General features: G+C 62.7%; 96 protein-coding genes, 2 tRNA genes and 2 pseudogenes (1 of these 100 running past the window's edge). 67 read left to right on the top strand and 33 right to left on the bottom strand.

Translation table 11 applies throughout. From position 1 onward, the window contains the following. On the top strand, positions 1–476 hold the 3' end of the coding sequence (gene rmuC / locus M2D63_RS02745; protein ID WP_285861323.1) for a DNA recombination protein RmuC. 913 nt of this gene lie to the left of the window's left edge; only the last 476 of its 1,389 coding nucleotides appear in the window; its start codon lies off the left edge, out of view; its stop codon occupies positions 474–476. Here rmuC and M2D63_RS02740 read toward each other — a convergent pair. Next, positions 448–3,924, bottom strand: coding sequence for a PAS domain-containing hybrid sensor histidine kinase/response regulator (locus tag M2D63_RS02740; RefSeq protein WP_285861246.1), 3,477 nt, complete (start codon positions 3,922–3,924; stop codon positions 448–450). The genes rmuC and M2D63_RS02740 overlap by 29 nt on opposite strands. A gap of 129 nt (positions 3,925–4,053) precedes the next feature. Next, the gene (locus M2D63_RS02735) at positions 4,054–5,259 is read right to left on the bottom strand and encodes an MFS transporter (RefSeq protein WP_285861245.1); all 1,206 of its coding nucleotides are present in this window, start codon (positions 5,257–5,259) and stop codon (positions 4,054–4,056) included. A gap of 184 nt (positions 5,260–5,443) precedes the next feature. Between M2D63_RS02735 and M2D63_RS02730 the strand changes: the two genes are divergently transcribed. Then, positions 5,444–6,589 (top strand): TDT family transporter, encoded by a 1,146-nt coding sequence (locus tag M2D63_RS02730; protein ID WP_285861244.1) that lies wholly within the window; start codon positions 5,444–5,446, stop codon positions 6,587–6,589. A gap of 79 nt (positions 6,590–6,668) precedes the next feature. Beyond that, positions 6,669–8,543 carry an MFS transporter gene (locus M2D63_RS02725; RefSeq protein ID WP_285861243.1) on the top strand — a complete coding sequence of 625 codons (1,875 nt, stop codon included), beginning with the start codon at positions 6,669–6,671 and terminating at the stop codon, positions 8,541–8,543. A gap of 16 nt (positions 8,544–8,559) precedes the next feature. Here M2D63_RS02725 and sugE read toward each other — a convergent pair whose 3' ends face one another. Together sugE and rdgC are read right to left on the bottom strand one after the other, a co-directional pair. Then, the gene (gene sugE / locus M2D63_RS02720) at positions 8,560–8,877 is read right to left on the bottom strand and encodes a quaternary ammonium compound efflux SMR transporter SugE (RefSeq protein WP_285861242.1); all 318 of its coding nucleotides are present in this window, start codon (positions 8,875–8,877) and stop codon (positions 8,560–8,562) included. Between the two features lie 216 nt (positions 8,878–9,093). Continuing rightward, entirely contained in the window at positions 9,094–10,014 is a 921-nt protein-coding gene (rdgC, locus tag M2D63_RS02715; RefSeq protein WP_285861241.1) for a recombination-associated protein RdgC, read from the bottom strand. Positions 10,015–10,174: 160 nt separating this feature from the next. Here rdgC and M2D63_RS02710 point away from each other — a divergent pair. From M2D63_RS02710 to M2D63_RS02665, 10 genes are all read left to right on the top strand, one after another. After that, positions 10,175–10,250 (top strand) — tRNA-Val (locus M2D63_RS02710). 16 nt (positions 10,251–10,266) lie between these two features. Continuing rightward, a tRNA-Asp gene (locus M2D63_RS02705) sits at positions 10,267–10,343 on the top strand. A 328-nt stretch (positions 10,344–10,671) separates the two neighbouring features. Next, entirely contained in the window at positions 10,672–14,709 is a 4,038-nt protein-coding gene (locus M2D63_RS02700; protein ID WP_285861240.1) for a bifunctional nitrate reductase/sulfite reductase flavoprotein subunit alpha, read from the top strand. A 273-nt stretch (positions 14,710–14,982) separates the two neighbouring features. After that, positions 14,983–17,541 carry a nitrite reductase large subunit NirB gene (gene nirB / locus M2D63_RS02695; protein WP_285861239.1) on the top strand — a complete coding sequence of 853 codons (2,559 nt, stop codon included), beginning with the start codon at positions 14,983–14,985 and terminating at the stop codon, positions 17,539–17,541. Continuing rightward, a complete protein-coding gene (gene nirD, locus M2D63_RS02690; RefSeq protein ID WP_285861238.1) occupies positions 17,541–17,903 on the top strand; it encodes a nitrite reductase small subunit NirD in 363 nt (120 codons plus the stop codon). The genes nirB and nirD overlap by 1 nt, the downstream gene beginning before the upstream one ends. 123 nt (positions 17,904–18,026) lie before the next feature. Continuing rightward, a complete protein-coding gene (gene pcaQ / locus M2D63_RS02685) occupies positions 18,027–18,959 on the top strand; it encodes a pca operon transcription factor PcaQ (RefSeq protein ID WP_285861237.1) in 933 nt (310 codons plus the stop codon). A 227-nt stretch (positions 18,960–19,186) separates the two neighbouring features. Then, positions 19,187–19,915 carry an FKBP-type peptidyl-prolyl cis-trans isomerase gene (locus tag M2D63_RS02680; protein ID WP_285861236.1) on the top strand — a complete coding sequence of 243 codons (729 nt, stop codon included), beginning with the start codon at positions 19,187–19,189 and terminating at the stop codon, positions 19,913–19,915. A gap of 283 nt (positions 19,916–20,198) precedes the next feature. After that, positions 20,199–20,639: a YkvA family protein gene (locus tag M2D63_RS02675; protein ID WP_285861235.1), complete on the top strand. Its 441-nt coding sequence runs from the start codon at positions 20,199–20,201 to the stop codon at positions 20,637–20,639. A gap of 98 nt (positions 20,640–20,737) precedes the next feature. Next, entirely contained in the window at positions 20,738–21,082 is a 345-nt protein-coding gene (locus M2D63_RS02670) for a helix-turn-helix transcriptional regulator (protein WP_285861234.1), read from the top strand. Further along, on the top strand, positions 21,079–21,447 hold the full coding sequence (locus M2D63_RS02665) for a hypothetical protein (RefSeq protein ID WP_028943624.1): 369 nt from the start codon (positions 21,079–21,081) through the stop codon (positions 21,445–21,447). Before M2D63_RS02670 ends, M2D63_RS02665 begins: the two co-directional genes overlap by 4 nt. Here the strand turns inward: M2D63_RS02665 and M2D63_RS02660 are convergent. Together M2D63_RS02660 and M2D63_RS02655 are read right to left on the bottom strand one after the other, a co-directional pair. Next, positions 21,429–23,201 carry a bifunctional diguanylate cyclase/phosphodiesterase gene (locus M2D63_RS02660; protein WP_285861233.1) on the bottom strand — a complete coding sequence of 591 codons (1,773 nt, stop codon included), beginning with the start codon at positions 23,199–23,201 and terminating at the stop codon, positions 21,429–21,431. The two genes, M2D63_RS02665 and M2D63_RS02660, sit on opposite strands and share 19 nt — an antisense overlap. A gap of 122 nt (positions 23,202–23,323) precedes the next feature. Beyond that, a complete protein-coding gene (locus tag M2D63_RS02655; protein ID WP_285861232.1) occupies positions 23,324–25,411 on the bottom strand; it encodes a carboxy terminal-processing peptidase in 2,088 nt (695 codons plus the stop codon). A gap of 140 nt (positions 25,412–25,551) precedes the next feature. Here M2D63_RS02655 and M2D63_RS02650 point away from each other — a divergent pair, with 140 nt between their 5' ends. After that, complete coding sequence (locus M2D63_RS02650; RefSeq protein ID WP_285861231.1) at positions 25,552–26,514, top strand: NAD(P)H-quinone oxidoreductase; 963 nt, start codon at positions 25,552–25,554, stop codon at positions 26,512–26,514. Between the two features lie 69 nt (positions 26,515–26,583). On the opposite strand, the gene M2D63_RS02645 is transcribed toward M2D63_RS02650, so the two are convergent. The 6 genes from M2D63_RS02645 to M2D63_RS02620 form a co-directional block, all read right to left on the bottom strand. Further along, positions 26,584–27,237, bottom strand: a complete 654-nt coding sequence (locus M2D63_RS02645; RefSeq protein ID WP_285861230.1) for an HAD family phosphatase — start codon at positions 27,235–27,237, stop codon at positions 26,584–26,586. A gap of 25 nt (positions 27,238–27,262) precedes the next feature. Then, positions 27,263–28,252, bottom strand: coding sequence for an ABC transporter ATP-binding protein (locus M2D63_RS02640; protein WP_285861229.1), 990 nt, complete (start codon positions 28,250–28,252; stop codon positions 27,263–27,265). Position 28,253: 1 nt separating this feature from the next. After that, positions 28,254–29,051 carry an ABC transporter permease gene (locus M2D63_RS02635; RefSeq protein WP_285861228.1) on the bottom strand — a complete coding sequence of 266 codons (798 nt, stop codon included), beginning with the start codon at positions 29,049–29,051 and terminating at the stop codon, positions 28,254–28,256. After that, complete coding sequence (locus M2D63_RS02630) at positions 29,038–29,871, bottom strand: ABC transporter permease subunit (protein ID WP_285861322.1); 834 nt, start codon at positions 29,869–29,871, stop codon at positions 29,038–29,040. Before M2D63_RS02630 ends, M2D63_RS02635 begins: the two co-directional genes overlap by 14 nt. A gap of 5 nt (positions 29,872–29,876) precedes the next feature. Continuing rightward, positions 29,877–30,683, bottom strand: a complete 807-nt coding sequence (locus tag M2D63_RS02625) for an alkaline phosphatase family protein (protein ID WP_285861227.1) — start codon at positions 30,681–30,683, stop codon at positions 29,877–29,879. 129 nt (positions 30,684–30,812) lie between these two features. After that, entirely contained in the window at positions 30,813–31,877 is a 1,065-nt protein-coding gene (locus M2D63_RS02620; protein ID WP_285861226.1) for an ABC transporter substrate-binding protein, read from the bottom strand. A 291-nt stretch (positions 31,878–32,168) separates the two neighbouring features. On the opposite strand from M2D63_RS02620, the gene phnR reads away from it, so the two are divergent. After that, a complete protein-coding gene (gene phnR, locus M2D63_RS02615) occupies positions 32,169–32,882 on the top strand; it encodes a phosphonate utilization transcriptional regulator PhnR (RefSeq protein WP_285861225.1) in 714 nt (237 codons plus the stop codon). 83 nt (positions 32,883–32,965) lie between these two features. Here the strand turns inward: phnR and M2D63_RS02610 are convergent, their stop codons facing one another. The 7 genes from M2D63_RS02610 to minC all read right to left on the bottom strand — a co-directional run bounded on the left by M2D63_RS02610 (position 32,966) and on the right by minC (position 39,605). Next, on the bottom strand, positions 32,966–35,116 hold the full coding sequence (locus M2D63_RS02610; RefSeq protein ID WP_285861224.1) for a mechanosensitive ion channel family protein: 2,151 nt from the start codon (positions 35,114–35,116) through the stop codon (positions 32,966–32,968). Positions 35,117–35,164: 48 nt separating this feature from the next. Beyond that, complete coding sequence (locus tag M2D63_RS02605; RefSeq protein WP_285861325.1) at positions 35,165–35,335, bottom strand: hypothetical protein; 171 nt, start codon at positions 35,333–35,335, stop codon at positions 35,165–35,167. A gap of 137 nt (positions 35,336–35,472) precedes the next feature. Beyond that, positions 35,473–36,762 carry a M18 family aminopeptidase gene (locus M2D63_RS02600; protein ID WP_285861223.1) on the bottom strand — a complete coding sequence of 430 codons (1,290 nt, stop codon included), beginning with the start codon at positions 36,760–36,762 and terminating at the stop codon, positions 35,473–35,475. A 129-nt stretch (positions 36,763–36,891) separates the two neighbouring features. Then, entirely contained in the window at positions 36,892–37,527 is a 636-nt protein-coding gene (locus tag M2D63_RS02595; RefSeq protein WP_285861222.1) for an RluA family pseudouridine synthase, read from the bottom strand. Positions 37,528–37,671: 144 nt separating this feature from the next. Further along, on the bottom strand, positions 37,672–37,926 hold the full coding sequence (gene minE / locus M2D63_RS02590) for a cell division topological specificity factor MinE (RefSeq protein ID WP_285861221.1): 255 nt from the start codon (positions 37,924–37,926) through the stop codon (positions 37,672–37,674). Between the two features lie 3 nt (positions 37,927–37,929). Next, positions 37,930–38,742, bottom strand: coding sequence for a septum site-determining protein MinD (gene minD / locus M2D63_RS02585; protein ID WP_285861220.1), 813 nt, complete (start codon positions 38,740–38,742; stop codon positions 37,930–37,932). Positions 38,743–38,840: 98 nt separating this feature from the next. Beyond that, the gene (gene minC, locus M2D63_RS02580) at positions 38,841–39,605 is read right to left on the bottom strand and encodes a septum site-determining protein MinC (protein ID WP_285861219.1); all 765 of its coding nucleotides are present in this window, start codon (positions 39,603–39,605) and stop codon (positions 38,841–38,843) included. 112 nt (positions 39,606–39,717) lie between these two features. Here minC and M2D63_RS02575 point away from each other — a divergent pair, with 112 nt between their 5' ends. Then, positions 39,718–40,650: a lipid A biosynthesis lauroyl acyltransferase gene (locus M2D63_RS02575; protein WP_285861218.1), complete on the top strand. Its 933-nt coding sequence runs from the start codon at positions 39,718–39,720 to the stop codon at positions 40,648–40,650. A gap of 85 nt (positions 40,651–40,735) precedes the next feature. Then, positions 40,736–41,881 (top strand): patatin-like phospholipase family protein, encoded by a 1,146-nt coding sequence (locus M2D63_RS02570; protein WP_285861217.1) that lies wholly within the window; start codon positions 40,736–40,738, stop codon positions 41,879–41,881. A gap of 26 nt (positions 41,882–41,907) precedes the next feature. On the opposite strand, the gene M2D63_RS02565 is transcribed toward M2D63_RS02570, so the two are convergent. Next, positions 41,908–42,693: a VacJ family lipoprotein gene (locus tag M2D63_RS02565; protein ID WP_285861216.1), complete on the bottom strand. Its 786-nt coding sequence runs from the start codon at positions 42,691–42,693 to the stop codon at positions 41,908–41,910. After that, positions 42,686–43,984: a serine/threonine protein kinase gene (locus M2D63_RS02560; protein WP_285861215.1), complete on the bottom strand. Its 1,299-nt coding sequence runs from the start codon at positions 43,982–43,984 to the stop codon at positions 42,686–42,688. Before M2D63_RS02560 ends, M2D63_RS02565 begins: the two co-directional genes overlap by 8 nt. Before the next feature lie 242 nt (positions 43,985–44,226). On the opposite strand from M2D63_RS02560, the gene M2D63_RS02555 reads away from it, so the two are divergent. Further along, positions 44,227–44,589 carry a hypothetical protein gene (locus tag M2D63_RS02555; protein WP_285861214.1) on the top strand — a complete coding sequence of 121 codons (363 nt, stop codon included), beginning with the start codon at positions 44,227–44,229 and terminating at the stop codon, positions 44,587–44,589. Positions 44,590–44,638: 49 nt separating this feature from the next. On the opposite strand, the gene M2D63_RS02550 is transcribed toward M2D63_RS02555, so the two are convergent. Then, a complete protein-coding gene (locus M2D63_RS02550; protein WP_285861213.1) occupies positions 44,639–46,225 on the bottom strand; it encodes a beta (1-6) glucans synthase in 1,587 nt (528 codons plus the stop codon). 225 nt (positions 46,226–46,450) lie between these two features. Here M2D63_RS02550 and M2D63_RS02545 point away from each other — a divergent pair, with 225 nt between their 5' ends. The 9 genes and pseudogenes from M2D63_RS02545 to M2D63_RS02505 form a co-directional block, all read left to right on the top strand. Then, positions 46,451–47,299, top strand: coding sequence for a glycine betaine ABC transporter substrate-binding protein (locus M2D63_RS02545; protein WP_285861212.1), 849 nt, complete (start codon positions 46,451–46,453; stop codon positions 47,297–47,299). Positions 47,300–47,491: 192 nt separating this feature from the next. Further along, a complete protein-coding gene (locus M2D63_RS02540) occupies positions 47,492–47,803 on the top strand; it encodes a DUF485 domain-containing protein (RefSeq protein WP_285861211.1) in 312 nt (103 codons plus the stop codon). Beyond that, the gene (locus M2D63_RS02535) at positions 47,800–49,458 is read left to right on the top strand and encodes a cation acetate symporter (RefSeq protein WP_285861210.1); all 1,659 of its coding nucleotides are present in this window, start codon (positions 47,800–47,802) and stop codon (positions 49,456–49,458) included. Before M2D63_RS02540 ends, M2D63_RS02535 begins: the two co-directional genes overlap by 4 nt. Before the next feature lie 212 nt (positions 49,459–49,670). Further along, complete coding sequence (locus M2D63_RS02530) at positions 49,671–50,150, top strand: CS1 type fimbrial major subunit (protein WP_285861209.1); 480 nt, start codon at positions 49,671–49,673, stop codon at positions 50,148–50,150. A 102-nt stretch (positions 50,151–50,252) separates the two neighbouring features. Next, complete coding sequence (locus M2D63_RS02525) at positions 50,253–52,766, top strand: TcfC E-set like domain-containing protein (protein ID WP_285861208.1); 2,514 nt, start codon at positions 50,253–50,255, stop codon at positions 52,764–52,766. A gap of 43 nt (positions 52,767–52,809) precedes the next feature. Then, positions 52,810–54,018: a hypothetical protein gene (locus M2D63_RS02520; RefSeq protein WP_285861207.1), complete on the top strand. Its 1,209-nt coding sequence runs from the start codon at positions 52,810–52,812 to the stop codon at positions 54,016–54,018. Between the two features lie 299 nt (positions 54,019–54,317). Then, complete coding sequence (locus M2D63_RS02515; RefSeq protein WP_285861206.1) at positions 54,318–55,052, top strand: molecular chaperone; 735 nt, start codon at positions 54,318–54,320, stop codon at positions 55,050–55,052. A 2-nt stretch (positions 55,053–55,054) separates the two neighbouring features. Then, entirely contained in the window at positions 55,055–55,681 is a 627-nt protein-coding gene (locus M2D63_RS02510; RefSeq protein WP_285861205.1) for a response regulator transcription factor, read from the top strand. Positions 55,682–55,693: 12 nt separating this feature from the next. Then, a pseudogene (locus M2D63_RS02505) lies at positions 55,694–59,218 on the top strand (transporter substrate-binding domain-containing protein); the annotation flags it as partial. A gap of 63 nt (positions 59,219–59,281) precedes the next feature. Here the strand turns inward: M2D63_RS02505 and M2D63_RS02500 are convergent. Further along, positions 59,282–59,434: a DUF3309 family protein gene (locus tag M2D63_RS02500; RefSeq protein ID WP_013971433.1), complete on the bottom strand. Its 153-nt coding sequence runs from the start codon at positions 59,432–59,434 to the stop codon at positions 59,282–59,284. 229 nt (positions 59,435–59,663) lie between these two features. On the opposite strand from M2D63_RS02500, the gene M2D63_RS02495 reads away from it, so the two are divergent. The 3 genes from M2D63_RS02495 to csrA all read left to right on the top strand — a co-directional run bounded on the left by M2D63_RS02495 (position 59,664) and on the right by csrA (position 61,183). Beyond that, a complete protein-coding gene (locus M2D63_RS02495; protein WP_285861204.1) occupies positions 59,664–60,479 on the top strand; it encodes an SDR family oxidoreductase in 816 nt (271 codons plus the stop codon). Between the two features lie 52 nt (positions 60,480–60,531). Further along, the gene (locus M2D63_RS02490) at positions 60,532–60,864 is read left to right on the top strand and encodes a YnfA family protein (protein ID WP_285861203.1); all 333 of its coding nucleotides are present in this window, start codon (positions 60,532–60,534) and stop codon (positions 60,862–60,864) included. A gap of 136 nt (positions 60,865–61,000) precedes the next feature. Further along, positions 61,001–61,183 (top strand): carbon storage regulator CsrA, encoded by a 183-nt coding sequence (gene csrA / locus M2D63_RS02485; RefSeq protein WP_285861202.1) that lies wholly within the window; start codon positions 61,001–61,003, stop codon positions 61,181–61,183. Here csrA and M2D63_RS02480 read toward each other — a convergent pair whose 3' ends face one another. Then, a complete protein-coding gene (locus M2D63_RS02480) occupies positions 61,184–61,411 on the bottom strand; it encodes a YheU family protein (protein ID WP_285861201.1) in 228 nt (75 codons plus the stop codon). Positions 61,412–61,493: 82 nt separating this feature from the next. After that, positions 61,494–63,485 carry a bifunctional tRNA (5-methylaminomethyl-2-thiouridine)(34)-methyltransferase MnmD/FAD-dependent 5-carboxymethylaminomethyl-2-thiouridine(34) oxidoreductase MnmC gene (mnmC, locus tag M2D63_RS02475; protein WP_285861200.1) on the bottom strand — a complete coding sequence of 664 codons (1,992 nt, stop codon included), beginning with the start codon at positions 63,483–63,485 and terminating at the stop codon, positions 61,494–61,496. Positions 63,486–63,623: 138 nt separating this feature from the next. On the opposite strand from mnmC, the gene pap reads away from it, so the two are divergent. Beyond that, positions 63,624–65,117, top strand: a complete 1,494-nt coding sequence (gene pap, locus M2D63_RS02470; protein ID WP_285861199.1) for a polyphosphate:AMP phosphotransferase — start codon at positions 63,624–63,626, stop codon at positions 65,115–65,117. Positions 65,118–65,304: 187 nt separating this feature from the next. Further along, positions 65,305–66,261 carry a DMT family transporter gene (locus M2D63_RS02465; RefSeq protein ID WP_285861198.1) on the top strand — a complete coding sequence of 319 codons (957 nt, stop codon included), beginning with the start codon at positions 65,305–65,307 and terminating at the stop codon, positions 66,259–66,261. A gap of 1 nt (position 66,262) precedes the next feature. Here the strand turns inward: M2D63_RS02465 and M2D63_RS02460 are convergent, their stop codons facing one another. Beyond that, positions 66,263–67,657, bottom strand: coding sequence for a class II fumarate hydratase (locus tag M2D63_RS02460; protein WP_285861197.1), 1,395 nt, complete (start codon positions 67,655–67,657; stop codon positions 66,263–66,265). Between the two features lie 156 nt (positions 67,658–67,813). Here M2D63_RS02460 and M2D63_RS02455 point away from each other — a divergent pair, with 156 nt between their 5' ends. From M2D63_RS02455 to M2D63_RS02425, 7 genes are all read left to right on the top strand, one after another. Next, positions 67,814–68,338 carry a DUF2059 domain-containing protein gene (locus M2D63_RS02455; protein ID WP_285861196.1) on the top strand — a complete coding sequence of 175 codons (525 nt, stop codon included), beginning with the start codon at positions 67,814–67,816 and terminating at the stop codon, positions 68,336–68,338. Positions 68,339–68,350: 12 nt separating this feature from the next. Then, complete coding sequence (locus M2D63_RS02450) at positions 68,351–68,650, top strand: BolA family transcriptional regulator (RefSeq protein WP_285861195.1); 300 nt, start codon at positions 68,351–68,353, stop codon at positions 68,648–68,650. Positions 68,651–68,755: 105 nt separating this feature from the next. Next, positions 68,756–69,694, top strand: a complete 939-nt coding sequence (locus tag M2D63_RS02445; protein ID WP_285861194.1) for a rhodanese-related sulfurtransferase — start codon at positions 68,756–68,758, stop codon at positions 69,692–69,694. A 3-nt stretch (positions 69,695–69,697) separates the two neighbouring features. Further along, complete coding sequence (locus M2D63_RS02440; protein WP_285861193.1) at positions 69,698–70,330, top strand: DsbA family protein; 633 nt, start codon at positions 69,698–69,700, stop codon at positions 70,328–70,330. Continuing rightward, positions 70,323–72,155, top strand: a complete 1,833-nt coding sequence (locus M2D63_RS02435; protein WP_285861192.1) for an ABC transporter ATP-binding protein — start codon at positions 70,323–70,325, stop codon at positions 72,153–72,155. The genes M2D63_RS02440 and M2D63_RS02435 overlap by 8 nt, the downstream gene beginning before the upstream one ends. 109 nt (positions 72,156–72,264) lie before the next feature. Further along, a complete protein-coding gene (locus M2D63_RS02430; RefSeq protein WP_285861191.1) occupies positions 72,265–74,721 on the top strand; it encodes an EAL domain-containing protein in 2,457 nt (818 codons plus the stop codon). A 71-nt stretch (positions 74,722–74,792) separates the two neighbouring features. Further along, the gene (locus M2D63_RS02425; RefSeq protein ID WP_405308982.1) at positions 74,793–75,545 is read left to right on the top strand and encodes a TenA family transcriptional regulator; all 753 of its coding nucleotides are present in this window, start codon (positions 74,793–74,795) and stop codon (positions 75,543–75,545) included. On the opposite strand, the gene M2D63_RS02420 is transcribed toward M2D63_RS02425, so the two are convergent. The 4 genes from M2D63_RS02420 to M2D63_RS02405 all read right to left on the bottom strand — a co-directional run bounded on the left by M2D63_RS02420 (position 75,546) and on the right by M2D63_RS02405 (position 79,144). Continuing rightward, positions 75,546–76,286 carry a YciK family oxidoreductase gene (locus tag M2D63_RS02420; protein WP_285861189.1) on the bottom strand — a complete coding sequence of 247 codons (741 nt, stop codon included), beginning with the start codon at positions 76,284–76,286 and terminating at the stop codon, positions 75,546–75,548. Positions 76,287–76,377: 91 nt separating this feature from the next. Next, the gene (gene mupP, locus M2D63_RS02415) at positions 76,378–77,049 is read right to left on the bottom strand and encodes an N-acetylmuramic acid 6-phosphate phosphatase MupP (protein ID WP_285861188.1); all 672 of its coding nucleotides are present in this window, start codon (positions 77,047–77,049) and stop codon (positions 76,378–76,380) included. Between the two features lie 2 nt (positions 77,050–77,051). Beyond that, positions 77,052–77,750 carry a bifunctional 2-polyprenyl-6-hydroxyphenol methylase/3-demethylubiquinol 3-O-methyltransferase UbiG gene (ubiG, locus tag M2D63_RS02410; RefSeq protein WP_285861187.1) on the bottom strand — a complete coding sequence of 233 codons (699 nt, stop codon included), beginning with the start codon at positions 77,748–77,750 and terminating at the stop codon, positions 77,052–77,054. A 62-nt stretch (positions 77,751–77,812) separates the two neighbouring features. Continuing rightward, positions 77,813–79,144, bottom strand: a complete 1,332-nt coding sequence (locus tag M2D63_RS02405; protein ID WP_285861186.1) for a TRZ/ATZ family hydrolase — start codon at positions 79,142–79,144, stop codon at positions 77,813–77,815. A gap of 109 nt (positions 79,145–79,253) precedes the next feature. Between M2D63_RS02405 and mtnA the strand changes: the two genes are divergently transcribed. The 23 genes from mtnA to M2D63_RS02290 all read left to right on the top strand — a co-directional run bounded on the left by mtnA (position 79,254) and on the right by M2D63_RS02290 (position 107,335). Then, entirely contained in the window at positions 79,254–80,330 is a 1,077-nt protein-coding gene (mtnA, locus tag M2D63_RS02400) for an S-methyl-5-thioribose-1-phosphate isomerase (RefSeq protein WP_285861185.1), read from the top strand. A gap of 279 nt (positions 80,331–80,609) precedes the next feature. Next, positions 80,610–83,240, top strand: coding sequence for a DNA gyrase subunit A (gyrA, locus tag M2D63_RS02395; RefSeq protein ID WP_285861184.1), 2,631 nt, complete (start codon positions 80,610–80,612; stop codon positions 83,238–83,240). A 94-nt stretch (positions 83,241–83,334) separates the two neighbouring features. Then, positions 83,335–84,420: a 3-phosphoserine/phosphohydroxythreonine transaminase gene (gene serC, locus M2D63_RS02390; protein ID WP_285861183.1), complete on the top strand. Its 1,086-nt coding sequence runs from the start codon at positions 83,335–83,337 to the stop codon at positions 84,418–84,420. Continuing rightward, complete coding sequence (gene pheA / locus M2D63_RS02385) at positions 84,420–85,514, top strand: prephenate dehydratase (RefSeq protein WP_285861182.1); 1,095 nt, start codon at positions 84,420–84,422, stop codon at positions 85,512–85,514. The genes serC and pheA overlap by 1 nt, the downstream gene beginning before the upstream one ends. Before the next feature lie 77 nt (positions 85,515–85,591). Then, a complete protein-coding gene (locus M2D63_RS02380) occupies positions 85,592–87,799 on the top strand; it encodes a bifunctional prephenate dehydrogenase/3-phosphoshikimate 1-carboxyvinyltransferase (protein WP_285861321.1) in 2,208 nt (735 codons plus the stop codon). Beyond that, on the top strand, positions 87,796–88,482 hold the full coding sequence (gene cmk / locus M2D63_RS02375; protein WP_285861181.1) for a (d)CMP kinase: 687 nt from the start codon (positions 87,796–87,798) through the stop codon (positions 88,480–88,482). The genes M2D63_RS02380 and cmk overlap by 4 nt, the downstream gene beginning before the upstream one ends. A 124-nt stretch (positions 88,483–88,606) precedes the next feature. After that, on the top strand, positions 88,607–90,283 hold the full coding sequence (rpsA, locus tag M2D63_RS02370; protein WP_045180061.1) for a 30S ribosomal protein S1: 1,677 nt from the start codon (positions 88,607–88,609) through the stop codon (positions 90,281–90,283). Positions 90,284–90,544: 261 nt separating this feature from the next. Further along, positions 90,545–90,862 carry an integration host factor subunit beta gene (ihfB, locus tag M2D63_RS02365; protein ID WP_285861179.1) on the top strand — a complete coding sequence of 106 codons (318 nt, stop codon included), beginning with the start codon at positions 90,545–90,547 and terminating at the stop codon, positions 90,860–90,862. Further along, positions 90,855–91,106 carry a lipopolysaccharide assembly protein LapA domain-containing protein gene (locus M2D63_RS02360; protein WP_285861178.1) on the top strand — a complete coding sequence of 84 codons (252 nt, stop codon included), beginning with the start codon at positions 90,855–90,857 and terminating at the stop codon, positions 91,104–91,106. The genes ihfB and M2D63_RS02360 overlap by 8 nt, the downstream gene beginning before the upstream one ends. Before the next feature lie 423 nt (positions 91,107–91,529). Beyond that, positions 91,530–92,582 (top strand): LPS O-antigen chain length determinant protein WzzB, encoded by a 1,053-nt coding sequence (locus tag M2D63_RS02355; RefSeq protein ID WP_285861177.1) that lies wholly within the window; start codon positions 91,530–91,532, stop codon positions 92,580–92,582. 77 nt (positions 92,583–92,659) lie between these two features. Continuing rightward, the gene (locus tag M2D63_RS02350) at positions 92,660–93,910 is read left to right on the top strand and encodes an oligosaccharide flippase family protein (RefSeq protein ID WP_285861176.1); all 1,251 of its coding nucleotides are present in this window, start codon (positions 92,660–92,662) and stop codon (positions 93,908–93,910) included. A 79-nt stretch (positions 93,911–93,989) separates the two neighbouring features. Next, a complete protein-coding gene (locus tag M2D63_RS02345; RefSeq protein WP_285861320.1) occupies positions 93,990–94,991 on the top strand; it encodes a glycosyltransferase family 2 protein in 1,002 nt (333 codons plus the stop codon). 38 nt (positions 94,992–95,029) lie between these two features. Then, positions 95,030–96,016 (top strand): EpsG family protein, encoded by a 987-nt coding sequence (locus M2D63_RS02340; protein ID WP_285861319.1) that lies wholly within the window; start codon positions 95,030–95,032, stop codon positions 96,014–96,016. Positions 96,017–96,106: 90 nt separating this feature from the next. Continuing rightward, positions 96,107–97,318: a glycosyltransferase gene (locus tag M2D63_RS02335; protein ID WP_285861175.1), complete on the top strand. Its 1,212-nt coding sequence runs from the start codon at positions 96,107–96,109 to the stop codon at positions 97,316–97,318. Next, a complete protein-coding gene (locus M2D63_RS02330; RefSeq protein WP_028943684.1) occupies positions 97,311–98,345 on the top strand; it encodes a polysaccharide biosynthesis protein in 1,035 nt (344 codons plus the stop codon). Before M2D63_RS02335 ends, M2D63_RS02330 begins: the two co-directional genes overlap by 8 nt. 3 nt (positions 98,346–98,348) lie before the next feature. Then, complete coding sequence (locus M2D63_RS02325) at positions 98,349–99,467, top strand: capsular polysaccharide biosynthesis protein CapF (RefSeq protein WP_285861174.1); 1,119 nt, start codon at positions 98,349–98,351, stop codon at positions 99,465–99,467. Positions 99,468–99,490: 23 nt separating this feature from the next. Then, positions 99,491–100,621, top strand: coding sequence for a non-hydrolyzing UDP-N-acetylglucosamine 2-epimerase (gene wecB, locus M2D63_RS02320; protein WP_285861173.1), 1,131 nt, complete (start codon positions 99,491–99,493; stop codon positions 100,619–100,621). 13 nt (positions 100,622–100,634) lie between these two features. Continuing rightward, entirely contained in the window at positions 100,635–101,888 is a 1,254-nt protein-coding gene (locus tag M2D63_RS02315; protein ID WP_285861172.1) for a glycosyltransferase family 4 protein, read from the top strand. Continuing rightward, positions 101,888–102,847: an SDR family oxidoreductase gene (locus M2D63_RS02310; RefSeq protein ID WP_285861318.1), complete on the top strand. Its 960-nt coding sequence runs from the start codon at positions 101,888–101,890 to the stop codon at positions 102,845–102,847. Before M2D63_RS02315 ends, M2D63_RS02310 begins: the two co-directional genes overlap by 1 nt. Positions 102,848–102,849: 2 nt before the next feature. Further along, entirely contained in the window at positions 102,850–103,860 is a 1,011-nt protein-coding gene (locus M2D63_RS02305) for a glycosyltransferase family 4 protein (RefSeq protein ID WP_285861171.1), read from the top strand. A gap of 70 nt (positions 103,861–103,930) precedes the next feature. Then, positions 103,931–105,925: a nucleoside-diphosphate sugar epimerase/dehydratase gene (locus tag M2D63_RS02300; protein ID WP_285861170.1), complete on the top strand. Its 1,995-nt coding sequence runs from the start codon at positions 103,931–103,933 to the stop codon at positions 105,923–105,925. Between the two features lie 148 nt (positions 105,926–106,073). Further along, positions 106,074–106,400, top strand: a complete 327-nt coding sequence (locus M2D63_RS02295; protein ID WP_285861169.1) for a helix-hairpin-helix domain-containing protein — start codon at positions 106,074–106,076, stop codon at positions 106,398–106,400. Positions 106,401–106,540: 140 nt separating this feature from the next. Beyond that, the gene (locus tag M2D63_RS02290) at positions 106,541–107,335 is read left to right on the top strand and encodes an SDR family oxidoreductase (RefSeq protein ID WP_285861168.1); all 795 of its coding nucleotides are present in this window, start codon (positions 106,541–106,543) and stop codon (positions 107,333–107,335) included. 22 nt (positions 107,336–107,357) lie between these two features. Here the strand turns inward: M2D63_RS02290 and M2D63_RS02285 are convergent, their stop codons facing one another. Further along, positions 107,358–107,525: a DUF2897 family protein gene (locus M2D63_RS02285; RefSeq protein ID WP_285861167.1), complete on the bottom strand. Its 168-nt coding sequence runs from the start codon at positions 107,523–107,525 to the stop codon at positions 107,358–107,360. A 177-nt stretch (positions 107,526–107,702) separates the two neighbouring features. Here M2D63_RS02285 and pyrF point away from each other — a divergent pair, with 177 nt between their 5' ends. Continuing rightward, positions 107,703–108,404 carry an orotidine-5'-phosphate decarboxylase gene (gene pyrF, locus M2D63_RS02280; protein ID WP_285861166.1) on the top strand — a complete coding sequence of 234 codons (702 nt, stop codon included), beginning with the start codon at positions 107,703–107,705 and terminating at the stop codon, positions 108,402–108,404. Between the two features lie 106 nt (positions 108,405–108,510). Here the strand turns inward: pyrF and M2D63_RS02275 are convergent, their stop codons facing one another. Beyond that, complete coding sequence (locus tag M2D63_RS02275; protein WP_285861165.1) at positions 108,511–109,515, bottom strand: NADP-dependent oxidoreductase; 1,005 nt, start codon at positions 109,513–109,515, stop codon at positions 108,511–108,513. 229 nt (positions 109,516–109,744) lie between these two features. Here M2D63_RS02275 and M2D63_RS02270 point away from each other — a divergent pair, with 229 nt between their 5' ends. Then, a complete protein-coding gene (locus tag M2D63_RS02270; RefSeq protein WP_285861163.1) occupies positions 109,745–110,506 on the top strand; it encodes an SDR family oxidoreductase in 762 nt (253 codons plus the stop codon). Here the strand turns inward: M2D63_RS02270 and M2D63_RS02265 are convergent. Beyond that, on the bottom strand, positions 110,499–111,668 hold the full coding sequence (locus M2D63_RS02265; protein ID WP_285861162.1) for an MFS transporter: 1,170 nt from the start codon (positions 111,666–111,668) through the stop codon (positions 110,499–110,501). The genes M2D63_RS02270 and M2D63_RS02265 overlap by 8 nt on opposite strands. Positions 111,669–111,782: 114 nt before the next feature. Here M2D63_RS02265 and M2D63_RS02260 point away from each other — a divergent pair, with 114 nt between their 5' ends. The 3 genes and pseudogenes from M2D63_RS02260 to M2D63_RS02250 all read left to right on the top strand — a co-directional run bounded on the left by M2D63_RS02260 (position 111,783) and on the right by M2D63_RS02250 (position 115,249). Next, complete coding sequence (locus tag M2D63_RS02260; protein WP_285861160.1) at positions 111,783–113,180, top strand: PLP-dependent aminotransferase family protein; 1,398 nt, start codon at positions 111,783–111,785, stop codon at positions 113,178–113,180. Between the two features lie 122 nt (positions 113,181–113,302). Then, positions 113,303–114,388 (top strand): annotated as a pseudogene (locus tag M2D63_RS02255) (HAMP domain-containing protein); the annotation flags it as partial. Beyond that, positions 114,368–115,249 carry a methyl-accepting chemotaxis protein gene (locus M2D63_RS02250; RefSeq protein ID WP_405308979.1) on the top strand — a complete coding sequence of 294 codons (882 nt, stop codon included), beginning with the start codon at positions 114,368–114,370 and terminating at the stop codon, positions 115,247–115,249. The pseudogene M2D63_RS02255 and the gene M2D63_RS02250, both read left to right, overlap by 21 nt. Positions 115,250–115,343: the final 94 nt, after the last annotated feature.

The raw sequence follows: 115,343 nt of genomic DNA, 5'->3' as shown, positions 1-115,343 counted from the left end.
ACAGCCTGGATTTCGTCCTGCTCTTCGTGCCGATCGAAGCGGCGTTTTCGGCGGCCCTGCAGGCCGAGCCGAACCTGTTCCAGGAAGCCTTCGACCGGCAGATCGTGATCGTCAGCCCGACCACCCTGCTGGCCACCCTGCGGGTCATCGACAGCCTGTGGAAGCAGGAGCGCCAGAGCCAGAACGCCCGGGAAATCGCCGAGCGCGCCGGCTGGCTGTATGACAAGTTCGTGCTGTTCATCCAGGACCTGGACGAACTGGGGAATCGCCTGCAGCAGGTCGACAAGGCCTACAGCGCCGCCCGCAACAAGCTCTGCGAAGGGCGTGGCAACCTGATCAGCCGCAGCGAGCAGCTCAAGCTGCTCGGTGCCCGGGCCAGCAAGAGCCTGCCGGCCGACCTGCTGGAGCGGGCCATGAGCGAAGGCGACCCGCTGACCGCCGGCAGCCTTACTGGACCAGGCTCAGATGCCGATTGAGCAGGGCGCGCAAGGCCGCCGGCTTGACCGGTTTGGCCAGGTAGTCGAGGCCGGCGGCATGGACCTGGGCAACGGTTTCGCTACGCCCGTCGGCACTGATCACCACGCCCGGTACGGGCTCGCCCAGGCGCTTGCGTAGCCAGGCCATCAGTTCGGTACCGGTCTCGCCATCGTCCAGGTGGTAGTCGACCAGCGCCAGGTGCGGACGCATGCCGTTCTCCAGCAAGGCGTCGCACTCCTGGCGGCTGCGTGCGGTCCAGACCTGGCAGCCCCAGCGGCTGAGCAGGCTGTTCATGCCGATCAGGATGCTGTCCTCGTTGTCGATGCACAGCACCTGCATGCCGGCCAGGGGCTGGCCAGCCTGCTCGGCCGGGGCGACGACAACGGCGGCCGGGGCGGTGGCCAGCGGCACGCTGACCCGGAACACGCTGCCCTTGCCCGGCCAGGAGCGCACTTCCAGGCGATGGCCGAGCACCCGGCACAGGCCATCGGCAATCGCCAGGCCCAGGCCCAGGCCTTTCTCGGCACGGGTCTGGTGGCTGTCCAGGCGTTTGAACTCCTCGAAGATCACCTGCAGCTTGTCGTCGGCAATGCCCGGGCCGCGGTCCCAGACTTCCAGCCACAGGTTGCCGCCGGCGCGGCGCACCCCGAGCAGGATCGGGCTCTTGCCGTAGCGGAAGGCATTGGTCAGGAAGTTCTGCAGGATCCGCCGCAATAGCTTCATGTCGCTGTGCACCCGCAGACGGCTGCCGCGCAGGCGGAAGTCCAGGCCCTGTTGCTGGGCCAGCACCTTGAACTCGGCGCCCAGGGTGTCGAACAGCTCGTTGAGGGCAAAGGGCTTGGGATCGGGGTTGATCTTGCCGTTTTCCAGGCGCGAGATGTCCAGCAGGTCGCTGATCAGCTCTTCGGCCGAACGCAGCGAGCTGTCCATGTGCTGGACCAGTTGCTGGGCATCGGTCGACAGTCCGTCGCCCTGGTGGGAGAGGGCGGCAGAGAACAGCCGTGCCGCGTTCAGCGGTTGCATCAGGTCATGGCTGACCGCCGCCAGGAAGCGGGTCTTGGACTGGTTGGCGGCCTCGGCATGGCTCTTGGCCTCGGTCAGCGCCTGGTTCAGTTGCGACAGCTCATGGGTACGCTCGGCGACCCGCTGCTCCAGGCCCTCGTTGGCCTCCTTGAGCGCCTGCTCGGCTTCGCGGAACGGGGTGATGTCGGTGAAGCTCATGACGAAGCCGCCGCCGGGCATGGGGTTGCCGATCAGTTCGATGACCCGGCCATTGGGGAACAGGCGCTCGGAGGTGTGCGCACGGCCCTGGCGCATCCAGTGCAGGCGCCGGGCCACATGCACCTGGGCCTCGCCCGGGCCGCACAGGCCGCGTTCGGCGTTGTAGCGGATGATGTCGGCAATCGGTCGGCCGACGCTGATCAGGCCGTCGGGGTAGTTGAACAGCTCCAGGTAGCGACGGTTCCAGGCCACCAGGCGCAGGTTCTGGTCGACCACGCTGATGCCCTGGCTGATGTTCTCGATCGCGCCTTGCAGCAGGGCGCGGTTGAATTGCAGCACTTCGGAGGTTTCGTCGGCGATGCGCACCACGTCCTCAAGCTGCATGTCACGGCCTTCGATGGCCGCCTTGACCACCGCGCGGGTCGAGGAGGCGCCGAGCACGCCGGCCAGCAGGCGTTCGGTGTGCTCGATCCAGTCGCCGTCGGCGTTCTGGTTGGGGTTGAAGCCCTTGCCCTGGCGGTAGGCGAAGCGGATGAAACTCTGCCGGGCGCGCTCTTCGCCGACGAAGCGGGCGGCGAGGTGCAGCAGGTCGTCGATCTGCACCGCCAGCAACGAGCGGCTGCTGGGCCGGGCGCTGGTTTGCTGGCCGATGAAGCGGCCGGCCTGCCAGTGCTCCGAGACCCGGGTGCGCGAGAGGATCGAGACCCAGGCGAACAGGGTGAAGTTGCCGGCCAGCGACAGCACCACACCCTGGGTCAGCGGCGTGATCGGCAAGTTCAGCGGGTTGCCGTGCAGCCAGGCCAGGCCCGGGAACAGGTTCAGCGACCAGCCCAGGCTGTGGGCGGCAATCGGCAGCACCAGGGTGTAGAACCAGAGGAAGATCCCGGCGGCAAGGCCGGCGAACACGCCGCGACGGTTGGCCTGCTTCCAGTACAGGGCGCCGAGCATGGCCGGGGTGAGCTGGGTCACGGCGGCAAAGGCGATCTGGCCGATGGTGGCCAGGCTCGCGGTGGAGCCCAGCAGGCGGTAGCTGACATAGGCCAGCAGCAGGATGGCGACAATGGTCACCCGGCGTACCGACAGCATCCAGTGGCGAAACACTTCGAACGGCCGCTCGGCGTTCTGCCGACGCAACAGCCAGGGCAGCAGCATGTCGTTGGAAACCATGGTCGACAACGCCACGGCCTCGACGATGACCATGCCGGTGGCGGCCGAAGCGCCACCGATGAAGGCCAAAAGGGCCAGGGCCGGGTGGGCTTCGGCCAGTGGCAGGCTGATGACGAAGGAGTCGGGAATCACCGAGCCCGGTAGCAGCATCTGCCCGGCCAGGGCAATGGGCACCACGAACAGGGCGGCGAGTATCAGGTAGGTCGGGAACACCCAGCGGGCCAGGCGCATGTCCTGCGGCTCGATGTTCTCGACCACGGTGACATGGAACTGCCGCGGCAGGCAGATGATCGCCATCATCGCCACGCCGGTCTGCACGATCATCGACGGCCAATTGATAGTCTCGTTCCAGAAGCCTTCCAGGCGCGGGGCCAGCTTCGCCTGGCTGAACAGGTCGTCGAAGCCGTTGTACAAGCCGAAGGTGACGAAGGCGCCCACGGCCAGGAATGCCAGCAGCTTGACCAGGGATTCGAAGGCGATGGCCAGGACCATGCCGCGGTGGTGTTCGGTGACGTCCAGGCTGCGCGTACCGAACACGATGGAGAACAGCGCCAGCACCAGCGAAACCACCAGCGCGGTGTCCTGCACGCGGCTGCCGGTGGCGTCGGCGCTGGCGCCGATCAGCAGGTTGACGCCCAGCACGATGCCCTTGAGCTGCAAGGCGATGTAGGGCAGCACGCCGACCAGGCAGATCAGCGCCACCACCACGGCCAGGGTCTGGGACTTGCCATAGCGGGCGGCGATGAAGTCGGCGATCGAGGTGATGTTTTCCTGTTTGCTGATCAGCACCATCTTCTGCAGCACCCAGGGGGCGAACAGCAGCAACAGCACAGGGCCCAGGTAGATCGGCAGGAACGCCCAGAGTTGTTCGGCGGCCTGGCCGACGGCGCCGAAGAAGGTCCAGCTGGTGCAGTACACCGCCAGCGACAGGCTGTACACCCAGGCGCGCAGGCGCGGCGGCAGCGGCTTGCTGCGGCGGTCGCCATAGAAAGCGATAGCGAACATGATGGCCATATAGGCCAGGGCGACCACGGCGATCAGCCCACTGGACAGCGACATGACAACTCCGAAACAAAAAGGTGGATCCGCCGCCGGCACAACGGCAAACCTCGATCAATCAGTCTGGCACGCCGCCGGCGCTTCGTCAGCGCCGACGATGGTCGCAGTGGCAGAGCGTCGCAGGGCGGCTCAGGCCAGGGCCTGGTCGACCTGGCCGGAACCCGGGCGCGCGCCCAGGTAATAGAACAGCGCTGCCAGCAGCACCGAACCGATCAACAGGTAGAAGGTCGCCACCGGCACCAGGTGCGCCAGGGCGAAGCCGCAGATCACCGGCCCCAGTGCCGCGCCGAGGTTGGACAGGTTCTGTGCGCCGTAATACACCCCGCGCAGGTGTTCGGGGGCAATGCTGTCGATGAACATGTACTCGGCCGGGATGACGATGATTTCGCCCAGGGTAAACACCAGCATCGCCAGGCACCAGACCAGCAGCGAGCTGGCCATGGAGAAGCCGAGCAGGCCGGCGAGGAACAGCGCCATCCCGGCCAGCAGCCAGGGCATCAACTGGCGGCTGTTGATGCGCCGGCCGATCACGTACTGCAGGGCGATGACCGTGACGGCGTTGGTGGCCACCAGGTAGCTGATGTAGTGCGCCGCCTGGCTGGCGCTGCTGGTCACCACCAGGTACTGCGACAGGTAGGCGGTGAACTGGCCGAACACCACGGCGCTGAGGGCGCCGCCCAGGGTGAAGCAGATCAGCCGGCGGTCCTTGAGCAGTTGTACGCCGACGCTGGCAAAGCCGGCCGGCGCTGCGCCGTCCTGGACCGCCCGCGCCGAACGCTCGCCCCAATGCCGGTAGCACAGGCAGGTGACCAGCCCCAGCAGGGCGGACAGCAGGAACGGCAGGTGGCTGTCGAACAGCACCAGGGCCACGCCGACAAAGGGCCCCACGGCATAGGCGACGTTGCTCAGGGTGTACTTGATCGAGAACACCTCGGCGCGTTCCTCAACCGGCAGCAGGGCGCAGAAGCCGGCCTTGGCGGCAATATCGACCACCGCCAGGGCCAGGTTGATCAGCACCAGGCTGATGAAGAACAGGCTCAGTTCGCGGCTGATCACGGCGGCCACGAAGGCCAGGGCAAAGACCAGGGTCGAGGCGATGATCACCGTGTAGCTGCGCAGGGTGTCGATCAGGTAGCCGCCATACAGGCTCAATAGCGAAGCGACGATCAGCGCGCCGCCGATCACCAGGCCGATTCCGCTGATGTCGAGGGTGAAATTTTCCGCGAGGTAAACCACCAGGTAGGGCAGGGTGATGGCCCGGGCCAGGGTCAGGATAAACGTGGTAGCCAGCAACAGGCGCACCTGCGGGCTGTAGCGCATTACGGCAGCGAGCATTGTCACTTCCTTGTTATTAGTGCAGTAAGCCGTCCGGCTCCCAGCATACGCCTGGGCACCGGTGATGTAACAGTGGATGTCTATATCTACAAAATAGATAACAGATAGAGAAAATACCCGTTATATGGATATTCTTTACGGGCATAAGATGGTCACACCTCACTGGACAACAGGAGACCTGACCATGGCTTGCCTGCAACACACCGCTTCCCCGTTTCGCCCGTTGAGCCACCTGGCTCACCCGCGGGAAGTGATCCGTCAATTCACCCCCAACTGGTTTGCCGCGACCATGGGCACCGGGGTGCTGGCCCTGGCCCTGATGCAACTGGGCATGAACAGCCTGCACGGCGTGGCCGAAGCCCTGTGGTGGCTGACCATTTGCCTGTTCGTGCTGTTCAGCGTGCTCTACACCGCACGCTGGGTGCTGTTCTTCGATGAGGCCCGGCGGATCTTCGCCCACTCCACCGTGTCGATGTTCTTCGGCACCATCCCCATGGGGCTGGCGACCATCCTCAACGGCTTTCTGCTGTTCGGCATCAACCGCTGGGGCGAGGGCATCGTGCCCTGGGTCGAGGCCTTGTGGTGGTTCGATGTCGCCCTGGCGCTGCTGTGCGGCGTGGCCATTCCCTACCTGATGTTCACCCGCCAGGAGCACAGCATCGACCAGATGACCGCGGTCTGGCTGCTGCCGGTGGTGGCCGCTGAAGTCGCCGCCGCCAGTGGCGGCCAGCTGGCGCCACACCTGCTCGACGCCCATGCCCAGTTCCTGGTGCTGATCACCAGCTATGTATTGTGGGCAGTGTCGCTGCCGGTGGCCTTCAGCATCCTGACCATCCTCATGCTGCGCATGGCCCTGCACAAGCTGCCCCATGCCAACATGGCCGCCTCCAGCTGGCTGGCGCTGGGCCCCATCGGTACCGGGGCGCTGGGCATGTTGCTGCTGGGCGCCGATGCCCCGGCGATCTTCGCCGCCAACGGCTTCGGTGAACTGGGCGAGATTGCCCGCGGTCTGGGCCTGGTGGCCGGTATCGTGTTGTGGGGCGCGGGGCTGTGGTGGTTGCTCACCGCCGTGCTGATCACCCTGCGCTATATCCGCCATGGCATGCCGTTCAATCTGGGCTGGTGGGGCTTCACCTTCCCGCTGGGCGTCTACAGCCTGGCGACCCTCAAGCTCGGTGCCTGGCTGGGGCTGGCGTTCTTCCAGCACATGGGCCTGGTGCTGGTGGTGATGCTCGCCGCGCTGTGGATGATGGTCGCCAGCCTGACCCTGCGCGGCGCCTGGCGCGGTGAGCTGTTCGTCTCGCCATGTCTTGCCGGGTTACACAAGTAGATTGCATTTACCTGAGTGAGTGTGGCTTTGTGCGGCCTGCGTGCCTCTTACAACAAAGCCACCCTCAGGTACACGATTGATGAGTCAAGCCTCGCAATTCAGCCTCCTTGGCAAACGACGCTTCCTGCCGTTCTTCATCACCCAGTCGCTGGGCGCCTTCAACGACAACCTGTTCAAGCAGTCGCTGATCCTGGCGATTCTCTACAAGCTGGCGATCGAGGGTGACCGCTCGATCTGGATCAACCTCTGCGCCTTGTTGTTCATCCTGCCGTTCTTCCTGTTCTCGGCCCTGGCCGGACAGTTTGGCGAGAAATACGCCAAGGATGCGCTGATCCGCCTGATCAAGCTGGCCGAAATCGGCATCATGGCCATCGGTGCCGTCGGCTTTCTGACCAACCACCTGAGCCTGATGCTGCTGGCGCTGTTCGCCATGGGCACCCATTCGGCGCTGTTCGGCCCGGTCAAGTACTCGATCCTGCCCCAGGCCCTGCATGAGCAGGAGCTGGTCGGCGGTAACGGCCTGGTGGAAATGGGTACCTTCCTGGCGATCCTGGCCGGCACCATTGGCGCCGGGATCATGATGTCCAACACCCACTATGCGCCGGTGGTGGCTTGCGCCGTGGTCGCGGTGGCGGTGCTGGGCTACCTGTCCAGCCGCTGGATTCCCCGGGCCGCCGCCGCATCGCCGCAGATGAAACTGGACTGGAACATCTTCACCCAGTCCTGGGCGACCCTGCGCCTGGGCCTGGGCCAGACTCCGGCGGTGTCGCGCTCGATTGTCGGCAACTCGTGGTTCTGGTTCGTTGGCGCCATCTACCTGACCCAGATTCCGGCCTACGCCAAGGACTGGCTGCATGGCGACGAGACCGTGGTCACCCTGGTACTGACCCTGTTTTCGGTGGGCATCGCCCTGGGCTCCCTGCTCTGTGAGCGCTTGAGCGGGCACAAGGTGGAAATCGGCCTGGTGCCGTTCGGCTCCTTCGGCCTGACCCTGTTCGGCTTGCTCTGGTGGTGGCATTCGGGGGATGTCCCGGCGGCCGCGACGCCCCATGACTGGCTGGTCCTGCTGGGCATGGCCGAAGCCTGGTGGATTTTGCTGGCGATCGTCGGCCTGGGGATTTTCGGCGGCTTCTATATCGTGCCGCTGTATGCCCTGATCCAGTCGCGCACTCCGGTGCAGGAGCGCTCGCGGGTGATCGCCGCCAACAACATCCTCAATGCGCTGTTCATGGTGGTGTCGGCCATCGTCACCATCGTCCTGCTGAGCCTGGCCGAGCTGAGCATTCCCCAGCTGTTCCTGGTGGTGTCGTTGCTCAATATCGGCGTCAACGCCTACATCTTCCGCATCGTCCCCGAGTTCACCATGCGTTTCATGATCTGGCTGCTCAGCCATTCCATGTACCGGGTCAAGCACCGTGACTTGCAGTTGATTCCGGATCAAGGCGCGGCGTTGCTGGTGTGCAACCACGTGTCGTTCGTCGATGCGCTGCTGATCGGCGGGGCCGTGCGCCGGCCGATCCGCTTTGTCATGTACTACAAGATCTACCGCTTGCCGGTGCTCAACTTCATCTTCCGCACCGCCGGCGCCATTCCCATCGCCGGGCGCAACGAAGATGCCCGCACCTACGAGCAGGCGTTCAAGCAGATTGCCGCGTACCTGGCGGCGGGCGAGTTGGTGTGCATCTTCCCGGAAGGCAAGTTGACCAGCGATGGCGAGATCGACGAGTTCAAGGGCGGCTTGAGCCGGATCATCGAGCAGACCCCGGTGCCGGTGATTCCCATGGCCCTGCAGGGCTTGTGGGGCAGCTTCTTCAGCCGCGATCCGGCCAAGGGTTTTTTCCGTCGCTTGTGGTCGCGGGTGACCCTGGTGGCCGGCGACGCCGTTCCGGTGGAATCGGCGCAGCCGGCGATGCTGCGTGAGCGGGTCAGCCAGTTGCGTGGCGACGTGCGCTAGGAGGGGAGGGGTCAGGTCAGCTGGTGCTGACCTTGAGGCCGACCAGGCCGCTGACGATCAGCGCGACACTGGCCAGGCGCACCAGCGCCATGGATTCGCCGAACAGGATGATGCCGGCGATCACCGTGCCGACTGCACCGACACCGGTCCAGATGGCGTAGGCAGTGCCCAGGGGCAGCTCCTTCATGGCCAGGCCCAGCAAGCCGAGGCTGATGACCATGGCGCCAACGGTGAGGATGGTGGGCAGGGGGCGGGTGAAACCGTCGGTGTACTTGAGCCCGACAGCCCAGCCTACTTCGAACAGGCCGGCGAAAAACAGGATGATCCAGGACATGCAAAAGCTCCATCAAAGTGATGGGGCCGTCCCCCGGAATGATCACGCAAAGCGTCGTGAGGTCGTCCCCACAGTGGGCAATATAGTGCCCAATCTAGAATTCTTGGGCAAGTCTGTGGGAGCGGGCTTGCCCCGCGATGCGGTATTACTGACGGTACGCAATCGCGGGACAAGCCCGCTCCCACAGAGGCGGTGCATGTCCCGCGATCGAGGTGATCAGATCCCCTGCGGAATCTCTTCGCCGCCCAGCGCTTCGAACAGCGCCGGCAGGAACTCGCCGAAGGTCAGCATCATCAGGGTGAAGCTGGCATCGAGCTGGCCCAGGGCTTCATCGCCGCCGTCTTCTTCGGCCTGGTCCTGCAGCAGTTCTTCAAAGCGCAGGCGCTTGATCACCATCTTGTCGTCGAGCACGAACGACAGCTTGTCCTGCCAGGCCAGGGACAGTTGGGTCACCACCTTGCCGGTACCCAGGTGCAGCTGGATCTCGTCGCTGGTCAGGTCCTGGCGCTTGCAGCGCACGATGCCACCGTCTTCGTGGGTGTCGCGCAGTTCGCATTCGTCGAGGACGAAGAAGTCCGGCGCCGCCTGCTGGGTCTTGACCCAGTCGGTCATGGTCGCGCTCGGGGCGATCTTCACGGTGACCGGACGCACCGGCAGCGAACCCATCACTTCGCGCAGGGTCGAGAGCAGGTCTTCGGCACGCTTGGCGCTGGCCGAGTTGACCAGGATCAGGCCCTGCTTGGGGGCAATGGCGGCGAAGATCATCGAGCGGCGGATAAAGGCGCGCGGCAGGAAGGCCTGGATGATCTCGTCCTTGATCTGGTCGCGCTCCTTCTTATAGACCTTGCGCATCTGCTCGGCTTCGATCTCGTCGATCTTCTCCTTGACCGCATCGCGCACCACGCTACCCGGCAGGATACGTTCTTCCTTGCGTGCGGCGATCAGCAGGAAGTCACCGCTGACGTGGACCAGGGGCGCATCCTCGCCTTTGCCGAACGGGGCGACGAAACCGTAAGTGGTCAACTCCTGGCTGGCGCAAGGGCGCGCCGGCTTGCTGGCCAGTGCGGTTTCCAGCGCTTCGGGATCGAACGGGACATCCTGGGTCAGGCGGTAGGTCAGCAGGTTTTTGAACCACATTGGGTGAATCTCTCCTTAATACATAAGGAGGGCATTATTCTCCGAGCGGGCGCTTCAGGCCAAGTCTGCTAAGTCTTTGGAACGCCTGAAAAAAATTTTTAAAAAAGTGCTTGCCAGAGTAATCGGTGCTCCGTAGAATGCGCGCCACACCGAGACGAAAGGGTGATTAGCTCAGCCGGGAGAGCATCTGCCTTACAAGCAGAGGGTCGGCGGTTCGATCCCGTCATCACCCACCATCTCTCAGTGTATCGCGCGGCGGTAGTTCAGTCGGTTAGAATACCGGCCTGTCACGCCGGGGGTCGCGGGTTCGAGTCCCGTCCGCCGCGCCATATATCGCTTCCAGGGCCCACTGAACACCCGGAAGCAACAGAGAAAGCGACCTTAGGGTCGCTTTTTTTGTTTCTGCCTTCTGACAGCCATCGTGCCTCGCCATGGTGCAGTTCTCCCCAAGTCGGTGCGCCTGTGCCGTGCTGTTGCGGGATCACCCCACGTCTTTTCAGGGCTGCGCAAACTGGCGCGGGCCTTGCTTATGCCTGTCTATCCGGCAATCAACGCAGATTGCCCCGTTCACGACAAAGGCGCCGTGTTGCTCCTGCTTGTTTTCACAAGCCGGGGCAGCAGGGCGCCTTTTTGTTTGCGCAAGCAGGAGGTAGGCAGATGAGCAGCACCAGCGTGCGCAGTGTTTGCCCGTATTGTGGTGTCGGTTGCGGCATCGTCATGAGCGTCGAAGGCAACCGGGTGACCAAGGTCAGCGGCGACAAACAGCACCCGAGCAATTTCGGCCGGTTGTGCACCAAGGGCCTGACCGCCCACCAGCCGCTGCACGATTCCGGGCGCATGGAGCAGGCTTACCTGCGCAACGAGCGTCAGCGCGATCCGGTACAGACCGGCGTAGACACGGCCATCGAGCAGGCCGCGCAGCGTCTGCGGGCCATTGTCGACGAGCACGGGCCCGATGCCCTGGCCTTTTATGTCTCCGGGCAGATGTCGCTGGAAGCCCAGTACCTGATCAACAAGTTGGCCAAGGGTTTCGTCCGCAGTCGGCACATCGAGTCCAACTCGCGCCTGTGCATGGCCAGCGCCAGCAGTGGCTACAAGTTGTCGCTGGGGGCCGACGGGCCACCGGGCAGCTATGAGGATTTCGACCGCGCCGAGGTGTTCCTGGTGATCGGGGCGAACATGGCCGACTGTCATCCGATCCTGTTCCTGCGCCTGCTCGACCGGCTCAAGGCCGGCGCCCGGCTGATCGTGGTCGATCCACGGCGCAGCGCCACCGCCGACAAGGCCGACCTGTTCCTGCAGATCCGCCCCGGCACCGATCTGGCGCTGCTCAACGGCCTGCTGCACCTGCTGCACAAGAACGGCCACACCGACGCCGATTTCATTGCCCGCCACACCGAGGGCTGGGAGGCCATGCCGGCCTTTCTCGAGGATTACACCCCCGAGCGAGTCGCCGCCATCACCGGCCTTGCCGAAGCCGACATCCGCCAGGCCGCGCAATGGATCGGCCAGGCCCCGGAGTGGATGAGCTGCTGGACCATGGGCCTGAACCAGAGCATCCATGGCACCTGGCAAACCAACGCACTGTGCAACCTGCACCTGGCCACCGGTGCCCTCTGCCGGCCGGGCAGCGGTCCCTTTTCCTTGACCGGCCAACCCAATGCCATGGGCGGGCGGGAGATGGGCTACATGGGGCCGGGGCTGCCGGGGCAACGCTCGGCACTGGTGGAGGCGGATCGCAGCTTTGTCGAACAGCTGTGGAAGATCCCCGCCGGCAGCCTGCGCAGCGAAGCGGGCGACGGCACCGTGGCGCTGTTCGACAGCCTGGCCGCCGGACGGATCAAGGCCTGCTGGATCATCTGCAGCAACCCGGTGGCCAGCGTTGCCAACCGCCAGCAGGTGATCGACGGCCTGCAGGCGGCGGAGCTGGTGATCACCCAGGATGCCTTCCTCGACACCGAGACCAACCGCTACGCCGACATCCTCCTACCCGCCGCACTGTGGGCCGAGGGCGAGGGCGTGATGATCAACTCCGAGCGCAACCTGACCCTGATGAGCAAGGCGATCGATCCGCCCGGCGACAGCCTGCCCGACTGGCAGATCATCGCCCGTATCGCCTGTGCGATGGGCTACGCCGAGGCCTTCAGCTATGCCGATGCCGAGGCGGTGTTCGAGGAAATCCGCCAGGCCTGGAACCCGGCCACCGGTTACGACCTGCGCGGTGTCAGCTACAGCGGTTTGCGTCAGGCACCTCAACAGTGGCCGTGCCAGCCGCAACGTGACAATCCGCGTAGCCCGTTGCGCTATCGCAACGACGGCCTCAGCCAGGCCCTGTTCCGTGACGAGCAAGGCCAGGTGCCGGCCATCGCCTTCCCCACGGCCAACGGCAAGGCGCGCTTTTTCGCCCGGCCCTGGCTGCCGCCGGCCGAGCAGCCGGACGATGCCTTTCCCTTGGTGCTGAACACCGGCCGGGTCCAGCACCAATGGCACACCCTGACCAAGACCGGCAAGGTGGCGACTCTGAACAAGCTCGATCCCGGCCCGTTCCTGGAGATTCATCCCGAGGATGCTACACGCCTGGGCATCGCCGAGATGGACCAGGTCCAGGTGAGTTCGCGACGTGGAAAAGCGCTGCTGCCGGCGCGGATCACCACGCGGGTGCTGCCGGGCAACTGCTTTGCGCCGTTTCACTGGAACGATGTCTATGGCGACAACCTGGCGGTCAACGCCGTCACCAGCGACGCAGTCGATCCCGTGTCGCTACAACCGGCGTTCAAGTATTGCGCGGTGACCCTGGAGCGGGTCGCTGGTGAACGTATTCCTGCCACCCCGATCGACCAGGAGCAGTCTGCCATGCCCACCGACACCCTGAGCCGCCTGCTCGGCCTGGACCCCCGGGTTGAACTGGCCCTGGCCGAAGACGAACAACAGTACATGCAGGGCTTCGTCCTCGGCCTGCGTAGCGCGCAGGCCCGGCTCGACGGTGTACCAACCCTGCCGGCCAGTGCTCCGCTGGCGCCCGCGCGGCGCTTGTTGGTCGACGGCCTGCTGGCCGGGTTGTACTCACGCAGTGCCCAGCCCCAGGCGTTGCCGCTGAATGCGCCGGAGCAAGCCCGGCATCTGCTGCTCTGGGCTTCGCAGACCGGCAATGGCCAGGCCCTGGCCGAACACTGCGCCGAGCGTCTGCGCCAGGCCGGTCTTGCCGTGCAACTGAGCTGCATGGAGGAGGTGGCCATGGCGCAACTGGACGGTGCCGCCAGCCTGTTGCTGATCGCCAGCACCTTTGGCGACGGCGATGCGCCGGACAGCGGCGCGGCCTTCTGGCAAAGCCTGCACGGTGAGCAGGCCAGCCGTTGCGCCGGCTTGCCCTATGCCGTACTGGCGCTGGGCGACTCCAGTTACGAACAGTTCTGTGGCTTTGGCCGCAAGCTCGACCAGCGCCTGGCTGAGCTGGGTGCCCAACGTCTGCTGGAGCGAGTCGATTGTGAGGGGGACTTCGACGAGCCGGCCGGGCAGTGGCTGAACGCTTTGCTCGACAAACTCGGCAGTACGCCTGAACCAGTGACCACGGCAGCATCTGCAGCGACCCGCTTCAGCAAGCAGCAACCCTTGCCGGCACGCCTGCTCGACAACCGTTTGCTCAACAGCCCCGGTGCGACCAAGGAAACCCGGCAACTGGTATTCGATCTGGCCGACAGCGGCTTGAGCTACCAGGCCGGTGACGCCCTGGGCGTGTGGCCGCGCAACTGCCCGGCACTGGTGGATGAATGGCTGACAGCGACCCGACTCGACGCAAGGCAGTCGGTCAGCCTCAAGGGCCAGGCCGACATGCCTCTGGGCGAAGCGCTGGCCGGGTATCTGGAGATTGCCCGGATCAGCCCGAAGATGCTCGAAACCTTTGCCCGGCACAGCAGTCACTCATCGCTGGCGGACCTGCTCAAACCCGAGAACAAGGCCGCGCTCAAGGACTGGCTGTGGGGCAAGCAACTGATCGACCTGGTCCATGCGTTCGATCCGCAGCTGGACCTGGACACCTGGCTCGGCCTGCTCAAACCGCTGCAGCCGCGTCTGTACTCGATCAGCTCCAGCCCCAAGCAGCATCCCGGACAGGTTCACCTGACCGTTTCCACCGTTCGCTATGGCGCACGCAAGGGTGTGTGCTCGACCTATCTGGCTGATCGGGTGGGCGAGGACAAGGTGAGGATCTTCACCCAGCCGACCAGCCACTTTCGCTTGCCGGAGGACAGCAGCGCACCAGTGATCATGGTCGGCCCCGGCACCGGCGTCGCGCCGTTTCGCGCCTTTCTCCAGGAGCGTCAGGCCACCGGCGCCACGGGGCGCAACTGGCTGTTGTTCGGTGAGCAGAAGGCGGCCAGCGATTTCTATTACCGCGACGAACTGCTGGCCTGGCAGCGCGACGGCCACCTGACCCGGCTGGATACCGCGTTCTCCCGGGACCAGGCCGAAAAGATCTACGTCCAGCAGCGCATGCTCGAGCAAGGCGCCGAACTCTGGCGCTGGCTGGAGGAGGGCGGTCACTTCTATGTCTGTGGCGATGCCGAGCGCATGGCCCGTGACGTCGATGCAGCGCTCAAACAAGTGGTACGCGAGCACGGCGCGCTGAGTATTGAACAGGCAGAGGCCTATGTCAGCGAACTGAGCCGCAGCAAACGCTACCTGCGCGACGTGTATTGAATGCCCCATAAGGGGGAGGGCTGCACCAGCCTGGGTCGAAATCTGCTGCGATCAGCGGCGTTCAGGCCTTGAAAAGGCGGATTTTGGCAGTTGGCACGCTACCTGCTTTTGCAATAGTACAACGTTCTCGCGGGTCAATGGCGATCCGCACTGGAACTACATAAAACGACCAGGCAAAGGCGCCTGGAGCTTCGGCTCCAGGCGCCTTTTTTGTTTTTCGGGGTTCGCCCCTGCAGCACAGCCACCGTGAATGGCCTTGAGTGAGGATCAGGTATGAATGCAGCAACGACCATCATCCCGCGGGAAAAACTGATCATCGTCGGCAACGGCATGGTGGGGCATCACTGCGTCGAGCAGTTGATCGAACAGGGCGCCCTGGGTCGCTTCGAACTGCGGGTGTTCGGCGAGGAGCGTCAACGCGCCTATGACCGGGTGCACCTGTCGGAATACTTCAGTGGCAGCGATGCCGAAACCCTGGCAATGGGCGCTGCGGGCCAGTACGCCGAGCACGGCATTGCCCTGCACCTGGACGAGGCCGTGCTGGAGATCGACCGCGAACGCCGCGAGGTGGTTACCCCGGCCGGTCGTTATGCCTATGACCAGTTGATCCTGGCCACCGGTTCCTACCCCTTCGTGCCGCCGATCGAAGGCTGCGCAGGTGCTTCGCGCCTGGTCTATCGCACCCTCGACGACCTCGACGGCATCCGCGCAGCGGCGGCCGATGCCCGGCGTGGCGTGGTGGTCGGCGGTGGCCTGCTGGGCCTGGAAGCGGCCAACGCCCTCAAGTCCCTGGGCCTGGAAGCCCATGTGGTGGAGTTCGCCCCGCGCTTGATGCCGGTGCAACTGGATGCCGAGGGCGGCGCGGCCTTGCGGGCGCAGATCGAGGCGCTGGGGGTGGGCGTGCACCTGTCGCGGGCGACCCAGTCGGTGGTTGCCGGCGAAGACTATCGCTACCGGATGAACTTCGACGGCGGCGAGTTCCTCGAAACCGACCTGATCGTCTTTTCCGCCGGCATTCGTCCGCAGGATGCCCTGGGCCGCAGCAGCGGCCTGGAGGTCGCTGCCCGTGGTGGCGTGGTGATCGACAGCGCCTGCCGCACCAGCGACCCGCAGATCTTCGCCATCGGCGAATGCGCCTCGTGGAATGGCAGCGTGTTCGGCCTGGTGGCGCCGGGCTACAGCATGGCGCGCAACGTCGCGGCGGCGCTGGCAGGCAGTGAAGCCGCCAGCTTCACCGGCGCCGACATGTCGACCAAGCTCAAGCTGCTGGGTGTCGATGTCGGCTCCATCGGCGATGCCCATGGCGCCACGCCCGGTGCGCGCAGCTACCGCTTTATCGACGAGGCAGGTTCGGCCTACCGGCGCCTGGTGGTCGATGCCAGTGGCAAACAGGTGCTGGGGGCGGTGCTGGTGGGCGACAACAGCTACTACGACACCCTGCTGCAGTACGTGCAGAACGGCATTGCCCTGCCCGCCGACCCGGCGGCGCTGATCCTGCCGCAAACCGGCGGCGCCCCGACCCTGGGCGCCGATGCCCTGCCCGACAGCGCGACCATCTGCTCGTGCCATAACGTCAGCAAGGGTGCGATCTGCAAGGCCATCGACAATGGCTGTGGCGAGCTTGGCGAGCTCAAGCAGCAGACCAAGGCCTGCACCGGCTGCGGCGGGTGTGCGGCCTTGCTCAAGCAGGTGTTCGAGCATGAGCTGATCGCCCGGGGTGTCAGCGTCGACAAGAGCCTGTGCGAGCACTTCGCCTACACCCGCCAGGAGCTCTATGCGCTGGTGCGGGTCGAGGGCATCCAGAGCTTCGACGAGATGCTCGCCAAACATGGCCGCGGCCACGTCGGCTGCGACATCTGCAAACCCACCGTCGGCTCGATCCTGGCGTCCTGCTGGAACCAGCCGATCATGGACCCGTCGCTGGTGCCGCTGCAGGACACCAACGACACCTTCATGGCCAACATGCAGAAGAACGGTACCTATTCGGTGGTGCCGCGCATCCCCGGTGGCGAGATCACCCCGGACAAACTGATCGTCATCGGCCAGGTGGCGAAAAAATACGACCTCTACACCAAGATCACCGGCGGCCAGCGCATCGATCTGTTCGGCGCCCAGCTGCACGAGTTGCCGGCCATCTGGGGCGAACTGATCGAGGCCGGCTTCGAAACCGGCCACGCCTATGGCAAGTCCACGCGCACGGTCAAATCCTGCGTCGGCAGCACCTGGTGCCGCTATGGCGTGCAGGACAGCGTGCAGATGGCCCTGACCCTGGAAGACCGCTACAAGGGCCTGCGCTCGCCGCACAAGCTCAAGTTCGCAGTGTCCGGCTGCACCCGCGAATGCGCCGAGGCGCAGAGCAAGGACATCGGCGTGATCGCCACCGAGAAGGGCTGGAACCTGTACATCTGCGGCAACGGCGGCATGCGCCCGCGCCATGCCGAGCTGTTCGCCACCGACCTGGACGATGCCGGGCTGATCCGCACCATCGACCGGGTACTGATGTTCTACATCCGCACCGCCGACAAGCTGCAACGCACCTCGGTCTGGCGCGAGAGCCTGGAGGGTGGCCTGGACTACCTCAAGGCGGTGATCCTCGACGACAGCCTGGGCCTGGGTGCCGAGCTCGAAGCGCAGATGCAGCTGGTGGTCGATCGCTATGAATGCGAATGGGCCAATGCCCTGAAAGACCCGGAAAAGCTCAAACGCTTCCGGACCTTCGTCAACGACCAGCGGCCTGATCCGGGTGTGCATTTTGTCCGCGAGCGTGGCCAGCGCCGGCCGATCGGCGCCGCTGAACTTCATTTGATCCCGACCACTGAAGAGGTGCTGTGATGAGCCTGTCCAATGCTGCTGTAAACCTGCAAACCCAACGCTGGAGTGCCGTCTGTGGCCGCCAGGACCTGGTGGCGCACTCGGGCGTGGTGGTCTGGTTCGAAGGCCGGCAGGTGGCGCTGTTCTACCTGCCCGGGGAGGACAACCCGGTGTTTGCCATCGACAACCAGGACCCGAAGTCCGGGGCCAATGTGATCGGTCGTGGCCTGGTGGGGCATCTGAAGGGCGAGCTGGTGGTGGCGGCGCCTTTGTACAAGCAGCATTTCAGCCTGAATGACGGGCGTTGCCTGGAGGATGCGCAGCAGGCTCTGCAGGTGTGGCCGGTGCGGCTGCGCGGTGAGCAGGTGGAAATCGGCCTGTAGGCGCGGCGGTGCGGCGACCCGACTTGCCCCGCGATAGCGGTCTGTCAGTCACACCGCAATCGCGGGGCAAGCCCGCTCCCACAGCAATCGACAGTCCGCGCACGGCCCCGATAAACTCCGGGCATGAACCTAGACACCCGGATCAAATTCCGCCATCTGCTGTGCTTTCTCGAAATCGCCCGCCAGGGCAGTTTCGCCAAGGCCGCCGATGCCATGGCGATCAGTCAGCCAGCGATCTCCAAGACCCTCAAGGAGCTTGAAGACCTGCTGCAGACCCGCCTGTTCGAACGCAGCAAGCAGGGCGTCGAACTGACCCCGGCCGGCACGCGCTTCATGCGCTACGCCGGGCCCAGCGTGCAGGCCCTGCGCGAAGGGGTCAGTACCCTGCGCGGCGAGGAGCATGCGCCGCCACAGGTGCGTGTGGGGGTGCTGTCCACGGTCGAAAGCCTGTTGATGCCCGAGGTGCTCTGTCGCTTGCATCAGCGCCACGACGCCCTGGTGGTCAGCGTCGCCACCGGGCCCAGCGCGCACCTGCTGGCGCAGTTGCACGTCGGTGAACTGGACCTGGTGATCGGCCGCATGACCGACAGTCCGCAGATCCAGGGCCTGCTGTTCGAGCACCTGTACAGCGAGTCGATGTCGCTGGTGGTGCGTCCTGGCCATCCGCTGCTGGCGCGCCAGCCCATCGAGCGCAGCCAGGTGGGGCGCTATCCGCTGGTGCTGCCGCTGGCCGGCACCACCATTCGCAAGCACGCCGACAGCCTGTTCGTGCAGTGCGCCATCGAACAACCCGCGCAGCGCCTGGAAACCCTCTCGCCGGCCTTGAGCCGCCGTTACGTGCAAGGCAGCGATGCGGTCTGGGTCGCCCCGCGCGATGCCGTGCGCGTCGACCTGGGCCGGGGCGAGTTGTGCGAGCTGGACCTGGGCGTGCAGGAGCCGGGCGGTTCGGTGGGTATCTGCAGCAACGCCGCTTTGCCTCTGAGCCTGCCGGCCCGTTGGCTGTGCGAGGTGCTGCGCGAAGTAGCGGGGCAGTACCGCGACGGCAGCTACCCTTGAGATCCCTGCCATATTACAAACTGCTACAAAAACTCCGTTTGGACATTGCTCAAGTGTCAACAGCCGACAATACTGGCCACTGGCTGTAGCGTTGCATGAAGAAGCGTTTAACTGGCTGAACTTATCCGGCTTTTCTTGCTCTCATGCCGGTAGCCATTGGTCGTGGCCGCCTGATAAGCTCGCGGCTTTACTCGATTGCCCTTTTGGCGCATGAACAAGGAAATAGCATGAAACAGCATCGGTTGGCGGCTGCGGTTGCCCTGGTTGGTCTGGTCCTGGCGGGTTGCGATTCGCAGACCAGCGTCGAGCTCAAGACGCCGGCACAGAAAGCCTCCTACGGTATTGGCCTGAACATGGGCAAGAGCCTGGCTCAGGAAGGCATGGACGACCTTGATTCGAAAGCTGTTGCTCAAGGCATCGAAGATGCTGTCGGCAAGAAAGAACAGAAGATCAAGGACGAGGAACTGGTCGAAGCCTTTGCTGCCCTGCAGAAGCGTGCAGAAGAGCGCCTGGCCAAGATGAGCGAAGAGTCGGCCGCTGCCGGCAAGAAGTTCCTCGAAGAAAACGGCAAGAAGGCCGGTGTCGTCACCACCGCTTCGGGCCTGCAGTACGAAGTGATCAAGAAGGCCGACGGCGCCCAGCCAAAGCCGGATGACGTGGTCACCGTCCACTACGAAGGCAAGCTGATCGATGGCAAGGTCTTCGACAGCTCGGTGGAGCGTGGCAGCCCGATCGACCTGCCGGTCAGCGGCGTGATCCCGGGTTGGGTCGAAGGCCTGCAACTGATGCACGTCGGCGAGAAGTACAAGCTGTACATCCCGTCCGACCTGGCCTACGGCGCACAAAGCCCGAGCCCGATGATTCCGGCCAACTCGGTCCTGGTGTTCGAGCTGGAACTGCTGGGTATCAAGGATCAGGCCAAGGCCGACGCCGACGCCGACACCGCAGCCGAGTAAGCCGCACGCTGTATTGCCAACGCCCCGTCCCGACGGGGCGTTGTCGTTTCTGGCTTGGAGGTGAACCCTGCGCCGCTGCAAGCGTCTGAAAAACTGCGGTCGAACAGGAAATGGTGCAGGATAGGCAAAACGTTTGCGGCAATTGAAACAGGTGTGTAAAAAACGCCCGATTTGAGCGCGACCCTTGCCGGGCGGGCGCCGCGAGCCCGCGAAGGGGCTCTGTTCACAAGGTTATCCACAATAATTGTGGATAACCTTTCCTTGGTAACTAGCGGGAGGCTGTATGAAAGCACCGTGGAGTTTCGCCCGTTTCCTGCCCCTGGCCGAGCGTTTGCTCAGCCGTGGCCGACTGCCGGCGCTGATTTTCGCCGTGGCGCGCAAAGGGCCACGGCTCGGCAAGCTGCGCGAGGACGTGCGCCTGATGCAGGCCCTGTGCCTGGCCTGGTGGCGTGGCGAGTACCGCGCCATCAGCCCCAGGGCGCTGGTGACGGTGGTAGCCGGGCTGCTGTACTTCGTCAGCCCCCTGGATGCGATTCCCGACTGGTTGCTGGGTGTCGGCCTGCTCGATGACATCGCCGTGCTGGCCTGGGTGCTCAAGGCTGTTTCCGATGAGCTGGCAGCCTTCAGCGCCTGGCGCAAGCGCCAGGCACCGGAAAAGCTGCGGGTGGTCGAACGCCTGCCCGACACCCCCCAAGCCCTGCACCTGGAACATGAAAAAAGCTGATTGGCGCGCGCCCCCTGCACACCCCGGCTGGCTGGTTATATAATTGGCATAAGGGTTATGCCTACGGATTACATGCCGTAATCCTACAAGGGGGTTGTATGGGAATTCAGGTCATAAGCCGGGACGGTCAACCCGAGTATGCGGTTGTACCCTGGGATCAGTACCAGGCACTACTGAAAGCAGCGGGCCAGAGCGAGCCGGTTGCCGTTGAAAACACCAGTTCCACCCCATCACCCAGCGCAAGCGCCAGCCTGCCGAGTTTCAGCGAGCTGGCGCGTTTGCGTGAAAGCAAGGGCCTGGCGCCGGAGCAATTGGCACGCAGCGTCGGTATCAGCCCGGTGTACCTGGCCCTGATCGAAAGTGGCGAGCGTCAGCCGGATAACGCGATCCGTCGCAGCCTGGCCTGGGAGCTGGGCGTGGCCGGCTGGAGCGAGCCGTCGTGAGTAGCGTGCGGATCAGCCGCCAGCACTGGGACGGTCTGCTCGGCGAGCTGGACCTGGCTCGCCGCCAACGCCACCTGTTGACCTACCGTGCCCTGCTCGAACGCCTGCAATTGCCCAGCCCCGCCATGCAGACCCTGACTGCCGCCCTCGAGCATCTGGCCGCGCTGGATGCCCGGGCCGAGCAGCCGCTGCGCAGCTCGTTGGTGATCAGCCAGGGCGCCAGCCGCCTGCCGCGTACCGGTTTCTTCGAGTGCGTGGAGCGCCTGGGGCGTTTTTCCGGGCCGTCGGACGGCATGGCCGCCGCGTCCTGGCACGCCTCCGAAGTGGTCCGGGTGTTCGAGTACAGCTACCCCGAAGAGGCCTGAGCCGCCGGGTGGGTGTCGATCCGGTAGATACTCTGCCCGGGTATGTCCTTGGCCCGGTGCTTGGCCTGGGAGGCCAGTTCCGCCAGTTGTCCGGCATCCAGTTCGGCGCAGGCGTGCGGGTGCAGCAGCACCACACCGATCGACAGTGACAGCAAGGCGAACGTCTGCCGCAGCCCTTGGCGGTTGGACGCGATAAAGCAGCCGGCCTGCAAGTGTTCGGCGCGGTAGAAGCGCTGGCATTGCCGCGCAAAGTCCTCCAGCAGCCGCTGCAAGCGCTGTTCCCAATCCCCGGAACCGAGCACCAGCATGAAGTCGTCACCGCCGATATGGCCGACGAAGTCATGATGGGGATCGACCCGTTCATTCAGGCACTGGGCCAGGCACAGCAACACCTCGTCGCCACGGGCGTAGCCATAGAGGTCATTGAACGGCTTGAAACTGTCGATATCCACATAACAGATTGCCGCCGGGCGCTGCTGGTGCAGCAGCCGGGTCAGGCATTGCTGGATCGGCACGTTGCCGGGCAGCAGGGTCAGGGGGTTGGCATAGCGCGCCTGCTGGATCTTCTGTTCGGTGATCAGCTTGAGCACGTCGATCACCCGGCCCAGGCCCAGGTAGCGGCCATTGTGGGTGATGATGAAATCTTCCTCGATGCGCTGGCGGGCGCGGCTGGTGAGCAGGCGGCTGACCTGCTGCAGCGACTGCACCAGCTCCACGGCGAGAAAGTCATCGCTCATCAGCCGGCTGATCGGCTTGCGCGCGAACAGGTCGGTGGCGAAGGGTTTGAGCAGGGCATCGGACAGCGAGTGGCGGTGGACGATGCCGCACGGCTGGCGACGCTCGTTGAGCACCGCCAGGGAGTTGAGGTTGGCCTGGCGGCGGAACAGCTCCAGCACCTGCGCCGTCGGCGTGTCCCGGTTCACCGCGGGTTGTTCGTTGAGCAGGGCGGCGAGGTTGCCGCTGTCCTCGTTCAACACCTGGACCTCGCGGGGTGGCTGGCCGAGCATCTGCTGGACATCCCGGCACGGCTGTTCCTGGGGGCGGCCGAGCAGGTAACCCTGGACCAGGTCGACGCCCATGTCGGTCAGTACCTCCAGTTCCTCGGCCAGTTCGATGCCTTCGGCGATCACCTGGGCCCTCGACGCCCGGGCGATCTGCAGGATCGAGCCGACGAACTCGCGCTTGACCGCATCCAGGTGGATGCCGTCGATGAAGTGACGGTCGATCTTGACGTAGTCCGGGCGCAGTTCCGACCACAGCCGCAGGCTCGAATAACCGGCGCCCAGGTCGTCCAGGGCAATGGAAAAGCCCATGTCGCGGTAATGGTGCAGGGCATTGAACAACAGCTGGAAATCGTCTGTCGGGGTCTGTTCGGTCAACTCGATCACCACCCGGTCGGGCGACAGCCCCAGGTCGTGGAGCATCTTCAGGGTGCGCCCGGACTGGTACTGGGGTTCGAGCAGGGACTCGGGGGAGACGTTGAGAAACAGTTTGCCGTCCAGTCGTTGCTGGCTGAAGCGCCGGCACGCGCTTTCCCGGCAGGCCACTTCCAGTTCGGTCAGGCGCCCGGCGTGGCGGGCCACAGAGAACAGGTTCAGCGGCGAATGCAGCGGGCTGTTGGAGGGCCCGCGGCTCAAGGCTTCGTAGCCGAGGATGCGCCGCTCGGAGAGGCAGACAATGGGCTGGAACAGACTGTGCAAACTGCTTTGAGCAAGGATGGCGCTCAACGCACTGAGCTGTTCGGTCACGGTCATGGTGGCACTGCCTTGAAAAAAAAGGGACTGAGGCCAGCGGCGCTCAGTCCCTTATTTCACGACAGAATCGTGACTGTTTGATGACGCAATAGCGGCACAGTCACATTATCTTGCCATCACTTTCAGCGGTTGTTTTTCGCCACCGCCGAGTTCAGCCCCAGGTAGTCGAGCAGGATACGCCCGGACTCCGACAGGTAGGCGTCGTCTTCCGGCTTGGTATCGTCCGGCTCGATCGGCAGGGCGTCTTCGTCTTCTTTCTTCAGCTCCTTGAGCGGCTCCTCGCCCTTGGCCTTGCGCCGGGTGTTCTCCAGCGCCAGCTGCTTGCTTTCGATATCGGCATGCTGGGCACGGCGTTCGGCTTCGTTGAGGCTGACGGTCTTCTCGTTCATCAGCTTCTGGGTCAGCGCCAGGCGGTCGCGGATGTAGACGAACTCCGGATCCTTGGCCGTGCGGCTGTCGTGACGGGCCTTGAGCTGGGCCAGGAACGGCTTGAACGGGTCGACCGCAGGCCGGATCGCCGGGCGGATGGTGTCCCACGGCATGGCCTCGGGCAGGGCGCTCTCGCCGATTTCCTTGGTGTCGATGATCGACGGGTAGTCGATGTCCGGCAGCACGCCCTGGTGCTGGGTGCTCTGCCCGGAAACCCGGTAGAACTTGGCCAGGGTCAGTTTCAGCTCGCCATGGTTGAGCGGCTGGATGGTCTGCACGGTGCCCTTGCCGAAGGTCTGGCCGCCGAGGATCAGCGCGCGGTGGTAGTCCTGCATGGCGCCGGCGAAGATCTCCGAGGCCGAGGCCGACAGGCGGTTGACCACCAGGGCCAGCGGGCCCTTGTAGAAGGCGCCGTTGTTCTCGTCTTCGAGCACATCGACGCGGCCGTCGCTGTTGCGTACCAGCACCGTCGGGCCCTTGTCGATGAACAGGCTGGTCAGCTCGGTGGCTTCCTGCAGGGAACCGCCGCCGTTGTTGCGCAGGTCGATGACCACGCCGTCGACTTTTTCCTTCTGCAGTTCGGTGAGCAGCTTCTTCACGTCACGGGTGGTGCTCTTGTACTCCGGATCGCCGGCACGGAAGGCCTTGAAGTCCAGGTAGAAGGCCGGGATCTCGATGATGCCGAGCTTGTAGTCGCGGCCATCCTGCTTGAGTTTGAGCACCGATTTTTTCGCCGCCTGCTCTTCAAGCTTCACCGCCTCGCGGGTGATCGGCACGATCTTGCTGGTCTGGTCGTTCGGCGCATTGCTGGCCGGGATGACTTCCAGGCGCACCACCGAGCCTTTCGGCCCGCGGATCAGCTTGACCACTTCGTCCAGGCGCCAGCCGATCACGTCGACCATTTCCTTGTCGCCCTGGGCCACGCCGATGATCTTGTCGGCAGGCGCCACTTGCTTGGTCTTGGCGGCCGGGCCGGCCGGTACCAGGCGCACGATCTTGACCTGGTCGTTGTCGCTTTGCAGCACGGCGCCGATACCTTCGAGCGACAGGCTCATGTTGATATCGAAGTTTTCCGCGTTGTCCGGCGACAGGTAGTTGGTGTGCGGATCGTAGGACTGGGCGAAGGTGTTGATGTAGGCCTGGAAGATATCCTCGGCACGGGTCTGGTCCAGGCGCGTCAGCTGGTTCTTGTAGCGCTTGGTCAGCAGCTCCTGGATGGCCTTGTTCTCCTTGCCGGCGATCTTCAGGCGCAGCACTTCGTCCTTGACCCGTTTGCGCCACAGGTCGTCGAGTTCGGCCTGGTTCTTCAGCCACGGGGCGTCCTTGCGGTCGACCAGCAGGGTTTCCTTGGTGGTGAAGTCGAAGTTCTCGACGCCCTTGTTCAGCTCGGCCAGGGCGAAGTCCAGGCGCGATTTGACCCGGTCCAGGTAGCGCTTGTAGATGGTGAAACCGGGGTCGAGGTTGCCGCTCTTGAGGAAGTCGTCGAACTGGGTCTTCCACTTGTCGAATTCGGCGATGTCGCTGGCCAGGAAGTAGCTGCGGGCCGGATCGAGCAGCTTCAGGTAGCTGTCGTAGATAATGACGGAGCGCGCATCGTTGAGCGGCGGCTTGCTGTAGTGGTGGCGCTTGAGCAACTCGACCACATTGAGGCTGGCGACCACTTCGTCGCGCCCTGGCTGGAGTTTGTCCCAGCTGTTGCTGGCCCATGCATTGCCCGCCAGCGGCAGACTGCCCAGGCCGATCAACAGGGCTAGGGTGGTGCTTGGCAGAAAATGCTTCATGCTGAATCGACGTAGGGACAATTGATCACGCATAGTAGGCCGTCTTTGAATTCGCCGGTTCCATGAGAACCGGACGCATAATGCAGAAAGCCCGGGGCTTCAGCCCCCGGGCCCAGTCATGACTCAACTATGGAGGCACTGTGAAGGCATTGCAAGGCGTTGACGGACATGTGGAGTGGGTTGCGACGACAAGTCCTGCTTGCGATATCGGTCAAGTACGTATTCGAGTGGCCGCTGCCGGCCTCAATCGTGCCGACCTGCTGCAGCGCGCCGGGCTTTATCCACCGCCGCCGGGGGCCAGTGAATTCCTCGGCCTTGAGTGCGCCGGGGTGATCAGCGAAGTGGGCCCGGGATCGTCCTGGCAGGTGGGCGACCGGGTCTGCGCGCTGCTGGCCGGTGGCGGCATGGCCGAAGAAGTGGTGGTCGATGGCCGTCATGTGCTGCCGGTGCCTGAAGGCTTGAGCCTGCAGGAAGCGGCGGCGATCCCCGAAGTGTACGCCACGGCCTGGCTCAATGTGTTCCAGCTGGCGGGCCTCAAGCCCGGCGAGAAAGTGTTGCTGCATGCCGGCGCCAGCGGCGTGGGTTCGGCGGCGATCCAGCTGTGCAAGGCTTTTGGCAGCCCGTGCTGGGTCAGTGTCGGCTCCAGCGAGCGTCTGGCCTACTGCGAGAGCCTCGGCGCCACGGGTGGGGTGGTGCGGGGTGACGACATCAATGGCTTGAACGATTTCGGCCCGTTCGATGTGATCCTCGATCCGGTCGGGGCCAGTTACGCCGAGCTCAACCTCAAATTGCTGGCGCGGGACGGGCGCTGGGTGATCATCGGCCTGATGGGCGGGCGCAAGGCCGAGCTGGACCTGGCCCAGTTGCTGGTCAAGCGGGTGCAGGTGGTCGGCTCGACCCTGCGTACCCGTGACGATCAGTTCAAGGCCGATCTGCTCAGCGACCTGGGGCAGCAGGTGTGGCCGCTGTTCGCTGAAGGCCGGCTCAAGCCGCAGTTGGCCAAGGCTTATCCGATCAAGGATGCCGAGGCGGCGTTTGCCGAGCTGGCGAGCAACCAGGTGTCGGGCAAGCTGGTGCTGGTGATCGACGAGAGCCTGGTGTAGGCCGCTGATCGCGGGGCAAGCCCGCTCCTACACGCCTTGTAGGAGCGGGCTTGCCCCGCGATGAGGCCCTCAGCTCCAGGCGTGGATTGGCCAGCCTTTTTCCTCGGCCTGCTCACGCAGCACCGGATCCGGATTGACCACATGCGGGAAATCCACCTTCAACAATAGCGGCAGGTCATTGCGCGAGTCGGAATAGAAGCTCGCGCCTTCGAGGTTCTCTTCTTCCTGGTCCAGCCAATCCAGCAGGCGGGTAATCTTGCCTTCGCGGTAGGTCAGTACGCCCTTTGTTTTGCCGTTATAAACACCGTGCTCCAGGTCCAGTTCAATGCCGAGAATCTCGTCTATACCCAGGCGTTCGGCAATCGGCCGAACCAGGTGGGTGCCGGAGGCTGATATCACCAGAATCCGGTCACCGGCTTTACGGTGGGCTGCAATGGTTCTGGTTGCGTCACTGAAGATAATCGGTTCGATGAAGTCTTCAACCCAAGGGCCGACCAAGTGATCGACTTCCTCCGGGGTTCGGCCAATCAGCGGCTCCAGGCTGAAGGCCATGTAGTCCTCCATCGCCAGGTGGCCCCTGCCGTAGGCGTCCATCAACTCCTTGTCGCGGCGCATGAAGGATTCACCATCGACCCACCCCAGGCGGGCCATCTGCTCGCTCCACAGCGAAGCGCAGTCACCATGGATCAGGGTCTCGTCCAGATCGAAAATCGCTAGTGCCATGTTCAGTAAAACTCCTGTGCAGCCCTCAGGCGACTTCGCAGAGGGCGGTGGGATCGATGGTCAAGGATACCCGCTGGCCATCGGCGTGCAGATCGGCAGACGAGCGGTTGAGCACGTCGACCAGCAATTCTACCCCGCGGGCCTCGACCCGGTAGCGGATCACGTTGCCCAGCAGGCTGTGGCTGCGCACCAGGCCGTCGAGCTCGCCGCTAAGGCTCAGGGCAATGGCTTCCGGGCGGATCGCCAGGCGGCTGTGCACCGGGCGCTGCAGCAGGCGGCTGGCGCTGTCGGCGTCGAGCAGGTTGTAGTTGCCGATGAAGCCGGCGGCGAACACGTCCACCGGCGCGGTGTAGAGGGTTTCGGCGTCGCCGCTCTGGACGATGCGGCCCTGGTTCATCAGGAAGATGCGGTCGGACATGGTCAGCGCCTCTTCCTGGTCGTGGGTGACGAAGATGGTGGTCAGGCCCAGCTCGCGCTGGATCTGGCGGATCTGTTCGCGCAGGTGCTTGCGGATCCGCGCATCCAGCGCCGACAGCGGCTCGTCGAGCAGCAGCAGGCGCGGCCGGGTGACCAGCGAGCGGGCCAGGGCCACGCGCTGGCACTGGCCGCCGGACAACTGGTGCGGGTAACGGCCGGCAAAATCCTGCAGTTCGACCAGTTGCAGCACGTCGCGCACCCGGCTGCGGCTGTCGTCGGCATTGACCTTCTGCATGCGCAGGCCGAAAGCGACGTTCTGTTCCACGGTCATGTTGGGGAACAGCGCATAGCTCTGGAACACCATGCCGATCCCGCGTTTTTGCGGGCTCAGGGGTACCAGGTCGGTGCCGTCCAGGAGGATCTTGCCGCTGTCGACCGCGGTCAGGCCGGCGATGCAGCGCAGCAGGGTGGATTTGCCGCAGCCGGAGGGGCCGAGCAGGGTGACGAACTCGCCGCGCTGGATCTGGCAGTTGATGTCATTGAACACCGGGCTGCCGCCATAGCTTTTCTGCAGATTCTGTACGCTGACAAAACTCATATCAGGACTTGTCCTTGTTCAGGCGGTTGGCTGCCCAGGTCAGCACCAGCACGAAGAGGAAATAGGAAATCACCAGGGCACTGTTGAAGTGGCCGCTGCTGTTGCGCATGTTGTTCAGGTACACCTGCAGGGTCTCGTAGCGGGTGCCCACCAGCAGGTTGGCGAAAACGAACTCGCCGAACAGGAACGAGAACGACAGCAGCAAGGCCACCAGCAGGCCCTTGCGCAGGTTCGGCAGCACCACCAGGAACGCGGCCTGGAAGGTACTGGCGCCCAGCAGCTGGGCGGCGTCCATCAGGTCGCGCAGGTTGATCGCCTGCAGGTTGTTGGTGATGGCCCGGTACATGAACGGCAGGGCCACGGTGAAGTAGCAGCCGATCAGGATCCACGGCGTGCCGACCATGGCCATGGGCCCCGAGCCATACAGTTGCAGCAGGCCCACCGAGGACACCACCGGCGGCACCGCGAAGGGCAGCAGGATGAGGATGTTCATCAGCGCATCGAGCCGTGGGAAGTGGTAGTGGACCACGAACAGCAACGGCAGGATCAGCAGCACCGACAGCAGCAGGGCACCGACGCAGACCAAAAGCGACTGGCCGAAGGCGGCGAGGAAGCGCGGATCGCTCCACAGCGCCAGGTACCACTTGAAGGTCAGGCCGCTGGGCAGCAGGCTCGCCGACCAGCTGGTGGCCAGCGAGTAGAGCAGGGTGCCGGCCAGCGGCAGCAGCAGGATCAGGAACAGCAGATAGACCACCAAGCGGTGGTAGAGGCGGCTCGGGCCTGTTTCAGCGCGCGACATGGTAGCTCCTCTTCAACAGCCATTGATGGATGCAGGTCACCAGGGTCATCAGGCCTACCAGGATCATCGCCAGGGCACTGGCCAGGTTCGGGTCCAGGGAAATGTCCCCGGCCACCAGCGCGGCGATGCGGATCGGCAGCACGTTGAAGTTGCCGGTGGTCAGCGCATAGACCGTGGCATAGGCGCCCAGGGCGTTGGCCAGGAGAATCACGAAGGTGCCCAACAGGGCCGGGGTCATCACCGGCAGGCCGATGTGCCGCCAGTATTGCCATGCATTGGCGCCGAGCAGTTCGGCCGACTCGCGCCAGTCTTCGCGCAGGGCATCGAAGGCCGGGTAGAGCAGCAGCACGCCCAGGGGGATCTGGAAGTAGGTGTAGAGAATGATCAGGCCGGTTTTCGAGTAGAGGTTGAAGTCCTCGATGATGCCGGCCTGTTTCAGCAGCAGGGTCAGCGCGCCGTTGAAGCCGAGCAGGATGATGAAGGCAAAGGCCAGTGGCACCCCGGCGAAGTTGCTGGTCATGTTGGCGAAGGCGTTGACGAAATCGCGCAGGCGCGAGTCGACCTTGCGCAGCGAATAGCTGCCGAGGATGGCGATGAGGATGCCGAACAGGCTCGACCAGAAGCTGATCTCCAGGCTGTGCTGGATCGCCTGGCGATAGAACTTGGAGCTGATCACCTTGCTGAAGTTGGCCAGGCCCCAGCCGCTTTCGGCCTGCAGGCTGTGGAGGGCGACCCAGGCCAGCGGGGCGATCTGGAAAATGATGAAGAACAGGGCAAAGGGCAGCAGGCACAGCGACGCCAGCGCGCGGCTGCGTTTGATTGAATTCACTTGAGCAGCTCCCGGCACACCGGTTTGTCGTGGGGCACGCCGAGCAGCTCGCAGATAGTACCGCACAGTTCGGTCTGCAACGGCTTGGCCGCAGGGTCGAGGCTGAAGGCGTCGCCGAAGACGAACAGCGGCACTTCGCGTTCCTCGGCCAGCAGGCCGTTGTGCGAGCGGTCGTTGTTCATGCCGTGGTCGGCGGTCACCAGTACCTGGTAGCCCTCGTCGAGCCAGGTGCGCAGGTAGTCGGCCAGGAGAATGTCGGCGCTGCGGGCGCTGTTGCGGTACTGGCTGCTGTCCAGGCCATGGCGGTGGCCGGCGTCATCGATGTTCATCGGATGCACCAGGAGGAAGTTCGGCGCATGGCGACGGCGCAGGTACTCGGCATCGGCGAACAGGTGCGAGTCGGGGTAGTGATCGGCGTAATAGAACAGGCCATGCTGGATCGGCAGCTTGGGTGCATGGGTGTGGCGGTCGCGCAGCGGGTCGAAGGGCGAGCGGTTGTACAGCTCGCTGATCCAGTGATAGGCCGCCGCCGCGGTGCCCAGGCCGGCTTCGCGGGCGTAGTGGAACACGCTGCGCTCGGTGGACAGGCGGGTGACGTTGTTGTGGACGATGCCACTGTCGATGGGGGCGACGCCGGTGAGGATGCATTCGTACAGCGGCCGCGACAGCGACGGCAGTTCGCACTCGATCCGGTACAGGGCGGCGCGGTCGGCCTCGACATAGGCATGCAGGTGGCCCATGGCGTGGTGCGCGACCTGGTGGTTGAGACCATCGAGCAGGACCAGGATGACGTTGTGGTTCATGGTTACTACTCCGGTTTCGCGGTGAGCGCATCGCGGGGCAAGTCGAGTCGTCGCACCGCCGCTCCCACAGGATCATAATTTACCTGTGGGAGCGGCGGTGCGACGACTCGACTTGCCCCGCGATAGGGCTTACTCCATCTCGATGATCACTTGCTCCTGCCACTTCTGCGGCAGTGCCTTGGAGGTCGCTTCCCAGGCGGCGGCGTCCTTGATCGGCTGTGCGGCCTTGTACTGCTCGTTGGGCAGCAGCTTGGCCTGCACGTCGGCCGGCAGTTTCAGGTGCTCGGCGCGGATCGGCCGGGCGTGGCCCAGGGCCAGGTTGGTCTGCCCGGCGTCGCTGAAGATGTACTCGCGGGTCAGCTTGGCGGCGTTGGGGTTCTTGGCGTATTTGTTGATGATGGTGGTGTAGCCGGAAATCACCGTGCCGTCGGAGGGAATCAGCACTTCAAAGCGACTCGGGTCGATCTGCTGGCGGTAGCCCAGACCGTTGAAGTCCCAGACCACGCCGACTTCGATCTCACCCTTTTCCAGGGTCTGGATGGTCGGGTTGGCCAGCGACAGGCGCTTCTGCTGGGCCAGCTTGGTAAATAGCTGCAGGCCCGGTTCGATGTTCTTCTCGTCGCCCTTGTAGGCAATGGCGGCGGCCAGTACGCCGTTGGCGGCCTGGGCGGCGGTACCGACGTCGCCGATGGCGACCTTGTACTTGCCTTTTTCCAGGTCATGCCAGGATTTCGGGATATCCGCTTCCTTGACCAACTGCTTGTTGATGATGAAGGCGATGGTGCCGGTATAGGCCAGGGCCCAGTGGCCGTCCTGGTCCTTGGCCCACGCTGGGACCTGGTCCCAGGTGCTCGGCTTGTACGGCTGGGTCACGCCCTTGGCCACGGCAATCGGGCCGAAGGCGGCGCCGACGTCACCGATGTCGGCGCTGGCGTTGTCTTTCTCGGCGTCGAACTTGGCCACTTCCTGGGCCGAACTCATGTCGGTGTCCATGTGCTTGAGGCCGTACTTCTTGGCCAGGTCTTCCCAGGTGCCTTTCCAGTTGGCCCAGGCATCGGGCATGCCCACGCTGTTGACGGCGCCTTCCTTGCGGGCGGCGTCCTCCAGGGCCTTGAGGTCGGTGCCGGCGGCCATGGCCGTGGTACACAGTGCAATGGTCGAGCCGAGCAGTGAGGCCAGAAAAAGCTGTTTCATCCGAAGCTCCTTGGTGGGTGCCTTGCAAAACGCGAATGGTGTGTTGGACGTTGTTGCGATTCGGTTGGTCTAGGTCAGCAATACCCGAGCCAAGGTAGGCCTGTTGCATGACAGTTTGATGTCCAGGCCAGGGGCCAGCCCCGGTTGCCACCCTTGAAAACCAAGCGTAGACCAGAGTCGCTGTCATCTGAGGTTCATCTGCAGTGCCTAGGCTTGCACTATTCTCATGGCCCTGAGGCGCGAATTTGTGCGCGCTACCGGTGCTGGACTAGTCCAGATAGGTAACCTTTGATGCAAGCACTGCCACCCCGCGCAGTAACAGCTATCTGTCATGCCCTGCAGGAGCAGATCGAGCATGGCCTCCTGTCGCCCGGCTGCAAGCTGCCGGCCGAACGCAAGTTGAGCGAGGTGTTCGACACCACGCGTATCACCTTGCGTGAGGCGCTGGTGCAACTGGAGGCGCGTGGCCTGATCTATCGGGAGGAGCGTCGGGGCTGGTTCGTCGCGCCCGAACGGTTGACCTATGACCTCAACGAGCGCAGCCACTTCCATGCCATGGTGCGTGAACAGGGGCGCGAGGCGCACACCGAGCTGCTGTCGGCGCGCTTGCAGCCGGCAACTGCGGCGGTGTGCGCGCGGCTGCAGCTGGCGCCGCTGTCGAGTGTGATCCAGATCTGTCGCCTGCGGCGGATCGATGGCCGGGCGGTGCTGTATGCCGAGCACTACCTCAACCCCGAGTATTTTCCGGGCATTCTTGAACACGACCTCAGTCAGTCGCTGACCGAACTCTATGCCCGCCACTATGGCATCGCTTACGGCAGGGTGCGTTTCGAAATCCTGCCGACCGCCTTGCCGGTGGCGGCGGCCACGGCGCTCAAGGTGTCAGCGGGCAGTCCGGGCCTGCACATCACCCGGGTCAACAGCGACCAGCAGGGCCGGCTGATCGATTGTGACCTTGAGTATTGGCGCCATGATGCGATTCGCATCCGCGCCGAGGCGGGGTGATGTTGGGGGCCTAATCGCGGGGCAAGCCCGCTCCCACAGGACGATCATGATCCTGTGGGAGCGGGCTTGCCCCGCGATGAGGCCTAACTGCCAGCCATCTCGCTGGAGTTCGCCCCCCCGGCCGTGATCACCTGCACCGACAACCGCGGCGTCGCCAGGTCCAGTCCGGCCTCGTCGAGCTGGCGCTTGAGCGCCAGGTTGAAGGCTCGCGACACTTCCCATTGCCTGATCGGTGCGGTCTTGAAGCGGGCGCGCAGGATCGCCGAACCCGACTCGAAGCTTTCTACCCCCTGCAATTCCAGCGGCGACCAGATGAAGCGGCGCATCAACGGGTCGTTGCGCAACTTCTGCGCGACATCGCGGATCAGGGTGATGGCCTGGTCGATATTCATGCTGTGCGGGATGGCTATGCGGAAGATCGCGTAGCCGAACTCGCGGGAGTAGTTCTTGATGCTCTTGATCTCGCTGAACGGGATGGTGTGGACGATGCCGTCGATATCGCGCAGGCGCACGGTGCGGATGGTCAGGCCCTCGACCGTGCCCAGGTGGCCGCCGACATCGACATAGTCGTCAATGGCCAGCGAGTCTTCGATGATGATGAACAGGCCGGTGATCAGGTCGGCCACCAGCGACTGGGCGCCGAAGCCGATGGCCAGGCCGATCACACCGGCACCGGCCAGCAGCGGGGTGACGTTCATGCCCATGTTGGCCAGGGCGACGATCAGCGCAATGATGAAAATCGCCACGAACAGCACGTTGCGGATCAGCGGCATCATGGTCTGCGCACGGGTGTTGGCCAGGCCTTTGCGCGAACGGGTGAGGGCGTGGTACACGGCGGTGTCGGCCAGGATCCACACCAGCCAGGCGGCAATCAGGGTGCCGGCCAGGCCGAACAGGCGCATCGCCACATCATGGCCTTCACCTTCGGTGAAGGTGATCAGCGAGAAGCCCCAGACCCGCAGGCCCAGTTCGATGAACAACAACCAGATGGCCATGTGCACCAGGGCGTAGCCGAAGTTGCGCAGCCGTTCACCGTACTCGGCGTAGCGTCGATTGGCCCGGCGTGGCTTGAGCCCCTGGCGGCGGACCAGGCCGTTGATGACCATGCACAGGATCAGCAGCACCGTGCACATCAGCGACTGGCGCAGGGCGGTGCTGGTATCGCCGGCGGAAACGAAGGTGGCGAACAGCGAAATCCCCACCAATACCAGCGCCGGCAGGTACCAGAAGGTGCCGAGGATCTCGATGGTGTCGCTCAGTGCCCGCCGGGTCAGGCGCCGCGACAGCGGCTGGTTGCGGATCAGGTGGGCGATAGGCCGCCGAAAGCGCAGGATGAACAGGGCAGTGGACAGCGCCGCGAGGATATTGGCCAGGGTCGCCAGGCTGTGGGACAGGTGGTCGCCCAGGGCATTGGCCATGCGCGGATCGTTCATCGCCTCGCCGAAGGCGGCGAAGCTGCCGATCAGCCACAACGGCCGGAACGCCTGGTGGCGAAGGATGTACAGGGCACGATGGCGGTGCGGGCCGTCGAGCAGGGAAAAGGCGATGACGCAGATGGCCGAGAAGCAGGTGCCGACCACCAGTGCATAAGCCAGGACCATGGCTATCGACTTGCCCAGCGACGAGGGCAGGACGAAGCTCAGGTAGACGGTGATGATCAGCGCCACCAGCCAGGGCCCGAGCTTGCGCAGGGCGAAGCGCACCAGGTCCCAGGTGCGCGGGTGTTGTGGCAGTTCCTCGGTCAGGCCGAAGCGCAGCCGCACGCGATGGCCGACCCAGTTCAAGGCATAGGCCAGCAGGCTCCAGACCGCGATGATGGTGGCGAAACCGAAGAGAATAGGCGGCCATTGCTGCAAGGGCACCAGGCGTGCCTGGAGTTCGATCTGGGCCAGCTCCAGCTCCCGGGTCCAGCGATTGAACGGGCTGGCATCACCGCTGAACTGCTGCTCAAGTTCATGGAAGGTGCTGCCGATCAGGCCCAGCACGCCTTGTTCTGCGGCGGGCTGCGCCTGTTTGGTGCTGTCGCGCAGTTTCTTGAGGTCCGCCAGCAGCTTGGTGCGTTGCTGGTCGTTTTCCAGGGTCTTGATCACCTCGTCCAGCGACTGGCCGAGCGGTTGCGTGGCTTCGGGTTGGGCCTTGCTGCCGCCGAGCAGGCCCGGCAGGCCGGCGGCGTGGGCCGGGGCAACGATGAACAAGGCGAGCAGCAGGGTTAAAACGCGGAAGAAGGCAGGCACCGGTCAATCAACCTCAAAACGATCAATCGCCGGAGTGTAGTGTATTTGTCAGTTGAGTTTCTCGAGGATCTTCCAGCACATGATGCCGATCATGCCCAGGGTGCCGATCCACATCATGAACACGCCGATGTTGCGGTCACGCATGTTGAAGCCCACGGTCAGCAGGATCAGGCCGGCGATCACCGGAAGGAACAGGGATTGAAAGGCTGACAGACTCATGCAGCGGTCCTTTGGCTTGAAGGGATGGGTTCAACCATAGCGGCTTGGGCCGGGCGCTGGTTTGTGGGGGGTCTGGGCGGGGGTATTGGGGGGGCAAGCCCGCTCGTGTCGGCGGGGGCTGGCCCCGCGATGTGGTGTCAGGGCAGCTCGCGCGTGCGATAGAACGCCGTCAACACCTTGACCAGGTGCGCCAGGTCATGGCTGCCGCACAGCTCGCGGATCGAGTGCATGGCGAAGGTCGGCAGGCCGATATCGACAGTACGCACGCCCAGGTGGCTGGCGGTGATCGGGCCGATGGTCGAGCCACAGCCCATGTCGCTGCGCACCACGAAGCTCTGCACCGGCACTTCCTCGGCCATGCACAGGTGGCGGAAGAATCCGGCGGTTTCGCTGTTGGTGGCGTAGCGCTGGTTGTTGTTGACCTTGATCACCGGCCCGGCGTTGAGCTTGGGGCCATGATTGCCGTCATGCTTGTCGGCATAGTTGGGGTGTACGCCGTGGGCGTTGTCGGCCGAGACCAGCAGCGAGCGCTGGACGGTGCGCACGTAATCGTCGCCGTCGGGCAGCAGGCGGCGCAGGGTCTGTTCGAGCATCGGGCCGTCGGCACCGCAGGCCGAGCAGGAGCCGACCTCTTCGTGGTCGTTGCACACCAGCACGCAGGTTTCGTCGCTATCGGCAGTGAGCAGCGCCTGCAGGCCGGCGTAGCAGGACAACAGGTTGTCCAGGCGCGCACCGGCGATGAACTCGCCGTTCAGGCCGACCAGGGCGGCGCCCTGGGTGTCGTAGAAGCTCAGCTCGTAGTCCAGCACCACGTCGGCATTGAGGTCGTGCTCGCGGGCCAGCTGGTCGGTGAGCAGGGCGCGGAAATCAACGCGCTCGTCACCGGCGACCTGGGCCAGGATCGGCGGCAGCTCGGTTTGCGGGTTGATCGCCCAGCCTTCGTTGGCGGTGCGGTTGAGGTGGATCGCCAGGTTCGGGATCACCGCGATCGGCAGCTTGAAGTCGACCAGCTGGCTTTCGACCTTGCCATCCCGGCGGAAGGTCACGCGCCCGGCCAGCGACAGGTCGCGGTCGAACCAGGGGGCGAGCAGGGCGCCGCCGTAGACTTCCACACCCAGTTGCCAGAAGCCCTGGCGCTGCAGCTCCGGCTGCGGCTTGACCCGTAGGCAGGGGCTGTCGGTGTGGGCGCCGACCAGGCGGATGCCGTCGAGCAGCGGCGAATGGCGGCCGAGTTTGAAGGCGATGATCGAGGAGTCGTTGCGGGTCAGGTAGTAGCGCCCACCGGCCACGGTGGCCCAACTGTCGCGCTCGTCAAGGCGCTGGTAGCCGGCAGCTTCCAGGCGCTGGGCCAGGGCGGCAGTGGCGTGGAACGGCGTGGGGGAAGCCTTGAGGAAGTCGATCAGGCCTTGGTTCAGTGCATCGCGCATAGGTCACTCCAGACAGCAGTGGCGCGAGTTTAGCGTACTTGAAGAGGGATTTGTGGTGAGGCTATCGCGGGGCAAGCCCGCTCCTACGGTCACATGTGTAGGAGCGGGCTTGCCCCGCGATGCGATCAATCAGAACGGTGCCGGACACTCGAAGCGCAAACGCTCCCCGGAAACCGGGTGGGTGAAGCTCAACATGCTCGCATGCAGGCACAGTCGCTCATGGGCGGCCAGTGCTTCAGGGTTGGCATACAGGCGATCGCCCAACAGCGGATGACCGATCGACAGCATGTGCACGCGCAACTGGTGCGAACGCCCGGTAATCGGCGTCAGCTCCACCCGGCAATGGTCGCCGCAGCGTTCCAGGATGCGCCAGAAGGTCAGGGCGTGCTTGCCCTGCTCATGGTCGACCACATGCCGTGGCTTGGTCGGCGGGTCGTAGCGCAGGGGCAGGTCGATGCTGCCGCTGTCCAGCGCCGGCTGGCCCCAGCACAGGGCGGTGTAGGCCTTCTCGGTCTCGCGGTCGTGGAACTGCCGGGACAGTTCGCGGTGACTGTCGGCGTTACGGGCCAGCAGGATGATCCCCGAGGTCTCCCAGTCCAGGCGGTGGACGATCAGGGCATCGGGGTAGCCGTTTTCCTGCAGGCGGGTGATCAGGCAATCCTTGTTGTCGTCGGCCCGGCCCGGTACGGACAGCAGCAGGGTCGGCTTGTTGACCACCAGGATGGCGTCATCCTCATGGAGGATATGAACATTGGACAGCGGCATTGCGTGTTCTCTGCAAACGCCAACGGCGTGTGGGAGCGGGCTTGCCCCGCGATGCGATGTGACAGACAAATCGCAATCGCGGGGCAAGGCGAGTCGTCGCACCGCCACTCCCACACGCCGTGGCAGGTTACCCGAAGGCGCCGATCAACGATCGGGCAGGGTGATATTGAGCTCCAGGATCGAGCAGCTGCCCTGGTTTTCCAGCGCGACCTGCACATCATCGGTGCCGATATTGACGTACTTGCGGATCACCTCCACCAGTTCCTTCTGCAGGGCTGGCAGGTAGTCCGGGGTGCTGCGTTGACCGCGTTCGTGCGCCACGATGATCTGTAGACGCTCTTTCGCTACCGACGCGCTGCTCTGTTTCTGTCTGCCACGAAAGAAGTCAAAAAGGTTCATGGTTTATTTGCCTCCAAACAGGCGCGCGAAGAATCCTTGCTTCTGCACATCGACGAAACGCAGTGGTTTCTCTTTACCCAGCAGACGATCGACGGTGTCGCTGTACGCCTGGCCGGCATCGCTCTGGTCATCGAGGATGACCGGGATACCCTGGTTCGAAGCCTTGAGCACGGCCTGGGACTCGGGAATAACACCCTTGAGCTTGATCGCCAGGATCTCTTCGACGTCGGCGATGCTGAGCATTTCGCCCTTTTCGACGCGCTCGGGGTGGTAGCGGGTGATCAGCAGGTGTTCCTTGATCGGGTCCTCGCCCTTCTCGGAGCGGCGCGATTTGCTCGACAGGATGCCCAGCATGCGATCGGAGTCGCGGACCGACGAGACTTCCGGGTTGGTCACGACGATGGCTTCGTCGGCGAAGTACATGGCCAGGTGCGCGCCTTTCTCGATACCGGCCGGCGAGTCGCAGATGACGTAGTCGAAGGACTCCTTCAGCTCCATCAGCACTTTCTCGACGCCTTCCTGGGTCAGGGCGTCCTTGTCACGGGTCTGGCTGGCGGCCAGCACGAACAGGTTCTCAAGGCGCTTGTCCTTGATCAGGGCCTGCTGCAGGTTGGCTTCGCCGTTGACCACGTTGACGAAGTCGTACACCACGCGACGTTCGCAGCCCATGATCAGGTCGAGGTTACGCAGGCCGACGTCGAAGTCGACGATGACAGTCTTGTGGCCGCGCAGAGCGAGGCCGGTACCAATAGCGGCGCTGGTGGTGGTCTTACCCACACCACCCTTGCCGGATGTAACCACGAGAATCTTGGCCAAGGTGTTTCACCCCTAATGAAAAAGGACGTGGTGTCCGCAAAAATACAAAAAACGGCAACATCAAAAAAAGTTGCGCAGAAAATGGCGGCAAGTATCCGTTAAAGACGGGTGATGTTCAACACATCACCGGACAGGCTGACTTGCACGCCGGCCCCCCACAGCGGGTCGCGGCGCAAGTCTTCGCAGACTTTGTACTGGCCGGCGATGGATACCATTTCCGCGGTCATCTGCTGGCAGAAGATGCGCGCCCGGGTGTTGCCCTTGATGCCGGCCAGCGCCCGTCCGCGCATGGCACCGTACACATGGATGTTGCCATCGGCGAGAAGTTCCGCACCCGGGCTGACCGAACCGGTCACCACCAGGTCGCCGCCCTGGGCGTAGATCTGCTGGCCGCCGCGCACCGGCGAGGTGATGATCTTGGTCGGCCGGATCGCAGGCTCCGGCGCTGGCGGCGGTGGTGGCGGCGGGGCAGGTTCGGCTTTCCTGACTTCCGGTTCAGGCTCCACCGGCCGCTCGCGGGCGCCGGACGGTGGCAGCACCGGCAGGTCGATGGCGATGGCGGCGGCAATGTCCTCGATGCGGCTGGCGCGAATGGCCAGGGTGCGCAGGCCGTGGTGACGGCAGATGCGCATCAGCCCGGGCAGGTCGACCGCGCCTTCGCCGGCCGGGAGTTTGTCCAGCGCCAGCACCAGCGGGGTGTTGCTGAAGAAATTCGGCGCCTGGGCGACCTTGGCCGCCAACTGCCGGTCGAGGCCTTCAAGGTTGTTCTGCGCAAGCTCGAGCACGGTAATGGCGAGCATGCTGCCCTTGAGCTGGAACACGGGGGCGGAGTCTGGCGATTGAGTTGGGCTCATGGTCTGCATAAGGCGACTTGTTACGAAAAAAGTGCCCAGACTTATAACGAGAACGCCGGTTAGCCGCAACCCGTGCCGAACCGTTGTAGAATGCCCGGCCCTTGTCTTTCCGGAATCGTTAATGGATCGCCCGCAATTTCGTCGTTATTTTCTGCACCCGCGCTTCTGGCCGCTGTGGCTGGGGCTGGGCCTGCTGTGGCTGATCGTGCAGCTGCCGTACCGGGTTTTGCTGGTGATCGGCCGTGTCCTGGGGGCCCTGATGTACCGGGTGGCCGGTGAGCGCCGCTATATTGCCGCGCGCAACCTGGAGCTGTGCTTCCCGGAACTACCGTCCGTCGAACGGCAGCGTCTGCTCAAGGAAAATTTCGCTTCCACCGGCATCGCCTTCTTCGAAATGGCCATGAGTTGGTGGTGGCCAAAGGCCCGCTTGGCGCGCCTGGCCCACATCGAAGGGCTGGAGCACCTGCAGGCCGCCCAGCGTGATGGCCAGGGTGCCATCCTCATGGCCCTGCATTTCACCACCCTGGAAATTGGTGCCGCCTTGCTGGGCCAGGAGCACACCATCGACGGCATGTACCGTGAACACGGCAACCCGCTGTTCGACTACATCCAGCGCCGTGGCCGCGAGCGACACAACCTCGACTCGCTGGCGGTGGAGCGCGAGGATGTGCGCGGCATGCTCAAGCTGCTGCGCGCCGGCCGTGCTATCTGGTACGCACCCGACCAGGACTACGGCGCCAAGCAGAGCCTGTTCGTGCCACTGTTCGGCATCCAGGCCGCCACCGTGACCGCCACCACCAAGTTCGCCCGCCTGGGCAAGGCCCGGGTGATTCCCTTCACCCAGCAGCGCCTGGCCGATGGCAGCGGTTACCGGCTGGTGATCCATCCGCCGCTGGAGGATTTCCCAGGCGAGACCGAGGAAGCCGACTGCCTGCGCATCAACCAGTGGATCGAAGTGTCGTTGCGCGAGTGCCCCGAGCAGTACCTGTGGGCGCACCGGCGCTTCAAGTCGCGACCGCCGGGGGCGCCGAAGCTCTACGAAAAACGGCGTTGATGCAATCGCGGGGCAAGCCCGCTCCCACTTGTAGGAGCGGGCTTGCCCCGCGATGAATGCCCCACAAATCTGCCAGGGAAGCCACATGACAGCACCGATCACCGGTTTGATCCTCTCCGGCGGTGGCGCCCGCGCCGCCTACCAGGTCGGTGTGCTGGCCGGCATCGCCGACCTGCTGCCGCCAGGGGCGGCCAATCCCTTCCCGGTGATCGTCGGCACCTCGGCCGGTGCCATCAACGCCGTCACCCTGGCCAGCGGGGCGTTGCACTTTGCCGACGCGATCCGCCGCCTGACGAGCTTCTGGCAAGGCTTTCGCAGCCACCAGGTGCTGCGCAGCGACTGGCCCGGCGTCATACGCCAGGCCAGTCGATTCGTCGGCCACAACCTGCTGGGGCTCGGCGCACCGGTGCCGGTGGCATTGCTCGACAGCTCGCCGCTGCGCCAGCTGCTGCACCATAACCTGGACCTCAACGGCATCGGCCATGCCCTCGAACAGCAGCACCTGCACGCAGTGGCGGTGACGGCCTTCGGCTACGAGTCCGGCCAGGCGGTGACCTTCTACCAGGGCAAGGGCGCCATCGATCCCTGGCTACGCCACCGGCGCATCGGCCTGCCCACGCGCCTGACGGTCGAGCACCTGTTGGCCAGCTCGGCGATTCCCCTGCTGTTCGCGCCGGTCAAGCTGGGCGAGGAGTATTTCGGCGACGGCGCGGTGCGCCAGTCGGCCCCGATCAGTCCGGCCCTGCACCTGGGGGCCAGCCGGGTGCTGGTGGTCGGAGTCAGCGGCAACCCCCATCGTCCAACTGCGGAGCAGCCGCGGCCACGTATTTTCAGCGGGCAACAACCGAGCCTGGCGCAGATCGGCGGACACATGCTCAACAGTACCTTCATCGACAGCCTGGAAGATGACATCGAGCTGTTGCAGCGTCTCAATCACCTGAGCCACCTGATGCCCGAGCACCTGGAGCGTCGACGCCTGGGACTGGCGCCGGTGGAGGTGCTGGTGGTCGCGCCAAGCCAGCCGCTGGATGAAATCGCCGCCCGTCATCGCCGCGAGCTGCCGGCCGCCTTGCGCCTGTTCCTGCGCGGGCCGGGGGCGACCAAGACCAGCGGTGCGGGGGTGCTCAGCTACCTGCTGTTCGAGGCCGGGTATTGCAGCGAGCTGATCGAGCTGGGGCGGCGTGACGCCCTGGCCAAGCGCAGGGAGCTGGGCAACTTTCTCGGCCTGTAACCGCTGCCAGGGGCAGCGGCCATGGATCACTCGGCGATCTGAAGCTGGCGCGCCGAGGTGTAGACGTAGCGCACTTTCTCGTACTCGAACGGCGAGTTCAGCTGGCCATAACGGAGTTTGGTGGTGTAGCGCTTGTCGATGGCGCGCAGGACTACCACCTCCGGATGATTTTCGCTGACTTCTGCAACATTGAGGAAGTTGATCTGGTTCTCGGCGACGAAGTCCACCGCCAGGCCGCCGGTGTCGCGCAGGTTCGACGGGCCCAGGAATGGCAGCATCAGGTAAGGCCCGTCAGGCACGCCATAAAAACCCAGGGTCTGGCCGAAGTCTTCACTCTGGTGCGGCAGCCCCATTCTGGTGGCCGGGTCCCACAGGCCGGCGACACCGATGGTGGTGTTGAGCAGCAGGCGCGCGGTGATCTCCATCGAGCGCTTGCCCTTGAACTGCAGCAGGCTGTTGAGCAGGTTGGGCACATCGCCCAGGTTGCTGAAGAAGTTGCTGACGCCGGAGCGCACGAACTCCGGGGTGATATAGCGGTAGCCGCTGACCACCGGCAACGCCACCCACTGGTCGAAACGGTAGTTGAAGTGGTAGAGCCTGCGGTTCATCGCCTCGAATGGGTCATAGACGTTGAGCGCGGCCAGGGTCGAGCGCTCGAATTCGCGCTGGTCGAGGCCCGGATTGAACTTGAGTTCCTTGAGGGGTTCGGCGAAGCCGTCGGTGTCGATCACACTGGCACGTGGTGCGGTCTCGTCCGCCTGGGCCAGGCCGCAGGCCAGTAACGCAGAAGCAAACAGAAGAGGTTTAACCACGGAAAAACTCCAGCATGGCGTCGCTGTTGACGCGGTAGTTGAGGTTGCCGCAATGGCCGCCGTGGGGGTACAGGGTCAGGCGATCGCCAAAGGCACTGCGCAAAAAGCCCAGGTCGCCCGGGCCGAGGATAACGTCGTCGGCGTTGGTCATCACGGCGATCTTGGTGCTTTGCTGCAGGTAGTCCTTGAGGGCATAGAGGCTGACCTGGTCGACCAGTTGCAGCAGGCTGCCGCCGTCGGTGCGGGCCCGCCACATGGGGATGACCTGTTCGGTCAGGTAGCAGTCGAAGTCGCACTGCAGGGCACGTTTGAAGAACGGCGTGAGGCTGCTGCTCTCGGTGATCGGGTATTTGGGCGGGGTAATCAGCCCGCGGCGGTTGATCAGGTCGGAGGTGAAGGCAATATCGGCGGCGGAGAAGCGGAACGAGGTGCCGATGAGCATGGCCATCTGCTCGTTGCTCAGGTGCTGGCGTGACTCCTGGAAGTCATAGAGCAGGGCGTCGTTGAGGTCGATGTAGCCTTTTTGCTGGAAGTAGCGGGTCAGTTTGTTCAGCACCAGCTCGTAGAAGGTGGTGCTGTTGTTGACGCCCTTGACCTCGGTCTGCACCAGCTTGTCCAGGTTGGTGACCGAGGTGTAGAGGTTGACCGGCGGGTTGAGCAGCAGCACGCGCTTGAAGTTGAAGCTGCGCCGGGTTTCGTCCAGGTGGCTGACGAACGCGGCGTCCAGGGCGCCGAGGCTGTAGCCGCTGAGGTAGAACTCGCTGACCGCCAGGTGCGGGTGCTGGGCGCGCACGCCTTGCATGACCCGGTACAGGTCTTCGGCGTCATCGCGGCTGACGCCGGGGGTGGCGTAGCGCGAAGCCGAGGTCATGAAATCGAAGCTGGTCGGCGAGGACAGCTGCACCACATGGTAGCCGGCCTTGTAGAAGAGCTTTTTCAGGTATTCGTTGATGCTGCTGGAGTAGGGCGCGCCGGTACCGGCAATGAGGAAGATCAGCGGCGCCTCGTGGTCCTGGCGCGCCAGGCGGTACTTGAGTCGCTTCACCGCCCAGAAGTTGTCGGGCAGGGTGAAGGCGCGCTCCGGGCGTATGTTCAGGCTGTAGTCGGCCTGGGTGATGTCATCGTCGCTGGGCAACTCCGGTCGCAGCTCCGGTGGCGTGGTGGCGATGGTCGCCTCGAACGGGTTGGTCAGCGGGTAGCCGTAGCTGGCGGCATCGACATCCTGCGCCGACGCGGACGCACTCAGAATAAGGCCGCAGGCGAAAGCAGCGAGGCGGAGTAAACGAAGCATGACGGGTCCCCAAAAAAGCAGCAGCAAAGTGCATTACGCAGGCTAGGACCCTTGGGTCCCCGGCAAAGTTGCCTGGCGCTCCTGCATTTATCGTCCCAAATGTTGCCGGTTGCGACTGTGACGCAGCAACAATTGGTTCCATTTATCTTCTGTTCAAAGTAGCCGAGGTTGGCGCTTTTGCCTTGCATAGAGCGCCTGGGCCATTATGCTGGGCGCCGATTTCGAAGATTACGGAGCCCCCAATGTCCCGCCGTTTGCCACTGATCGCCTTGTTGCTGTTCCTGCCCCTGTGGCTGGCGGCCAGTTATGGGGTGCGCTATGAGCTGATGGAGGATGCCCAGTGGGTCGGGGTCTGTGCCGAGCAGGCCCAGCTCTGGCAATGCCAGGCGCGCTCGGTCATGGGCCTGCTGATTCACTTCCGGGTGATTGCCTGGACGGCCTTGGCGCTGGCGCTGCTGGCCCTGCTGCTGCCCGCACGGGCGGGCTGGCGGACGGCCGTGCTGGCGCTGGTGTGCGGGATTCCGGCGCTGGTGTTGTACAGCGCCTCGATTGCGGTGTTTGCCGTGGTGCTGGCGGGGTTGCGGTTGGTGCGGCGCTCCAGCTGATGCTTGACCGGTGCAGGAGCGGGCTTGCCCCGTGATCGCGGTGTGTCAGTCACATTGCATCGCGGGGCAAGCCCGCTCCCACAGGCAACATCCGAACCCGCAAGCTCCGCCACAATGCCCCCACCATCAGCACATTGACTCCGGCCCAGACCAGCGCCTGCTGGTTGCTCAGGCCCTCACGGAACAGCTGCGGGGCGATCCCGGCGCCGACGATGAAGGCCAGCAGGCCGATCTCGGCCCGTGGCCCACGCACCGGGCGCAGCAGGTAGACCACCGCCGGTAGCACCAGCGCAGCGCTCGGGAAGCTGCGATAGCGCGGGTCGAACACCAGTGCCAGCATGCTCACCGCAGCGGCGAAGCCAGCCGCAGCCAGCCACCAGCCAGCCCGTGCCTCCAGCCAGGCGAAGGCCCGCTGGCGCCAACCTTCGCGTTGCGCCAGCGCCAGGGCGCCATGGGCCAGCACGACCAGGTTCAATCCGGCCAGCAACAGCGCCCAGACCCATTCACCGGCAAAGCGGCTGTTGATCCGCACCAGTTCGCCCCACAGTCCCAGGCTGGCCGCACCCAGCGCTGCCAGCAGGGGCAGCAACAGGGCCGCGCGCGTACCCCGCACACGCCCGGCCAGCAGCAGGGTGGCGAAGAACAGCACGCTGCAGGCGCCCAGCCATTGCGGCCAGAGCGCCAGGTTGCTGACCGGGCCTTCGAGGATGCCCTTGTCCTGGCGGTCGGCGTCGTACAGGCCCCAGTAGCCGCCCACCGCACCTTCGCTGGCGCGTTTCCAGGGCTGGTCGAAGGCTTCGATCAGGTTGTAGTGCCAGCCATGTTGCTCGGCCATGGCGACGAAGCCGCGTATGAAACGCGCTTCGTTGACCGGGCTGGGCAGGGCGGTTTCGCGCTGGCGGCCCTCGCTGGGCCAGCCGGTCTCGCCGATGACGATATCCTTGGGCGCAAAGCGGTTGCCGAACACCTGGCGGATTTCGCCGACATGCGCCAGGGCATCGTCGATGCCCCGCGGATCATCTTCCCAGTAGGGCAGCAGGTGGATGGTCAGGAAGTCCACTGCCGGGGCGATTTGTGGATACTGCAACCAGAACTCCCAGACGTCGGCATAGGTGACCGGCACGCTCACCTGGCTTTTCACCTGATGGATCAGGCTGGCCAGTTGCGCGCCGGTGACTTCCTTGCGCAGCAGGGTTTCATTGCCGACGATCACCGCCTTGACCACGTCCGGGTTGGCGTTGGCCGAGGCGATCAGGGCCTTGACCTCTTTCTGGGTGTCCACCGGGTTGGCATTGACCCAGGCGCCGAGCATGACCTTCAGACCATGCTTGCGGGCCAGGTCCGGAATGGCTTCCAGTCCGGTCATCGAGTAGGTGCGGATGCACTCGAAGCGCTGGGCCAGCAGGGCGAGGTCGGCGTCCATGCGCGCCGGGCGCAGCTTGAACGGCTGGTCGAAGGGCGACTGGTCCTTGTCGAACGGAGTGTAGGACGCGCACTGCAGTTTGTGCGAAGCGCTGGCCGCGTCAGGCAGCACCACCGGCTTGCCCAGGCCGTACCAGAGCCCTCCCAGCGCCAGCAGGCCGAGCAGGCAGGCGAACAGATAGGGCAATAGCGGGAAGCGGGCAGTCGAGGACATGGATCAGGCCATCAGGGAACAAAGCCGCCAATAGTACCCGCAAATGGTCCGGGCTAAAGCCTTGAAGCACAAAGTTCACCGGGCTGGATGTTGCTTGATGTAACGGTTCGCGTTGCTGGCTTTGTGATGTCGTTTCTCGATGCCTTGAGGTCGCTGCCAGAGCAGGTCAGGGGCCATGCGCGGTTGATGATGCAGCTTCCGTTGACGTGACGAGGGGAAGCTTTGATGAAAATGCGACGACTCCTGGGCGTGGGCACCGCCCTGATGATGGCCGTTGGCGCTGGGCAAGCGCTGGCCAAGGAAGTGAGCATCGGCTACGTCGATGGCTGGTCCGACAGTGTGGCGACCACCAACGTGGCCGCTGAAGTGATCAGGCAGAAACTCGGTTACGACGTCAAGCTGCAGGCCGTGGCCACCGGCATCATGTGGCAGGGGGTGGCCACCGGCAAGCTCGACGCCATGCTCTCGGCCTGGCTGCCGGTGACCCACGGTGATTACTGGAGCAAGAACAAGGACAGCGTGGTCGACTACGGCCCCAACTTCAAGGACGCCAAGATCGGCCTGATCGTGCCGGAGTACGTCAAGGCGCAGTCGCTGGCCGACCTGAAGACCGATACCAGCTTCAAGAACCGCATCGTCGGCATCGATGCCGGCTCCGGGGTGATGCTCAAGACCGACCAGGCCATCAAGGACTACGGCCTGACCGGCTACAACCTCAAGGCCAGTTCCGGGGCGGGGATGATCGCCGAACTGACCCGCGCCGAGAAAAAGAACGAATCCATCGCGGTCACCGGTTGGGTGCCGCACTGGATGTTCGCCAAGTGGAAGCTGCGCTTCCTTGAAGACCCCAAAGGCGTGTACGGCGCCGCCGAGACCGTCAACAGCATCGGCAGCAAGGAGCTGGCAAGCAAGGCGCCGGAAGTGGCCGACTTCCTGAAAAAGTTCCAGTGGCAATCCAAGGATGAAATCGGCGAGGTCATGTTGGCCATTCAAGAGGGCGCAAAACCCGAAGTCGCCGCCAGGGACTGGGTGGCCAAGCACCCTGAGCGCGTGGCCGAGTGGACGGCCAAATAATGGCTTGAAGCCTCTATTCGGCACCTTACAGGGCCGCCGCACCAGAAAGGTGCTGCGGCCCTTGTCGTTTCTGGCTGTTACCGAATCGGTAAAACAGTGTTGCATCTAAGACTAAGGTCGTCTGGAGCGCGTCCAAAGGCAGCATAAAGTGGGGGTGGGTTCTACCTAATCTGTGCTGCGAGGACAAAAACAATGAACGACAGCATTTACCTCTCGATACAAAACAGCTCGCGGTTCAAGGAGCTGGTGTCAAAGCGCGAACGCTTCGCCTGGATTCTCTCGGCGATCATGCTCGGCCTCTATTCCGCCTTCATCCTGTTGATCGCCTACGGCCCGCAAGTCCTTGGGACCAAGCTCAGCCCTGATTCGTCGATCACCTGGGGCATTCCCCTGGGCGTTGGTCTGATCGTGTCGGCGTTCATCCTCACCGGTATCTACGTACGTCGTGCCAACGGTGAGTTCGATGAACTGAACAAGGCGATTCTGAAGGAGGCTCAGCAATGATCCGGCGTCTACTGGCAACCCTGGCCTTCGGCGCTTTCGCACCCGCCGTCTGGGCCGCCGACGCCCTCACCGGCGCGGTGCAGAAGCAACCCCTGAACATGGCCGCGATCCTGATGTTCGTCGCCTTCGTCGGTGCCACCCTGTGCATCACCTACTGGGCCTCCAAGCGTAACAACTCTGCTTCCGACTACTATGCCGCTGGCGGGCGTATCACCGGTTTCCAGAATGGCCTGGCGATTGCCGGCGACTACATGTCGGCAGCCTCCTTCCTGGGTATTTCCGCCCTGGTGTTCACCTCCGGCTACGATGGCCTGATCTACTCGATCGGCTTTTTGGTCGGCTGGCCGATCATCCTGTTCCTGATCGCCGAACGCCTGCGCAACCTGGGTAAATACACCTTTGCCGACGTGGCCTCCTATCGCCTGGGGCAGAAGGAAATCCGCACCCTGTCGGCCTCGGGCTCGCTGGTGGTGGTGGCCTTCTACCTGATCGCGCAGATGGTCGGTGCCGGCAAGCTGATCCAGCTGCTGTTCGGCCTGGACTACCATGTGGCGGTGGTCCTGGTGGGTATCCTGATGTGCCTGTACGTGCTGTTCGGCGGCATGCTGGCTACCACTTGGGTACAGATCATCAAGGCAGTGCTGCTGCTCTCCGGTGCCAGCTTCATGGCGCTGATGGTCATGAAACACGTCAACTTCGACTTCAACCTGCTGTTCTCCCAGGCCATCGAGGTTCACCCCAAAGGTGAAGCGATCATGAGCCCGGGCGGCCTGGTGAAAGATCCGGTGTCGGCGTTCTCCCTGGGCCTGGCGCTGATGTTCGGCACGGCCGGCCTGCCGCACATCCTGATGCGCTTCTTCACCGTCAGCGACGCCAAGGAAGCGCGCAAGAGCGTGCTGTATGCCACCGGTTTCATTGGTTACTTCTACATCCTGACCTTCATCATCGGCTTCGGCGCGATCCTGCTGGTCAGCACCAACCCGACCTTCAAGGACGCTGCTGGCGCCCTGATCGGCGGCAACAACATGGCCGCGGTGCACCTGGCCGATGCCGTGGGTGGCAGTGTGTTCCTGGGCTTCATCTCGGCAGTGGCCTTCGCCACCATCCTGGCGGTGGTCGCCGGCTTGACCCTGGCCGGCGCTTCGGCGGTGTCCCATGACCTGTATGCCAGCGTGATCAAGAAAGGCAAGGCCAACGAGAAGGACGAGATCCGCGTGTCGAAGATCACCACCATCGCCCTGGCGGTGCTGGCGATCGGCCTGGGCATCCTGTTCGAAAGCCAGAACATCGCCTTCATGGTCGGCCTGGCGTTCTCGATTGCCGCCAGCTGCAACTTCCCGGTACTGCTGCTCTCGATGTACTGGAAGAAGCTGACCACCCGTGGCGCCATGATCGGCGGCTGGATGGGCCTGGTCAGTGCGGTGGCGCTGATGATCCTTGGCCCGACCATCTGGGTACAGATCCTCGGCCACGAGAAAGCCATCTACCCGTACGAGTACCCGGCGCTGTTCTCGATGCTGATCGCCTTTGCCGGTATCTGGTTCTTCTCGGTCACCGACAAGTCCCAGGCAGCGGATAAAGAGCGTGCGCTGTTCTTCCCGCAGTTCGTTCGCTCGCAGACCGGCCTGGGTGCCAGTGGTGCGGTTTCCCACTGATTCCTGCGCCTGAGTAGACAAACGCCCCGCTAGCCGGGGCGTTTTTTATTCGGAAATTTATCTCGGCCGCTAGGAAATTTCCTTGGAGCGGCCGGAGCCTTCCTGCTCTTTGTAAGCCTGCGCTTACGAATAATTCCTCCAGCCAACAGCATGTCGCTGTATCGGCCTGATACCTGACGCCTTGTTGCAGGTTCTATCGAGGAGAGATATTCGTGAAAAAGATTTTCCTGGCGCTGCCGCTTGCCCTTCTTACTTCCACTTCGGCCTTTGCCCTTGATCCGATCGAAAAACAAGTGCAGGTCACAGCCCAGATCCCGACCGAGAGCTTCTATGTCGAGCCGGTGGGCGGCAACTGGATGAACGATCCGCAGCAATTGGGTTGGGATGCGGTCCGCGAACAGCTGCAACCTGTTCGCAAGCAGTTGCAGGTCAAGAGCACTACCGGTCCGATCTCGGCCTATCTGCTGTCGCCGGCCGTCATCAGCAGTGGTGGCAACAACATCGGCCTGAACGTCAAGGTCGCCGACACGGTGCTCAGCACCAGCGCCACCGAGGTGGTCAATGCAGCAGATGCCGCGCCGGGCACCGTGGTCGGCTTCGAGATTGCCGCGCAGCCTGCAGGCGCTGGCGGTTACGTGCCAGGCAACTATCAGGGGTTGGTCAGCATGATATTCGAGACCCCTGCACCGTAACACCTTACCGGTCAGCTGATTCCCCTTCATCCGTCCCTGTCCACCTTCGACTCGCGCGCCTCGGCGCGCGGGCGAGGGTGGCGGCTGCCTGTAAGCATGGTTATGGCCACTTCTTTTCCTTCCGTTGTTACATTGCGCTGGCTGCTGGGCGGCGCCGCGTGCCTTGGCCTGCTGCCGGCCTGGGGCGACACGCCGCGTGCCGCACTGTCGGGGCTTGGCCAGACGCAGGGCCTGCCGCGTGAGTTCGAAGAGCATTTCTTCGATGTGCCGCTGGCGGTCCGGGTCGATCTGGACGGTCGCTACCTGGGCGATGCCATGGTGGTGCTGTCTCGCGACGTGCGCGTGCAACTGCTCGAATTCACCGACACCCAGGACAGTCGCGAGCCCCCGGCGGTGCGGCGGCGCTGGCAGGAGCGCCTGGCCAACGCACGGCCCCTGGGCGATTGCCGGCAGGACTGCCCCGATGGCTTGCGCGCGGTGCATTACAGCCTGGTCAATTCGCAACTGTCGCTGCTTACCCGCAATGCCGAGGCCGACACTGCCAGCGAGCGCTACCATGCCTTGCCTGAACAGGGCAGCTACGGGCTGCTGCTGCGCAACCAGCTCAACCTGGTCGATGACGGCAGCCAGACCAGTGGCCGTTACGCCATTCAGGGGCAGGGTAGCGTGGGTAACTGGACCACCCTGGCCGATGCCCGTTTCGACCGTGGTGCCGACAGCCAGGCGGGCACGCTGCACCGGGTGGAGCAGTTGTACGCCGAGCGCATCAACGAGGCGCAGTTTTACCGCCTGGGCTATTTCACCCCGGGCGCTCAAGGCCTGACCCGCCAGCCGCGCCTGTTGGGCAACAGCCCGGACACCACCCTGGGCCTGATGTTCGGCAGCAGCGACAGCCTGGCGGTGGACAGCGGGGTGCCCAGCGCCACGCCCATCTATGTCACGCCCAACCGCCCGGGCGTGGTCGAGATCTATCGCAACGGCGTGCTGATCAACAGCCAGCCGGTGCAGCCCGGCTTGCAGGCCCTGGATACCCGGGTGTTGCCCGGTGGCATCTATGAGGTCGAGGTGCGCCTGGTCGAAGACGGCGAAGTCACTTCGCGCAGCGAGGAGTTCATCTACAAGCCGTCGAACTGGAGCAACGTCGACTCACCCTGGCGCTACAACCTGTACCTGGGACGCCAGAGCAGCCTGCTCAGCAACTGGGACGAGGACCACGACAACAGCCTGAGCGCCGGGGTCATGGCCAACTACCTGCTGCACCCACGGGCGATCCTCGGGGTGTCGGCCCAGCGCATCGACGAGGCCATGCAGTACGGCACCTCGCTGGACTGGGATGTGCTGGAGCGCTTCAAGCTCTATGGCAATGTGTTCCAGAGCGAAGGGCGGGGCAACGGCTACGACCTGCAGGCCATCTACAACCATCAACATGGTTCGCTGGTGTTCAGCCAGAGCCAGTCCTGGCTGGAAACCACCCGCTCGGACGCGGCCAGCGGCGAAGTGTCCGGGCGTCAGCAGGTCAACCAGAGTGCGCTGTCGCTGAACCATCGGGTCGATCACCGTAGCACGGCCACTGTGCGCGTCTCGCACAGCACGGGTGCGGCCAACGGCACCGGTGTCGACTTGGGTTGGGCCCATTACGGCAAGCTGTTGGGCTCGGACGCCAACTGGCGCCTGTCGCTGTTCGACCGCCCGGGTACTGCCAGTTCCGGCGATGCGCGCAATCGCGGGGTCAACCTGAGCTTGAGCATGAGCCTCGGCGGGCCGGGCCGGCGGCTGTCGGCCAGTGTCGGCAGCCGTACCTCGCGCGATGGCGGTCGCGACCAGAACGCGTCGCTGGGTTACCAGCAGGATGTCGATTTCGGCGCCCTGCACAGCGTCGGTGCCACGGCCACGGTGGACCGCTACGGCACGGGCCTGGCCGGCAACACCCAGTTCCAGAACAGCATCCTGCATGGCGATGCCTACGCCCAGTCTTCGTCCTACAACGGCGAAGTCAGTGCTGGCCTGAACCTGGAAAGCATCGTCGCCCTGGGAGCGGGCAAAGTGGCCATGACCGGCCAGTACCTGCCCCATGAAGCGGGGTTGATTGTCGATGTCGAGTCGGACGTCGATGGGCTGCAATTGCGCGCCGACGATCACCAGGGCCATACCGCGACCTTGCGCCCCGGGCGCAATGTGATTCCGGTGTCGGCCTACAAGGCCGGCCATGTGCAGTTCGATTTTGCCGGGCACGAGGCCACGGCGGCGGTGATCCAGCCCTCCAGCGTCGACTATCACCTCAACCGCGGCGGTGTCGACTACCGCCAGTTGCGGGTATTGCGCACGGTCACGGTGCTCGGGCGCTTGCTCGATGCCCAGGGCAGCCCCCTGCGTGGGGCCCAGGTGATCAACCATGCCAGCCGCAGCGTCAGCGAGGCCGATGGTTTCTTTGCGGTGGAAATGAGTGCCTCGACCCCGACCCTGGAAGTGCGGCATGGCGGCGCCACTGCCTGCCTGCTCACCCTCGATCCCGAGGCCATGACCCAGGAAGGCGAGGTGTGGTTGGCCGGGGATCAGGTTTGCACGGCGCCAGGCCTGGCGGCTGCGGATGCCAGCTCGTCAGGGGGAGAGAGTTGATGGACAAGCTTTTTTGCTCATTCGACGTTTATCGAGGTTACACATGAGTCTTTTTCGAATGGTCATGCCTGCCCGGCGAGTAGCTGGCGCAGGTCTAGCAGCGTTACTGGGGTTGAGCGCAGGGTTCGAGGTGCCGGTGAGTCTGGCGGCAGAAATGACAATCAGTGCGCGTTATCGAGGCGATGCTTCGGGACAGTTCGAGAACACAACGCCGCCGGCGGCGTTCTGCTCGGAATATGCGGCCGATTGCAGTGGAAAGGCAACGGCCCAAGTGCCGTTCACTTACACGAAAACCAGCATCAAGGAGGCACCTGACCTGTCCAGCCGCTTCATTGTCAGGGTGCCGAATGATTTGAACGTGTTAGTAACGAATGAGCAGGGGGATAGCTTTTCGGCGCGTATTCGGATCAACGCATTTAGCCAGAGGGTACAAGGCACCATCGATACCAATCCGATTTATAGCGACGGACCGACATCGGGATCGGGCTGCACCGGAATGGGCAGCAGAGAATATGGTTCGTCTATGAGTTATCTCTGGGCGAATCATACTTTCGAAATCCGGCCCTGCTATTCCGACAATCGTGACGCATTGGTTGGGCAAGCCCATGTCTCGGATGTCGACAACATGGGAATCATCTACACCTTGTTCACTCCATCGCCCACGACGATGCGGGGTGGAATTTATCGGGGCAGTGCGACCTTCAGTGTTGGGGGAGGGGATTTCGACTTCGGCCGCAACGTGACCAACCTCAACAGCCCCACCTTGACGGTCAACGTCGAACTGGATGTGCAACACAGTTTTGACCTGGAGTTCGCGCCGGGAAGCGAGCGCGTGATACTTGAGCCTCCCGGAGGCTGGGAGGCATGGGGCAATGGCGGGCAGGCGCCCCCGAGGTTGTACCACGATGTGCCTCTTCGCATCTGGGCCAGTGGCCCGTTCAGTGTCTACCTACGGTGCGAGGATTACGTGTTGGGAGGCTGTGCCATCCGTAGACCCGGAAATCACCCTGCGGCAGCACTCTTTACCTCACTGACACTGCCAGACGACATTCGAATGAAGAACGGGGGCGGCAGTGTCCGCCGGATGCGGCTCGGCCAGCAACAACAGGCGCTTGAGCCAAGTCGGGCAGTGTCAGGTCTACCGGGCGAATTGCACTTTCAGGTGGAGGGGAGTTTTCTGTCCGAGATGTTGCGGTGGCCAGGCAGCTCGTGGACGGCGGGGGTCACGGTGGTATTCGATGCGAGCCTATAGCGATCCGTTTCCGGTGGGCCGTCGAGGTGACGCACCAGGGGATGGGTGAGCATCATCAACTGACACTCGAGATCGTCTCTTGAACATTCCTGCCGTGCGCGAATCAGCGTTGCTCGTTGAGCCGCAGGTACCCGCCAACGCCACCGTGATCTTCGACGCGGATGTTTAGCTTCCTTCTGATTCCTGCGAATTAACGAACCATTGCCTCAGAAATTTCCTGCCTGTGTTTCAGACCCGCCAAGGGTCGATGGGCAGTAATATTAATTTGCCACATCGCAGCTTTGCTTCGAGGTACGAAAATGACTCTTCGCTGGTTGTTCTCCTTGTGTGTGCTCCTGTCTGCCAGCACTTTGCAGGCGGCCCCGGAACTCAATGTCGGTACCCTCTACGATTACCTGGAGGGTGGTAAAAGCACCTTGCTCAAACGGGTGCGCAACGGTGGCGACACCACGGCCTTCGTCAAGGTCAGCGTGGCCGAACTGGTCTATGACAGCCAGGGCGTCGCCCGCGAGGTGGAGCTCGACAGCCTGGCCCTGGCCGAGCGCGGCCTGGTGGCCAGCCCGGCGCGGCTGATCGTGCCGGCCAACGGCATGCAGGCGGTGCGCCTCTTGTACCGCGGCGAGCGCGACCGCGAGCGTTACTTCCGGGTGCGTTTCATCCCGGTGCTGCCGGAAAGCAACGATGGTTTCGCCATCAGCGAGGACGAAGCCGAGGATTACCGCGACAGCCTCAAGGCCGGGGTCAATCTGCTCGCCGGCTACGGTTCGCTGGTGTTCGTGCGTCCGGCCGACACCCGCTACCAGACGCCGATCGAGCACAAAGGCGCCGGCTTGAGCATTGCCAACCAGGGCAATGCCACTATCGTTCTGGACCACTTCCGTCATTGCGAACCCGCTGGCCGCGAGTGCGCGACAGCAACCAAACATCATGTGCTGCCGGGCCGGGTGCGCGAGTTTTCCGCCCAGCCCGGGCGGCTGTATCGATTCGAATTGCTCGAAGGCGACAGCCGTCGGGAAATGACCTTCAAGGGCTGACCATGCACAAAGCGCTCGTCGTCGATGATCATCCCTTCATCCGCTCCACTGTCTGCACCCTGTTGCGCCAGGACCGCCTGGAGGTCATCGGCCAGGCCGACAATGGCCTGGATGCGGTGCGCATGGCCCGCGAGTGCGTGCCGGACATCATGATCCTCGACATCACCTTGCCCGGGCTCGACGGCCTTGAGGTGATTGCCCGCACCCGGACCATGGAGCGACCGGCCAAGGTGCTGGTGCTGACCTCGCAGCAGGCCGATTATTTCTCCTTGCGCTGCATGCGTGCCGGGGCGCTGGGCTTCGTCTCCAAGTCCGATGATCTGGATGAGCTGAGCAAGGCGGTGACGGCGGTGCTCTCAGGCTTCACTTACTTTCCGGCGGTGGCCTTCAGTTCGGTGAACCGCCAGGACATGCAGGCCACCGAAGCACAGCGCATCGCCAGCCTGAGCGACCGCGAGCTGATGATCCTGCAACAACTGGCGCGTGGCTTGAGCAACAAGGCCATTGGTGAAGCGATGCTGTTGAGCAACAAGACCATCAGTACCTACAAGACCCGATTGATCGAGAAACTCAGGGTGAAGTCCCAGGTTGACCTGGCGGATGTCGCCAGGCGCAACCAGCTGATCTAGTCCTGCCAGGCTGTGGGAAAGTATGCGCTGCTGTTGCTGTTGTTGTGCTATCTGTCACCTGTCCTGGCAGGCGATGGCGCGCCTCGCCTGCACGGACGCAGCACGCTCACCGGCCCGCGCCTGCAACTGGCCGACAGTGACCAGCGCTGGCTGTGGGCGCATCGCCAGCTGCGCCTTGGGGTGGTGCGGCCCGACAAGCCGCCATTCGATATCCTCGGCACCGGTCGACAGTTCGAAGGGATCAGCGCCGACTATGCCCAATTGATCGCCGTGCAACTGAACCTGGGGGTCGAGGTGCGTACCTATGACACCTTCACCTCTGCCGTGAGCGCATTGCAGGCTGGCGACATCGATCTGTTGAGCAGTGTCACCGCCACCCAGGCCCAGCAAGCGGGGCTGCGCCTGTCCCAGGCCTATGCTTCCGACTGGCCGGTGCTCGCCAGCCGCGATGGCAGTCCCGAGGCAAAAGGGTCGGTACGCGTGGCGATGGTGCAGGGCTATCGGTCTGTCGAACACGTCACGCAGTTGTACCCCCAGGCCCAGGTGCTGACGTTTCCTTCGACCCTGGGCGCCATGGCGGCCGTCGCCCTTGGACAGGCCGAGCTGTACCTGGGCAATGCCCAGGCCAGCTGGCACCAGTTGGCCAAGCGGCAATTCGACAACCTGAAGATCGAAGGCTATGCAGCCGTGCCTGGCCAGCCGATCGGTTTTGCCGTGGCGCAGCGCAGCGGACCCTTGCCACGGCTGATCAACCGGGTGCTGGTCAGTATCGACGACGCCCAGCACGAACGTATCCAGCGGCGCTGGAACGCCGTGGAGCCGGGCTGGCGAGACCGGACCCGGATCACACTGAGCACGGCCGAGCAGCGCTGGCTGGACAGCAATCCCCGGGTGCGGGTGGTGGTCGATGAACAGTTCCTGCCGTTCAGCTACCGCGACGCCCAGGGCCGTCATCGCGGCCTGAGCATCGATTTGTTGCTGCGTATCGGGCGCATGACCGGGCTGAATTTCGAGATCATCCAGGGCGGCACAATGGCCCGGATGATCGAGCAATTGCACCAGGGCGATGTCCAGGTCATGGCTGTGTCGACGCCCAGTACCCTGCGCGAGAAGCAACTGAGCTTCACCCGTGCCTATTTCAGCACCGCCCGGGTGCTGGTCACGCGCCAATCGGCGCAGGCACCGACCGGCCTGGAGCAACTGGCGGGGCAACGCCTGGCGCTGATCCATGGCAGCGCCCTGGAAGATGCCCTGCGCCGCGACCATCCGCAGATCGCGCAGGTGGTGGCGCAGAGCCCGGCCGACGCCTTGCGTCTGGTCGCCCAGGGGCAGGCGGACGCTGCGGTGCTGGCCCTGGAGGCGGCACGCTATCTGGTCGCCCGCAGCTACCCGGAGCAACTGAAGGTCAGCGCCGCCCTGGCCCTTGAACCCGTGCACCTGGCCCTGGCCACGGCGCGCGGCGCGCGGGAGTTGCATTCGATCCTGGACAAGGCGCTGTTGGGCCTGACCCCGCAGGAACTGGGCGAATTGCTCCAGGGCTGGCGCAACGAAGTGATCGTCGCCGAAGGCTTCTGGCCAAGGCTGCGCTGGCGGATCCTGCAGGGTAGCGCCGTGGCGGCGGCGGTCGTGCTGCTGGCGCTGTTATGGATCCGCGCCTTGCGCCGCCAGGTCCGCCTGCGTGAGCAGGCCGAGCGGGTGCTGGCCGATCAGCTCGACTTCATGCGCGAGATGATCGATCGCATGCCCCACCCGATCTATGTGTGCGACGACAAGGGGCGCCTGCTGGCCTGTAACAGCAGCTACCTGGAAACCCTCGGTGTGTCGCTCGAATCGGTGATCGGGCAACCGGTGGGCGAGTCCGAGGCGCTGGCCTGGCAGCGGGTGTGGCGCGAGGTGCTGCGTACCGGCGAGGTCAACGTCGAGGATTGCCAGGTGGTGCTGGGCAATGGCCGGCAGATGACCCTCAACCACTGGATGTTGCCCTATCGCCACCAACGCCAGGGGCATGTCGGAGTGATCGCTGGCTGGATCGATGTCACTGACCGCCAGCGCCTGCAGGTCCGCCTGCAAGGTGCCAAGCGGGAGGCCGAGCGCGCCAACCTGGCCAAGACGCACTTCCTTGCCACCATGAGTCACGAAATCCGCACCCCCATGAATGCGCTGCTGGGCATGCTTGAGCTGTCCTTGCGCAAGGCCCGCCAGGGGGTGGCGGACCGGCTGTCGATCGAGGTCGCCTCGGATGCCGCGCGCGGCTTGTTGGCGCTGGTCGGCGATATTCTCGATGTCTCGCGCATCGAGGCCGGCCAGTTGCAGGTGGTGCTGCGACGGACACAGGTGCGGGCCGAGGTGGAAGCGGTGGTGCGGCTGTTCGAACAGCAGGCGCGTGACAAGGGGCTGGCACTGCTGGTGGATTATCAAGGGTCGGTGGACACCCAACTGATGCTCGATCCGATGCGCTTTCGGCAAGTGCTCGGCAATCTGCTGAGCAATGCCCTCAAGTTCACCCCGGCCGGTCACGTACGGATTCGCCTTGGCCTGCACCCGCAAGGGGAACGGCTGGCGCTGGCCATGAGTGTCGAAGACACCGGCATCGGCATTCCTCCCGCCGAGTTGGCGCAGCTCGGTGAAGCGTTCCGTCAGGCCAGCAATTGCAACCAGTCAGCGCGCCGCGGCAGCGGTCTTGGCCTGAACATCAGTCGGACCCTGTGTCGGCTGATGGGGGGCAGCTTGCAGTTGCATAGTCGCCTGGGGGCAGGCACCCGGGTCGAAGTGAAACTGCTGCTGGAGCGGGCCAAGGGCGAGGGCGACGAGCCGGCTGGCACCAGCGGCCCGGAGGACAACCTGGCGCAGGCTCGCTTGCGCGTGCTGGTGGTGGAGGATTACCCGCCCAACCGGTTGCTGCTGGTACAACAACTGGAGTACCTCGGTCATGAGGTCAGCGTGGCCGAAGAGGGGGGGCAGGCATTGCGTGCCTTCCTCGGCGAACGCTTCGATGTGGTGATCAGCGATTGCAACATGCCCGGGCTCGATGGCTATGCCCTGGTGCGGGCGATACGGCTGCATGAGTCCCGCTGTCAGGCGCCGCCTTGCCTGGTGCTGGGCATCACCGCCAATGCCCTGGCGGGAGAGCGCCAGCGCTGCCTGGCGGTGGGCATGAATGATTGCCTGTTCAAGCCCCTGAGCCTGGAGGCGTTGGCTGACGGACTCGATCGGCACACGCCGTCGGCAAAGCGCGATTGCCCGCCTGACGGGGCGCTTGAATCCCTGTTCCGCCTGGCCCGGGGCAACAGCTTGGCAGCCCGGGCGCTGCTCGAGGACTTGCTGCGCTGCAACCGCCAGGATCTCAAACAGTTGATGCTGGCTCTGCGGGTCAATGACCGGGCAGCCCTGGTGGCGCTCGCCCACAGGATCAAGGGTGGGGCAAGGATGATCAAGGCCGGCGAGCTGGTGGTCGCCTGTGAAGCGCTGGAACGCGCAGATGTCGGTACCCGGGCGCTGCGTCAACACGGCTGGGCTGTGCGGCAAGCCCTGCTGGCACTGCAGGCGAGCCTGCTGCAGGCCCGGCGCCAGTTGGATGCTGGCGGCCGGGCTGGCCAGGGGTCATATCATGCCCAACAGCAAAAGCACCAGCAGCACCACCAGCACGACGCCGATGATGCCCGAGGGGCCATAGCCCCAGCTTCGCGAATGGGGGAAAACCGGTAAGCCACCAATCAACAGCAGGATCAGGATGATGATGAGTATCGTGGTCATGTCGGAATCCTTGCATAGGGTGAGAGCGTGGGTGTGGGCAATCCTCAGTTCGGCCCTGGGAATCATGGCCGCCTATCCATTGCGACCTTCGCTGTGCGGCAAAAGTTTTACCGGCCTGCCTGCGGTCCGCGTTTGCCTGCGCCATTCAGCATCCTGATAGCGGGTCTGGGCGGCCCGGGGCTTCGCTACACTGGCGACAACTTTCCAGGACAGTACAAGGCTTGCTGCTATGCAGAACCGCATGATGATTACCGGTGCCGGCTCCGGGCTCGGCCGTGAGATTGCATTGCGCTGGGCGCGCGAGGGGTGGCAATTGGCGTTGGCCGATGTCAACGAGGCGGGCCTGAAGGAAACCCTGGCCCTGGTCAGGGAGGCTGGCGGCGATGGTTTCGTACAGCGTTGCGATGTCCGTGACTACAGCCAGCTCACCGCGCTGGCCCAAGCCTGCGAGGAGAAATTCGGCGGCATCGATGTGATCGTCAACAACGCCGGCGTCGCCGCCGGCGGTTTCTTTGCAGAACTGTCCCTGGAAGACTGGGACTGGCAGATTGCGATCAACCTGATGGGGGTGGTCAAGGGCTGCAAGGCATTCCTGCCCCTGCTTGAGCGCAGCAAGGGACGGATCATCAACATCGCCTCGATGGCGGCTTTGATGCAGGGACCGGCCATGAGTAACTACAACGTGGCCAAGGCCGGTGTGCTGGCGCTTTCCGAAAGCCTGCTGATCGAGCTGCGCCAGCAGGAAGTGGCGGTGCATGTGGTGTGCCCGTCGTTCTTCCAGACCAACCTGCTCGACTCCTTCCGTGGCCCGACACCGGCCATGAAAGCCCAGGTCGGCAAGTTGCTGGAAAACTCGCCGATCAGCGCCGCCGACATTGCCGACTATATCCATCGGCAAGTGGCTGCGGGTGAGTTCCTGATCCTGCCCCATGAGCTGGGACGTGAAGCCTGGAAACTCAAGCAGCGCAACCCGCAGGCGATTTATGACGAGATGGCCGGCATGGCCGAGAAAATGCGCGCCAAGGCCAGGCCGCCGCAGGCTTGAGTGAGTGCATCGGGTATCCTTGGCGGTCTTTGAACAGCCTTGAGTACCTGATGTGATCAACTACCTGTGGTTTTTTCTTGCGGCGGTCTTTGAAATCGCTGGCTGCTATGCGTTCTACATGTGGTTGCGGCTGGGCAAGAGTGCCTGGTGGATTGCTCCGGCGTTGCTCAGCCTGACCCTGTTCGCCCTGATCCTCACCCGCGTCGAAGCGGCGTATGCCGGGCGCGCCTATGCGGCATACGGCGGCATCTACATTGTCACGTCCTTGCTGTGGCTGGCACTGATCGAACGTGCGCGGCCCCTGGGCAGTGACTGGATCGGTGCGCTGTTGTGCGTGCTGGGGGCCAGCATCATTGTGCTGGGGCCGCGCCTTCACACTGCCTGAAGCGGGGAAAACCCGATCGATTTGTAGGCAAATTCAGCGCGGCAAGTAGGCTGCGTCTAATTAACTGTCGGGGCATTGATGGCAGCCTACACCCCGGCCAGTCTCTGGATTCCCAAACCTGTGGAGGATCGGAGACATGTTGGTAATTGGCCGAGAAGTGGGTGAAGTCATCACTATCGATGACAATATCAAGATCAGGGTGATTTCCGTCGATGGCAACGTGGTGCGCTTCGGTATCTGCGCCCCTCGCCATGTCGATGTACACCGGGCGGAAATCTACCGGCGCCTCAATGAAACGCTGATCAAGGAAACTGACTGATCAGTCGAACAACTCCCTGGGCACTTCATGTTTGGCCAGCAGCTGGCATTGCTGGCTGTCGAGGTCGAAGAGGATGAAGGCCTGGCCTTTGGCCAGCGCCTGGCGCACGCGCAGCACGCGGGTTTCCAGGGGCGTGTCGTCGCCGTTGTCGGTGCCGTCGCGGGTGACGAAGTCCTCGATCAGGCGGGTGAGGGTTTCGGCTTCCAGTTGGTCGTAGGGAATCAGCATGGGCAGGACAGGTTTGGCGAAGTGATCACTTATGCTACGCGAAACCTGTCCTGGCTGTGTAGGCGCAGGTGCCTGTTGCCCGTCAGCCGTGCTTGCCCTTGCCGCGAATCAACTCGCGCAGCATGAAGCGATTCGGGTGGCAGGCTTCGGCGACGCTGCGCGGCACCGGTAGCGGCGCATTGTCGGCCCAGGCGGCGATCAGCTCGCCCGACAGCGGCGCGGTGATCAGCCCGCGCGAACCATGGCCGCTGTTGATGTACAGGCCATCGAGCCAGGGGCAGGGCGTGTCGGGGATCTGCCGGGCATCCTTGGCCAGCACCGCGTAGTCCCGCTCGAACGCTTGCCGGTCCGCCAGGGGACCGACGATCGGCAGGTAGTCGGGGCTGGTGCAGCGGAAGGCGGCGCGGCCCTGCAGGGTGTGCGGATCAATCCCGTGGGCACCGAGGCGCTCGGCCAGGTCGGTGGAAATGGCTTCCAGCAGCCCGAGGTTACCGATGTGCTCGCCGACGGTGGGGGTGAGGTCGGTGCTATGGAAGTCGAAACTGGCACCCAGGGTGTGCTCGCCGTCACGGGGCGGGGCTACATAACCGTCGGCGCAGACCACGGTGCCCAGCGCCTGGCTGCGTGCCGTGGCGGGCAGACGGGTGATCTGGCCGCGAATACGCTTGAGCGGCAGGCTGGCGCAGGGCTCGAAGCGCTGGATCTCGGCTGCGGTGGCCAGCACCACCAGAGGCGCACTGGCCAGCAGCTTCTCGCTTTCCCAGGCCTGCCACAGGCCATCGACCTTGCGCAGTTGCAGCACCTGATGGTGAGGCAGCAGGGTGATGTGCGGATGCTGCAATTGTGCCTGGCACAAGGCCGGCGGATGCACCCAGCCACCTTCGGGGTAGAACAGGCCGCCGCTGGCCAGGCTCACCCCGGCCAACGCCTCTGCTTGCTCGCGGTCCAGGCGCTCGAGCAATTGCGGGTTGAAGGCCTCGGCCAGCAGCGTCTGGCGCTGCGCTTCCTTGGCATCGAAGGCCAGTTGAAGGACCCCGCAGGCGTCCCAGTCACGGCCCTTTTGCAGGGCTTCGAGCAGGCGCCGGGTGTAGCCGAAGCCGCTGAGGATCAGCCGTGACAAGGCCGTGCCATGGGCCGAGAGCTTGAGGTAGAGCACACCTTGCGGGTTACCCGAGGCCTCGGCTGCGGCCGTGGCGTGACGCTCCAGTACGCTGACCTGCCAGCCTCGCGCCGCCAGACTCGCAGCCGTGGCGCAGCCGGCCAGGCCGGCACCGATCACCAAGGCCTGGCGCGGGCCGGGCAGGGCGGCGGGGCGGGCGAACCAGGGCGCAGCGAGCGGCTCAGGCTCAAGTTCGGCGGGTCGACCGCAAAAGACCCCGCGCAGAATCTCCCACTTCTTGCCGATGCCGGGAATGCGCTTCATCTTGAAGCCCACCGCAATCAACCCGCGACGCACCCAGCCGGTACTGGTGAAGGTGCCGAGGGTGGCGCCTGGCGCCGACAGGCGACCGACCTGGGCGAACAGTTCCGGCGTCCACATCTGCGGGTTCTTGGCCGGGGCGAAGCCGTCGAGAAACCAGGCATCGACCTGGGCGTCGAGTTGCGGCAATTGCTCCAGCACATCGCCGATCATCAGGGTCAGGCGTACCCGGCCCTGGTCGAAGACGAAGCTCTGGAAGCCCTCGTGCACGGCCACATACTGCGCCAGCAGCTGGGTGCTGAAGGGCGCCAGCTCCGGCCACAGGGCCAGGGCGCGGGTCAGGTCGGTGCGGCTGAGCGGGAACTTCTCCACGCTGATGAAGTGCAGGCAGGCGTCGTTTGCGGCGCACTCGGCGAACAGCTGCCAGGCGCAGAAAAAGTTGAGCCCGGTGCCAAACCCGGTTTCGCCGATCACCAGGCTCTGGCCGGGTGCCAGTGCGCTGAAACGCTGGCGCAGGTCGTTCTGGTCGATGAACACGTGACGGGTCTCTTCCAGGCTCTGGTCCTTGGAAAAGTAGATGTCATCGAACTGGCGCGAATGGGGGCGGCCCTGGTCGTCCCAGTCGATCTGGGCGTAGTGGATTACATCGGTCATGGTCGGCTCGGGTGGGGCTAGAGCGGCATTTTAGCTGATCGCCCGGCCACTGTTGGACTGACCTGCGGCAATCTTTGTCCGGGCAGACAATGTTCGGCGCGATCCGCTAGTCTTGCTTATCCATGTAGGGAGCCTGGTATGTTCGAATCCGCCGAAATTGGTCATTGCATCGACAAAGAAACCTACGAAGCCGAAGTGCCGGCGCTGCGCGAGGCGCTGCTCGAGGCACAGTTCGAACTCAAGCAGCAGGCGCGTTTCCCGGTGATCGTGCTGATCAACGGCATCGAAGGGGCGGGCAAGGGCGAGACGGTCAAGCTGCTCAACGAGTGGATGGACCCGCGCCTGATCGAAGTGCGCACCTTCGACCAGCAGACCGACGAAGAACTGGCCCGGCCACCGGCGTGGCGCTACTGGCGGGCGCTGCCGGCCAAGGGGCGCATCGGTGTCTTTTTCGGCAACTGGTACAGCCAGATGCTCCAGGGCCGTGTACATGGCGAGTTCAAGGATGCGGTGCTCGACCAGGCTATCCGCGGCGCCGAGCGCCTGGAAGAGATGCTTTGCGATGAAGGCGCGCTGATCTTCAAGTTCTGGTTCCACCTGTCCAAGAAGCAGATGAAAGCCCGGCTCAAGGCGCTCAAGGACGATCCGCTGCACAGTTGGCGGATCAGCCCGCTGGACTGGCAACAGTCGGAAACCTACGACCGCTTCGTACGCTTCGGCGAGCGGGTGCTGCGCCAGACCAGCCGCGACTATGCCCCCTGGCATGTGATCGAGGGCGTCGATCCCCATTACCGCAGCCTGGCTGTCGGCCGCATCCTTCTCGAAGGCTTGCAGACCGCGCTCAAGGTCCAGCATGCGCCGGTGCACCAGGCCAACATCGCACCGTTGGGCATGAGCATCGATCATCGCAGCCTGCTCGGCAGCCTGGACATGACCTTGCGCCTGGACAAGGACGATTATCAGGAGCAGCTGATCACCGAGCAGGCGCGACTGTCCGGGCTGCTGCGCGACAAGCACATGCGCCGGCATGCCCTGGTCGCGGTGTTCGAGGGAAACGATGCCGCCGGCAAGGGCGGCGCCATTCGCCGGGTGGCCGCGGCGCTGGACCCGCGCCAGTACCGCATCGTGCCGATTGCCGCACCCACCGACGAGGAGCGCGAGCAACCTTACCTGTGGCGTTTCTGGCGGCATGTGCCGGCGCGGGGCAAGTTCACCGTGTTCGATCGCTCCTGGTATGGCCGGGTGCTGGTCGAGCGGGTCGAGGGTTTCTGCAGCCAGGCCGACTGGATGCGGGCCTATGGCGAGATCAATGATTTTGAAGAGCAGCTGAGCATGGCCGGCGTGGTGGTGGTCAAGTTCTGGCTGTCGATCGACAAGCAGACGCAGCTGGAGCGCTTCCAGGAGCGCGAGCAGACGCCATTCAAACGCTTCAAGATCACCGAGGAAGACTGGCGCAACCGCGACAAGTGGGGGCTGTACGAAGCAGCGGTGGGTGACATGGTTGACCGCACCAGCACCGAGATCGCGCCCTGGACCCTGGTCGAGGCCAATGACAAGCGCTGGGCCCGGGTCAAGGTACTGCGCACGATCAACGAGGCGCTGGAGAAGGCGTTCAAGAAGGACAAGGCGTAGGAGCGGGCTTGCCCCGCTATGGCGTGCTGTCTGGCACATCGCATCGCAGGGCAAGCCCGCTCCCACGGATGATGCAGGAGCCTTGGGAATGAGATGCTGAAATCTTTTCCGCAATTGTACCTGTCGGCCCCCCGCACCCACCCCGTAGAATCCAGTCTCCCCCCACCAAAGGGCTTTCGAGGCTGGTATGCACATTTCTTCCGGACGCTGGGTCTATGGCCTGTCACTTTCGCTGCTGACGGCCCTGCTCTGGGGCATTCTGCCGATCAAGCTCAAGCAGGTGCTGCAGGTGATGGACCCGATCACCGTGACCTGGTTTCGCCTGCTGGTTTCCGGTGGCCTGCTGCTGGCGTGGCTGGCTGCGAGCAAGCGCCTGCCTTCGTTCAAATCCTTGGGAAGCAAGGGCTGGGGGCTGGTGGCGCTGGCCACGTTCGGCCTGGTCGGCAACTACGTGCTGTACCTGGTCGGCTTGAAGCTGCTCAGCCCCGGCACCGCGCAACTGGTGGTGCAAATGGGGCCGGTGTTGCTGCTGGTGGCCAGTGTGTTCCTGTTCAAGGAGCGTTTCAGCCTGGGGCAGGGCGTGGGCCTGGCCATCCTCCTGGTTGGCTTCGGCCTGTTCTTCAACCAGCGCCTGGAAGAGCTGCTGACGTCGCTGAGCGTCTACACCACGGGCGTGCTGACCATCCTGCTGGCGACCACGATCTGGGTCTTCTATGCCCTGAGCCAGAAGCAACTGCTGACGGTATGGAATTCCATGCAGGTGATGATGGTGATCTACCTGTGCTGCGCCCTGTTGCTGACGCCCTGGGTGCATCCGCTTGAAGCGCTGCAACTGACCCCGGTGCAAGGCTGGTTGTTGCTGGCCTGCTGCCTCAACACCCTGGTGGCCTACGGTGCCTTCGCCGAGGCCCTGGCCCACTGGGAGGCCTCGCGGGTCAGCGCGACCCTGGCGATCACGCCGCTGGTGACCTTTGTCGCCGTGGCCCTGGCTGCCTGGTTCTGGCCCGACTACGTGCACGCCGAGCAGATCAATACCCTGGGTTACATCGGTGCAATGGTGGTGGTGGCGGGTTCGGCGCTGACCGCGCTGGGCCCTTCGCTGGTGGCCGGCTGGCGGGCCAGGCGCGTGCGCCTGGCCCGGTGACTCAGCCTTTCTTGCCCGGTTCGAGCATGTCCTGCGGGCGTACCCACTGGTCGAACTGCTGGTTGCTCAGGTAGCCCAGGGTCAGCGCCGCCTCGCGCAGGGTGGTGCCTTCGCTGTAGGCCTTCTTGGCGATTTCCGCCGCCTTGTCGTAGCCGATATGTGGGTTGAGTGCGGTGACCAGCATCAGTCCGCGTTCCAGGTGCGCGGCCATTTGCTCGGCATCCGGCTCGATACCGGCCACGCAGTGCTGCTGGAAGTTGCGACAGCCGTCGGCCAGCAACTCGATCGATTGCAGCAGGTTGTGGATGATCACCGGCTTGAACACGTTCAATTGCAGGTGGCCCTGGCTTGCGGCAAAGCCGATCGCCGTGTCGTTGCCCAGCACCTGGCAGGCCAGCATCGACAGGGCCTCGCACTGGGTCGGATTGACCTTGCCGGGCATGATCGAGCTACCCGGCTCGTTGGCCGGCAGGCGCACTTCGGCCAGCCCGGCGCGGGGGCCGGAGCCGAGCAGGCGCAGGTCGTTGGCCAGTTTCATCAGCGCCACCGCCAGGGTCTTGAGGCTCCCGGCCAGGGTGGTCAGGGGTTCATGCCCGGCCAGGGCGGCGAACTTGTTCGGTGCGGTGACGAAGGGCAGGCCGGAAAGGGCGGCCAGCTCCGCGGCAATGGCTTCGGCAAAGCCGTGCGGTGCGTTCAGCCCGGTGCCCACCGCAGTGCCGCCCTGGGCCAGCTCGCACACTGCCGGCAGGGCGCTGCGAATCGCCTTCTGGGCATAGTCGAGCTGGGCCACATAAGCCGAGACTTCCTGGCCGAAGGTGATCGGCGTGGCATCCATCATGTGGGTGCGGCCGGTCTTGACCAGGTGCTGGTGGCGCGCCGCAAGTTCGGCCAGGCCCGAGGACAGCTCGGCGATCGCCGGCAACAGCTGGTGCTGGACGGCCTGGGCGGCGGCGATGTGCATGGCGGTGGGGAAGCAGTCGTTGGAGCTTTGCGAGCGGTTGACGTGGTCATTGGGGTGGACCGGCACCTTGCCGCCGCGACCCTTGCCGGCCAGTTCGTTGGCGCGACCGGCAATCACTTCATTGACGTTCATGTTGCTCTGGGTGCCACTGCCGGTCTGCCAGACGACGAGCGGAAACTGGTCGTCGAGCTGGCCGTCGAGGACCTCGTCGGCGGCCTGTTCGATCAGCCGGGCAATATCGGCCGGAAGGTCTCCGTTGCGGTCGTTGACCCGTGCGGCGGCTTTCTTGATCAGCGCCAGGGCATGCAGGACGGCCAGTGGCATGCGTTCCTTGCCGATGGCGAAATTGATCAGCGAGCGTTGCGTCTGGGCACCCCAGTAGGCCTGGTCAGGAACTTCGACCTGCCCCAGGCTGTCAGTTTCGATACGACTCATGCTGCGATCACTCCCTTGTGGTCTGAACTCGCAGTTTAGGTCCCTTTTCGCCGTAGCGGATCCAACGCTCGTCGTTCCACTTGAGTGCCGTGCCCCAGTCAGCGCAGAATGCTCTACTCTGGGGTACTACCTCCTCTGTCTAATGAAGGAATTCCGATGACCCGTCTTCGCGCCCTTTGCACCGCTGTTGCGCTGGTCTGCGCCAGCGGCCAGGTGCTTGCCGACACCGCCAGCCACAACGCCAGTGCCGAAAAATTCCTCATGATGGCGCACGCCGACAAGCTGGGTACCCCGGTCTACATGCAGGTGCAGCAGATGTTTGCCCAGCGTTTCGAGCAGACCAAGGCCCCGGCCTCGAAGAAAGCCGTACTCGACAGCTACCAGGCCAAGGCCAACGCCGCCCTGGACCAGGCTATCGGCTGGAACAAGCTCAAGCCTGACATGGTCAAGCTGTACACCAGCACCTTCAGCGAAAGCGAACTCAAGGACCTGGTCGCGTTCTACCAGTCGCCGCTGGGCAAGAAAGTCATGGAAAAAATGCCGCAGATCACCCAACAGTCGGCCCAGCTGACCCAGCGCAAGCTTGAAAGCGCGGTACCGGTGGTCAACAAGCTGCTGGCCGACATGACCAAGGAACTCGATCCGAAGGCCGCCCAGGCCGCTCCGGCCAAGAAGCCGTAAGCGGAGCCTGACATGAGCATGCAGCAAAAGATCGAACAGAGCCTCCAGGCCCTCGCACCGCAGCACCTTGAGGTGCTCGACGAGAGCCATATGCACAGCCGCGGCCAACAGACCCACTACAAGGCCGTGCTGGTCAGCGAGCAGTTCGAGGGCCTGAACAGCGTCAAGCGCCACCAGAAGGTCTACGCCACCCTGGGTGAGCTGATGGGGCAATTCCATGCCCTGGCCCTGCACACCTATACCCCTGCCGAATGGCAGAAAGTCGGCGTCGCGCCTGCTTCGCCCACCTGTGCCGGTGGCAGCAAGCACTGATTTTATCGTCAGCTTTTTGTTAGAATGTGCAACGCGCCGCTCGTCGGCGCGTTTTTTTTTATCCGGTCCGCCCTTTGCGAGGGTGACCACCTGGAGATTCATTGCATGACCCAAGCTATCGTCGTGGCGGCGCTGTACAAGTTCGTCACCCTGAAAGATTACGTCGAGCTGCGCGAGCCGCTGCTCGAATCCATGCTGGCCAACGACATCAAGGGCACCTTGTTGCTGGCCGAGGAAGGCATCAACGGCACCGTCTCCGGCAGTCGTGAAGGTATCGACGGCCTGCTGGCCTGGCTGCGCAGCGATGAGCGCCTGGTGGATATCGACCACAAGGAATCCTACTGCGACGAGCAGCCGTTCTACCGCACCAAGGTCAAGCTCAAGAAAGAGATCGTCACCCTGGGCGTGCCGGGCGTGGACCCGAACCACAAGGTCGGTACCTACGTCGAGCCCCAGGACTGGAACGCGCTGATCAGCGATCCCGAGGTGCTGCTGATCGACACCCGCAACGACTACGAAGTGGCCATCGGCACCTTCGAGGGCGCGATCGATCCGAAGACCACCACCTTCCGTGAGTTCCCCGAATACATCAAAGCCAACTTCGACCCGGCCCGGCACAAGAAAGTGGCGATGTTCTGCACCGGTGGTATCCGCTGCGAGAAAGCCTCCAGCTACATGCTCGGTGAAGGTTTCGAAGAGGTCTATCATCTTAAGGGCGGGATCCTGAAATACCTCGAAGAGGTGCCTCAGGATGAAAGCCGCTGGCAGGGCGACTGCTTCGTGTTCGACAACCGGGTCACCGTGCGTCACGACCTGAGCGAGGGCGACTACGACCAGTGCCATGCCTGCCGCACCCCGATCAGCGTGGAAGACCGTGCGTCCGAGCACTACTCGCCTGGTATCAGTTGCCCGCATTGCTGGGACAGCCTGAGCGAGAAAACCCGACGCAGCGCCATTGACCGGCAGAAACAGATCGAGCTGGCCAAGGCCCGTAACCAGCCACACCCGATCGGTCACAACTACCGCAAAGCTGCCGAGGCCTGACCGATGTCCGCACGCCTGCTCTATGTGATGGACCCGATGTGCTCCTGGTGCTGGGGGTTTGCGCCGGTGGCCCAGGCCCTTATCGCCCAGGCACACGAAGCCGGGATCGAGACCCGCCTGGTGGTCGGTGGCTTGCGCACCGGCAGCAGTGCACTGGATGCCTCGACCCGACGCTACATCCTCGAGCATTGGCAGGCGGTCACCCAGGCCACGGGCCAGCCCTTTACCCACGAAGGCGCCATGCCGGACGGTTTCGTCTACGACACCGAGCCTGCCTGCCGCGCCCTGGTGACGGCCCGCAGCCTTGACGAACACCGCACCTGGGCGCTGCTGGCGGCCATCCAGCGGGCGTTCTACCAGGGTGGCCAGGATGTTACCCGCGCACCCGAGCTGGTGGCGCTGGCCGAACAGGTCGGCTTCGACCGTGCGCTGTTCGCCGAGCGCTTTACCAGCGCCGACGTGCGTGCGGCCACCGCCGCCGATTTCACTTGGGCCCAGGATTTGGGCATTGCCGGGTTCCCGACGCTGCTGGCCGAGCGCAATGGCCAACTGGCCTTGCTGACCAACGGCTACCAGCCACTCGATAGCCTCAGCCCGCTGCTCGGTCGCTGGCTGCAGCAGGCCGCCTGTGCTTGACCTGCCAGGGTCGCCCGACCCTGTGCCGGGGCCTGCCCCCGCTGTTGCCGATCGCTTGAGCTGGGCGGAAATCCGTCGCCTGGCCCTGCATCACAAGAAAGCCCTGTGGATCGCCAACGGCGTTGCCGTGCTGGCGGCCCTGTGCAGCGTGCCGATTCCCTTGCTGTTGCCCCTGCTGGTCGACGAAGTACTGCTCGGCCATGGCGATGCCGCGCTCAAATGGATGAACCACGTATTGCCCGGCAACTGGCAGGTGGCGGCCGGCTACATCGGCCTGATGCTGCTGCTGACCCTGGGCCTGCGCTGTTCGGCGCTGGCCTTCAACGTGGTGCAGGCGAAACTGTTCGCAGGCCTTGCCAAGGACATTGTCTATCGCCTGCGCATCCGCCTGATCGAGCGGCTCAAGCGCATCTCCCTCAAGGAATACGAAAGCCTGGGCGCCGGTACGGTGACCACGCACCTGGTCACCGACCTGGATACCCTGGACAAGTTCGTCGGTGAAACCCTGAGCCGCTTCCTGGTGGCCATGCTGACCCTCACCGGTACCGCCGGGATCCTGATCTGGATGCACTGGAAGCTGGCCTTGCTGATCCTGCTGTTCAACCCCCTGGTGATCTTTGCCACGGTGCAGTTGGGCAAGCGGGTCAAGCACTTGAAGAAGCTCGAAAACGACAGCACCTCGCGCTTTACCCAGGCGCTGACCGAAACCCTGGACGCCATCCAGGAAATCCGCGCCAGCAACCGCCAGGGCTATTTCCTCGGGCGCCTTGGCCTGCGTGCCCAGGAGGTGCGCAACTATGCGGTCGCCTCGCAATGGAAAAGCGATGCCAGTGGCCGTGCCAGCGGTCTGCTGTTCCAGTTCGGCATCGATATCTTCCGTGCCGCGGCGATGCTCACGGTGCTGTTTTCCGACCTGTCCATCGGCCAGATGCTGGCGGTGTTCAGCTACCTCTGGTTCATGATCGGTCCGGTCGAGCAACTGCTCAACCTGCAGTACGCCTATTACGCGGCAGGCGGTGCCCTGAGCCGCCTCAACGAACTGCTGGCGCGTGCCGACGAGCCGCAGTTCCCTGGCGGCGTCGATCCGTTCAAGGGGCGCGACACGGTGGGTATCGAAGTCCAGGGCCTGCGTTTTGCCTATGCCGACGAGCCGGTGCTCGACCAGTTGAACCTGTCCATCGCCCCAGGCGAAAAAGTCGCCATCGTCGGTGCCAGTGGCGGTGGCAAGAGCACCCTGGTGCAGTTGCTGCTCGGGCTCTACAGCGCCCAGGCCGGGACCATCCGCTTTGGCGGTTCGACCTTGCAGGACATCGGTCTGGAAACCCTGCGCGAGCATGTGGCGGTGGTGCTGCAGCATCCATCGCTGTTCAACGACAGCGTGCGCGCCAACCTGACCATGGGCCGTGACTGCAGCGACGAGGCCTGCTGGCAGGCGCTGGCCATCGCCCAGCTCGATGCCACCATCGCTGCCATGCCGCGTGGCCTGGACACCGTGGTCGGGCGTTCCGGCGTGCGCCTGTCGGGCGGTCAGCGCCAGCGCCTGGCGATTGCGCGGATGGTCCTGGCCGAGCCCAAGGTGGTGATCCTCGACGAGGCCACCTCGGCGCTGGACGCGGCCACCGAATACAACCTGCACCAGGCCCTGGCGCGCTTCCTCAGCGCCCGCACCACGCTGATCATTGCCCATCGGCTGTCGGCGGTGAAACAGGCCGATCGGGTGCTGGTCTTCGATGGCGGGCATGTGGCCGAAGACGGTGATCACCAGCAATTGATCGCCGATGGTGGCTTATACGCCAAGTTGTACGGTCATTTGCAACAGAGTTGAGTGCAAAGTGAGGCCGGGCCACGAAAAGCGCTCCAGCTTTCATGGCAAATAGCCTAGTCTGTGCATCAACAATACTGAGATTCATCCGGCTCTGTGTGCAAGGGACCTCATGAACCGAAAACGGACTCTCGAAGCGCCGAAGTTGTTGGGCATCATCTGGCCCTTTGTCGCGGTCGTGCTGTTCCAGGCAATGCTGGGGAGCATCAGCCTGTACGCCTTGTCGGCGGTGCGTGGCTATGTGGCGGGGGAAAGCCTCTGGTCCAAGGGGCAGAAGGACGCGATCTACTACCTCAACCTGTATGCCGACAGCCGCGACGAAGCCACCTTCCAGAAGTACCGCAATGCCATTGCCGTGCCCCAGGGCGGGCATGACCTGCGCGTTGCCCTGGACCTGCCGACGCCGGACCTGGACGCCGCGCGCCGTGGCATTCTCCAGGGCGGCAATCATCCGGACGACGTCTCCAGCCTGATCTGGTTGTACCTCAACTTTCACCAGGTCAGTTACCTGGAAAAGGCCATTGATCTGTGGGCAGTGGGGGACGGCTTTCTCAGCCAGCTCAACGAAGTGGCCCAACAGATGCACCAGGGCTTCGCCTCGGGCAAGGCCGATCGCCATGCGGTAGCCGAATGGAAGGCGCGCATCGCCGCCATCAACGATGAAGTGACCCCGGCCGCCCGGGCCTTCAGCGACGCCCTGGGCGAAGGCTCGCGCATGCTGCTGCGGGTGCTGCTGGTGACCAACCTGGCGACCGCCTTGTTCCTGATCGCCCTGGCGTGGTTGCGTTCCAGCAAGTTGCTGACCCAGCGTCAGGCCTTTGCCAATGCCTTGCAGGTCGAGAAGGAGCGGGCGCAAATCACCCTCGAATCCATTGGCGACGGTGTGATCACCACTGACGTCGAAGGCTGTATCACCTACATGAACCCGGCCGCCGAGCAACTGACCCACTGGCATGCCGCCCAGGCCCAGGGCCTGCCGCTGGCGGCGCTGTTCAGCTTGCTCGACGACAACGCCGAGAAAGACAGCCTGACCCTGGTCGAGCACATCCTAAGTGGCACCCTGCAGAGCGGTAGCGACCACGCCAAGCTGATCCAGCGCCTGGACGGCAGCACCGTGTCGGTCACCCTGGTCGGGGCGCCGATCATGGCCGAAGGGCGAATCAGCGGTATCGTCCTGGTGCTGCACGACATGACCCAGGAGCGCCAGTACATTGCCAATTTGTCTTGGCAGGCGACCCATGATGCCCTGACCGGGCTGGCCAACCGCCGCGAATTCGAATACCGCCTGGAGCAGGCCCTGAACGGCCTGGCGCGCAAACCGGCGCGTCATGCGCTGATGTTCCTCGACCTGGATCAGTTCAAGCTGGTCAACGACACCTGCGGGCATGCCGCCGGTGACGAGTTGCTGCGGCACATCTGCGCGGTGTTGCAGGCCGGGCTGCGCGAGGGCGACACCCTGGCCCGGCTGGGCGGCGACGAGTTCGGCATATTGCTCGAGAACTGCCCGCAGGAGCAGGCCGAGCGCATCGCCGAGGGGCTGCGCCAGGCCGTGCAGAGCCTGCATTTCGTCTGGAAGGGGCGGCCGTTCATGACCACGGTGAGTGTCGGCCTGGTGCATGTGGCCCAGGCGCCTGTGACCCTGGAAGCCTCCCTGCGGGCGGCCGACATGGCCTGCTACATGGCCAAGGAAAAGGGCCGCAACCGGGTCCAGGTGTACCATGCCGACGACAGCGAACTGTCCATGCGTTTCGGCGAAATGGCCTGGATCCAGCGTCTGCATGTGGCCCTGGAAGAGAACCGTTTCTGCCTCTATGCCCAGGAGATCGCGGCCCTGAAGCCGGATGACAGTGGCGGGCACATCGAGATCCTCTTGCGCCTGCACGATGAAAGCGGGCGGATCATCCTGCCCGACAGCTTCATTCCGGCTGCCGAACGCTACGGCCTGATGACTGCCCTGGACCGTTGGGTGGTGCGCAGTGTCTTCAAGGTCATCCGCCAATGCCTGAACGAGCGGCGCGACGGCCCCCTGGCCATGTGCGCGATCAACCTGTCGGGTAGCAGCATCGGCGATGACAAGTTCCTGGAGTACCTGCAGCGCCTGTTTGGCGAGTACGGCATTCCGCCGCACATGATTTGTTTCGAAATCACTGAAACCAGTGCCATTGCCAATCTGGGTAGCGCCATTCGCTTCATCAATGAGCTCAAGGGGCTGGGCTGTCGATTCTCCCTGGATGATTTCTGCGCCGGGATGTCGTCGTTCGCATATTTGAAACATTTACCTGTAGACTTCCTGAAGATCGACGGAAGTTTCGTCAAGGACATGCTCGATGACCCGGTCAACCGGGCCATGGTCGAGGTGATCAACCATATCGGTCATGTCATGGGCAAACGCACCATCGCCGAATTCGTCGAAACCCCGTTGATCGAACACGCATTACAAGAGATAGGCGTCGACTACGCCCAGGGTTACCTGATCGAGCGACCGCAGGTGTTCACCTGCGAAAGCCTGCAACGCCAACGGACTGCCACAAGGCCCTTGCTGTCCAGGGCACCCGGGACCTTTCGCTGAAGGTCTGCACGATAATCACAAGGAACAAGGAGCTGACAGTGATTGACGCGTTCATTCGTACCGGTCCATTGATGGACCCCACCAGTTACCCACTCTGGGCCCAACAACTGATCAAGGACTGCTTCGAAAGCAAGCGCCGGGTCGTTGAACATGAACTCTACCAACGCATGCGTGACGGGCGCCTGAGCGGCCGCACCATGCGCCAGTACCTGATCGGTGGCTGGCCGGTGGTCGAGCAGTTCTCCCTGTACATGGCCCAGAACCTGACCAAGACCCGCTACGCCCGCCATCCTGGGGAGGACATGGCGCGCCGCTGGCTGATGCGCAACATCCGCGTCGAGCTCAATCATGCCGATTACTGGCTGTATTGGAGCCAGGCCCATGGTGTCAGCCTGGAGGACCTGCAGGCCCAGGATGTGCCGACCGAACTCAATGGCCTGAGCGACTGGTGCTGGCATACCTGCGCGGCCGATTCGCTGGTGGTGGCCATTGCGGCGACCAACTATGCGATCGAAGGGGCAACGGGGGAGTGGTCGGCGCTGGTCTGTTCGACCGGTGTCTATGCCCAGGGCTTCCCCGAAGAGGGCCGCAAGCGCGCCATGAAGTGGCTGAAGATGCATGCCCAGTACGATGACGCCCATCCGTGGGAAGCATTGGAAATCGTCTGCACCCTGGCGGGCAACAATCCGTCCCAGGCCTTGCAGGCCGAGTTGCGTCGGGCCATCTGCAAGAGCTACGACTACATGTTCCTGTTCCTTGAGCGCTGCATGCAGCTGGAACAGCGTCAGCCCGCCCGTCTCCAGGCGGAGCTGGCCGAAGGCTGATTACTGGGCGTTGAACGCCTGGCCATTGACGCCGCTGCTGTCCGGGCCCATCAGGTACAGATAGACCGGCATGATCTGCTCGGGCAGCGGGTTGTTTTCCGGGTTCTCGCCCGGATAGGCCTGGGCGCGCATGCTGGTGCGGGTGGCGCCCGGGTTGATGCTGTTGGCACGTACCGGTGCCACGCCTTCCAGTTCGTCGGCGAGGGTCTGCATCAGGCCCTCGGTGGCGAACTTCGACACCCCGTAGGCACCCCAGTAGGCCCGGCCTTTGCGCCCGACGCTGCTGGAGGTGAAAATCACCGAAGCATCCTTGGACAGCTTGAGCAGTGGCAGCAGGGTGCTGGTCAGCATGAACATGGCGTTGACGTTGATCTGCATCACGCGCATGAAGTTGTCGCCCGACAGCTGCTCCAGCGGTGTGCGCGGACCGATGATCGAGGCGTTGTGCAGCAGGCCGTCGAGGTGGCCGAACTCGCCTTCGATCATGGCTGCCAGCTCGTCGTACTGGTGCGGCAGGGCGGTTTCCAGGTTGAATGGAATGACTGCAGGCTTGGGGTGGCCGGCGGCTTCGATCTCGTCGTAGACCTGGCTCAGGTTGCCTTCGGTCTTGCCCAGCAGCAACACGGTGGCGCCGTGGGCGGCGTAGGCCTTGGCGGCCGCTGCACCGATACCGCGACCGGCGCCGGTGACCAGGATGGTGCGGCCCTTGAGCAGGTCGGGGCGGGCGGAGTATTCGAACATGGGGTTGCCTCTTGCAAATGGGGTGGCTTTATCGCGGGGCAAGCCCGCTCCTACAGCTGTGTGTGGGAGCGGGCTTGCCCCGCGATCACGGTCAGCAGCCGCAAAGCGCGCTATCAAGCACCTTGCGCAGCTCCAGCGGATGATCGACCACCACATCCGCGCCCCAGTTGTTGGGGTTGTCATCGGGATGAATATAGCCGTAGCGCACCGCCGCCGTGCGGGTGCCGGCATCGCGGCCGGACTCGATGTCACGCAGGTCGTCACCGATGAACAGGACGCTGGCAGGGTCCAGGTCCAGGGTCTTGCAGGCGAGGATCAGTGGCTCGGGATCCGGCTTGCTGTTCTTCACGTGGTCCGGGCAGATCAGCAGGGCCGAGCGCTCGGCCAGGCCCAGTTGCTGCATGATCGGTTCGGCAAAGCGCACCGGCTTGTTGGTCACCACGCCCCACAGCAGGTTGGCTTTCTCGATGTCGGCCAGCAGTTCGGCCATGCCGTCGTAGAGCTTGCTGTGTACCGCGCAGCCTTGCTGGTAGCGCTCGAGGAACTCCAGGCGCAGGGCCTCGAACTCCGCCGCTTCGGGATCCAGGTCGAAGGTCGCCGAAACCATGGCCTTGGCGCCGCCGGATACCACGTCGCGGATGCGCTGGTCATCGATGGCCGGCAGGCCGCGGTCGGCCAGCATGGCCTGGCAGATGGCGATGAAATCCGGCGCCGTGTCGAGCAGGGTGCCGTCCATGTCGAAAAGTACCGCTCGCAAACGCATGCTCATTCCTCGCGCAGGGTCTGGATCATGTAGTTGACGTCAACGTCGTTGGCCAGCTTGTAGTGCTTGGTCAGCGGGTTGTAGGTCAGGCCGATGATGTCCTTGACGCAGAGGCCCGCTTCGCGGCTCCAGGCGCCCAGTTCCGAAGGGCGGATGAACTTCTTGAAGTCGTGGGTGCCGCGCGGCAGCAACTTCATGATGTATTCGGCGCCGATGATGGCGAACAGGTAGGCCTTGGGGTTGCGGTTGATGGTCGAGAAGAACACCTGGCCGCCGGGCTTGACCATACGGAAGCACGCGCGGATCACCGAGGACGGGTCGGGCACGTGTTCAAGCATCTCAAGGCAAGTGACCACATCGAACTGCTCGGGCATTTCCTCGGCCAGGGCTTCGGCGGTGATCTGCCGGTACTCGACCTCAACTCCGGACTCCAGTTGATGCAGCTGGGCCACCGCCAGCGGTGCTTCGCCCATGTCGATGCCGGTCACGGTGGCGCCGCGCAGGGCCATGGCTTCGCTGAGAATGCCGCCGCCGCAGCCGACGTCCAGGACCTTCTTGCCGGCCAGCTTGACCCGCTCGTCGATCCAGTTGACCCGCAGCGGGTTGATGTCGTGCAGCGGCTTGAACTCGCTCTCGCGGTCCCACCAGCGGTGGGCCAGGGCTTCGAACTTGGCGATTTCGGCGTGGTCGACGTTGCTCATGGAACAGTCCTCTGAAACTCTGATAAAGGTGTCACGGGCCGGCAGCTGTGGCTGCCAGCCGGTCATTCGTTGCGTTCACCGATCCGCTGGCCCCAGGCGCAGGCCGTGGCCTGCAGGGCCTGTTCGTCCAGGCGGGTCAGGCGACGCTCGTCAAGCAGTTGCTTGCCGGCAACCCAGACATGCTTCACGCAGTCACGGCTGCTGGCGTAGATCAGTTGTGAAACCGGATCGTAGATCGGCTGCTGGGCCAGGCCCGACAGGTCGAAGGCGACCAGGTCGGCGGCCTTGCCCAGCTCCAGCGAACCGGTCACGGTGTCCAGGCCCAGGGCCCGAGCGCCATTGAGCGTTGCCATGCGCAGCGCCCGGTGGGCATCCAGGGCGGCAGCCGAGCCGGCCACGGCCTTGGCCAGCAGGGCGGCGGTACGGGTTTCGCCGAGCAGGTCGAGGTCGTTGTTGCTGGCTGCGCCATCGGTGCCCACGGCCACGTTGACGCCGGCCTGCCACAGGCGCTCGACCGGGCAGAAGCCGCTGGCGAGCTTGAGGTTGGATTCCGGGCAGTGCACCACGCTGGTGTTGCTTTCTACCAGCAGGGCCAGGTCGTCGTCGCTGACCTGGGTCATGTGCACCGCCTGCAGCCGTGGCCCCAGCAGGCCCAGGCGGGCGAGGCGGGCCAGCGGGCGCTCGCCGCGGGTGGCCAGGGACTGCTCGACCTCGAAGGCGGTTTCGTGGATGTGCATGTGGATCGGCGCATCCAGTTCCTCGGCGATCACCCGGATCTTCTCCAGGTTCTCGTCGCTGACCGTGTACGGCGCATGCGGGCCCATCGCCACGGTGATACGGGGGTGATAGCGCAGGTCGCCGAACAGCTCCACGGCCAGGTGCAGGGCTTCATCGGTGCTGCGTGCGCCGGGAATGGGGAAATCCAGCAGCGGCACGGCGATCTGCGCGCGGATGCCGCTGTTGTGCACCCGCTCGCTGGCGATCCGCGGATAGAAGTACATGTCGGCAAAGCAGGTGACGCCGCCCTTGATCTGCTCGGCGATCGCCAGGTCGGTGCCGTCCCGGACGAAGTCCTCATCCACCCAGCGGCCTTCGGCCGGCCAGATGTGCTCCTCGAGCCAGGTCATCAGCGGCAAGTCGTCGGCCAGGCCACGGAACAGGGTCATGGCCGCATGGCCGTGGGCGTTGACCAGCCCCGGCGCGAGCAGGCAGCCCGGCAGTTCGCGGGTTTCGGCTGGGGCCAGGCGGGCGGCCTGTTCGCGCGGGCCGATAAAAACGATTTGCCCGTCGCGAATGCCCAGTCCATGCTCCTTCAATACCACCCCGGCAGGTTCGACAGGCACCAGCCAGGTCGGCAGGAGCAGCAGGTCGAGCGGTGTAGCGGGTTTGGGCATGGCAGGGTTTCCCTGGGTCGCATGGGCTGAGGGCGAAGTATACCCGAGCGTCCGCGCCAGGGGCTCGCTATAATCGCCCGCTTTTGATGTCCGACTGATGGGGTGAGGCATGCGCGATCAATTAATGGCGGCAGAGAAGGTGACGGCCATCGATTGGCGCGATGGCGTCCTGTACCTGCTCGACCAGCGCATGCTGCCGTTCGAGCAGACCTGGCTGCCTTGCAGCGATGCCGCGGCCGTTGCCGGGGCGATCCGATCCATGGTGGTGCGCGGCGCGCCGGCCATCGGCATCAGTGCCGCCTACGGCCTGGCCATGGCGGTGCGCCAGCGCCTGGCGCAAGGCGATGACTGGGAGCAGGCGCTGGAAGAAGACTTCGAGCTGCTGGGCGAGGCGCGGCCGACTGCCGCCAACCTGTTCTGGGCGCTCAATCGCATGCGCGAACGCCTGTTGCGGATAAAGGAAGGCGAGGATGTGGCGGCGATCATGGCCGCTGAAGCCATCGCCATCCACGACAGCGACCGCGAAGCCAACCTGACCATGGCCCAACTCGGCGTCGACCTGATCCGCAAGCACCAGGGCAGCGAGCAGGCCCTGCTGACCCACTGCAATACCGGCGCCCTGGCCACCGGCGGCTTCGGCACCGCGCTGGGGGTGATCCGGGCGGCCTATCTGGAAGGGATGGTCGAGCGCGTCCATGTCAACGAAACCCGCCCCTGGCTGCAAGGTTCGCGGCTGACCGCCTGGGAGCTGGCCGGCGAGGGCATCCCGGTGACCGTCCATGCCGACTCTGCCGCTGCGCACCTGATGAAAACCAAGGGCATCACCTGGGTCATCGTCGGCGCCGACCGCATCACCGCCAATGGCGATGTGGTCAACAAGATCGGCACCTACCAGCTGGCGGTCACCGCCATGCACCATGGCGTGCGTTTCATGGTGGTAGCGCCCAGTTCCAGCATCGACATGAACCTGGAAAGCGGCGAGGACGTCTACCTTGAGGAGCGCGGCGGCGCCGAGCTGCTGGAAGTGGAGGGCCGGCACCTCGGTGCCGGCGTGGAGGCCTTCAATCCGGTCTTTGACGTGACTCCGGCGGACCTTGTCGATGTGATCGTGACCGAGAAGGGTATTGTCGAGCGCCCCGACGCGGTCAAGATGGCACAACTGATGTGCCGCAAGCGTTTGCATTGAGGGCTTGCCCGGCGCTGGCGGCCTGTTGTGGCGGCTGTCGCACGTTGCAGACGAGCAGTAGGGTAGTAGTGCCGCAGCCTACTCCCACCGTCTAGGCGATTGTGGTAACATCCGACGGTTTCCAAGGCAGCCCTGCGGGGTTGTCTTTACTGCGCAGATCCATGGCTTAACTCGTTGATTTGTCGTAAGTCGTTGCAAGGAGTCACTTTGCGGCGACGAGCTTCGTTCGTCCCATATGGATGTGACGAGGTTTCACCAGAAAAAGGAATCAGGCTTCTCATGGGCGAACTGGCCAAAGAAATCCTCCCGGTCAATATCGAAGACGAACTGAGACAGTCCTACCTCGACTACGCGATGAGCGTCATTGTCGGGCGTGCGCTGCCCGATGCGCGTGATGGCTTGAAGCCCGTGCATCGCCGTGTTCTCTATGCGATGAGCGAACTGGGCAACGACTGGAACAAACCGTACAAGAAATCCGCCCGTGTGGTCGGTGACGTGATCGGTAAGTACCACCCCCACGGTGATACCGCGGTCTACGACACCATCGTGCGCATGGCGCAGCCGTTCTCGCTGCGCTACCTGCTGGTCGACGGTCAGGGCAACTTCGGTTCGGTGGACGGCGACAACGCCGCGGCCATGCGATACACCGAAGTGCGCATGACCAAGCTGGCCCATGAGCTGCTGGCCGACCTGCACAAGGAAACCGTCGACTGGGTGCCCAACTACGACGGCACCGAGCAGATCCCGGCGGTCATGCCGACCAAGATCCCCAACCTGCTGGTCAACGGTTCCAGCGGTATTGCCGTGGGCATGGCAACCAACATCCCGCCGCACAACCTCGGTGAAGTCATCGACGGTTGCCTGGCACTGATCGACAACGCCGAGATCACGGTCGATGAACTGATGCAGTTCATCCCGGGCCCGGACTTCCCGACCGCAGCCATCATCAACGGTCGCCAGGGCATCATCGAGGCCTACCGCACCGGCCGTGGCCGCATCTACATGCGCGCCCGCTCCACCGTCGAAGACATCGACAAGGTCGGTGGCCGCCAGCAGATCGTCGTCACCGAGCTGCCGTACCAGCTGAACAAGGCGCGGCTGATCGAGAAGATCGCCGAGCTGGTCAAGGAAAAGAAACTCGAAGGCATCACCGAGCTGCGCGACGAGTCCGACAAGGACGGCATGCGCATCGTCATCGAGCTGCGCCGTGGCGAGGTGCCTGAGGTCATCCTCAACAACCTCTACGCCCAGACCCAGCTGCAGAGCGTGTTCGGCATCAACATCGTGGCGCTGATCGACGGCCGTCCGCGGGTGCTGAACCTCAAGGACCTGCTCGAAGCCTTCGTCCGTCACCGCCGTGAAGTGGTGACCCGTCGTACCGTCTTCGAACTGCGCAAGGCCCGCGAGCGCGGCCATATCCTTGAAGGCCAGGCGGTTGCCCTGTCCAACATCGATCCGGTCATCGCCCTGATCAAGGCCTCGCCGACCCCGTCCGAGGCCAAGGAAGCACTGGTCAGCACGCCGTGGGAATCCAGCGCCGTGCAGGTGATGGTCGAGCGCGCCGGCGCCGACTCCTGCCGTCCGGAAAACCTCGACGAGCAATACGGCCTGCGCGACGGCAAGTACTTCCTGTCGCCGGAACAGGCCCAGGCCATCCTCGACCTGCGCCTGCACCGCCTGACCGGTCTCGAGCATGAAAAACTGCTGGCCGAGTACCAGGAGATCCTCAACCAGATCGGCGAGCTGATCCGCATCCTCAACAGTGCCGAGCGCCTGATGGAAGTGATCCGCGAAGAGCTGGAACTGATCCGCGCCGAATACGGCGACGTGCGCCGCACCGAAATCCTCGATGCGCGCCTGGACCTGACCCTGGGCGACATGATTCCGGAAGAAGACCGGGTCGTGACCATCTCCCACGGCGGCTACGCCAAGACCCAGCCGCTGGCGGCCTACCAGGCCCAGCGTCGTGGTGGCAAAGGCAAGTCGGCCACCGGCGTCAAGGACGAGGACTACATCTCGCACCTGCTGGTCGCCAACAGCCACACCACGCTGCTGCTGTTCTCCAGCAAGGGCAAGGTGTACTGGCTCAAGACCTACGAAATCCCCGAGGCCTCCCGTGCCGCGCGCGGTCGACCGCTGGTCAACCTGCTGCCGCTGGACGAGGGCGAGTACATTTCGACCATGCTGCCGGTCGAGGAATACACCGAAGGTCACTTCATCTTCATGGCTACCGCCAACGGCACCGTGAAGAAGACCCCGCTGGAATCCTTCAGCCGCCAGCGCAGCGTCGGCCTGATCGCCCTGGAGCTGGACGAAGGCGACGTGCTGATTTCCGCGGCCATCACCGATGGCGAGCGTGAGGTCATGCTGTTCTCCGACGCCGGCAAGGTCACCCGCTTCAAGGAATCCGACGTCCGTGCCATGGGCCGTACCGCCCGCGGTGTGCGCGGCATGCGCCTGGGCGAAGGGCAGAAGCTGATCTCCATGATCATTCCGGAGGAGGGCAGCCAGATCCTCACCGCCTCCGAACGTGGTTACGGCAAGCGTACCGAAATCGGCGAGTTCCCAGAGTACAAGCGTGGCGGCCAGGGCGTTATCGCCATGGTCAGCAACGAGCGTAACGGTCGCCTGGTCGGTGCCGTGCAGGTGCAGGACGGCGAGGAGATCATGCTGATCTCCGACCAGGGCACCCTGGTCCGTACCCGCGTCGGCGAGGTCTCCAGCCTGGGTCGTAACACCCAGGGCGTGACCCTGATCAAGCTGGCCAATGACGAGACCCTGGTGGGTCTGGAGCGAGTCCAGGAGCCATCCGAAGAGGAAGGCGACGAGGAGTTCGTCGACGAAGCTGACGACGCTGTCGAGGCACCAGAGGCCCAGGCCGCTGGCGACGAAGAGGCGCCTCAGGAATAAACCTAGCAGTACCCTGGTGGGGGTGGTCGCGGCGGCGCAGTCCTTGCGCCGCGCGGCCTGCTCCACGGACATCATGAGCAGAGCGAGAGTGGATGTGAGCAAACGAGCCTTTAACTTCTGCGCAGGCCCTGCTGCGCTCCCTGAAGCTGTACTGCAGCGCGCCCAGGCCGAAATGCTGGATTGGCATGGCAAGGGCCTGTCCGTGATGGAAATGAGCCATCGTAGCGACGACTACGTGGCCATCGCCGAAAAGGCCGAACAGGACCTGCGCGACCTGTTGTCCGTTCCTGCCAACTACAAGGTGCTGTTCCTGCAGGGCGGTGCGAGCCAGCAGTTCGCCGAGATCCCCCTGAACCTGCTGCCCGAGAATGGCACTGCCGACTATATCGAGACCGGTATCTGGTCGAAGAAGGCCATCGAGGAAGCCCGTCGCTTCGGCAACATCAATGTCGCCGCCAGCGCCAAGCCTTACGACTACCTGTCGATCCCTGGCCAGAACGAATGGAAGCTGACTCCGGGCGCCGCCTATGTGCACTACGCCTCGAACGAGACCATCGGTGGCCTGCAGTTCGACTGGGTGCCACAGACCGGTGACGCACCGCTGGTGGTCGACATGTCCTCGGACATCCTCTCGCGCCCGATCGACGTCTCCGACTTCGGCATGATCTATGCCGGTGCGCAGAAGAACATCGGCCCGAGCGGCCTGGTGGTGGTGATCGTGCGTGAAGACCTGATCGGTCGCGCCCGCAGCAGCTGCCCGACCATGCTCGACTACAAGATCGCCGCCGACAACGGTTCGATGTACAACACCCCGGCTACCTATTCCTGGTACCTCTCGGGCCTGGTGTTCGAGTGGCTCAAGGAGCAGGGCGGCGTCGCGGCCATGGAGCAGCGCAACCGCGCCAAGAAAGACCGCCTGTACGGCTTCATCGACAGCAGCGACTTCTACACCAACCCGATCAGCGTCAACGCCCGTTCCTGGATGAACGTACCGTTCCGCCTGGCCGACGAGCGCCTGGACAAGGCCTTCCTGGCCGGTGCCGACGCCCGTGGCCTGCTCAACCTCAAGGGGCACCGTTCGGTCGGCGGCATGCGCGCCTCGATCTACAACGCCCTGGGCCTGGACGCCGTGGAAGCGCTGGTCGGCTACATGGCTGAATTCGAGAAGGAGCACGGCTGATGTCGGAGCAGGAACTCAAGGCGCTGCGGGTGCGCATTGACAGCCTCGACGAGAAGATCCTCGAGCTGATCAGTGACCGTGCTCGTTGCGCGCAGGAAGTGGCGCGGGTCAAGACTGCCACCCTGGCCGAAGGCGAGGCGCCGGTGTTCTACCGGCCCGAGCGCGAGGCGCAGGTGCTCAAGCGCGTCATGCAGCGCAACCAGGGGCCGCTGGGCAACGAAGAAATGGCGCGCTTGTTCCGCGAGATCATGTCGTCGTGCCTGGCCCTGGAGCAGCCGCTCAAGGTGGCCTACCTGGGCCCCGAGGGCACCTTCACCCAGGCCGCGGCGATGAAGCATTTCGGCCATGCGGTGATCAGCAAGCCGATGGCGGCCATCGATGAAGTGTTCCGCGAAGTGGCGGCCGGCGCCGTCAACTTCGGCGTGGTGCCGGTGGAAAACTCCACCGAGGGTGCGGTCAACCATACCCTCGACAGTTTCCTCGAGCACGACATGGTCATCTGTGGCGAAGTCGAGCTGCGTATCCACCACCACCTGCTGGTGGGCGAGAACACCAAGACCGACAGCATCACCCGTATCTACTCCCATGCCCAGTCCCTGGCCCAGTGCCGCAAGTGGCTGGACGCGCACTACCCGAATGTCGAGCGCGTGGCGGTATCGAGCAATGCCGAAGCCGCCAAGCGGGTCAAGGGCGAGTGGAACTCGGCGGCCATCGCCGGTGACATGGCGGCCAGCCTCTACGGCCTGACTCGCCTGGCCGAGAAGATCGAAGACCGTCCGGACAACTCCACGCGCTTCCTCATGATCGGCAACCAGGAAGTGCCGCCGACCGGCGACGACAAGACCTCGATCATTGTCTCCATGAGCAACAAGCCGGGCGCCTTGCACGAGCTGCTGGTGCCGTTCCACGAGAACGGCATCGACCTGACTCGTATCGAGACCCGTCCATCGCGCAGCGGCAAATGGACCTACGTGTTCTTCATCGACTTCATCGGTCACCACCGCGATCCGCTGATCAAGGCCGTGCTGGAGAAGATCAGCCAGGAAGCCGTGGCCCTCAAGGTATTGGGTTCCTATCCAAAAGCGGTACTCTGAGGCAATGAGTGGCGTACATGCAGTTTTGAACAGGGTCCAGCTCCGTGGGTGAAGTCGTGGTGAACAAGGTCGAGCCGATCATCGGCCGACTGGTGGTGGTCGGTCTCGGCCTGATTGGTGGCTCGTTCGCCAAGGGCCTGCGTGAAAGCGGCCTGTGTCGCGAGGTGGTCGGTGTCGACCTGGATCCGCAGTCGCGCAAGCTGGCGGTGGAACTGGGTGTGGTCGACCGCTGCGAGGAAGACCTGGCCGTCGCCTGTGTTGGTGCCGATGTCATCCAGCTGGCCGTGCCGATCCTGGCCATGGAGAAGCTCCTGGCCCGCCTGGCCCTGCTGGATCTGGGGCGTGCCGTGCTGACCGACGTCGGCAGTGCCAAGGGCAATGTGGTGCGTGCTGCGCGCCTGGCGTTCGCCGAGCGCCTGGCGTACTTCGTGCCGGGTCACCCGATCGCCGGCTCCGAGCAGAGCGGGGTGGAGGCTTCCAATGCCACGCTGTTCCGCCGCCATAAGGTGATCCTCACGCCGTTGGCGGAAACCGACCCGGCCGCCCTGGCCCTGGTCGACCGCCTGTGGCGTGCGCTGGAGGCCGATGTCGAGCACATGCAGGTCGAGCGCCATGACGAAGTCCTGGCGGCGACCAGCCACCTGCCGCACCTGCTGGCCTTTGGCCTGGTCGATTCATTGGCCAAGCGCAATGAAAACCTGGATATCTTCCGATACGCTGCCGGAGGTTTCCGCGATTTCACAAGAATCGCCGGAAGCGACCCGGTCATGTGGCACGACATTTTTCTCGCCAACCGCGAAGCTGTTCTGCGCACACTGGATACATTTCGCAGCGACCTCGACGCCTTGCGCGACGCGGTCGATGCAGGGGATGGGCATCAATTGCTGGGCGTCTTCACGCGCGCCCGGGTTGCCCGCGAGCATTTCAGTAAAATCCTGGCCCGCCGGGCCTATGTGGACGCTATGAACTCCAACGACCTGATTTTCCTGGCAAATCCTGGTGGCCAACTGTCTGGCCGGATTCGCGTACCAGGCGACAAATCGATTTCCCACCGCTCGATCATGCTCGGCTCCCTGGCTGAAGGCACCACCGAAGTCGAAGGCTTCCTCGAAGGTGAAGATGCCCTGGCGACCTTGCAGGCTTTCCGTGACATGGGTGTGGTCATCGAAGGCCCGCACCACGGTCGCGTGACCATCCACGGTGTTGGCCTGGGCGGCCTGAAGCCGCCGCCAGGCCCGATCTACCTGGGTAACTCCGGCACGTCCATGCGCCTGCTCTCGGGCCTTCTGGCCGCGCAGCCGTTCGATGTGACCATGACCGGCGATGCGTCGCTGTCCAAGCGTCCGATGAACCGTGTCGCCAACCCGCTGCGGGAAATGGGCGCGGTAATCGAGACCGGTCCCGAGGGCCGTCCGCCACTGACCATCCGTGGTGGCAACAAGCTCAAGGCGCTGACCTACACCCTGCCAATGGCCAGTGCCCAGGTGAAATCCTGCCTGCTGCTGGCCGGCCTCTACGCCGAAGGCAAGACCACCGTCACCGAACCTGCACCGACCCGCGATCACACCGAGCGCATGCTGCGCGGCTTCGGCTATGCGGTCGACAGCAACGGCCCGGTGGCCTCGCTGCAATCCGGTGGCAAACTGACCGCAACCCGTATCGAAGTGCCGGCCGACATCTCCTCGGCGGCGTTCTTCCTGGTGGCCGCCTCGATTGCCCAGGGTTCGGAGCTGGTGCTCGAGCACGTCGGCATCAACCCGACCCGTACCGGTGTCATCGATATCCTGCGCCTGATGGGTGGCGACATTACCCTGGAGAACCAGCGTGAAGTCGGCGGCGAGCCGGTAGCGGACCTGCGCGTGCGCGGGGCGAAGCTCAAGGGCATCGAGATCCCCGAGCACCTGGTGCCGCTGGCCATCGACGAGTTCCCGGTGCTGTTCGTCGCCGCGGCCTGCGCCGAAGGCCGTACCGTGCTGCGTGGTGCCGAAGAGCTGCGGGTCAAGGAATCCGACCGCATCCAGGTCATGGCCGACGGCCTGCTGACCCTGGGCGTCAAGTGTGAGCCGACCCCGGACGGCATCATCATCGACGGCGGCGAGATCGGCGGTGGCGAAGTCCATGGTCACGGTGACCACCGTATCGCCATGGCCTTCAGCGTCGCCTCGCTGCGGGCCACTGCGCCGATCCGCATCCATGATTGCGCCAACGTCGCCACCTCGTTCCCGAACTTCCTCGCCCTGTGCGCCGAAGTCGGCATCCGCGTTGCTGAAGAGGGCAAGTCGTGAGCCTGAATGCACCGGTCATTACCATTGACGGACCGAGCGGATCGGGCAAAGGCACCGTGGCCGGGATGCTGGCCCGCGAGCTGGGCTTCAAGCTGCTGGACTCGGGTGCCCTGTACCGTCTGCTGGCGTTCGCCGCGACCAATCACGGCGTCGACCTGACCAACGAAGAGCTGCTGGTCAAGCTGGCTGCGCACCTGGATGTGCAGTTCATCGCCGCCGAGCCCGGCAAGCTGCAGCAGATCATTCTAGAAGGCGAAGACGTCAGCAATGTGATCCGCACCGAGACCGTCGGTGCCGGCGCCTCCATGGTCGCTTCGCTGCCGGCGGTGCGCGATGCGCTGCTGCAACGCCAGCGCGCATTCCAGGAAGCACCGGGGCTGATCGCCGACGGTCGCGACATGGGCACTGTGGTGTTCCCCGATGCGCCGTTGAAGGTTTTCCTGACCGCCAGTGCCGAGGAACGTGCCCGTCGCCGTTACTTGCAGTTGAAGGCAAAGGGCGAAGATGTTAGTCTGTCAAGTCTGCTAGATGAGATCCGTGCGCGCGATGAGCGCGACACCCAGCGCGCAGTGGCCCCGCTCAAGCCGGCGGCCGATGCGATCCAGCTGGATTCCACGGAGCTGTCCATCGAGCAGGTGCTGGAACGCATCAGAAGCGAGATCGCCCTGCGCGACCTCGCCTGATGGAGAGGAGAGCGGGCAGGGGCACCAGTCAACGTCCTGCCAGCTTTTCTTTACTTAAACGAAACCCACATTGTCTGGAATGTGGCTATGGGCGTCTGTTTCGCCCGAATCTACAGGAATTAAAATGAGCGAAAGCTTTGCAGAACTCTTTGAAGAAAGCCTGAAAACCCTCAATCTTCAGCCGGGTGCAATCATCACCGGTATCGTTGTCGACATCGACGGCGACTGGGTTACCGTACACGCTGGCCTGAAGTCCGAGGGCGTCATCCCGCTCGAGCAGTTCTACAACGAAGCTGGCGAGCTGACCATCAAGGTCGGTGACGAAGTTCACGTTGCGCTGGACGCGGTCGAAGACGGCTTTGGCGAAACCAAACTGTCCCGTGAAAAAGCCAAGCGCGCCGAGTGCTGGATTGTTCTGGAAGCAGCTTTCGCCGCCGAAGAAGTGGTCAAGGGCGTTATCAACGGTAAGGTTAAAGGCGGCTTCACTGTCGACGTTAACGGTATCCGTGCGTTCCTGCCGGGCTCCCTGGTTGATGTCCGCCCAGTGCGCGACACCACCCACCTGGAAGGCAAAGAGCTGGAATTCAAGGTCATCAAGCTGGACCAGAAGCGCAACAACGTTGTCGTTTCCCGTCGCAGCGTCCTGGAAGCCGAAAACAGCGCCGAGCGCGAAGCTCTGCTGGAATCGCTGCAGGAAGGCCAGCAAGTCAAAGGTATCGTCAAGAACCTCACCGACTACGGCGCATTCGTTGACCTGGGCGGCGTTGATGGCCTGCTGCACATCACCGACATGGCCTGGAAGCGTATCAAGCACCCATCGGAAATCGTCAACGTTGGTGACGAGATCGATGTCAAGGTTCTGAAGTACGATCGCGAGCGCAACCGTGTTTCCCTGGGCCTGAAGCAACTGGGCGAAGACCCATGGGTTGCTATCAAGGCACGTTACCCAGAGAGCACCCGCGTCATGGCGCGCGTTACCAACCTGACCGACTACGGCTGCTTCGCTGAGCTGGAAGAAGGCGTTGAAGGTCTGGTACACGTTTCCGAAATGGACTGGACCAACAAGAACATCCACCCATCGAAAGTCGTACAAGTCGGCGACGAAGTGGAAGTCATGGTTCTGGACATCGACGAAGAGCGTCGTCGTATCTCCCTGGGCATCAAACAGTGCAAGTCGAACCCATGGGAAGACTTCTCTGGCCAGTTCAACAAGGGCGACAAGATCTCCGGCACCATCAAGTCGATCACCGATTTCGGTATCTTCATTGGTCTGGACGGCGGCATCGACGGTCTGGTTCACCTGTCCGACATCTCCTGGAACGAAGTAGGCGAAGAAGCTGTTCGTCGCTTCAAGAAGGGCGACGAGCTGGACACCGTGATCCTGTCCGTAGATCCAGAGCGTGAGCGCATCTCCCTGGGCATCAAGCAACTGGAAGACGATCCGTTCTCCAACTACGTTGCTGTCAACGACAAAGGCGCTATCGTCAAAGGTACCGTCAAGGAAGTTGACGCCAAGGGCGCTATCATCACCCTGGCCGACGACATCGAAGCCACTCTGAAAGCTTCCGAAATCAGCCGTGACCGCGTTGAAGACGCGCGTAACGTCCTGAAGGAAGGCGAAGAGATCGAAGCCAAGATCATCAGCGTTGACCGTAAGAGCCGCGTGATCAGCCTCTCCATCAAGTCGAAAGACGATGCTGAAGAGAAAGAAGCCATCCAGAGCCTGAAAGAAACCGCTCCGGAAGCTGCTGACACCACCATGGCCGCGCTGCTGCGTCAGGCAATGGCCAAACAGAACTAAGTTCTGCTTGGGTGTTGAAAAAGGGCGACTTCGGTCGCCCTTTTTTGTGCCTGACGTTTACCTTCGCTAGCCCATAGGTCGTGGCTGTAAGCCTTGATCCGGCTGGGCTCGGTGAAAACAGCTACAAATTGGCATATTTTTTCCTACAAAAGGGATGACAAGAATCCTCTATTAAGTCAATAACCGCCCTGTTCAAAACCCTCAGCTCATGCTAAAAACAATGAAGCAATGATCTAGCTGCTTGATAAAGAAGGGAAAAATATGACGAAGTCGGAGCTGATCGAACGTATTGTTACCCATCAGGGGCTGCTCTCATCCAAGGATGTCGAGCTGGCCATCAAGACCATGCTTGAACAGATGTCTCAGTGCCTGGCTACCGGTGATCGTATCGAGATCCGTGGCTTTGGCAGCTTTTCCCTGCATTACCGTGCGCCGCGAGTAGGGCGCAACCCGAAGACCGGGCAGTCCGTCAGTCTGGATGGCAAGTTTGTGCCGCATTTCAAGCCGGGTAAGGAATTGCGCGATCGGGTGAATGAGGAAGAAGCGGGCGCAGACCATGAAGGAGTCGGGCGTGCATAAGGTCAATCGCCTATTGTTGGTTTTGCTGCTATTGCTGTTGGTTGCCGTTGTGCTGGTGTTTACCCTCGAGAACCAGCAGGTGATCAGCCTGGTGTTTCTGGGGTTCACATTGCCACCACTGCCCGTTGCTCTGCTCTTGGTAATGGCTTTGGTGCTGGGGCTCTTGCTTGGGCCGGTGCTGGGTGCATTGGTCGTGTGGCGCGGTCGACACAAGATCAGGCAGGCGGCGCGTTATCCCCGCTAGGGGCTGTGGTTTTATTCTTCCTGGTGCGTAGATTTCGTGTGTCTGCGCAGCCGTCTTCGGGTATTCGACCCGCCTATAGATAATGCTTCTTATTAGCGATAAGCGGCCGTTTACCCGACCGCCGGAGTCGTTCCTCAATGAACTATTAAGTCGCTGATAAGTCAGAAAAGCTTGCTTTGCTGGCATGCCAGTATCAGATATTCTAAGCGCGCAATCAGGCCACACGAACTTAGGATGTAAGTCATTTTTGACTGATCTGTAGGAATGCTTGCGAACTGAGTAAGACCTCTCTGGTTTTTCGGGGCGGTCTTGAGTGAATTGCCACTGTCACCTAAGCTTGCGTGCGCTTGTACCTCGTTTCCGGTCAGCGAGCCCGCGTTTATAAGGCCTGGTGAGCTGTATCCGAGGAAAAATAGAGTAAAAATGGTTAGTGAACGCCTGGTACAGAATGACGAAGTAGACCTGACGGAACTGTTCAAGGGACTATGGCGGCAAAAGCTGCTGATCCTGCTGTGTGCAGCCGTGGTGTTCCTGGCGGCTGCGGCTTATGCCTGGCAAGCCAAGCCAGTGTATGAAGCCAGTTTGATCATTCAGCCTCCCACCCAGAACGATATTGCCAATCTCAACTTTGGCAGAGGCACGGAGAATGGCCTGGAAGTTCTTCGGATAAAGGACGTCTATGATGTCTATCTCAAGCACTTGCAGTCCGAAGCATTGAGATGGGAGTTGTATCAGAATCTCTATGTGCCGCTCCTGACGGAAGCGCAGCGCCAAGGTCCCCAGAATGCCTTTTTCGCTCGATTCAGCAATTCGCTGGTCATTGCACCTGTGCGCAAGGACGACCCGACCCGTTTCTCGATCACCGCGAGCGTAGGTGATCCGCAACAGGCCGCAGACTGGGTCAAGGCCTATGCAGCCCTGGCTGGCGAAAAGGCCAAGGAAGAGGTGCTGAAGAACACCCGGAGCGACGCAACGATCAAGGCAGACAACTTGCAAAAGCAAATTGATCGCCACCGCGCCAGTTCAAGCAAAGAGCGCGAGGACCAGATTGTGCAACTCAAGGAAGCGTTGCGGGTGGCGAAATCCATCGGTCTGGAAAAGCCGCCGATCATCACCGGCAAACTGGCGGCAGAAGTTTCGTCCGGTATGGACAGTTCCTTGATGTACATGCGCGGAAGCAAAGCGCTTGAGGCGGAAATCTCAAACCTTGAGAGCCGCAAGTCGGACGATCCATTTATCCGCAATTTGCGTCAGAGCCAGGAGAGCCTGGCCTTCTACCGGACCCTTGAAATCGATCCTGCGACGGTCGCGGTCTATCGACAGGATGGCATCGTCGAAGTCCCTGATCGCCCCGTCAAGCCTAGAAAGCTGATGATCATGGCACTGGGTCTGATCGTAGGACTGGGCTTGGGAATTTTCGTGGCACTCGTCCGCTTTTTCCTGATTGAAAAAGTAGGGAATCGACGGGCAGTGTAAGCAGATTGATAGAGCTGTAGCGGTGTTGCTGCAGATTGGCCTGATGCCCAGGTTACAAGGTTTTGTGAGGTGATTTGTTGAATCTGGCTCAGGTCAAGCAGCTCTACAAGGATAATGTCAAGGTAATAAGTAATTATTCCCACATGACTATCCTGCAAGTGGCGAACTCGTTCTTCTATCTGCTGATTTATCCATTCGTTATCAATAATGTCGGTATTGATAACTTTGGACTATTCGTATTTGCCACCAGCATCGCAGCGTATTTCATGGTTTTTATAAACTTTGGATTCGACATGCATGCTGCCAAGCTGGTGTCTCTGAGCCAGGACGATAACGCCTTGCATGCGTCGCTGTTATCTTCGGTGACAGTGGCCAAGGTCGTGCTGGAACTCGTGGCGGTGGCGGTATTTGCTGCCTTGCTCTTGCTGGTTCCGTTCATGCAGGCGAACGCATGGATTTTCATCATGTGTTTTGCCAATACGCTGTCCTGCATCTTCTTGCCGCTCTGGTATTTTCATGGCATGCAGCAAATGAAAGTACTGACGACTGTTCAGCTTTCGCTGAAGTTGTTGTCGCTGCCGGCGATTTATCTGCTGGTCAAGGGTGTCGATGATGTCGGGGTCTACACCTTTATTGTGGTGGCCACCAACGTACTGGCTTCCGTAGTAGCCTTCTACCTGGCCTTGCGGCATACGCGGTCTGCGCTGAAGTGGCCAGCGTTCTCGGGGGTTGTTGCCTTGCTGCGTGAAGTGCAGCCATTTTTCTGGTCCAGTGCCACCAATACGCTCAAGCAGAAAAGTATAGAAATCATCATCGGTTCTTTCTTCGGCATGAAAGAAGTGGCGATCTATGACCTCGCCAACAAGATTTTCTCGGTGCCCAGTCTGCTGGCCTCCAACATCAATGCCGCACTTTTTCCGATGATGGTAAAAAACGCACACAGGCACCTTGTCAATAAAATCATCAAGGTGGAAATCTTCATCGGCCTGCTCTGCATGCTCTCGGTGGCGGTGGGTGGGTACTGGGTGGTGCGCCTGGTGTCTGTGCACGATATGCAAGAAGCCTATTACCTGGCGATGTTGCTGAGTGTCAATATCATGACCTTCCTGATCGTCGGTAGTCATATCTACTTCATATTCGTACCGCGCCAACGCTATGACTTCGTGCTCCGCAATCAGGTGATTTCGGTCATTACGTTCTATGGCTTCTGCGCTATTTATCTGTATTTGAACTGGAGTATCTATTCGGTTGTGCTGGCGTTGGTGACTTCGGCCATGCTCGAGATTCTGTATAGCTACTCGCTGGTCAAGAAGGTTCAGGATTATTAAGCCTGCCGGTTGCGGGTGCCACTGCGGGTGGCAGCTGGGCCTTCAGGCAATCAAAGGTTAGGAGAGGGGTGTGGCAGCAATGGAACAATTTGATATTCCAGTGGTTCTGCTTTTGTTCAAGCGCATCGACAAGCCGCTGGAGGTCATCAAGCAGATTGCCAAGGTTGCCCCGGCCAAGCTGTACCTGCTCTCGGATGGCGGTCGCAATGACGAAGAAAAGGCGCAGGTAGCCCAATGTCGCCAGGCGATTGAAGCAGCCATTACCTGGGATTGCGAGGTTATCCGCAAATACGAAGAAAACAATATTGGCGTGTACGCGAATATTGGTGAAGGCGCCAAGTGGGTTTTCCAGCGTGAAGAACACGCCATTTTTCTCGAAGATGACAACCTTCCAGAGGTTTCATTCTTTGAGTTTTGCCGGGAGATGCTGCTTCGCTACAAGAATGACACGCGTGTTCTTTGGGTGTGTGGCACGAACTATTTGAAGACCTATGAGCCTGAAGATGGCTCCAGCTATGTATTTACCAAGAACATGATGCCGTGCGGCTGGGCTTCCTGGTCTGACAAATTCACCCGGTTCTACGATGGTGAACTGGTCCTGTGGCGTGATGAGTATATTCGCAACAGGATCAAGGATGAGTACGCGTACCAGAAACTCTATTACCAGGATAGCTACAACCTGGACTATGAGCTGGAAGCAAAAGAGAAAAACGGGCGCTTTTACTCATGGGATTACCAGATGAGCTTTTCCGTGCGCGCTCACAACCTGTATGCAATCGTGCCCAAATATAATCAGATCACCAATATCGGCGTTGATCTGGACTCCACCCATGGTGGTCACTCGATGGAAAATCTCATGGTGGAAAGGTTCTGCGGCCTGCCTACCCGCCCCATGGAATTCCCATTGAAACACCCCGAGGTGTTGCTGATCGACAACACCTTTGAAGTGGCGGTTGCGAAAATCATCCTGGACCCTCAATTCTTCTCGATGCGTTCGATGCTCTCCAGAACGATCAGGCGAATGTTGGGTATCAGCAAGACGGAAAGCATTTCCGGCTTCATCAAGAACAAATTCAAATAGAAGTCGGCAATATGGAAGCAAGAAGACAGTTGTCCATCGTGCTCGCGTTGCCTGTTCTGCTGGTGATGTGGATGCTCTATGGCTGGAACTTTTGGAATGGTGATCGCGAAGGCTATGAGCTGTATTACTATACGCGCGACACCATTGCCAGTTGGGGCAAGGAAATAGGCTATGGCTATCTGAATATCTTTGCCAGTCGCACCGGGCTTTCATACCAGGGGTTCCAGATCATTGTCGCCCTGGTTACGTTGTTGCTGGTGTGGCGCTATGTAGTCAAGCGCACCCTGTTCCCCTTCGTCTCCTTGCTGGTCTACCTTGTCTGCTTCTTTCCGCTCGATTTCGTGTTGGTCAGGAATTTTCTTTCTTTCGCCATTGGCTTGCAGGCCATGCTGGTGCTGTTCGAAAACAAGTCCTACAGCCGGCTAAAATATGCACTGCTGATTCTTCTGGCCGCATCGATACACCAGTCATCACTGATCTTCATCATCTTCATTGCCATGCCCTTGAACAGGGTCGTTCCGTTGGGGCGGTTCTTGTTTCTCTACACCTCCTTTCTCTGTGCCTATGTGCTGGCACGTTACAGCTTGCCCCTGCCTGCCAGTATCGCCAGCCATTTCAGTTATTACGACACGTCATTGAAGAGCTCGTTGGCCAACGTCGCAGTTCATGTCTTGTCGGTCGTGCTGGTGTCTTTTGCAATTTTTTCCGAACGCTTCAGCCTTCGGCAAGTGTTCAATGCGACGGGGCGGGATAAAGAACTTGTCTTTCTTTTGAACTTGAACTTGTTCTCCCTGTTCTTCGTCGTTTTGTATTTCGAGTCCGAGATATTTGTACGGCTACTTCGCTCTATCATATTTTTCAATATGCTGCACTGTGTCAACTCGCTATTTTTGCAGCGTCGCAGCTACTTTTTTCTCGGTTTGTATATCCTGTTTTTTGCAGGTTATCTGGTTTTATTTTATATTGTTCCGGTTGCGCAGTTTTCGCTGCTGCCGATGCTCAGGGACAATCTGCTTTGGAATTGACGCGATGAGCAAGGGCTCGAGGGTGTCTGGAGTTGTCGGTCGACGGATGGTCGGCCGCTTGCGTTTGGTAAATGCTCAGGTGAGGGCGTGATGAGAGTACTGTTCCTGGGTGGAATCTTTAGTGACAGCGACAAGAACAATATTGTTCAGAAGTCCAAGGGCGGGGTGCAGCACGCCGCCGACACCCTCCAGAAAAACTACATTCAGGGCTTCTCGCAAAGCCCGTCTGTCGATGCGCTGACGGTGATAAATCTGCCATTTATTGGCGCCTATCCCCGGCGTTATCGCGATGCGTTCTATCGGCCGGCAGCGAAGCGCGAATCACTGGATCGCGCCACCATCATGAACATCAGTTTTTTCAACCTGACGATCGTGAAAAACCTGCACAAGGTGGTGCGTGCCGTCAAGACGATCCTGCAGCAAATGAAGGCGGACAAGGGTAAGCCCCAGGTACTGGTCTGCTACTCCATGCACTTGCCGTTCCTGCTGGCCTGCTACGTCGTCAAGACGCTGCGCAGGGATACGCATTTTTGTGTTATCGTGCCGGATCTGCCTGAGTACATGGCCGTACGGCGTGGGCTGGCGAAATTCGTATTCCATATGCTATCGCGGATCTCTTACTTCATTGTCAGTCGAGCAGACAGCATTTCGGCAATCACCAAGGATATGCTCGGAAAGTTCGACGACGGCATCAAGAAAGTGGTCATTGAAGGTATTGCCGACAAGCGTTATATCGCCTTGTCTGACGCGGTAGAGCGGAAAAAGTATTTCTTGTATACCGGTACGCTCGATCGCCGTTACGGCATCAGGAATCTGGTCGATTCTTATGTCGCCTCCGGTGTCAGTGACTACGAGCTCTTTATCTGCGGCGACGGTGATGATCGCAAGTATGTAGAACAGGTTGCTGCTGTAAATTCGGGTGTAAAATATTTTGGACAGCTGGATCGCGAATCGGTCTTGAAGTTGCAGCGCAATGCGGCGTTGCTGGTCAACCCGAGAGACAACGACTCTGTCTACACGAAGTACTCGTTTCCATCCAAGATTATCGAGTACATGTCGTCCGGGGTTCCTGTGCTGATGTACAAGCTCGACGGTATTCCAGAGGAATATTACGACTTTTGCTATCTTGTTCCGCCGGGTAGTGATGGCTTGAAGATGAAATTGCTGGAGCTGTCAAAGCTCGCTGATAGCGAATTTGTCAGCAAGGGTGTGTTGGCCAAGCAGTTCATTGTCGAAAATAAAATGCCTGATATGCAGGTCGCTAAGTTGTTGGATGCTATTAAAGGAAAAGGTCATGTTTAAAGGCAAAAAGTTGCTGATCACAGGTGGTACTGGTTCTTTTGGTAATGCTGTGCTTAAGCGTTTTCTCGATACCGATATCGCCGAAGTCCGTATCTTCAGCCGAGACGAGAAGAAGCAGGACGACATGCGCAAGCGCTATGGCAGTTCCAAGCTCAAGTTTTACATCGGCGACGTGCGTGACTATCAAAGCGTGCTGAACGCCACCCGTGGCGTGGATTACATCTTCCATGCCGCTGCCCTCAAGCAAGTGCCTTCCTGCGAATTCCACCCAATGGAAGCGGTCAAGACCAACGTCCTGGGTACCGAGAACCTGCTCGAGGCCGCGATCCAGAACGAGGTCAAGCGCGTTGTCTGCCTGAGTACCGACAAGGCGGTCTACCCGATCAATGCCATGGGTATCTCCAAGGCAATGATGGAGAAGGTCATGGTGGCCAAGTCGCGTAACGTCGACGACACCAAGACCGTGATCTGCGGTACCCGTTACGGCAACGTCATGGCGTCCCGCGGCTCGGTAATCCCGCTGTTCATCGATCAGATCCGCGCTGGCAAGGCCCTGACCCTGACTGACCCGAACATGACGCGTTTCATGATGACCCTGGCCGACGCCGTTGACCTGGTCCTGTACGCATTCAAGCACGGTAACAACGGTGACCTGTTCGTGCAGAAAGCCCCGGCAGCGACCGTGGAAGTCCTGGCCCGCGCACTGACCGATCTGGTCGGCAAGCCAGAGCATCCTATCCAGGTGATCGGTACTCGCCATGGCGAAAAGCTCTACGAAGCGTTGCTCAGCCGTGAAGAAATGGCCTGTGCAGAAGACATGGGCGATTACTTCCGCGTTCCGCCAGACCTGCGTGACCTGAACTACGCCAAATTTGTCGAGCAGGGCGAAACCAAGATTTCTCGCACCGAAGACTACAACTCGCACAACACCGAGCGTCTGGACGTGCAGGGCATGCAGCAGTTGCTGCTGAAACTGGACTTCATGCGTGCGATCCAGCGTGGCGAACACGCAACGCCCGAGGAATAATCGATGAAGGTTCTGATTACAGGTGCCAACGGTTTTGTCGGTCAGAATTTGATCGCTCACCTGGGGGAGCGCAGCGACGTCGAGGTGCTGCGCTTTACTCGCGAGGATTCTCTGGCGAGTCTGCCAGGCCTGGTTGCGCAAGCGGATTTTGTGTTTCACCTGGCAGGCGTCAATCGCCCGCAGGACCCACAGGAGTTCCACTCCGGCAACACCGACCTGACCCGCGCCGTCTGTGACGCGGTCAAGGCCAGTGGCCGCAAGACGCCTGTACTGTACACATCGTCCAGCCAGGCAGAACTGGATAACCCCTATGGCAGCAGCAAGCGTGGCGCTGAACAGGTCTTGCTTGACCTGAAGTCCGAGCATGGCGCTGCTGTGCACCTGTTCCGCCTGCCTAACGTATTCGGAAAATGGGCACGACCGAACTACAACTCGGCGGTGGCGACCTTCTGCAACAACATCGCCAAGGATCTGCCGATCCAGATCAACGACCCGAGCGCGCGTATCAATCTGGTCTACATCGACGATGTCGTCAGCCATTTCATTGCCGTGATGGATGGCAAGCTGGCAGGGGATCCGTTTGTCAGCGTCGAGCCTCAGTACAGCATCACCGTGGGTGGGCTGGCTGATCAGCTGGCCGCATTCCGCGACAGTCGCAAGACCATGATTACCGAGCCGGTAGGTACCGGGCTGGTAAGGGCGCTGTATTCCACTTACCTGAGCTACCTGACGCCTGATCGCTTTACCTATGAGGTTCCCAAGTACGGGGATCCGCGTGGCGTATTCGTGGAGATGCTGAAGACGCCGGACGCTGGCCAGTTCTCGTATTTCACTGCGCATCCAGGTATTACCCGCGGTGGTCATTACCACCACTCCAAGACCGAGAAGTTCCTGGTTATCCGTGGCAAGGCCTGCTTCCGTTTCCGCCACATCGTTTCCGGCGAGTTCTACGAGTTGTTCACCACCGGCGAGCAACCTGAAATCGTTGAAACGGTGCCGGGCTGGACGCACGACATCACCAACGTGGGCGAGGACGAGATGATCGTCATGCTCTGGGCCAATGAAATTTTTGACCGCGAGCACCCGGATACCTACGCTCGGCCGGTGGGCACCGAAGCCTGAGCCGCTGTTTACAGGAAATTGCAATGAAGAAAATGAAAGTTGTAACAGTGGTGGGTACTCGCCCGGAAATCATCCGCCTGTCGCGGGTGATGGCCAAGCTCGATGAGCACTGCGAACACATCCTGGTGCATACCGGCCAGAACTACGATTACGAGCTCAACGAGATCTTCTTCCAGGATCTGGGCATTCGTAAGCCGGACCACTTTTTGAACGCCGCTGGCGCCACTGGTGCAGAAACGATCGGTAACGTGATTATCGCGGTCGATCGCGTGCTGGCCGAAGTCCAGCCCGAAGCGCTGCTGGTGCTGGGCGATACCAACAGCTGCATGGCTGTGCTTCCTGCCAAGCGCCGCAAGATTCCTACCTTCCACATGGAAGCGGGCAATCGTTGCTTCGATATGCGTGTGCCTGAGGAAATCAACCGCCGCATCGTCGACCATACCGCTGATATCAACCTGACCTACAGCACCATTGCCCGTGACTACCTGTTGCGTGAAGGGCTGCCAGCGGATCGCGTGATCAAGACCGGTAGTCCGATGTTCGAGGTGCTCAATCATTACCGCGAAGGTATCGATGCCTCCGACGTACTGACGCGCCTGGGCCTGGAGCCTGGCAAGTTCTTCGTCGTCAGTGCCCATCGGGAAGAGAACATCGACTCCGACAAGAACTTCCTGAAGCTGGTCGACGTGCTCAATTCGGTTGCCGAGCAGTTCGATTTCCCGGTCATCGTATCGACCCACCCACGTACGCAAAAACGCGTCACTGCGATGGGCGTTACCTTCCATCCCAATGTGCGTCTGCTGAAACCCTTGGGCTTCAAGGACTACAACAAGCTTCAACTCGAAGCCAAGGCGGTGTTGTCCGACAGCGGTACGATCAACGAAGAAGCGTCGATCCTGAACTTCCCGGCCTTGAACATCCGTGAAGCCCACGAGCGTCCGGAAGGCATGGAAGAGGCTGCGGCAATGATGGTCGGCCTGGAAACCGAGCGCGTGCTGCAAGGCCTGAACATCCTGGAAAGCCAGGGGCGTGGTGAAGAGCGCAGTATGCGCCTGGTCGCTGACTACAGCATGCCGAACGTATCGGACAAGGTTGTGCGCATCGTGCACAGCTACACCGACTACGTGAATCGTGTCGTCTGGAAGCGCTACTGAACCGGGTGTATCAATGGCTGACGAGAAACTACGGGTTCTGGTAGTTACGCAGTACTTTTGGCCGGAAAATATGCGGATCAATGATTTGGTCCGCGATTTTTCGGAAAAAGGCCACGAGGTCACGGTGCTCACCGGGTTGCCAAACTACCCGGAGGGCAAGGTGTTCGATGCTTACCGCAACAACCCTGCGGAATTTGACACTTACGCCGGTGCGAAGGTGGTTCGCGTGCCGCTGTTACCGCGTGGCAAGCGTGCGATTCAGTTGGTGCTCAACTACCTGTCGTTCTTCCTGATGGCATCCACGCTGGGTGCGTTCAAGTTGCGCGGCCGCAAGTACGACGCCATCTTCGTCTATGCCGTCTCACCCATCATGGCTGCCATTCCGGCAGTGGTCATCGGGCGGTTGAAGCGTGCGCCGGTGTTTGTCTGGGTGCTGGACCTCTGGCCGGAAACCCTGCGGGCGGTGAATGTGCTGCACAACCCCAAGTTGCTGTCCTTGGTGGGCAAGCTCGTTTCATGGATCTACAACCGCACGGATTACCTGCTGCTGCAATCCCACGGCTTTTTTGACAATGTCCGCCAGTATTGCACCAAGGCAATTTCCAGCGAACGGTTGGTGTATTTCCCAAGCTGGGCAGAAGATGATTTTTCCGCACCGGCTCCCCAGCAGGGCAATCTGATCGAACATGACCCTGAGGTTTTTACCGTCGTGTTTGCCGGCAACCTCGGTGAAGCGCAAGACTTCCCGGCGCTGATTGACGCGGTGCAGGCCCTGCGCGACAAAGTCAAAGTACGCTGGGTGATCGTCGGTGACGGGCGCATGAGTCAATGGTTGCAAGAGCAGGTCGATAGCAAGGGGCTGGACAACGTCCTGCTGCTGGGACGTCATCCGCTCGCTGCCATGCCAGGCTTGTTCGCCCAGGCGGATGCGCTGCTGGTATCGTTGCGCACCAACGATGTCTTCGAGAAAACCATTCCGGGCAAGGTGCAGGCCTACCTGGCATCCGGTCGTCCTATCCTCGGTATGATCAACGGCGAGGCGGCTCGCGTCATCCAGGAGTCCGGCGCCGGTCTGGCGTGCAATTCCGGTGATGGGCAGGGGCTTGCGCAAATCACTTTGCAACTGGCGACGGCCTCCGTCGAGCAACGCCGGGCGATGGGGGAGGCGGGACGTCAGTACTATTGTGAGCAGTACTCCAAGCCTGCATTGCTGGCGCGGTTGGAGACGCTTTTCCGTGATGCCACTTTACGCAAGGCAGAGACATGATGTCGCAATCCATATTTCTTACGGGTGCTAGCGGTTTTGTCGGCAGAGCTGTCCTCAAGCGCCTGCTGGCGGACGGTGTGCCGGTTGTTGCTGCGCTGCGTGGCAACAGCGAACTGGCCGGTGTCTCGGTGCCTGTGGTTCGTTTCGACAACCTCGATGCAGCGCATGACTGGGGGGACAGCCTGGCCGGTTGCGACGTCGTCATCCACGCGGCCGCCAGGGTCCACGTGATGAACGATACCGAAGCCGATCCGATGGCGGCGTTTCGCAAGGTCAATGTCGATGGCACGCTTGCCCTCGCGCGTCAGGCCGCAGCGGCAGGGGTAAAGCGTTTCGTCTTTATCAGCTCGATCAAGGTCAATGGCGAAGGCACTCCCCTCGGCCGTCCTTACACGGCAGATGATGTCCCGGCGCCTGCAGATCCTTACGGCATCTCCAAGATGGAGGCTGAACAGGGCCTTCAGCAATTGGCCAGGGACTGTGCGATGGAAGTGGTCATACTGCGACCGGTGTTGGTGTACGGACCTGGCGTCAAAGCCAACTTCCTGGCGATGATGCGCTGGCTGGACAAGGGTGTTCCACTGCCGTTCGGCTCGATCGACAATCGTCGCAGCCTGGTGGCCCTGGATAACCTGGTGGATTTGATCGTGACGTGCACGCGTCATCCCGCTGCCGCGAACCAGACCTTCCTGGTGAGCGACGGCGAAGATCTTTCCACTACACAGTTGCTGCGGCGCATGGCGCGCGCGCTGGGCAAACCGGCACGATTGCTGCCGATTCCCGCCTGGGTGCTGAAAACCGGCGCAGCCATGCTGGGCAAGCGTTCGCTTTCGCAGCGTTTGTGTGGATCGTTACAAGTTGATATCGACAAGACCCGTTCGCTCCTGGGCTGGGTACCCCCGGTCAAGGTCGATGACGCGTTGAGTCTGGTTGCACGGCAGTATCAGGAAAATAAATAAAGATGAATGTCTGGTGGCTGTTTCCGATTGTCTTGCTGGTCTCGTTGTTGTTGACAGGTGCGCTTCGGCGCTACGCGTTGGCCAAGAGCATCATCGACATTCCCAATGCACGTAGTTCCCACTCGGTTCCAACACCGCGCGGTGGTGGTGTAGCAATTGTCATTGCATTCCTGTTGGCCATTGCGACCTTGATTGTTGTCCGTGGCGAAGACCTGTCGGTGTTGATTGCGCTCGCGGGTGCCGGAGCGATGATCGCCATTCTCGGTTTCATGGACGACCATGGGCATATCGCCGCTCGCTGGCGACTGCTCGGGCATTTCATCGCATCTGCCTGGGTATTGGGCTGGCTGGGCGGTTTGCCGGCGCTTGAAGTGTTTGGCCTGACCCTTGACCTGGGGTGGTTCGGTGCGATCCTGGCAGCCGTCTACCTGGTCTGGTTGCTCAACCTGTACAACTTCATGGACGGCATTGACGGAATCGCCAGTGTCGAGGCCATTACGGTGTGCCTTGGCGCCTGCCTGTTGTACTGGGTCGGTGGTGTTGCGCACCTGGCTATCCTGCCGTTCTTGCTGGCCGTGGCGGTTGCCGGTTTCCTGTTCTGGAACTTCCCGCCAGCGCGGATCTTCATGGGCGATGCGGGCAGCGGGTTCCTCGGGATCATGTTGGGCGCGCTGTCGCTGCAGGCGGCCTGGGCGTCTTCGCAGTTGTTCTGGTGCTGGTTGATTCTGCTCGGCGTCTTCATCGTCGATGCCACCTTTACCCTGTTGCGTCGCTTGTCGCGCGGCGACAAGGTATACGAGGCCCATCGCAGCCATGCCTACCAGTTTGCGTCCCGCCAACATGGCAGACACTTGCCGGTTACCCTGGCGGTGGCGGCATTGAATCTGTTCTGGTTGCTGCCCGTTGCCCTGAGCGTGATGTTACTGGGGGTCGATGGGGTACTCGCCCTGATCATTGCCTATGTGCCACTCGTTGTTCTGGCCGTGCGTTATCGTGCAGGGCAACTCGAGTAGTTCCGACGCAGCGCGTCTCATCTACAGTGCAGGTTGCGGGTAAGGTCAATTCAAGGTTTTCAGAGGGAATATGGATAAAGTGCGTGCGTTTTTGCTGAGTATGCCACGTCGTCAAAAGCGCCTCCTGCAAGTGCTTACAGATATCCTCCTGGTATGGGCGGCGCTGTGGATGGCGTTTGTGGTTCGCCTGGGTATTGAAGAACTGGCCAATCCCTTCCGGGACCATCTCTGGCTGTTCATCTGTGCGCCGACAGTCGCGATCCCGTTGTTCATCCGCTTTGGCATGTACCGCGCCGTCATGCGTTACTTCGGCAACGATGCGTTGATTGCCATTATCAAGGCAGTCAGCCTTTCGTCCCTGATTCTTGGCTTTATCGTTTACTGGTCCAGCAACCACCAGCATGTCGTGCCGCGCTCGATCATCTTCAACTATTGGTGGTTGAGCCTGGTCATGGTCGGCGGACTGCGCCTGGCCATGCGTCAGTACTTCCTCGGTGACTGGTTTGTTGCGGCGCAGCATGTGCCCTTTGCCAGCCGTGAGGACGGATTGCCGAAAGTGGCCGTGTACGGCGCCGGTGCTGCAGGTAATCAGCTGGTGGCGGCACTGCGCATGGGCAAGATGATGCGCCCGGTTGCCTTCATCGATGATGACAGCAGTATCTCCGACCGGGTCATTTCCGGCTTGCAGGTCTATAACCCGACCCAGATTCAGCGAATGATCGATGTCACGGGTGCCCAGGAGCTGCTGTTGGCGATTCCTTCGGCCACCCGTGTGCGCCGACGGGAGATCCTCGGTTTTCTCGAAGGCTTCCCGCTGCATGTCCGCAGTATTCCGGGATTCATGGACCTGGCCAGCGGCCGGGTCAAGGTCGACGACTTGCAGGAAGTGGATATCGCCGACCTGTTGGGTCGGGATGCGGTGCCTGCCCAGGAAGACCTGCTGGCCCATTGCGTCTCGAACCAGACCGTGCTGGTGACTGGTGCCGGCGGCTCCATCGGTTCGGAACTCTGCCGGCAGATCCTGAACCTCAATCCCAAGGTCCTGCTGTTGCTGGAACACAGCGAGTTCAATCTCTACAGCATCCTGTCCGAGCTCGAACAACGCGTCGCGCGCAAATCGCTGTCCACGCGCATCCTGCCGATCCTGGGGTCGGTACGCAATCCGCCACAGCTGCTGGATGTGATGACGACCTGGCGGGTCGACACGGTCTACCACGCAGCGGCCTACAAGCATGTGCCGATGGTCGAGCACAACATCGCCGAAGGCGTGTTGAACAATGTCATCGGCACCCTCAACACGGCGCAGGCAGCGTTGCAGGCGGGCGTCTCCAACTTCGTGCTGATTTCGACCGACAAGGCCGTACGTCCCACCAACGTCATGGGAAGTACCAAGCGACTTGCCGAAATGACCTTGCAGGCCTTGAGCCGTGAGATCGCGCCGGTACTGTTCGGCGACAGCGGCAACGTTTCACGGGTCAACAAGACCCGCTTTACCATGGTTCGATTCGGCAACGTGCTGGGTTCCTCCGGTTCGGTCATCCCGTTGTTCTACAAACAGATCAAGTCGGGTGGCCCGCTGACGGTCACTCACCCGAAGATCACCCGCTATTTCATGACCATCCCCGAGGCGGCCCAGCTCGTTATTCAGGCGGGGTCCATGGGGCAGGGCGGCGATGTCTTCGTGCTCGACATGGGCGAGCCGGTGAAAATCGTCGAACTGGCAGAAAAAATGGTTCATCTGTCGGGCTTGAGCGTTCGTTCCGAGCGTAACCCCCATGGCGATATCGCCATCGAGTTCAGCGGTTTGCGTCCTGGCGAGAAACTCTATGAAGAGCTTTTGATCGGTGACAACGTGGTGGCGACACGGCACCCGATGATCATGGGCGCGCAGGAGGATTACCTGCCGTGGGATCAGCTCAAGGAGCGCTTGAACGAATTGCTGGCAGCCATTTCCGCCGATGATTATGGGCGGGTTCGTCAATTGCTGCGGGAAACGGTCAGTGGCTATACCCCTGAAGGTGAGATTGTCGACTGGATCTACCAGCAGCGTCGGCTGGATCCTTGAGACGACGGGTATCCTGGGCCTGATGTCAGACTGATTCAGTAAAGATTCCCGGGGCGATACCTGTTTGATTCTTTGCTCCTTAGGACTAGGTTTCAAAAGCAGCCAAGGAAAAGCTGCCTTTTGAAACCCGTCCAAGGAGTGCTACCCCATGCGCAACACCGTCCTGTCCTACCTGCTGCTGCCCCTGTTCGCCAGCGTATCCTTCTCGTTAAGCGCAGCACCTGCGTCCATGCCCGCTGCCAGCCCGACACCTGTTGTCGCCTCCCAGCAAACCGACACGCGCCTTGATCTGAACAGCGCTGACGCCAGTACCTTGCAATCCACCCTCACCGGTATCGGCAAGACCAAGGCCGAAGCCATCGTCGCCTATCGTCAAGCCAATGGTCCCTTTACCTCCGTGGATGAACTGCTCGAGATCAAGGGCATCGGCAAGGCCCTGCTTGACCGCAACCGCGACAAACTCACCGTCAACTGACGCCACCGTTCAGGCCGGTCATCGATCGGCCTGCCCCTTGTGAATGCCTTTGGTCGGTTCGGCTTGTGAAAATATTACGATGATAATATTTTATCGTCACGGCCTTACCCCATCATTGCAAGCCTGTGGAGATCAACGCTATGACTGACGTATCGATTGCACCTACCGCGCTCGTTACCGGCGCTTCTTCGGGGATTGGCGCGGTCTACGCCGAACGACTGGCAGCGCGCGGACATGATCTGCTGCTGGTGGCACGTGATCGGCAGCGGCTTGAAGCCCTGGCGGCCGATCTGCAAGCGCGTCATGGCGTGAATGTCGAGGTGTTGCCGGCAGACCTGGCCCAACCGGCGGATCTGGCGCGTGTGGAGCAACGTCTGCGTGACGATGCCGATATCGGTGTGCTGGTCAATAACGCGGGGATTGCCATGCACGGCACCCTGGCCGAGGCGACCGGGCAGCAGATCGACGCGCTGGTTGCGCTCAACATCGTCGCGGTCACCCGCCTGGCATCGGCAGCGGCGGCCCGGTTTACCCAGGCCGGTCGCGGTACCATCATCAACCTGGCGTCCGTGGTGGCCCTGGCGCCGCAGATGTTCAACGCGGTGTACAGCGCCAGCAAGGCCTATGTGCTGAGCCTGACCCAGACGCTGCATGGCGAGTTGAGCGACAAGGGGGTAAAGGTCCAGGCCGTGTTGCCAGGCGTCACCCGTACCGAGATCTGGGAGCGATCCGGGCTGGATGTCGCGCAGATCGATCCGCGGATGGTCATGGAAGTAGGGGAGATGGTCGATGCGGCCCTGGCCGGGCTGGATCAACAGGAAGTGGTGACCATCCCGTCATTGCCGGACGCCGCCGACTGGCAGGCCTACATCAAGGCGCGGGATGCGCTGGGGCCGAATCTGTCGCGCAGTTCGGCCGCCGCACGGTACAAGTGAAGCGCAAGGGCGAGCGGAGCGCTCACTGGTCCTTGGCGTCCTTGGCGTCCATTTCGGCATTGCGTTCGTGAATGCGCTTGAGCTGCTCCTCGGTCAGGGGCAGCTTTTTCGCGGTGTCGCGTAGCAGCATCAGGCCGCCAACAATCGAGCCGATGGCCAGGACCAATATCAACCAGGCATACCAGGGCATGGGGTTCTCCTCGGCAGGGCACTGATGCCGCTGCTTAACATTTGGGCAAATACGCCATCCATTGGTTCAATTATAGGGACACTGCCGCCGCCGGGCTAATTCGCGATCTTCGGCCCCCCACGGGCCGCCGCTTCGTTTACAATGCGCGCCGTTCAAGACTTGCCAAGAGACCAGCCCATGTCCGCCTGCCAGACGCCAATCATCGTCGCCCTGGATTTCCCTACCCGTGACGCCGCCCTGAAGCTGGCCGATCAGCTCGATCCCGCCCTGTGCCGGGTCAAGGTCGGCAAGGAGCTGTTCACCAGCAGCGCGTCGGGCATCGTCGAAACGCTGTGCGACAAGGGTTTCGAGGTATTCCTCGACCTGAAATTCCACGACATTCCCAACACTACCGCCATGGCCGTCAAGGCCGCTGCAGAGATGGGCGTGTGGATGGTCAACGTTCATTGCTCCGGCGGCTTGCGCATGATGGCGGCCTGCCGTGAAGAGCTGGCCAAGCGCAGCGGTCCACAGCCTTTGCTGATCGGTGTGACCGTGCTGACCAGCATGGAGCGTGAAGACCTCGCCGGCATCGGCCTGGACATCGAGCCCCAGGAGCAAGTACTGCGCCTGGCTGCCCTGGCGGAAAAGGCCGGGATGGACGGGCTGGTGTGCTCGGCCCTGGAAGCACCGGCCCTCAAGGCCGCGCATCCGTCCCTGCAACTGGTGACCCCGGGTATTCGCCCGGCCGGTAGCGCCCAGGATGACCAGCGCCGCATCCTCACCCCGCGCCAGGCCCTGGATGCCGGCTCCGACTACCTGGTGATCGGTCGCCCGATCAGCCAGGCCGCCGATCCGGCCCAGGCGCTGGCGGACGTGGTCGCTCAAATCCGCGCTTGATCCGTAGGAGCGGGCTTGTCCCGCGATGAAACCGTCACCGGCTATGATTCGCTGCGTGTTCGATCGCGGGGCAAGCCCGCTCCTACAGAGGCTCGGTCGACTCCGGTTAAACCTTCAGGACCAGCTTGCCGAAATTTTCCCCGCTGAACAGCTTGAGTAGTGTCTCGGGGAAAGTTTCCAGGCCTTCGACCACGTCTTCCTTGCTCTTCACCTTGCCGGTTGCCAGCCAGCCGGCCATCTCCTGCGCTGCCTGGCCATAGTGGGCGGCGTGGTCCATGACTACGAACCCTTCCATGCGCGCGCGGTTGACCAGCAGTGACAGGTAGTTGGCCGGCCCCTTGACCGCCTGCTTGTTGTTGTACTGGCTGATGGCGCCGCAGATCACCACCCGTGCCTTGAAATTCAGGCGGGTGAGTACGGCATCGAGGATGTCGCCACCGACGTTGTCGAAATAGACGTCCACGCCTTTCGGGCATTCGCGCTTGAGGCCTTCGAGCACCTCTTCGGCCTTGTAGTCGATGACCCCGTCAAAGCCCAGTTCGTCCTTGAGGTACTGGCATTTCTGCTCGCCTCCGGCAATGCCCACCACGCGACAGCCCTTGATCCGGGCGATCTGCCCGGCAATGCTGCCCACGGCACCGGCGGCCCCGGATATCACCACGGTTTCACCGACCTTGGGCGCGCCGACTTCGAGCAGGGCGAAGTAGGCGGTCATGCCGGTCATGCCCAGGGCCGACAGGTAGCGCGGCAACGGCGCCAGTGATGGATCGATCTTGTAGAAGCCCTGGGGTTCGCCGAGGAAGTAGTCCTGCACACCGAGGGCACCGTTGACGTGGTCGCCGACGGCAAAGCCCGGGTGCTTGGAAGCAATCACCTGGCCTACGCCGAGGGCGCGCATCACCTGGCCCAGAGCGACTGGCGGAATGTAGGACTTGCCTTCATTCATCCAGCCGCGCATGGCGGGGTCCAGGGACAGGTAGAGATTTTTCACCAGCACCTGGCCTTCAGCGGGTTCGCCCACCGCTACCTGCTCGAAGCTGAAGTCGTCTCGGCTGACCGCCCCGATCGGGCGTTTGCTGAGCAGGAAGCGGCGGTTGGTCTGGGCAGTCATGGCGGGGTCTCTGGAATGAAGGGCAAAGTCTGTTGATAGACCCTCACAGGCGATCCGGCAAGTTGCGCAGGCGTTGCGAATGCCGGGCGATCCATGGCCGTGATCCTTCGCTTGCAGACAATCACCCGCAGCGATACCCCCTCAACCGGCGTCCTGATGATGCTGCCAATCGGTGGTGCGCGCTGACTAGACTCCTGGCCACAGACCACATTTTGTTCAGGAGCTAGCGATGAGCATGACGTTTTCCGGCCAGGTTGCCCTGGTCACCGGTGGTGCGGCAGGGATCGGCCGGGCCACGGCCCTGGCATTCGCCGCCGAGGGGTTGAAGGTGGTGGTAGCCGACCTGGACAGCGCCGGCGGCGAGGCGACGGTCGAGCAGATCCGTGCCGCCGGAGGCGAGGCCCTGTTCGTGGCCTGCAACGTTACCCGTGAGGTCGAGGTGCAGCAGTTGTTGGCGCAGACGCTGGAGGCCTACGGTCGCCTGGACTATGCCTTCAACAACGCCGGCATCGAAATCGAGCAGGGACGTCTGGCCGAAGGCAGCGAAGCCGAGTTCGACGCGATCATGGGTGTCAACGTCAAGGGTGTCTGGCTGTGCATGAAGCACCAATTGCCCCTGTTGCTGGCCCAGGGTGGTGGCGCCATTGTCAACACCGCTTCGGTCGCGGGCCTGGGCGCGGCACCGAAGATGAGCATCTACAGTGCATCCAAACATGCGGTAATCGGCCTGACCAAGTCGGCGGCCATCGAGTACGCCAAGAAGAAAATCCGCGTCAACGCGGTGTGCCCGGCAGTGATCGACACCGACATGTTCCGTCGCGCCTATGAGGCCGACCCGCGCAAGGCCGAGTTTGCCGCGGCCATGCACCCGGTCGGGCGGATCGGCAAGGTCGAGGAGATCGCCAGCGCGGTGCTCTACCTGTGCAGTGACGGTGCTGCCTTCACCACAGGTCAGGCGTTGGCAGTGGACGGTGGCGCCACGGCTATCTGAGTGCAGCCAGCTGGCTGCACGACAGGGTCTTGTGGCTGCGCCACAGGGCCAGGCCGACCAGCAGGCAGCCGATCAGCAGTGCCAGGCCGAACACCAGCAAGGCGGCACTGGCGCCGAGGCGGTCGACCAGCAGCCCGGTGAGGATTACCGGCAGGCTGAAGCCCAGGTAGGCGAGAAGGAAGAACCCTGCGCTGGCGCGGGTTTTTTCCTCGCCTGCCAGGCTGTTCACCGCTGACAGGCCACCCAGGTAGATAAAACCGTAACAGGCGCTGCTGGCGGCGATGCTGCCGAGCAGCACGGCGGCCAGCGCACCGGCGTCTGCCCCCCAGGCCAGCAGTGCATAGCTGCATGGCAACACCACCAGGCCGATTGCCGTTGCCCTGGCAGGGGCCAGCCGGCGTGCCAGGGGCTGGAACAACAGACCACAACTGATCACGCAAAAGGTCGAGAATCCGGACCAGTTGGCCAGTCCATGTTGCTTGAGGATGGACGGCAACAGGGCGATCACCAGCCCGACACAGGCCCAGGCCAGCAGGATCGCCAGGCCGTAGGCGAGGCTGCCGCTCGGATAGCAGGGCAAGCGCAGCAGCGGTGTCTTGCGCGGTGCGCGCTGATCCGGCAGGCGCCAGGCGGCGAGCAGGGCCAGGGCGGCGAGCAGCAGGTGCAGGTAGAAGCTGCCGGGGCGCAGCTCGGGGCCACTGAGCAGAAACACACTGGTCAGCGCCGCCCCCAGGCCAAAGCCCAGGGAGGTGCTGGCGGTGACCCAGGTGGCGGCACGCCGGTTATCGTTGCCGGGCATCAACTCACTCATGTAGGCAGTGCCGGTCGCCGAAGCCAGTGCGGTGCCGGCGCCGAGCATCAGGCGCGCCAGGCCCAGGGTTTTAAGGCCGGGTGCCAGCAACATGGTCAGGGTGGCGAGCATGGACAGCCCCAGGGCAACCAGGATCAGCGGACGTCGTCCAACCCGGTCGGCAAGGCCGCCGAGCAGCAGCAACACCGGCAGTACACCCAGTACGTAACCGGAAAAGGCAATCGCCGTTGCCCCTGCACCCTGTCCGGACAGTTCGGCATAGGCGGTGTACAACGGCGCCTGCAGGTTGACCGCAAAGGTGATCAGGCACAGGGCCACGGCGAGCAGGGCAGGGGAGCGCAGGGTAGGCATGGTTAACTCCTTGTCGATGGCGCGACTATCCCCTTCGCGCCTGTGCTGCCACAAGGCACACCCGTTGTGGATTTGTGGTTAACTGTTTGGACAAAAACAGCAAACACTTTGCCCATGAACCTTACCCTCGATCGCCAGTCTTCTACGCCGCTGGCGCAGCAACTGGCGGAGCAACTGCAGGCCTGGATCCGCCAGCGGCGCTTGCGCCCGGGCACGCGGTTGCCGTCGATCCGGCAACTGGCGCGGGAGCAGGGGGTCAGTCAGTCCTGTGTGATCGAAAGCTACGATCGCCTGGTGGCCGCCGGTTGGCTTGAGGCGCGCCATGGCGCCGGTTTTTTCGTGGCCGAACAGCGACTCAGCGAACCCGTGCTCGATCAGCCGCTACGCGACGAGGCCTTCGACGGTCGCTGGCAGCAGTTCAATGACGATAAGGCCGGGTTGCTCAACCTCTGCTGTGGCTGGGTGCCTGCCAGCTGGCGTGCCACCGAAGCGATTGCCCAGGCCGTACGGCAGGTCAGCCGAGGGCCGGTGGAGGACCTGATCGACTATTGTCCGCCCCTGGGCCTGGCCAGCTTGCGTAGCCAGTTGCACAAGCGCCTGGGACAGGTCGGCATCGAGGTGGCTGCTGAGCAGATCCTCACCACCCAGGGCGCCAGCCATGCCCTCGACCTGCTGGTGCGGGTCCTGCTCAAGCCCGGAGACAAGGTGCTGGTGGAAAGCCCGGGCTACTACAACCTGTACAACCTGTTGCGCCAGCACGGCATAGAAATGCTGGAGGTGCCGCGTACCGCCACAGGCCCCGACCTGCCGGTGCTGGAAGCGCTGCTGCAGCGCCACCGCCCGCGCTGCCTGTATATCAACAGCCTGTACCACAACCCCACGGGCAGCAGCCTGACGCCCAAGGTAGCTTATCGCTTGCTGGAGCTTGCCCGCGAGTACGACGTGCAGGTGATCGAAGACGATATCTATGCCGACTTCCAGGACGGTGCGGTCACGCGCCTGGTCAGCCTGGATGCCGAGCAGCGGGTGATCTACCTGGCCAGTCTGTCCAAGACCCTGAGCAGCTCGCTGCGAGTGGGCTACCTGGTGGCGCCCCCCGCGCTGATTACCCGTCTGGCCGAGTTGAAGATGGTCACCGGCCTGGGCACTTCACGCTTTACCGAGCAGGTGGTGGCGCAGATGCTGGCCAGCGGCACGTACCGCAAGAGCGTCTCACGCCTGCGCCTGCGTCTGGCCCAGCACATGGCCAAGGCACTGGGGCAACTGGAGGCTTGCGGCTGGCAGGTGTTTGCCGAGCCCTATGGCGGCATGTTCGTCTGGGCGCGTTGCCCGGGGCGGGATTTTGCCGCGCTCGACCGAGAGGCCCAGGCCTGTTCGGTGCTGCTGGCGCCGGGCAGCGCCTTTTATCCACAGGGCGATGCCAGCGACTGGCTGCGGATCAATGTCGCCTACGCCCAGGACCAGCGCGCCCAGGCCTTTTTCCAGCGCACAAGGCGACCTCCGCCGTCCTGAAAACGACTCGCTCGTAGCTTTTCGCCATTATTGCGGCGCCAACATCTTGTGCCGCGACCGCTGTCGTTGCCACTCTGCGGCTTTAAGTCTGCCGGTAGTGCGGCGCGACAGGGGGAGGTGCGATGAGCGCGGTCAAACGTGGTTTTTTTGCCAACCTGGGTATGGCGCGCAAGCTGGGCCTGGGCTTTGCCCTGGTCCTGCTGCTGACCGCCGTGGTGGCGTTCTGCGCCATTGCCGCGCTGCACAGCGTCGGCCAGCGTTTCGATGGCCTCAAGCAGATGACCGCGCTCAACACTGGCCTGCTCAAGGTGCGCTTACAGGAACAAGCCTTTGCCCTGCGCTCCGACCCCAAGGCGGTGGAAGCCTTGCATCAGGGGCTGGAGGCGCTGTTGGTGCAGGCCCGGGACCTGCCGCAATTGACCGGCAGCGGCGTCGAGCAGGCATTGAACGACTATCGCCAGACCTTCGATGAGTTCGTCGCATTGACCCAGTCCAAGGAGCTGGCGCTGGACATGGCCAGCTGGTCGGTCTCCAGCGTCGCCAACAACCTTGATGTGTTGCAGGCCGGGCTGGCCGATGACGGCACCTACACCCTCAAGGACAGTCAGGGCCTGCAAGGGGCCGAGTTCGTCGAGCAGTCTGGTCAGGTGGCCCAGGTCGCCCGCTTGATGCTCCAGGCCATGGACGAGGCGCGGGTTCGCCTGGAGCAGAATCGCAAGGGCAGCGAGGAAGCCCGTCAGGGTCGTATCGAACAGGCCGAGCAGGCTGGCGCACTGGTCGAGCAACTCAAGGCCGGGGTCAGCGATGCCGGTTACCAGACCGTGCTCAATGAAGTCAGCGGCCATATCGGCAGCTTCAGCGAAAAGCTCAAGGAGTACACCGATCTGCTCGGGCGCGAGCAGCAACTCAAGCAGTTGTTGCAGCAACGGGCCGAGCAGGTGACCGCCCAGGTCGACCAGGCCAGCCTCGCGCAAGAGCAGGCCATGCAGGATGAACTCAAGGGCAATGCCCTGTCGATTCTGCTGGCCTCACTGCTGGCGCTGTTCGTTGGTGTGGTGGCGGCCTGGCTGATCACCCGCGCGGTGGTCGGGCCGCTGCGACAGGTGATCGGGCGCGCCGAGCAGATCGCTGCCGGTGATCTGAGTGGCACCATCAGCGTCGATCGCCGGGATGAAATCGGTCAGTTGATGCAGGCCATGCAGCAGATGGGTGCGGGACTGAGCAGCATTGTCAGTGGCTTGCAGCAGGGTATCGAGCAGTTGGCCAGCAATGCCCAGTCGCTTTCGGCGGTGACCGAGCAGGCCAATCGAGAAGTCGGCAGCCAGAAGGAGGAAACCGAACAGGTGGCCACCGCGATGCAGCAGATGACCGCCACGGTTCATGATGTCGCGCGCAATGCCGAAGAGGCGGCACTGGCCGCCCAGGCGGCGGATGACAAGGTTGGCAGCGGCCAGCAGGTGGTGCGCCAGGGCATGCAGCGGATCGAACAACTGGCCCGTTCGGCCGAGTCGGCCAGCCAGGGTATCGAAAGCCTCAGCGCCGAAATCCAGACCATCGCGACGGTATTGGAGGTGATCAAGAGCGTGGCGGAACAGACCAACCTGCTGGCCCTCAATGCCGCCATCGAAGCGGCCCGGGCCGGCGAGCAAGGGCGCGGATTTGCCGTGGTGGCCGATGAGGTGCGGGCCCTGGCCCGACGCACCCAGCAGTCCACCGAGGAGATCGAGCGCCTGGTCGGCCGCTTGCGTGGCAGCGCCCAGGCCTCGGTGGCGCAGATCCAGGGCAGTAGCGAACTGGTCAAACTGGCGGTGGCTGATGCCCTGCACACTGAGAGTGCCTTGGGCAGCATTGCGGCAGCGGTGTCGCTGATCCAGCAGATGAACCAGCAGATTGCCGCTGCGGCAGAAGAACAGAGCTCGGTGGCCGAGGAGATCAGCCGTAGCGTCACCCAGATTCGCAGCAGCGCCGATCAGTCGGCGGTGGCGATGCAGGGCAATGCACGGTCCAGCATCGAGTTGGCACAACTGGGCAGCGACCTGAAGGGCATGGTCGGCCATTTCAGGCTGTGATGAGCAAGTGTGCAGCCATCGCAGGCTCCCACAGGAAAAAGGCTATGGCCTGTAGGAGCGGGCTTGCCCCGCGATGCGATGTAACTGACCGATT

This window comes from Pseudomonas sp. BJa5 (assembly GCF_030272875.2).
GTDB lineage: Bacteria > Pseudomonadota > Gammaproteobacteria > Pseudomonadales > Pseudomonadaceae > Aquipseudomonas.
Note: the sequence above shows the minus strand (reverse complement) of the source record. Positions and strands in the feature narration are given on the sequence as shown.

Excerpts from the sequence above, each read along its gene's own strand:
- M2D63_RS02740 (WP_285861246.1), bottom strand. The coding sequence starts at position 3,924 with ATGTCGCTGTCCAGTGGGCTGATCGCCGTGGTCGCCCTGGCCTATATG.
- M2D63_RS02735 (WP_285861245.1), bottom strand. The coding sequence starts at position 5,259 with ATGCTCGCTGCCGTAATGCGCTACAGCCCGCAGGTGCGCCTGTTGCTG.
- M2D63_RS02730 (WP_285861244.1), top strand. The coding sequence starts at position 5,444 with ATGGCTTGCCTGCAACACACCGCTTCCCCGTTTCGCCCGTTGAGCCAC.
- M2D63_RS02725 (WP_285861243.1), top strand. The coding sequence starts at position 6,669 with ATGAGTCAAGCCTCGCAATTCAGCCTCCTTGGCAAACGACGCTTCCTG.
- sugE (WP_285861242.1), bottom strand. The coding sequence starts at position 8,877 with ATGTCCTGGATCATCCTGTTTTTCGCCGGCCTGTTCGAAGTAGGCTGG.
- rdgC (WP_285861241.1), bottom strand. The coding sequence starts at position 10,014 with ATGTGGTTCAAAAACCTGCTGACCTACCGCCTGACCCAGGATGTCCCG.
- M2D63_RS02700 (WP_285861240.1), top strand. The coding sequence starts at position 10,672 with ATGAGCAGCACCAGCGTGCGCAGTGTTTGCCCGTATTGTGGTGTCGGT.
- nirB (WP_285861239.1), top strand. The coding sequence starts at position 14,983 with ATGAATGCAGCAACGACCATCATCCCGCGGGAAAAACTGATCATCGTC.
- nirD (WP_285861238.1), top strand. The coding sequence starts at position 17,541 with ATGAGCCTGTCCAATGCTGCTGTAAACCTGCAAACCCAACGCTGGAGT.
- pcaQ (WP_285861237.1), top strand. The coding sequence starts at position 18,027 with ATGAACCTAGACACCCGGATCAAATTCCGCCATCTGCTGTGCTTTCTC.
- M2D63_RS02680 (WP_285861236.1), top strand. The coding sequence starts at position 19,187 with ATGAAACAGCATCGGTTGGCGGCTGCGGTTGCCCTGGTTGGTCTGGTC.
- M2D63_RS02675 (WP_285861235.1), top strand. The coding sequence starts at position 20,199 with ATGAAAGCACCGTGGAGTTTCGCCCGTTTCCTGCCCCTGGCCGAGCGT.
- M2D63_RS02670 (WP_285861234.1), top strand. The coding sequence starts at position 20,738 with ATGGGAATTCAGGTCATAAGCCGGGACGGTCAACCCGAGTATGCGGTT.
- M2D63_RS02660 (WP_285861233.1), bottom strand. The coding sequence starts at position 23,201 with ATGACCGTGACCGAACAGCTCAGTGCGTTGAGCGCCATCCTTGCTCAA.
- M2D63_RS02655 (WP_285861232.1), bottom strand. The coding sequence starts at position 25,411 with ATGAAGCATTTTCTGCCAAGCACCACCCTAGCCCTGTTGATCGGCCTG.
- M2D63_RS02645 (WP_285861230.1), bottom strand. The coding sequence starts at position 27,237 with ATGGCACTAGCGATTTTCGATCTGGACGAGACCCTGATCCATGGTGAC.
- M2D63_RS02640 (WP_285861229.1), bottom strand. The coding sequence starts at position 28,252 with ATGAGTTTTGTCAGCGTACAGAATCTGCAGAAAAGCTATGGCGGCAGC.
- M2D63_RS02635 (WP_285861228.1), bottom strand. The coding sequence starts at position 29,051 with ATGTCGCGCGCTGAAACAGGCCCGAGCCGCCTCTACCACCGCTTGGTG.
- M2D63_RS02625 (WP_285861227.1), bottom strand. The coding sequence starts at position 30,683 with ATGAACCACAACGTCATCCTGGTCCTGCTCGATGGTCTCAACCACCAG.
- M2D63_RS02620 (WP_285861226.1), bottom strand. The coding sequence starts at position 31,877 with ATGAAACAGCTTTTTCTGGCCTCACTGCTCGGCTCGACCATTGCACTG.
- phnR (WP_285861225.1), top strand. The coding sequence starts at position 32,169 with ATGCAAGCACTGCCACCCCGCGCAGTAACAGCTATCTGTCATGCCCTG.
- M2D63_RS02605 (WP_285861325.1), bottom strand. The coding sequence starts at position 35,335 with ATGAGTCTGTCAGCCTTTCAATCCCTGTTCCTTCCGGTGATCGCCGGC.
- M2D63_RS02600 (WP_285861223.1), bottom strand. The coding sequence starts at position 36,762 with ATGCGCGATGCACTGAACCAAGGCCTGATCGACTTCCTCAAGGCTTCC.
- M2D63_RS02595 (WP_285861222.1), bottom strand. The coding sequence starts at position 37,527 with ATGCCGCTGTCCAATGTTCATATCCTCCATGAGGATGACGCCATCCTG.
- minE (WP_285861221.1), bottom strand. The coding sequence starts at position 37,926 with ATGAACCTTTTTGACTTCTTTCGTGGCAGACAGAAACAGAGCAGCGCG.
- minC (WP_285861219.1), bottom strand. The coding sequence starts at position 39,605 with ATGCAGACCATGAGCCCAACTCAATCGCCAGACTCCGCCCCCGTGTTC.
- M2D63_RS02575 (WP_285861218.1), top strand. The coding sequence starts at position 39,718 with ATGGATCGCCCGCAATTTCGTCGTTATTTTCTGCACCCGCGCTTCTGG.
- M2D63_RS02570 (WP_285861217.1), top strand. The coding sequence starts at position 40,736 with ATGACAGCACCGATCACCGGTTTGATCCTCTCCGGCGGTGGCGCCCGC.
- M2D63_RS02560 (WP_285861215.1), bottom strand. The coding sequence starts at position 43,984 with ATGCTTCGTTTACTCCGCCTCGCTGCTTTCGCCTGCGGCCTTATTCTG.
- M2D63_RS02555 (WP_285861214.1), top strand. The coding sequence starts at position 44,227 with ATGTCCCGCCGTTTGCCACTGATCGCCTTGTTGCTGTTCCTGCCCCTG.
- M2D63_RS02550 (WP_285861213.1), bottom strand. The coding sequence starts at position 46,225 with ATGTCCTCGACTGCCCGCTTCCCGCTATTGCCCTATCTGTTCGCCTGC.
- M2D63_RS02545 (WP_285861212.1), top strand. The coding sequence starts at position 46,451 with ATGAAAATGCGACGACTCCTGGGCGTGGGCACCGCCCTGATGATGGCC.
- M2D63_RS02540 (WP_285861211.1), top strand. The coding sequence starts at position 47,492 with ATGAACGACAGCATTTACCTCTCGATACAAAACAGCTCGCGGTTCAAG.
- M2D63_RS02535 (WP_285861210.1), top strand. The coding sequence starts at position 47,800 with ATGATCCGGCGTCTACTGGCAACCCTGGCCTTCGGCGCTTTCGCACCC.
- M2D63_RS02525 (WP_285861208.1), top strand. The coding sequence starts at position 50,253 with ATGGCCACTTCTTTTCCTTCCGTTGTTACATTGCGCTGGCTGCTGGGC.
- M2D63_RS02520 (WP_285861207.1), top strand. The coding sequence starts at position 52,810 with ATGAGTCTTTTTCGAATGGTCATGCCTGCCCGGCGAGTAGCTGGCGCA.
- M2D63_RS02515 (WP_285861206.1), top strand. The coding sequence starts at position 54,318 with ATGACTCTTCGCTGGTTGTTCTCCTTGTGTGTGCTCCTGTCTGCCAGC.
- M2D63_RS02510 (WP_285861205.1), top strand. The coding sequence starts at position 55,055 with ATGCACAAAGCGCTCGTCGTCGATGATCATCCCTTCATCCGCTCCACT.
- M2D63_RS02500 (WP_013971433.1), bottom strand. The coding sequence starts at position 59,434 with ATGACCACGATACTCATCATCATCCTGATCCTGCTGTTGATTGGTGGC.
- M2D63_RS02495 (WP_285861204.1), top strand. The coding sequence starts at position 59,664 with ATGCAGAACCGCATGATGATTACCGGTGCCGGCTCCGGGCTCGGCCGT.
- csrA (WP_285861202.1), top strand. The coding sequence starts at position 61,001 with ATGTTGGTAATTGGCCGAGAAGTGGGTGAAGTCATCACTATCGATGAC.
- M2D63_RS02480 (WP_285861201.1), bottom strand. The coding sequence starts at position 61,411 with ATGCTGATTCCCTACGACCAACTGGAAGCCGAAACCCTCACCCGCCTG.
- mnmC (WP_285861200.1), bottom strand. The coding sequence starts at position 63,485 with ATGACCGATGTAATCCACTACGCCCAGATCGACTGGGACGACCAGGGC.
- pap (WP_285861199.1), top strand. The coding sequence starts at position 63,624 with ATGTTCGAATCCGCCGAAATTGGTCATTGCATCGACAAAGAAACCTAC.
- M2D63_RS02465 (WP_285861198.1), top strand. The coding sequence starts at position 65,305 with ATGCACATTTCTTCCGGACGCTGGGTCTATGGCCTGTCACTTTCGCTG.
- M2D63_RS02460 (WP_285861197.1), bottom strand. The coding sequence starts at position 67,657 with ATGAGTCGTATCGAAACTGACAGCCTGGGGCAGGTCGAAGTTCCTGAC.
- M2D63_RS02455 (WP_285861196.1), top strand. The coding sequence starts at position 67,814 with ATGACCCGTCTTCGCGCCCTTTGCACCGCTGTTGCGCTGGTCTGCGCC.
- M2D63_RS02450 (WP_285861195.1), top strand. The coding sequence starts at position 68,351 with ATGAGCATGCAGCAAAAGATCGAACAGAGCCTCCAGGCCCTCGCACCG.
- M2D63_RS02445 (WP_285861194.1), top strand. The coding sequence starts at position 68,756 with ATGACCCAAGCTATCGTCGTGGCGGCGCTGTACAAGTTCGTCACCCTG.
- M2D63_RS02440 (WP_285861193.1), top strand. The coding sequence starts at position 69,698 with ATGTCCGCACGCCTGCTCTATGTGATGGACCCGATGTGCTCCTGGTGC.
- M2D63_RS02430 (WP_285861191.1), top strand. The coding sequence starts at position 72,265 with ATGAACCGAAAACGGACTCTCGAAGCGCCGAAGTTGTTGGGCATCATC.
- M2D63_RS02425 (WP_405308982.1), top strand. The coding sequence starts at position 74,793 with ATGGACCCCACCAGTTACCCACTCTGGGCCCAACAACTGATCAAGGAC.
- M2D63_RS02420 (WP_285861189.1), bottom strand. The coding sequence starts at position 76,286 with ATGTTCGAATACTCCGCCCGCCCCGACCTGCTCAAGGGCCGCACCATC.
- mupP (WP_285861188.1), bottom strand. The coding sequence starts at position 77,049 with ATGCGTTTGCGAGCGGTACTTTTCGACATGGACGGCACCCTGCTCGAC.
- ubiG (WP_285861187.1), bottom strand. The coding sequence starts at position 77,750 with ATGAGCAACGTCGACCACGCCGAAATCGCCAAGTTCGAAGCCCTGGCC.
- M2D63_RS02405 (WP_285861186.1), bottom strand. The coding sequence starts at position 79,144 with ATGCCCAAACCCGCTACACCGCTCGACCTGCTGCTCCTGCCGACCTGG.
- mtnA (WP_285861185.1), top strand. The coding sequence starts at position 79,254 with ATGCGCGATCAATTAATGGCGGCAGAGAAGGTGACGGCCATCGATTGG.
- gyrA (WP_285861184.1), top strand. The coding sequence starts at position 80,610 with ATGGGCGAACTGGCCAAAGAAATCCTCCCGGTCAATATCGAAGACGAA.
- pheA (WP_285861182.1), top strand. The coding sequence starts at position 84,420 with ATGTCGGAGCAGGAACTCAAGGCGCTGCGGGTGCGCATTGACAGCCTC.
- rpsA (WP_045180061.1), top strand. The coding sequence starts at position 88,607 with ATGAGCGAAAGCTTTGCAGAACTCTTTGAAGAAAGCCTGAAAACCCTC.
- ihfB (WP_285861179.1), top strand. The coding sequence starts at position 90,545 with ATGACGAAGTCGGAGCTGATCGAACGTATTGTTACCCATCAGGGGCTG.
- M2D63_RS02355 (WP_285861177.1), top strand. The coding sequence starts at position 91,530 with ATGGTTAGTGAACGCCTGGTACAGAATGACGAAGTAGACCTGACGGAA.
- M2D63_RS02345 (WP_285861320.1), top strand. The coding sequence starts at position 93,990 with ATGGAACAATTTGATATTCCAGTGGTTCTGCTTTTGTTCAAGCGCATC.
- M2D63_RS02335 (WP_285861175.1), top strand. The coding sequence starts at position 96,107 with ATGAGAGTACTGTTCCTGGGTGGAATCTTTAGTGACAGCGACAAGAAC.
- M2D63_RS02330 (WP_028943684.1), top strand. The coding sequence starts at position 97,311 with ATGTTTAAAGGCAAAAAGTTGCTGATCACAGGTGGTACTGGTTCTTTT.
- M2D63_RS02325 (WP_285861174.1), top strand. The coding sequence starts at position 98,349 with ATGAAGGTTCTGATTACAGGTGCCAACGGTTTTGTCGGTCAGAATTTG.
- wecB (WP_285861173.1), top strand. The coding sequence starts at position 99,491 with ATGAAGAAAATGAAAGTTGTAACAGTGGTGGGTACTCGCCCGGAAATC.
- M2D63_RS02315 (WP_285861172.1), top strand. The coding sequence starts at position 100,635 with ATGGCTGACGAGAAACTACGGGTTCTGGTAGTTACGCAGTACTTTTGG.
- M2D63_RS02310 (WP_285861318.1), top strand. The coding sequence starts at position 101,888 with ATGTCGCAATCCATATTTCTTACGGGTGCTAGCGGTTTTGTCGGCAGA.
- M2D63_RS02305 (WP_285861171.1), top strand. The coding sequence starts at position 102,850 with ATGAATGTCTGGTGGCTGTTTCCGATTGTCTTGCTGGTCTCGTTGTTG.
- M2D63_RS02300 (WP_285861170.1), top strand. The coding sequence starts at position 103,931 with ATGGATAAAGTGCGTGCGTTTTTGCTGAGTATGCCACGTCGTCAAAAG.
- M2D63_RS02295 (WP_285861169.1), top strand. The coding sequence starts at position 106,074 with ATGCGCAACACCGTCCTGTCCTACCTGCTGCTGCCCCTGTTCGCCAGC.
- M2D63_RS02290 (WP_285861168.1), top strand. The coding sequence starts at position 106,541 with ATGACTGACGTATCGATTGCACCTACCGCGCTCGTTACCGGCGCTTCT.
- M2D63_RS02285 (WP_285861167.1), bottom strand. The coding sequence starts at position 107,525 with ATGCCCTGGTATGCCTGGTTGATATTGGTCCTGGCCATCGGCTCGATT.
- pyrF (WP_285861166.1), top strand. The coding sequence starts at position 107,703 with ATGTCCGCCTGCCAGACGCCAATCATCGTCGCCCTGGATTTCCCTACC.
- M2D63_RS02275 (WP_285861165.1), bottom strand. The coding sequence starts at position 109,515 with ATGACTGCCCAGACCAACCGCCGCTTCCTGCTCAGCAAACGCCCGATC.
- M2D63_RS02270 (WP_285861163.1), top strand. The coding sequence starts at position 109,745 with ATGAGCATGACGTTTTCCGGCCAGGTTGCCCTGGTCACCGGTGGTGCG.
- M2D63_RS02265 (WP_285861162.1), bottom strand. The coding sequence starts at position 111,668 with ATGCCTACCCTGCGCTCCCCTGCCCTGCTCGCCGTGGCCCTGTGCCTG.
- M2D63_RS02260 (WP_285861160.1), top strand. The coding sequence starts at position 111,783 with ATGAACCTTACCCTCGATCGCCAGTCTTCTACGCCGCTGGCGCAGCAA.
- M2D63_RS02250 (WP_405308979.1), top strand. The coding sequence starts at position 114,368 with ATGCAGGCCATGCAGCAGATGGGTGCGGGACTGAGCAGCATTGTCAGT.